Origin of the sequence: Terriglobus sp. 2YAB30_2 (assembly GCF_052114765.1) — a bacterium.
In the GTDB taxonomy this organism is placed as follows: domain Bacteria; phylum Acidobacteriota; class Terriglobia; order Terriglobales; family Acidobacteriaceae; genus Terriglobus.
Map to the genome: position 1 here is coordinate 401,837 of NZ_JBFRFJ010000003.1, position 115,343 is coordinate 517,179.

Below are 115,343 nucleotides of genomic sequence, written 5' to 3' on the forward strand. Positions count from 1 at the left end.
ATCAATGGAGAGATATGGCGCCTCTCCCTTTGGCTCAGTCCCGTGAATCACGAGGCCATCCACTTCTGCTGCCAGATGCCACAGATTGAACTGAACCGAACCAATCTCCACACGGCCGCCGGTGGCTTCTTCCAGGATCGACACCACCTGTCCTGCCACGCGCTTCTGGAAGTCCTGGGTATGCGTGTACAAGGTCAGCAGAGCCGTCAGCAACAGCAACAACGCGCCGGTTCCGGCAAAGATCCATGCCGCAATCCGCATGACCTTACGCCGTGGCGGATTGCCTGGCAAAAGGGGTACGTTCTCGTCGGACTGCTGGTTCTGCTGGGGAAGAAGCTCGCTCATGGCGCGACCTCCCCATCCTTGAAGATGCGTACGCTGCCCTGCTCCCGCAAGCTCTTTAGCCAGTCCTGCAGCATGGCGGAGACCTGCTGCTGCAACAGAACTTCTTCAATGCGTGAGGAGATCTGATCCAGCGGTGGCGGTGTTCCACCTCGCGCCTTCACCTCTGGCACAAGGGTCTTCTCGTAGTACTCCGAGATCTGCTGGTCGGTGATGCTTGCTCCCGACCGGAACCTCTGCTCAATGAAACGCAGCACCGTCATGCGCTGACGCCAGTGCTCACGCATCTCCGGCTCGGTGATGCCGTATTGTGAGAGGAACTCCTTCCAGCCATTTTCATTAGCGCTGCATTTATAGATCTGGCACTCAGAGAGCTGCTTTTTTAACTTCTCCAGCTCCGCATCGACCTCCTCGTCGCTCACCGGCTCAAGCTGCTGCTCCAGAGCCTGCTGATACACAAGAGTGCGATCGATCAGCCGGTTGAGTGCCTGCTCATAGGGAGTACCACCTCGCGCAATGCGGAAGGGCTGAATCTCCGCAAACCGCATCTCCTGATTGACGTCACTCTCCAGGATGAGCTGTTTGTTGACGATGGCAACGACGCGATCCAGCAGCTCGCCTTGCTTTGGCGCATCGCCTTGCTTTGGAGCATCGCCCTGCTTTGGCGCATTGCCCTGCTTCGGAGCCGTTGTCGGCGCAGGCGTCTGCTGTGCCATGGCGCTCATGGAAGCTGCCAGAGCCAGCACTGCAATCGTCCTGTGCCAACACGTCATCATCAGAAGGTCTGCCCAATGCTGAAGAAGAAGTTGAAGTGGCTCGCACGTCCCGCAAATCCTTTGACCTGTGGGTACGGTAGCGAATAGTCATTGACCACCGGATAATATGGCGGATTCAGGTTATAGCTGAAGTCCACACGAAGCGGCCCGACCGGAGTCTTATACCGTGCGCCCGTACCGATCGCATGCGAGAAATAGTTGAAGTCGCAGGTACCAGTCGTTACGCCGGTAAAGACCTTGCAGGTCTGCTCATTGGGCTGATGGAACCGCCCGAAGCTCTTCCAGATATCGGAGACGTTGATGAACGCATTGCCCATGTCATGGAACAGCACGATCTGCAGATTGTCATTCACAAGCGGCAGCACCGGTCCGGGCATACGCATCTCGAAGCTGTTTACAAAAACGCCATTTCCGCCGACCGGGAATCCAGTCGTCAGGTCGCGCGGCCCGGCGCCGTTGATGGGGAAGCCACGATGTGAGGTCGCCCCGCCGGCGTACAAACGCTCGGGCAGAGGTACCGCAATGCAGCTCGGGTCAGTCACCAGCTTCGAGCTACAGGCTGTGTTGCCATCAAGCTGAGGATTCGACCCGAGCGTTGCGATAAACCCAAACCGGGTGCTCCGGGCAAAGACGTAGCGGCTCTTCTTGCCGAAAGCGTAATAAGTGGAATTCGTGATATCTGTCCGATTGAAGTCCACGTCCGAACCGAAGACATGGTTGGAAAAGAAGTTTTGTGCCGAGAGAAAAATCCCCTTGGTCGCGTCCAGAGGCGATGGTTGCCGCGTGTCGTGCAGCAACGTAATTCCGGGGCCACCCACCTTCACGGGCTGCGACAGCAGGGGAATCAGATTGGCGGAAATCTGCAGGCTCGCCTGATCCACTGACACGCGGCGATAGGTGAAGTCATAGATCAACGTGTCGGCGCGGTTCACACGCTGCGTCAGCTTCATGGAACCCTGCAACTGCTTGGACGCATAGGTCGAGATGTTCCGCACATTGCTATAGCCGCCGGAGACCGCAGCATCCAGGTTGCGCTTGTTGCGGAAGTGCGGCAGCGAAAAAGTCGCCGTGGCGATCTGTTCCAGGAGGCCGTAGGTCACATGCATCGACAGTGATTGATCTCTTCCACGCCAATTGATACGGGTAACGTCGAAGCTGACGCGCGGGCTCACGCCCGCCTTCCCTTCCTGCCTACAGTCCGTATTGGGATTCAACGAGAGCTGCGCATTGCAGTTCGTCTGCGGTGTTCCGGTCTGCGCCTCAAAGCCGAAACCGTAGGTCACGTCCCAGCGTTTTGCCTCTTTCAGTTGCACCAGCACATTCTTGCGTGTGGCATGGCCATCGGGATTCTGGACCGCGGTATTTACTTCGCTGAACAGTGCGAGGTTATAGAGATTGCGTTGCGTCTCCAGCAACGCTGTCTGGTCCAGCGGCTGGTCCGGCTTGAGCTCAACCTGCCGCTGCACGACAACTGGCCGGGTTTTCATCGCTCCAGAGATGAGGACTTTGTTCACAAAGACCTGCTCGCCCTCGGTGACGTCCAGCGATACATTCATCACGGTGTCGTTGCCGTCTGCCTTCGACTGATGCACTTCCACCCGGGCCTGATCAAAACCGTGACTGAGGTAATAGCCCAGAACTGCATCGCGGTCACCTGACAAAGTAATCAACGAGTACGGCTGGCCCTGCTGGGCATTCATTAGGCCGCGAATCTCGCTGCTGCGGGCCGGGTTCGCGCCATTGAGAGCGACCTCGCCAAACTTCTGCTGCGTCCCTTCTACGATTGTCAGCAGAACGCGGATCTGGGCCGACTTATTCTTGTCAGACTCGACATCTTTAACATCAGTCTTCACTTCGGCATGGCTGAAGCCGTTCGCGCGATACAGCGCCTGAATGGAGGCAACATCGGCGGCCAGGAGCTGCTGGCTGTAGCGGCCGACTCGGTTATACGGGTCCGCATGCGCCACCTGCATGCGTTCTTTCAACGTGTCGGTATCGAAGTACTGATTCCCGGCGATGTCTACAGATACAACCTTGTGTTTCCGGTTGTTGTGGATGGTATAGGTCACCGTCTCCTGCGCTGTGCCCGCGCCGCTGCGCGACGCCGTTACGTCTGCGTCAAAGAACCCTTTCCGCTGCAAGGCTTCCTTAATGTTGTGCGCGCCTTCGTTGATCAGGTCGTTGTCAACGGCGCTCTCTTCATAAATCGGCACCAGCTTTTTCAACTGGCGGCTTGAGATCTTGTCGCCTTCGGTCACCACACGCACAATCGCACCCTGGTTGGCATTGAACTTGTAGTCCAATTGCTTGCGCTGGTCGTTGTACTGCGACTCTTCCAGAGCGACAGTCGCCTCCAGATGATCTTTCTTCTGATAGTTCTTACGCAGCCGCGTGAACGCGTTCGAGATCGTGTCACGGTTGACCTTGGTCTTTTCCTTCAACTTGCCGCGTTTCCGGAAATCCTCAAGCGTCATTCCCGGATCGCCTGAAAGCGCCACCTGCCCGACACGCGCCTGCGGTCCGATCTGTACCGTATAGGAGACGTCTACCTGCTTACCCTCTTCATCCACCTTGGTCGCGGGTGTAACCGTAGGCTGGTAGTAACCGTTCTGCTGCAGCGACTGTTTGATGCCATCCACGCCTGCGACGACCTTTTCCTCTTGAAAGGGCGTGCCCGGCTGTAACTGCGACGCATACTCCAGAATGCTGGTCAGGCGTTCATTGTTGACTCCCAGAATGTCGATCCGGCCCACAAAGTAGCGCGACGTCCCATAGAAGATCAACGTCACTGAATCGCCATGCCGCACGCCCCTCAGTTCAATATCCCGATAGAGGCCCGAGCTATACAGGCGTCGCGTCATCTCCTGGAGACTTGCCGGATCAAGCACCTGGTTTTCATGGACGGGAAGCTCCGATACCAACCCTTGCTGCTGTTCCAGGGTCACGCCTTCGAATTCGATCTTGTCGACCTTCAGTCCGCGCAGATTCCAGATACCGCTTGTGGGCGTGGGCGCGGTGGTCGTTTGCTGATCGGATCCTCCGGCAGAGACAAACGCCTGGTCTATCGCCTGGGAATGGGCCAGGTTCACCGCGCACCCCAGCAATAGGCACGCGATTACGCTCCGCTTCGATGACCGTCTGCTCCTCATCCCAAACACGTCGGCCCTGCGCCCCTTCCCTGCTTTCCTGCGACACGGCGACACGGGCTTTTCAGCCCCACACAGAACACTGTCTACCGCTCCACTCACAGTTCTCAGTTGGATGCAACGACGACTCTGGATGTCAACCAACAGAGACTACGAACTTTCCCTATACTAAGGGTTGTCGTGCCTGTCCTTTCAGCCACTTCCGAGACGATTGCCGAACGCTACTCCCGGCAGGTCCTGTTTGCGCCCATTGGCGCGGCAGGACAGGAGAAGATTGCCGCGGCACATGTAGCCATCGTGGGCTGCGGCGCGACCGGCGCGGCGGCCGCTGCCCTGCTGGCGCGCGCCGGAGTGGGTACGCTAACCCTCATCGACCGCGACTTTGTTGAAGAGTCCAACCTGCAGCGCCAGGTCCTCTTTGAAGAAGAGGATGCGCGCAACGCTACCCCCAAAGCCGAGGCCGCCCGTCGGCGCATTGCGGCCTTCAATTCCCAGATTGCCATCCACGCACACATTGCGGACCTGGTCCCCGGCAATATTCATGAACTTCTCAACGGCGCGCAGATTGTTCTGGATGCCACCGACAACTTCGAGACGCGCTATCTGATCAACGACTATTCCATCGAGCAGGCTGTTCCCTGGATCTATGCGGCCGCCATCGGCTCCTATGCCGCCAGCATGAACATCCTTCCCGGACAGACAGCTTGCCTCGCCTGCCTCTTCCCCAAGCCGCCTTCAGGTACGGTCGAGACCTGCGATACCGCCGGCATTCTTAATACCGCCGTGAACTTCGCCGCGTCGCTGCAGGTGACGGAGACACTGAAATATCTCATCGGCGATCTCAATGCCATGCGCCGTACCCTGCTCTCTTACGATCTGTGGACCAATGAGCGCAGCGAGATCTCTTCGGCCAGGCCAGATTCCGAGTGTGAGGTCTGCGGTAAACGGCAGTTTGTTCACCTGGCCGGTGAGGCTCGCCCTCACATCACCCTCTGTGGCCGAAACTCCGTCCAGATCCACGAGCACAACCGGCCCGTCGATTTCGCCGAGCTGGCGGCCCGCCTGGCGCCCCACGGCACGATCCGTTCCAACGAGTTGCTGCTGCGATTTGAGCGCCCGCCGTTTACGATCACGGTCTTTCCCGATGGACGCGCGCTGATTCAGGGCACGACCGATCCAGTGCAGGCCCGTACTCTCTATGCCCGTTATATCGGCTCGTAGAGCCTGAGAGCATCTACGGGGAAAGCTTTATCTCTCAATGCTTTGCAATGGTTCGCCGAAGGCCGGAGGTCTTCGTCAGGCAACTCACACTTCTATCGTCGCCTCTAACGGAGTAAGCCTCCGAAGGCGCCAGTTTGTTTTCAGCCAATCGTACCGACATGCTGTACTATTGGTTTCCTGGCGTATGACTTTTACGTACCTAACCCGGTTCCAAGAAGCCATAACCCATGCAACTTCAAGGCAGGACGATGACCCAGACGAACGCAACGCCAGGCATGTTTAAGCGTAATCCGCCCATCGCTGGCGAGGCAGATGCCCTGGAGCGGGCCAAAAACGGTGACCCCGACGCATTTGCCAAACTCTATGCGCTACACAAGCGGCGCGTGTACACACTGTGCCTTCGTATGCTCGGCAATGTTTCTGAAGCCGAAGACATGACCCAGGAAGCGTTTCTGCATCTCTTTCGCAAGCTCGGCAGCTTCCGCGGGGAGAGCGCGTTTTCGACCTGGCTGCACCGTCTGACCGTCAATCTGGTGCTGATGCATCTACGCAAGAAGGGGCTACAGCTCGTCTCTCTTGAAGAGACCATCAATCCCAGCGAGGAAGATGCACCGAAGCGTGACTTCGGCACCGCTGATCCCCAGCTCTCAGGCTCCGTCGATCGTGTCGCGCTTGAACGCGCTATTGCTACCCTTCCCCCGGGATACCGTCTGGTCTTCGTGTTGCATGACATTGAAGGCTATGAGCACAATGAGATTGCCGCCATGCTTGAGTGTTCTACCGGCAATTCCAAATCCCAGTTGCATAAGGCCCGCCTCAAGCTCCGCGAATTACTTAAGCAGAGTGAGATGGCTACCCGGCAGGAGGTCGCTTAAGTGTCCGATTCCACTCCAATCCGCACGATCGATTGCGCGGAGTTCCAGGAACAGCTCCCTGAGCTCTTTGCTAATTCCAAGGGAGGCAGACTCTCGGACGATCCCGTCTACGCGCAGCACCTGAGCACGTGCCCGACCTGCTCCGCGCTAGTCCGCGACCTGGAATACATCGCAGAGCAGGCCCGCATGCTGCTTGATCCTGGTAGCGACATCGATCCTTCCGAAGATGTCTGGAATAACATCCAGACGGCGCTGGCCGGCACGAACGGGGATGAAGGCGGCGGCAAACCGAACGGTCATTCACCGCGCTGATCGCGTTTCAGCGGATAACAAAGGGCGCAGCGAATGCTGCGCCCTTTTCTGTTTTGAAAACCCAATCCCGAGATGTCCTGCCGCTTACACCTGCGTCCGAGCCCTCTCAATGGCCCGCACCACTGCACGCGCCTTGTTTACGCTCTCCTGGAACTCCTTCTCCGGCACGGAATCGGCCACAATGCCGGCGCCGGCCTGGATATGGCCCTCTTTGCCATGCATGAACAATGTACGGATCGCGATGCAGGAGTCGAGATTTCCGGAGAAATCCGCATACAGCACACTGCCGCCGTATACGCCGCGGCGTGACGGCTCCAGCTCCTCAATCACCTCCATGGCGCGGATCTTCGGCGCACCCGACAGAGTGCCCGCGGGGAAACACGCACGGAAGGCGTCCATCGGGTTGAGACCGTCGCGGAGGGTACCTTCGATCGAGCTGACCATGTGCATGACGTGCGAATAACGCTCGACGAACATCAGATCCGTCACCTTGACCGACCCGAACTCGGAGACGCGGCCCACGTCGTTACGGCCCAGGTCGACCAGCATCACATGCTCAGCGACCTCCTTCGGGTCCTGGCGCATATGCAGCTCCAGCGCGAGATCCTCCGCCGGGTCTTCCGCCCGTGGCTGCGTGCCTGCGATCGGACGGTACTCCACCTTCGATCCGTGAACGCGCACCAGTAGTTCCGGCGATGAGCCGACGATATGCGCCGGGACACCGTCCATCGGGAAACGGAGAAAGTACATGTACGGGCTGGGATTGACGATACGCAGCGAACGATAGACCTCAAAGGCATCCACACCTGGGGTGACGTCGAAGCGTTGCGACAGAACGCACTGGAAGATGTCGCCGGCCGCGATATATTCCTTGGTCTTTTCCACAGCCTTAAGGAACTGAGCCTTCCGGGTCCTTGGCTTGATCTCGAGCTTCGCCTCGTTCTTCCGCTTCCGCGTCCGCTTCAGTGACGTATGCAGGCGTTTTTCCAGCGCGTTCAGCCGGCTCTCCGAGCGTTTGTATGCTGCCGCCGGAGAGGTTTTGGTCACGTCCGCAGTCACAATCAGATGGATCGCCTTCTTTACATGGTCGAAGGCCAGCACCTGATCGAAGAACATCAGGCAGGCATCCGGCACATGCAGTTCGTCGTCGGCGAGCTCCGGCAGGCGCTCGATCTGGCGAACGACGTCGTAGCTGAAGAAGCCTACGGCCCCTGCAGTAAACGGAGGCAGAGCGGGCAGCTTGGCCGGTTTGTGGGCCGTCAGCGCTGCTTTCAGCTCTGTGAAGATATCGCCGGTGAAGTTCCGCGTCCGTTTCCCTTCCGTGACGGTAATCGACGTTCCGCGAGAGGTCATGCGGCGATAGGGCTGAATCCCGATGAAGGTGTAGCGGCCAATGCGCTCGCCGCCTTCAACGGACTCCAGTAGAAATGCCTCCGGCTCCTCGGCGGCGATGCGCAGGAAGGCGGAGACAGGAGTCTCAAGATCGGCGGTCACCGTGCGGTAGACCGGAACCAGGGTGTGCGATTTCGCCAGACGGACGAAATCCTTCTGCGATGGAAAAGTTGTAGCGTCGGACGGCATCAAGGCTTATGGTAAATCTGCTCTGCCGGAAGGGCTTGGTAAATTCCCAAAATCCACAAAGGATGAACGCTAGAGCATTTCTCCTGTTGCTGGGTCGCCCGGAAGGGGAGTGCAGGGGCGTTTTCATTGCGGAAAACGCCCATAGATAACGAATCCCTAACCTACACCTACAGGAGAAATACTCCGTGGCAACGACTGCTGTGGCTGTAAAACGGCCGGTACATCCCGACCGTGTCTTCTTTCCCTTGCTGTGCGGTTTGATGCTTCTGCTGGTTTGGCTCGGATTCTCAAAAACCTATTACGCGGCCGGCATGGTCCACGCCAAACTTCCCAGCCCAACAATTCACGTCCACGCCATCGCGGCGACGCTGTGGCTGATCACCCTGATCGTCCAGATTGGCCTGATCAGCGCCCGCAAGGTAAAACTGCACATGACCGTAGGCGTGTGGGGCTTCGGCCTGGCAGCGGCCTGGGTCGTCATTGCCGTGGCCGCTGCTCTTGACGCATTGCGGCGGAACATGTCTCCTCCCGGCTCAGGTCTCGATCCGCTGACCTTCTTCATCGTTCCGGTCACAGGCGCGGGGCTTTTCGCGTGGTTTGCCGGATGGAGCTACCTGGCCCGCCGCACGCCCCAGGCTCACAAGCGCCTGATCATGATCGCAACGATCGCTATTCTGGATGCCGCCGTCGGGCGCTTTCCGTACACGGTATGGCCCAGCCTGACCGGCCTGAAGCAGTCGCTTGTTCTTTTCGGACTGCTGGCAGCCATCATGGTCTATGACCTCATCACGCTGAAAAGAATCCACCGCGCTACCTGGATTCCGGCCCTGGCGCTCATCGTGGTGCATCTGACACGGATTCCGTTCGGACAAACTCACCTCTGGATGAGGTTCGCGGCGATGTGCCAAGGTTAGGGCGTATTTCGAAAAGCAGCTACCGCAGAACCTGTCCGAAAATCGGCTGCTACGCAGCCGATTTTCTATGCGGGCCCTCAACTGGCAGAAATCAGCGCGGTATCCTAGTAGGAGCGTGCAATCCCCGGCAACAACTCAGGATCTGACGGGCTCCGCCGCGGCCTCACGGCTTCGCGAGTGGATGATGGACTATGCGGAGCTGTTCAAGGCCCGTGTCACCCTGCTCGTCGTCATCACCGGCGCCGCCGGCTTCTATCTGGGCTCGCTCCGTAGTGGCATCAGCCCCTTCAACATGGGCCTGCTCTATACGCTGGGTGGCATGGCCTTGGTCACTGCCGGCTCCGCAGCGCTGAATGAAGCCCTGGAGCGCCGCAGCGACGCACAGATGCGACGCACAGCGCGCCGTCCCATGGCGGCCGGCCGTATCGGTCTGCTGCATGGCCTGCTTCTAGGATTCGCGGCCGTCTTCTTCGGGTCGATGTTCCTGGCGCACGAGACCAATCTTCTGACCGGTACCCTCACGCTTATCACCGCTGTCGGCTACGTCGGAATCTATACGCCGCTGAAGCGCATGACGACGCTGGCGACCTTCATCGGAGCCTTTCCGGGCGCCCTGCCGCCGCTCATCGGCTGGACAGCTGCCCGTGGCATGATCGAGTGGCCCGGTGTCGCGCTGTTCGCCGTGCTCTTTGTCTGGCAGTTCCCGCACTTCATGGCCATCGCCTGGATGTACCGGGAAGACTATGCCAACGCCGGCATCAAGATGACGCCCGTCGTCTCGCCCAACGGGCTAACGACCGTGGCCCAAAGCCTTTTCTACGCCGTACTCATGATTCCTGTGAGCTTGTGGACGACATGGCTGGGAGTGACCGGAATTCCTTACGCCATCGCCGCAACCATCCTGAGCCTTGGCTACCTGTGGTACACAGTGCGTTTCGCCAGGATTCTGAAAGAAACAGACCCACTGACGTCGCGAGCCTATGCACGCGATCTGCTGAAAGCGTCTGTCATCTATCTGCCGCTGTTGCTGGCGGCCATGATGCTGAACGCCCAGGGAAGGATCTTCTTCTAATGGCAACAACTCCTGCCGGAGCACCTAGAATCCACACGCCGGCGAGCGCGATCTGGACGATTATCGCAGTCAGCGCCGCTGCCAGCGCCTTCATCTTCTGGCTTGTCTATTTCCATCAGCCGGTCGATATGGCAGGCACACAACTCGCCTTCCTGCCTGCGCTGAACGGCCTGCTGAATGGGCTCAGCGCCATCTGCATCCTGATCGGCGTGCGCTTCATCATGGCGAAGAAGGTCAAGCAACACCGCACGATGATGTTTGCGGCATTCTTCTTTTCGACGCTCTTCCTGGTCAGCTACCTGGGTAATTTTGCATTGCATGGCGAGACCAAACTGCCGATCGCACACACCGGCGGCGTCTGGTGGACTTATCTTTTGCTTCTGATCTCGCACATTCTTACCAGCGTGGTTGCGCTGCCGATTGTTCTGATCACTTTCTTCCTGTCGCTGACAGAACGCTTTCCGCAGCATCGTGCTCTGGCGAAGTACACCTACCCTCTGTGGATGTACGTTTCAGTCACCGGCGTCGTGGTTTACCTCATGCAGGCGGCGATCCGGCGCTAAGGGGCTGTGCGAATTCGAGAGATGAAGAACGACACGAAAATTCTGTTGCAGTACGGCGGCGGCATTCTACTGGTGGGACTTTTGTCCGCGCTGCTGACGGCCACTGTCTTCGGTGGACTTACACGGCAGGGCCCTCATACGAACACGGGCTGGCTGGGCCTGATGGTGGCCATGTGCTGCCTGCCTATGGGCTGCCTGCTCTCCCTTTTAGGGATGGCGAAGTGGCTCAAGGATTTGAGGGAATAGTTGGATACTAGTATCCTCGGTGCAACCGATTAAAGCATTTTCCTGTAGGTGTAGTGTAGGGCTTGTGCATCTATGGGCGTTTTCCTCAATGAAAACGCCGCTGCACACCTCTTCCGGGCTACCCAGCAACAGGGAAAATGCTCTAGAGAGAGAAGTGGAGAAACGATATGGCGCGTGGTGTAAATAAAGTGATTCTGTTGGGCAATGTGGGCAAGGATCCCGAGATCCGCTCGACCCCCAGCGGCACGATGGTGGGAACGTTCGGCCTGGCCACAGCCGAACGCGCGAAAGATCAGACGGGCAACTGGGTTGATAAGACCGAATGGCACAACCTTGTCTGCTTCGGCCGGACCGCGGAGATCGTTCGCGACTACGTCAAGAAAGGCACGCAGCTTTTCGTCGAAGGCAAGATCCAGACGCGGAGCTGGGACGACAAGGAAAGCGGACAGAAGAAGTACCGTACCGAGATCCTGGTGAATGAGCTCACGCTGCTTGGTGGCGGTGGTGGTCAGGGCGGCCAGGGTGGTGGCAGCGGCTATTCGCGCGGCAACACCGCGAGCTTCGGCTCCAGTTCGCCTGCCCCGGTGGACGACTTCGCCGGCACCGGTATCACCGACGACGATATTCCTTTCTAACCGGCATTTCTCCGTTCCTTTCGCCGCGCCCGGCCGCTGTGCCAGGCGCGGCTTCGTCTTTGGCCCGAGACCTTACGCCAGCGAACGAGGTCGCCAGGCCCTCCGAGATTTGGCCTGGGATTGGTAGACTGAAACCATGCTGGACGAAGCCGCATTTCGCAGGGAGAGTGACACCGCTCTCGAGAGCCTGAAGCAGGCGTTGATTGAAGCCGAAGAAGATGGCGGCTTCGAGGTGGAAGAGAAGAATGGCGTGCTGAATGTTCTGTTTGAAGACGGCAGCGCAAAGTTCGTCTTTACACCGAATACGCCGGTCCGCCAGATCTGGATCTCGGCTCTGTCAACCTCGTTCAAGCTGGAGTGGCACGATGGCCAGTTTGTGCTGCCAAAGACCGGCGAAGCGCTGCAACCGCTGACGCAGCGTCTGTTACGCGAGCATCTCAGCGACGATTCCATCACGCTTGGCTAATTTTTATTACCCAGATCGCCCGGGCGCGGTTAGTCTGAGCGTACGATGACGCTTTCTGTCGCCATCATTACCCTGAATGAAGAAGAGAACCTCCGCCGAACTCTGCCCTCGCTGCAGTTCGCCGATGAGGTCATTGTGGTGGATTCCGGATCCACCGATAAAACCGTCGAGCTGGCCCGCAGCTTCGGCGCCAAGGTCTACGAAGAACCCTGGAAGGGCTATGCCGGACAGAAGAACTCGGCAATTGCTAAATGCACCGGGGACTGGATTCTTTCGCTCGACGCCGACGAGCTGGTAAGCCCTGAGCTTGCCGAGCAGTTGCGTATTCTGCTGCCTTCAAATCCTCCGCACGACGCTTACTATCTGCCGCGCAGGAACATCATCTTCGGCCGCTGGATCAGGCATGGCGGCTTCTACCCTGACAGCAAGCTTAGGCTTTTCCGTCGCGGCGCAGCCACCTTCGGTGCTCGCCTGGTGCACGAGACGATCAGCTTTGAAGGCGAATCGGATGAGCTGGAAGGCGCACTGGTTCACTATCCCTATCCCACCATCTCCGGCTTCGTGGACCACATGAACCGCTACAGTGGGCTGGGTTCCGAGATGCTGGCCCAACAAGGCGTGGTTAGCCGCGGCTATCTCACCTTCGTCTGGAACGTGGTCATCCGGCCCGTGCTTCAGTTGAAATGGAACTTCTGGTTCCGCCTCGGCTTCCTCGACGGCCGCGAAGGCCTGATGCTCCACCTCTACCATGCTGCCTATGCGAGCTGGAAGTATGCGAAGGCGTGGGAGCTGGACAAAGCCAGGTTAAAAGTCAAAGGTTGAAAGTTAAAGCGTTAAGGTCGTGGCGACCGGAATGGTCGACCTCACCGCACGAAGGAAAAGGCTGTGGCGTGAGACACGTTCACCTCAACAACCACAGCCTTAACGCTTTAACTTTTAACTTGCAACTTTTAACGAACGCTCCCTACCAAGGGAGCGTTTGGTCCATATGGAAGTAGCCGCCTGTCGGTCCGTCGGCGGGCAGAGTGGCGAGGCGTACTGAGGTCTTCGCGCCGTCGGGAATCTCCATCGGAGCGGCGCTGGTGCCCATATCGGTCTTGACCCAACCAGGATGAGCGGCGTTGACCTTGATCGGCGTATCCTTCAGCGCTGCCGCCAGATGGATAGTGTAGGAGTTCAGCGCGGCCTTTGAAGCGTTATACGCGACCATCTTGCTGCCGTAGATCGGCGACGTTGGATCGGCGTGCAGCGTGAGTGAGCCCAGAATGCTGGAGAGGTTCACGATGCGTCCCTCTGGGCTCTTACGGACGAGCGGCAGCAGTATCTGCGTCAGCTCAATCAGGCCAAAGAAGTTGGTATCGAAGACGTCGCGCAACTGCTTCTGTGTCACGGTCGGCGCGGTGTTCGCCATCCAGTCGTCGCCGCCTTCGCTGACACCGGCATTGTTGATCAGGATGTCGAGTTTGCCGAAGGTCTTGTCGAGGAAGTCATACACCTTCGGGAAGTCGGAGGAGCGGGTAATCTCCAGCACGACGGGATAAGCATCGATACCCGCGGCCTTCAGCTTCTGGACGGCGCCATCGGCCTTCTGCTGGTCGCGGGCGGCAACCACGACGGTAATTCCCTGCTCGCCGAGCTGTTTGGCGGTCTCAAAGCCAATTCCTTTATTTGCTCCGGTAATGAGCGCAACCTTCTTTGTCTCTGCCATGGCATCTCTCCTTGTAGTCCCTGTTGTAGGTGCGAGAGGTTAGATCACGATAAAACCGAGAGAGATGCAATGATCTCTCTGCAATGAGACAACAAACTCTCTACGACTTTTTAGTCTCCAAACGCAACCTTCAGACCTACACCAATGAATGTAGTCCCGGCGAGGCGATCAAGCCACACGCCTGCCTTTGGGTTCCGCTTGAGCCACGCGCCTACAGTTCCGGCAAAGATGCCGATCGTGCTGAAGACGAGGAAGGCCATCATCATGAAGATGCCGCCGAGAATCATCATCTGGATTGCCGGCGAAGTCCCGTTCTTCTGCACGAACTGTGGCAGAAAGACGAGGAAGAAGAGCGTCACCTTGGGATTCAGCATGCTCCCGATGACGCACTGGCGAAAGACCAGCCCCAGCGACTTCTTCGGTGCGTTCCCTGCAACGGAGAACGAGCCGCTGCGCCAGCACTTGACACCGATCCAGAACAGATAGGCGGCGCCGGCGTACTTGATCATCTGAAATGCAACCGGAGAGGCCCGCAGGACCGCAGCCAGCCCAACAGCCGCAATGGTCGTGTGGAAGATGACACCGAAGGCGAAGCCGCAGGCAGCGACAAAGCCGGCCATACGTCCCTGCGAGATGCCGCGAACAAGAACCTGAATGTTATCCGGCCCGGGTGCGATAGCCAGAATAAAGACCGCACCAATGTAGAGGGTCAGTTGGGAAGCGTGCATACCAGAACCGTACCAGTTGGGCCGTGCCGCTTACCAGCAGAAACGGGGATGGGGCGGTTGGGAAACGCAATCAATGAGTCTCAATGACAAGCTATGACCCACTTTTGGCGATGATCTCCACTGCAAGTTTGATAGCTCCGAAGAGTCCGAGAAGTAACGTGAAAGTGAAAAAGATGCGAGAGAACCTGGAACTAATTTTGATACCAAATCTTGCGTTCCATGCTGCTATTCGATCAGAGGCCTTGATCACAAATGGCTGCAACCGATAACCCAGATCACGCCGAACATCTGAACATAGATGTCATATTTATCCATTCTCTTATGTCCTTACGTGAAAGAAACCTTCAGCCTTTTGATTGTGGTATCGACAAATTCGCCTCTACTGAAGAACTATGGAACGGGCCTTCAGCCCTTTATTTTCTATGGGGCGTCAAAACCTGGGGAGTTGCCCCAGGCTGATATCGAGCGCGCCTTCAGCGCTTATTATGGCCCGACCCTGCCCTTGGTACTTTTCCCGCCCGGGTGCCCCGCCCTCGCAACGCTAGGGTGGGTTAGGAAATCCCAAAAATTCCTAACCACTCAAATCGAATTTGTCGATACGCCTACTTCTTCCCGGTATAGCTGACCCGCCAGATGGTACGTGAGCCATCGTCACTCACCAGCAACGAACCGTCCTTAGCCGTAGTAACACCCACGGGACGTCCCCAGACCTGCCCTTCGGGCGTGACAAAGCCGGTCAGGAAGTCCTCGTACTCGCCGGTCGTGGGCTTGCCGTTCTTCATCGGGACGCGAATCACCTCATACCCCCCACGGATCTTGCGATTCCAGCTTCCATGCTCCGCGGCAAAGATATCGCCGGTAACGCCCGGAAACTGTCCGCCCGGATAGAACATCAGTTGCAGCGATCCCATATGTGGCTGCACCAGAACGTCCGGCGTCATGACCTTCGACTTCAACTCCGGATGCTTGCCTTTGTGGCGAGGATCCTGATGACCGCCCATGTAAAACCAGGGCCAGCCATAGAAACCGTCTTCCTTGACGCTGGTGATGTAGTCCGGCACCAGGTTGTTGCCGAGGTTGTCGCGTTCGTTGGTCGAGCACCATAGCTCGCCCGTCGTGGGATTGATGGCCTCACCCACGCAATTACGAATGCCTGCGGCATACACCTTCACGAACTTACCGTCTGGTGTGAACTCCAGCACATCGGCACGATGCTCTTCCTGGGGATGCGTATCCATGTCATCTACGTTCGAGCCTGAGCCCACGGAGATGAACATCCGCTTTCCGTCCTTCGAGAAGACCACATCGCGCGTGGAATGCCCGCTACCGGGAGCCATCGGATAGAGCTTTTCAATCAACTGCTCGCCCTTATCCGCGGCCTTTAGATCGCCATTCTTGTACGCATAGCGATAGAGCGACTTTGTCGTGGCCACGTAGACATACTGAGGATTTGGCCCCAGCGGATAGAAGGCAATTCCGAACGGGCGATCGAGTCCGCTGGCAAAGGTTTCTACCGTCACGGCTTTGCCATCAGCACCTACGCCACGCATCACCTTGATCGTGCCGGCACCGGTGTCCGCCAGAAACACATCTCCATTGGGGGCCGTACGCATCAGGCGCGGGATATCAAATCCCTGAGCGTAGATCTCCACCTTGTATCCCGCGGGCGCCTGCGGCCAGGCATTCTGCGGACGGTCCACGAGATGCGGTCCATTCCCCACCGCCTCGGCTTCATTCGGCTCCGGCAGATCGGCGACGGTGATCTTCCAGCGCTGACCGGGTTTCTCATCGGCATAGCCGGCCCAGGCCTGCTGGCCGGTACGAATCTGCTGGGCTACAGCGCCAGAGGTAACAAGAGCCATGGCTGACGCGAGGACGAGCAAGGAATTGCGCTTCATTCCGGAAATCCTCCGACGGGAATATTGGAGCGACTCCATTCTCGCCTGAACCATAGATATCCGTCATCTCACGCGGGTTCGAGCAACAGGGAAAACGCTCCAGTGCGTGTTCGATATACCCTTCACAACTGCAAAACCCATGGCTTAAAGCCCATGACCCGCCCCCGGATGATCTCGGAGGCGGGCCACTAGCAACGTCAGGATATTTTTAGAAAGCCCAGGTGAGCCCAAACTCGGGATAGCGATTCATCTGGGTTAGTTCGTAGGGCCCGCAACCCGGGCAGTGCGGAATCATGACGTACTGGTAATAATTCCGGTTGTTGAGGACGTTATCGAGTCCGCCGTACAGCTTCATACCGCGGCCCTCTTTCTGAAGATTCACTTCATAGTGAACATCGACGCGTTGATAGTCAGTGCCACGTGCAGTGTTGACACTGGTGACGTCATAGATCGGCCGCTGCTGGAGCTGCGACTGCATCACCAGGTACGGTGTGTACGGCGTACCGGTGTGCGAGGAGTAGCGGGTCGTGAAGACCTGCTTCTTGCCCATGCGGACACCGGCGATCAGGTTAGTCCGCAGAGGCATGTCATAGTTGGTGCGACGCGAGACGCCATCCAGAGCCGTCGCGAACGAACGTCCCAGGCCCACGTTGGTGCGAACGAACAGTTTGCGGTTGAAGCTCGAGTTGAATTCGACCTCAACGCCATTGGAGATACCCGATCCTTTGCTGACCATCGGCATATACAGGAAGGGCTGTCCGAAGGTATCCACAATGTTGGCCAGGCTGAGCGTCGGATGCTCCTCCGATACCGGATACATCGAGTACACCTTGTGATATCCGCCGATGCTGAAGCGGTCTCCACGCTCAGTCTCGTAGACCACCGTTGCCTGATACTGCACATCGGAGATCGGCTTCAGAGTGCGGTTCGATGCGATACCCAGCACGGTGGGCAGCGGCACCTGTTGGCTATAGTTCGCAACTCCGCCGAAGAAGCGCACGCTCTTGGTAAGCTGCACCATCACACTGGCCTGCGGCGATACTGCTGTTGCTCCACTCAAACCGAACCGCTGCATGCGAGCGCCAAGAGTCGCTTCAAGCTTGCGGAACTTCTTCCAGGTGAACTGACCATAGGCTGCCTGGTCCATCGGGTTTCCGTTGAACTGGATATCGCTTGCATTCACCGGAAGAGGTTCGACGTTATAGGGGCTGGGGAAACCTTTCGCCTGGTTGATCGTGTAGTCAAGCTGACGAACACCGAAGGTCGTACCCAAAAGCATTTTGTAATTGCGTCTGTCAGAGAGCCATTCAAAACGGCCGTTGCTGAGCCCTTCCTTCAGGTCATCGCTGTACACCGGAGCGTTGTTCTGCATGGCGTTCATCTGCGAGGTCGTGGTGTGCGATGAAGCGTAGCTCACCTGGCTTGTCAGCAGCGTGCTGCCGGAGACAATGTGGTTCCACGTCGCGGCATAGATACCGCGATTCCCTGTGTACGTCGTGCTGATGTAACCCGGGTCTTCGTTGTCCTGCAGATTTGGACGGAGGGCGATCTTGTCATTGCCACCGATATACAGGCCGAAGACCGTGTCCTTTCCGGTCGGATGCGTGTCTACACGAGCCAGTGTTCCGGAGTAAATCGGCGCACCGCCGATACCGATGTCATCGGTAAAGTAGTTGATCACGCTGCGGCGATACTGTGTGAGGAATGCAGCCTTCTTTCCAAGAGAATGACTGAAGATCGCGCCCACACCGGCATACCCCATGTCCATCTGAAGATGGCGCTTCTGCGCACTCGGCGCCGCCGTGTTCACGCTGAGAACAGAAGACAGAGCTCCGGTGTACTTTGTGCTGTACAGCGCTTTGTGCAGGCTGACCGACGAGACCGCGTCGGTATCCAGCATCGACACAAAGCCACCCGAGGAATTGCTGGTGCTGAGGTGGTTGATGTTCGCGACTTCAACGCCGTCGACGACATACAGATTCTCGATCGGGTTACCGCCGTTCACCATATAGGTGTTTCTGGAGTCAGTATCGAAAGTTACGCCCGGCTCCGTCATCAGGAAGCGAGGGATATCGTTATAGGTGCCAGGTGCCGTCTGCATCTCGGCGCTTGTTGCCTGCAATGCAATAGCGGTGTCGGCCTGCAGGATCTCATCTGCGGAGCGGCCTTCCACTGTGATGAAAGCAACCGCTGAGGGTATGACGGCGGGCGCTTTTGTCGTTGAGGATGAGGCAGAGGATGCGGTTGCAGCGGTTGATGCAGTTGCAGCGATCGCTGCTGCTTTGGTTTTCATCGCTAGCGAGGCTGTTTCACGTGTAAGGTGTAACGGCATTGAGTTCTTCGCGATCTCCAGCGGAGAGGGCGTCTTGTGTTTGGAAGTCTGTCCGACAAAAGATAACGGCAGCATTACAACCAGGAGTGCTACAGCTTGATTTTTTAATTTGTACGTAGTCATCTCGTCCTCTCCTTCAAAGAACCGGCGGAGACATGCAGCAAGCTGCTATGGCAGTAACGAAGCAATCGCTATGCCACGAAAACTGCACTCTGGAGGGGCGAAGGAATCGAAATTCCTCACGCAACCGCAGGTAACGTGCAATCCTTTGCAGACTTTTCCCCCACCAGGCGGCAGCGTCGGGCTCGAAACGAAACAGTCGCTAGAGGGGGACTCTTTGCAGCATCTTCTTCCCGTCACTTAACTCTTCGGCGCGGAGCAAAGAGACTTTAGAGGTGACTCGTTTCGCTCGACTTTTCCCGCAATTTAACTGTCTTTGTCGTAACAACCACAGAGACTTGCGGAGTAGCGAGCAAAAGAAAATGCGCCCGGTTACGGGCGCATCTCGTTACATCTTCCTAATTTCAGGCTGAGGCGCAGCAATCAGCCACGAGCTGATTTCTTCTAATAATTCTTATTGAGATCCATTCCGCTGTATAAGCCGGCGACTTCACTTCCATAACCATTGAATGGCAGGGTCGTTACCGTTTTGGGAAAGAGCGAAGCATCGATCTTGCGTTCGCTCGCCTGGCTCCAACGCGGATGATTGTGCTGCGGATTCACATTGGCGTAGAAACCGTATTCGTTTGGAGCAAGATCATTCCATGACGTGTGCGGCTGCTTGTCGAGGAAGCGAATCTTCACGATCGACTTGGCGGACTTGAAGCCATACTTCCATGGAACGATGATGCGGATCGGAGCGCCCTGCTGATTCTCGAGCGTCTGCCCAAACGAGCCGAAGGTAAGCAGCGTGAGCGGATGCATCGCTTCATCCATCCGCAGACCTTCGGAATATGGCCAGTAGATTCCCGCCGAGTCCGGCAGGTCCATCTGCTTCTTATCCGCCAGCGAGATGAACTGGATGTACTTGGCGCTTGGCAGAGGGTTGCAGGCCTTCACGAACTCTGAGAACGAGTAGCCTACCCAGGGAATCACCATGCTCCATGCCTCAACACAGCGAAAGCGATAGACGCGATCTTCCAGCGGGCGGTAGTTCATGATGGTGTCGATGTCAAAGGTCAGCGGTTTCTGAATCTGCCCTTCTACCTGCACGGTCCACGGCCGTGGCTTCAAGCGATGTGCGTTGGCTGCAGGATCGCTCTTGTCGACTCCATACTCGTAAAAATTGTTGTAGCTGATTGCCTTCTTCAGAGGCGTCGGCGTTTCACTGAGTGAAAACTTTCCCGGTGTCGTCTGCAGCTTGGTTGCACCCCAAAGTCCCTGTGGCGCCATCACGCCGGCGCCCGCCACGGCAGCCGCTCCCGCCAGAAACCCTCGACGGCTCAGGAACTTCTCCTGCGGAGTGATCTCCGAAGATGGAATCTCGGTAGTGGTCTTAATCAACATGACTGTCTCCTCGTCCGGTTGTCTGACGCTCTGGACGGCTTTTTCGTTACAGTACGCTTTTGGGTGGTTCGGATGTCACCAAATCTTCATGCCGTCCCTTATCCTTAGGGGTGCCATGCTTTCGGCCGAACTTCTTACAGCGTTTCTCGAGATCGTTGGTCCGCGCGGCCTGATTACCGCACAGAACCAGTTGCAAACCTATGAGTGCGATGGCCTTACCGCCTTCCGTGAGGCTCCCTCTGCGGTTCTGCTGCCGGAGACCACCGGGCAGGTACAGGCGATTCTGCGCCTCTGTACCAGGCATAAGGTTCCCTTCGTCGCCCGCGGGGCCGGCACGGGACTCTCTGGCGGGGCACTGCCTACTCATGGATCCGTCGTCATTGGCTTCTCCCGCATGACGAAGATCCTGGATATCGATCTGGTTAATCATCAGATCACGGTGCAGCCCGGAGTCATCAATGCCAACGTGACCACTGCGGTCGCAGGCGCCGGATTCTTCTACGCTCCCGACCCCTCTTCGCAGACGGTCTGCACCATTGGCGGCAACGTTGCCGAGAACGCCGGCGGAGCCCATTGCCTGAAGTACGGCTTCACCGTCACCCACGTTCTGGAAGCGACAGTGGTTCTACCATCCGGCGAATTGGTAACGCTGGGCAGCAAGTCGCCGGATGCTCCCGGCTACGATCTTCTCGGTGTCTTTATCGGAAGCGAGGGAACGCTCGGCATCGCCACCGAGATGACCCTGCGCATCGTACGGAAGCCCGAAGCCATCCAGGTGCTTCTGGCAGCCTTCCCCTCTATCTCCGCTGCGGCGCAGACAGTCAGTGACATCATCGCCGCCGGGCTTCTGCCTTCTGCCATGGAGATTATGGACCGGCTCGCGATCGTTGCCGCAGAAGCAGCCGTACATCCTCACTACCCGATGTGTGATGGTCTGCTGATCGTAGAGGTCGACGGGCCTTTGGCCGAGGTCAAGCTGCAGGCAGAACAGGTGTTGGAACTCTGCCGTAAAAACGGCGCTCTCGAGACACGCCATGCGGTCGACGAGGCGGATCGCCTGCTGATCTGGAAAGGGCGTAAGGCAGCCTTCGCCGCCGCCGGCCGCCTGAGTCCTAACTACATCGTGCAGGATGGCGTCATTCCCCGCACCACGCTCCCTGTCGTTCTGGAGAAGATTGCCGCCATGGCCAACGCGGAAGGTCTGCGGGTTACGAATGTCTTTCACGCCGGAGACGGCAACCTGCATCCCATCGTGCTCTATAGCCGTGACAACCCTGGCGAAGAGGAGCGCGCCATCGATCTCTCCATGCGCATCCTCGACCTCTGTGTCGAAGCTGGCGGCTCCATCACCGGCGAACACGGTGTAGGCCGCGAGAAGCAGTGCAGCATGAGCTATATGTATGCTCCCGCCGATCTGGCAACGATGCAGCGCGTGCGCCGCGCCTTCGATCCTGACAACATTGCCAACCCGGAGAAGCTCTTCCCCACGCCACGGCTTTGCGGTGAGCAGAAGCGTGGCCACTATGTTCCTCATCCGGTGGAAGCCTCCGGCATTGCGGAGGTCTTCTAATGCAGGTACTCACCAATCTCGCTGAACATCTGGCTCCACTCGTTGGGTCTGAGTTTGTCGTGGAGCGCAATGGCGTCTTCGTCGTTTCTCCAAAGGACACCCACGAAGTTGCCGCGATCACGGGCTTCGCCGATCACCATGGGCTGAAGGTACGGCCCACCGGCGGCCGCACGAAACTTATCTGGGGAGTTGCAGCCGAGCCACAGCTTGAAATCTCTCTGCGGCGCCTGAATCGCGTTGTCGATCATCCATGGCAAGACCTTACCTGCACCGTACAAGCAGGCTGTACCTGGGAGACGCTGCAGCAGACACTCGCGCGGCACGGTCAGTTTGTTGCGCTGGATCCGCTATGGCCGGCTACGGCTACCGTTGGAGGAATCTGCGCAACCAACGACTCCGGTGCTCTGCGTCATCGTTACGGCTCTCTGCGCGACCAGGTGCTCGGCATGACCATTGTGTTGGCCGATGGCACGATTGCCCGTACCGGCGGCCGCGTGGTGAAGAATGTCGCCGGCTACGATCTACCGAAGCTGATGGTCGGTTCTCTCGGCACATTGGCTGTCATCACCGAGGTGACCTTCCGCCTGTATGCCCTGCCGCGCTACGCACAAAGCTTCACTGTGGCAGCGGAGAGCGCCAAGAAGCTTGCACCCCTGATGCAGGCGATTCGCGATAGCCATCTGGCTACGCAGGCGCTGCAACTACGCGGCGACACGTCAGGCTTCGCGTTGGACATTCAACTCAACGCGCATCCCGAGGCAAAGCAGGAGGCTATGCTGACGGGACTGGCGCGACAGCATGGCATGGCAATCAATCCGTCATCGCCTGATGTATGGACAGCTCGCGAAGACGTGATGAATACACCGGATGCCTTTCTGGTGAAAGTGACCGGCAAGCCGTCGGAACTTTCATCCAAGGCTGCGAACGTTATCCAGCTTGGAGGGCGCTGCGTCGCGCAGGCGATAGGCATCCTCTACGCCTGCTTTCCAAATATCAGCCAAACGTATTCCGCACTGGGAAGCCTCTCTGCGCATACTGATGCTGGTTCAATGACAGTTTTATCGATTCCTCAACACCCTCAGGACGACCCGACGCCACCATGGGGGCCGGAAGAGCCTTCTTCACTGATGACGATCGTCAAGCAGCAGTTCGATCCCAACCAGACACTTAACCCGCTGGCGGCTGAGCCAGCTGCGCAACCGGTCCGCTAGCCATGTCTCATCTGCACCAGATCGAAGCTCCTCCCAAGCCCTCGGCCTTTGACCCGCATCATCCGCCGTCAAAGGAACTGCTCTCCGACTGCGTCCATTGCGGCTTCTGCCTCCCCGCATGTCCCACCTATGTACTGTGGGGCGAAGAGATGGACTCGCCTCGCGGACGCATCTACATGATGGCTAAGGCCACGCAGGGGGAAGCCGGTCTGGATCAGACCTTCCGCACGCACATGGACAACTGTCTGGGCTGCATGGCCTGTATGACCGCGTGCCCCTCCGGCGTGCAATACAACAAGCTCATCGAGGACACCCGCTCACAGGTCGAACGCCACATTCCCCGCGCGACCGATGACTCTCTGTTTCGCAAGCTGCTGTTCGCCACCTTCCCTCATCCCGCGCGGCTGCGCCTGATGGCCTATCCCATGTTCGCCTATCAGCGGCTTGGACTGCAGAAGCTCGTTCGTGCCACCGGGGTTCTGAAGCTGCTGCCCAAGCGTCTGCAGGCGATGGAGGCCCTGCTGCCTCGTGTGCCTGACTCGCTCTTCCGCAGCCACATCAACCCGTCTAAGACCAAGGCGAACGACCGTCCGCGCGTCGGTCTTCTGACCGGCTGCGTCCAGCAGGTCTTCTTCCAGCATGTGAACGAAGCTACCGCGCGAGTGCTGGAGGCCGAGGGCTGCCAGGTCGTCGTCCCTGAGAACCAGCAGTGCTGCGGTGCCCTGATGGTGCACTCCGGTGTCGAGCACGAAGCCCTGCGGATGGCCAAACAGACCATCGCCCAATTCGAGGCAGCCAATGTCGAATACATCGCCATCAACGCTGCCGGGTGCGGTTCCACGATGAAGGAGTATGGCTTTCTGCTCCGCGACGACCCGCAATGGGCTGAACGCGCTGCGGCTTTCAGCGCGAAGTGCCGCGATATCTCGGAGCTACTGAGCGTCCTTGAACCTCGAAGCCCGCGGCATCCCCTGCCCTTGCGGGTCGCATACCAGGATGCCTGCCACCTGCGCCACGCCCAGGGTATCTATGCCGAACCGCGGAATCTGCTAAAGACCATTCCTGGCCTGGATCTCCGCGAGGTGCCCGAGGCCAATCTCTGCTGCGGTTCAGCGGGCATCTACAACCTTGTTCAGCCCGAACCGGCAGCCGAGCTTGGTGACCGTAAGGTCGACAACCTGCTTTCGACCGAAGCGGAGGCGCTCATCTCCGCCAACCCCGGCTGCCTGCTGCAGCTCCAGGCCGGTCTGCGCCGGCGTGGCCATGCGGAGATTCCCACCTTCCACATGGTGGAACTGTTGGATGCCAGCATCCGTAATCTGTCCGCAGAGGATCTACTGCATCGCCGCTCCTGATGTGGGACTCCGATCTCTCCATCAGGACAAGTTTCGGTAGCGGGAAAACGGATGGGGCTACAATCCCTGTAGATATCAGCCGTCACATTCATCCGCATGAACCGATCGGTCTCCGGCACGCTGAGCATTCCCGCACTGCTGATGACGCTCGTCGCCACATTTCTGGCGACGTGGCTGACCCTGGGTGTGCTTGGACGCAGCGATCAACTGATCTATCTCTGGCCCCTGACAGGTCTGCAGCTTGGCCTGCTGCTGCCCTTATGGCCACGTGACTGGGCGGCTGTTCTCGCTCGCCAGGCTGCCGGTGCTGTCGGCCTGATACTGGGTGCTGCCGTCGCCGGCCTGCCGCCAGGCATTGCCCTGATGATCGGCCTGATCAATGCCTGTGAGGTGTTTCTTTGTGGCTGGATCATAAGCCCGGCCGTAACGACCTTTGACGACCTCAAGGAACGCGCGCACGTTCTACGTTTCGGTATCGCCGCCATCGTTGCTCCGGCCGTGATGGGTAGTTTCGCCGCTATCCCGGTGGCTCCGGTCACCCACCAGAGCTTCCTGCATGTGGCTACGACCTCCGTGCTGTCAGACGCGCTTGGCATCGCCATCGTCATGCCGGTGGTTCTGTTTCTTACCAGCGGAGAGTACAGAACCTTCAAGAAACTACGGCCGTACCTTCTACGAACGATCCTCACCGGAAGTGCCTTTGTGGCTACGGCGGTTTACGCATTCTGGCAGAATCAGAATCCGCTTCTCTATTTCGTTTTCCCGCCCATGGTGATCATGGTGCTCGCTATGGGCCTGGAAGGCGCCACCTTCTCCGGCGTGGTGCTCACGATCGTAGGCACCACCGCAACCAGCATGCATCACGGTCCATTCTGGCTGACGGTCAATGCCAGCGCCGAGCATCGCATGGTGCTCTTGCAGCTCTTCCTTATCGTCAGCGCTGTAACGGCGCTTCCGGTAGGCGCACTGCTGGATGAGCGGCGCCGCGACGCCCGGTCCGCCGAAGAAGCGCGTTCCATCTACCAGACGCTGCTCCAGAATGCCGAGGACACCATCATCCTGTCCTCTTTCGATGGAACACGGCGGTACATCTCACCGGCGATCAAGACGCTCACCGGCTGGACCCCGGCCGAGTTTCTCGCGATGGATCGCATGCAGACCTTCCATCCGGATGACCGCGACATGGCCCGTCTGGTAATGGAGAGCATGGCCAGCGGCAAACGTCAGCATGTCATCCGTTACCGCATCGCGCAGAAAGAGGGCGGCTACCGGTGGGTAGAGGCGGTCGCCCGTGCCTACTTCGACGAGGCGTCAGGCGCGGTCATGGGCTACGTCGGCACCATCCGCGATATCTCCTCACTGAAACAGACAGAAGAGATCTGGCAGATGGAGCGCGAGACATTGACGCGCGAAAAACTGGCCATGGCCAGGCTGGCCAATACGGATGCCCTGACCGTTCTGCCCAATCGCCGGGCCTTTGACGATGCTCTGCTGCGACAGCTGAGCCGTGCGGCAGGCGTCTCGATCATGATGATCGATGTGGATTTTTTCAAGGCCTACAACGATCTGTACGGCCATCAGGCAGGCGATGACTGTCTACGGCAGATTGCACAGGCATTGCAGAGCAAGGTCGGACGCGGAGGGGATGTCGTTGCCCGCCTGGGAGGCGAAGAGTTCGGCGTATTGCTGCCGGGAGCCGACGCGGGCGGTGCCCGCCGTGTTGCGGAATCCATGCTGAACGCGATCTGGGAGCTGGATATCCCTCACCAGAGCTCCCCGATCGGGCGCATCACCATCAGCATCGGCATCGCCAACTGGGCCGATATCCGCGAACATGACACGGCGCTCCTGATTCAACAGGCCGATCGCGCCCTTTATGTCAGCAAACGCGCGGGTAAAAACCAGGTGACCATAGCCGGCACGCCCGTAGCGGTTTAGGCAGAACCGCACTTTTATTTTTGTCATTTCGTAGCGCTCGGGGTCCCCGGCCAGCTTTGCTGGCTGGGGTGAAGGATAGCGGAGAAGTCTGCTTTTCTACCGATTCGTCCCAGTCTGGGTGCCCCACCCTCACAACGTTAGGGTGGGCCTGGAAGCCACAAATCTCCATTTGAAGGACGGATCGAGCTCCGCTCGATCTCCCACATAAGCTCCGCGTATGTGGGGCACCCCACAACAAAACAGACTTCTCCGCTGACAAAACAAAAAGTTACGCGAACGTCTCTTCTCGCAGCACCTGCGTATACGCCGGCAGCGTGAGGAACTCCGGGAACTTCTCTGCCCGGACCAGGTCCCGCATCAGCACTGCGGCTTTGGCATAGGACTCGCTCCGCTCCGTATCCAGCGTCGGCTTCAGCTTTTCCAGCTCTTCATCGATGGTCTGCTCTACGAGCTCCGCCGTCACCGCCCGGCTATCGTTCAGCTTTGCGTGATGGTGGATCCACTGCCAGAGCTGCGCGCGGGAGATCTCAGCCGTTGCTGCATCTTCCATCAGGTTGAAGAGCGGTACGCAGCCGATGCCGCGCAGCCACGCTTCCACGTATCCCAGACCGACGGCCACGTTCTGGCGCAAACCCGCCTCTGTGATCTCTCCTGCCGGAATCTCCAGCAGATCGGCGGCGGTCGCGGTGTACTCCGGCAACTGCTTCGCAATCTGATTCGGCTGCGGCATGATGCGGTTGAAGACCTCGAGCGCTACCGGCACCAGGCCGGGGTGGGCCACCCAGGTACCGTCGTGTCCGTCGGTCGCCTCGCGCTCCTTGTCGGCGCGCACTTGCGTCAGGGCCTTCTCGTTCGCGACCGGGTCTGACTTGATCGGAATATAAGCTGACATGCCACCCATGGCATGAATCTGGCGGCGATGACAGGTCTTGATGCATAGCTTCGAGTAGCTGCGCATGAAGTGCGTCGTCATGGTCACCTGACCGCGGTCCGGCAACACCACGCTGGTGTCGGCGGCGAGCTTCTTGATGAACGAGAAGATGTAGTCCCAGCGGCCGCAGTTCAAGCCGGCCGAGTGGTCGCGCAGCTCATAGAGAATCTCGTCCATCTCGAAGCTCGCGAGAATGGTCTCGATCAGCACCGTCGCACGGATGGTGCCCTGAGGAACGCCCAGCAGATCCTGCGCCTTCACGAAGATTTCGTTCCAGACCCGCGCCTCCAGATGCGACTCCATCTTCGGCAGGTAGAAGTACGGTCCGCTGCCCCGCGCCACAAGCTCCTTGGCATTGTGGAAGAAGTACAGGCCGAAGTCGAAGATCGAGCCCGACATCGGCTCGCCGTCCACGACGATATGCCGCTCCTCCATATGCCATCCACGCGCGCGGACGAACAGCACTGCCGTCTGCTCATTGAGCTTGTAGCTCTTGCCGGTCTTCGCATCCTCGAAGGTGATGGTGCGGCGGATCGCGTCACGCAGGTTTGCCTGGCCTTCGAGCAGGTTGTTCCACAGGGGCGTGGACGAGTCCTCAAAATCGGCCATGAAGACCTTCGCGCCCGAATTCAGCGCGTTAATGATCATCTTCCGGTCTACCGGACCGGTGATCTCCACCCGGCGGTCCTGGATATCGGCCGGGATCGGAGCACAGCGCCAGTCACCCATGCGGATGTGCGCGGTCTCGTGCAGGAAGTCGGGCTTCTCTCCGGCGTCCAGAAGCGCCTGGCGCACAACGCGTGCCGCCAGCAGCTCCTTACGGCGCGGATTGAAGGCGCGGTGCAGCTCAACCACGAAGGCAAGTGCTTCAGGAGTGAGGATTTCGGCGTGAGCGGCAGAGACGGGGGCGTTGATCGTGACACCGGAGATGTTCAGACTCATGACTTGGATATAGTACTTCCCCACGGAATATCATGCAGAGCGACGGCATGTGGTCCAACTTCCCGTCAGTCAGAAGTTGGACCACACGCCCAGGGAGAGTGGATGGATCGGCGTGAGTTTGTAACAGGTGCAGGACTGGCTCTGGCAGCCGGTATGGCCCGCGGTGAGACCAGCATGGTACGCAGTGACACAGGAGCAGTCTCACCCAGTACGGGGGTCCGGCAGGAGTGGACCGCGATGGTGGAAAAGACCGCCGGTCCCGTACTCACCGCCCTGAGCCAGCGCCGCCTGAAACAGGTGATGCCGGTCGAGTGCAAGCCGGGCCAGGAGGAGTCGCGCCGCCTTTGCACCTACCTTGAGGCCCTGGGACGCACGCTCTGCGGCATCGGTCCATGGCTCGAGACCGGCGTTTCAGGCAAGTACGCCGAGCTGGCACGGGAAGCCATTGCAGCCGGCGTCGACCCCGCCTCCCCTGACTACATACCCTTCGGCTCCATCGCGCAGACGCTGGTGGATGCCGCCTTCCTCGGCCTGGGCATTCTGCGCGCTCCGAAAGAGCTGAACCAGAAGCTCCCCGAGAAGACGAAGCAACTGCTGATCAAGGGACTGCAACAGACCCGCACGCAGAAGGCAGGTATGAGCAACTGGCTGCTCTTCGCTGCGACCGTCGAAGCCGCGATTGAGGCCCTGGGCGGCACATGGGAGAAGGCTCCGGTAGAGCTGGCGCTCGCAAAACACAAGGAGTGGTACCTCGGCGACGGCGTCTATGGCGACGGCCCCCACTTCCACGCCGACTACTATGACAGCTTCGTCATTCATCCCTTCATGCTGGCCGTTCTGGAAAGCCCGGTCGGCAAAGTCGGTGTCGGGCCAGAGCTCGCCGAGGTCGAACCGAAACGCGCCACGCGCTACGCCGCCATCCAGGAACGGATGATCGCCCGTGACGGCACCTGGCCAGTCGTTGGCAGGTCCATCGCGTATCGTTGCGGAGCCTTCCATCTTCTTGCCGACATCGCGCTGCGGCAACAGCTCCCGGAGCACGTAGCGCCGGCCCAGGTCCGCGGAGCGCTCACGGCCGCCATGCAGGCCTCTCTGGGTGCTCGCGGTACCTACGACCCCAACGGCTGGCTCACCATCGGTCTGGCTGGGCATCAGCCCTCACTGGGAGAGCCCTATATCTCCACCGGCAGCCTGTATCTGTGCCTGGAGGCCTTTCTGCCGCTCGGCTTGCCCGCAGATGCACCGTTCTGGAAGGATGCCCCTGTGGATTGGACGGCACGCAAAGTATGGGCCGGGCAGGATCTGCCGAATGATCATGCGGTGGATATCTAGGGGACGATGGATTGTCTCCAGAGAGCGTTTACAGATCGAGACAGGAAGGAAAGGCCAAGAGCCTCACGACTGTAAACCCCGGCGGTGCAGCGCATTCCGTTTCGCACCTATGGTGCGAATGTCTTGTTAAGGGCACGGCTTTCAGCCGTGCCGATACAACGCCCAGAGGACGAGCGGCTTCAGCCGCTGAGGTCAGGTTTTGCTCTTTCGGAATGCAGAGGAGAAATATACATAGCCCTCAGCGGCTGAAGCCGCTTTGCTGCCTGGGCCGGTATGGGACGGCTTTTAGCCGTCCCCTTAACAAGACATTCGCTCCTCCGGAGCGAAATGGTTGCGCTGTGCGCAACGGTTTACGCCCTCTACCGCACAATCGGCTTCGATACAGCCTCTTCCGCGGCCGCAGGCAGCGGCTTATCCGCCTTTGAGAGCAGCAACGAGACCTGCCAGAGCTGGGTATCGTTCAACAACTTCTGATAGGAGGGCATCCCCGTCAGGCGGATACCGTTCTTCACCCGCCAGTAGGTCATGCCCGGCTCGTCATCGCTGACACCCACCACGCCGTTCTTGTGTTTCTCCCAGAGCTGGGGTGTGCGCGGATACATCGACGCGCCAAACGCTGAAGAATGCCCCTTCAGACCGTGGCACGAGGCGCACTGCTCGCGATAGATAGTTGCTCCGGCAACCAGGTTCTCATCGCTTGCAGGAATTGCAGGCTGCTTGGGCATCTCCGCTTCAATGCGCGCATTCAGGGGCATCCGCACAACCTGCTTTTCAAACGGAAACGCATCATCGGCAACGGCGACCGGAGGACGTCCGAAGGCGAAGTACACGTAGGCGATTGCAGGCAGCACGAGAATGCCGGCTACGATTCCGAGAACGAAAACGATGGCGGAGCGCATATAGGAAGCTAGCTTGCGAAAGAAAGCTTAACTGATCCTGAACTCGTAAATCGAACCGACGCCTCCGCTCCTGGCGTTGTGGGCGTATTTCCGGTCCACGACCCCGTCGTGATCCACTGCCCGGCACGGACGCCGCCGGTGCGCTTCGCTCCTTCATTGACCACCCACGAGAGCAGACGCATCAGGTCCGTACCGCCAGGGTTCGATCCCGTACGCTCTACGCGGATCACTCCATCCACCACCAGTTCCACCGACTCCTGTGCCCAATCAACACTCTGCCATTTCTCGATCGCCGGACCGTGTACAAAGGCGCCGTGGAACTGCATGTCCGCGGAGACGGCGAGACGGGGCTGCTTCCCAGGCTCGGTATACGCCGACTCCAGCACCTCGATGATGACGTGCGCGGACGAGATCGCCGCGGCAATCTCTTCGCTCGTGTAACGCTCCGCTCGTGCCGGAAGATCCTTGGCAAAGTGGAAGGCGATCTCGCCCTCTAGGATCCGCAGGCGATGCATGGGATTGATCAGGGTCGATCCGGATGTCGCCATCCAGATAAGCGGCATGGGAGCAAAGAAAGGCTCGGCGTCCGGGGAAGCCGCGCCTACCTTGTAGCCACCGACATCTCCGTAGGCCGCCATCATCTCGTCCTGCACAAAGTACGCCTCCTCCATGGAGGACGGAACAAGATGCTCCGGCAGCGCATCGATCGTCTTGCCGGTACGGCGTGCATCCAGCAGCAGGTCGGCCAGTGAACGAAGGTGCGACTCGCGCTCTGCGGTGAGGGTGTTCTGCGACATAGCGTCTCTTTCTCCTGAACTACTGCTTCGCGCTCCTGAACTACTGTTTTGCGGGAGGCTTCAGACCCAGTTCCCGCATCACCATCTGCAGGTCTTTCCAGGCTTCGCCCTTCATCCGGGGATCGCGCAGCAGAAAGGCTGGGTGATAGGTCACTGCCACCTTGGCTCCGCGCGCGCTGTGCCATGTGCCACGCAGCCCCGCTAGGGCCTGCTTCCGGCCCAGCAGATACGTCGCCGCCGTGGAGCCAAGAGCCACAATCACCTTCGGCTTTACAATATCGATCTGTTTGATCAGGAACTGCGAACAGGTGGTAGCTTCCACGTACTCCGGCGTGCGGTTTGCCGGCGGACGGCACTTCACGATATTGGCGATATAGACCTGCTCCCGCTTTATGCCCATCGCGGTGATCATGTTGTTGAGCAACTGTCCGGCCTTGCCCACAAAGGGCAGTCCCTGCGCATCCTCATCAGCGCCGGGACCTTCCCCGACGAACATGAGCGTAGCGTTCGGGTCGCCGTCGGCGAAGACGATCTTGCGGCGTCCACCATAGGCAAGCGGGCAGCGGGTGCAGTCGCCGATCTCATCCTGGATCAGCTTCATCGCGGCCGGGCGATCGGCGGCGGGAACCGTCGTCGTCGGCAAAGGAACCAGTTCATCAAAGGAATACAGCTTGGGAATGGGAGGCTCTCTCAGCTCCGGCGGCAGCATCTGCGCCGGTTGTGGCTCGCGGTCATCGATCTCCGGCGCAGTCACAGCCGTCACCGGGACCGGTGTTGGTACGGGAGCGGGAGGCACGGGCTGTTCGATAACCGCAGGGGTTTGTTGCGTCTGCGGCGCCGGCTCGCTCCAGCGATAGAACTCATGTACGCCAAGGTCGCGGAAGTACGCGACATAGGCCCGCAGCCGCGCGGCGGCCTCAGGCGTGTAACTCATACAACGATCTTAGAGCGTTTTCCCTGTTGCTGGGTATCCCGTGAGAGGCGTGCGCTCTAAAGCACAGACTCGATGTCGGGCTTCAACTCGGTTTTGGGAACGACAAACTTTACCTGCCCGGAGAGAATCTCGTCCTGGGCAACACGGCATGCCTTCATCGATTTGGACGCGATCAGAGGGGCTGCCCCCGACTGCAGTTGACGCGCACGCCGCGCCGCGCCCTTGACCAGGCTGTACTTGTTGACGAGCTTTGGATCCATTGCTTGCCTCCGTATGCAAGCAATGTAACCGCTCGCATCGGCGTCGCCAAGCATGAATTTACGTTGTGGATATTCGAGGTCGAATTCGGGAATGAAAGTACGAGATGCGAACTATTCCCTGACAAAACTGCGCAGAGCGTTCGTCAGCCGCTCCGACATCGTTGAGGTGCGGCACGACTGTGCCAGTTCACGCAGATAACGTCCTTCTTCCCCACGCTCGGTCATGACGACCGCCTTCAGCTCTGTCACAGCCTGGTCCAGCACGTCATTCACCACGGCGTACTTGTACTTCTCCATGAATTGCAATTCGTTCCGCGCCTCGGTGAGTCGCCGCTGAATCACCGTCTCGTCGCTCATGTTCTCGGCCAGCGACCGGTTGCGCAACCGCATCTCCAGCACCTGGGGACTTGGCGGCAGAATGAAGATGGAGACCGCGTCCGGCATCTTCTGCATCACCTGCATCGCTCCCTGCACGTCGATATCGAGCAGCAGGTCGTGATTGTGCTGCCGAGCCTGAGCCAGCGCCGAACGCGCCGTTCCGTAGTAGTTGCCGAAGACCTCGGCCCACTCCAGAAACTCATCGCGGGCGATCATCGCCTCAAAGTTCTCGCGCGTCGTGAAGTGATACGCCTCGCCATCCACCTCAGAACCGCGCGGTGCGCGGGTGGTGTAGGAGACCGAAAATTCAAGCCCGGCTACGAGCGAACGAACACCGGCCACAAGAGTCGACTTACCCGAGCCGGAAGGCGCGGAGATGATAAAGAGAATGCCTGCCATCAGAAGGAATGTTTCTTTTGGAAAGTGTACATAACACGGTGCCTTCCATGTTTCGCAAGGAAGCGAGTCGGTAGAAAAGCAGATTTCTCCGTTCCCTACGGTCACTCCGAAATGACAAAAAGGGAGGACCGGCTAGAGCATTTTCCCTGTTACTGGGTATCCCGGAAGAGCGATAAGGAGGCGTTTTCATTGCGGAAAACGCCCTATAGATGCGGGAGCCCTACGCTACACCTACAGGGAAAATGCTCTATCCCACAACTAGCGCCCAAGAACCAGGAACTAGCAACCGGGCGGCATAGCCGCCCTTATTCCAGGTTCTGGACTTGTTCCCTTGCCTTTTCGATCACCGTCTTCAGCTCCAGGCCAAGCTCGGTGATCCTGAGACCATTCGCCGTATTGGCTCCGCTGGTCTTGGAGAGCAGCGTATTTGATTCCCGGTTCAGCTCCTGAAGCAGAAAATCGAGCTTCTTCCCCAACTCTCCACCAGCGGCGAGCAGGCCACGGAAGTGGTCGACATGGGTCTTCAGCCGGACAATCTCCTCTTCTACGTCACTGCGTTCGGCCATCACCGCAGCCTCGGAGAGCAAGCGCTCTTCGCTGATACCGGCACCTTCGGTCAGTTCCGCAATCCGCGTCCGGATACGCTCGTAATAGCTGGCACGCACGTCAAGCCGCAACGTGTTAACTTCATCTGCCACGGCCCCGATACGCACCATGCAGGCATCGAGTTCGGCTACCAGGGCCGCACCCTCCTGCGCTCGCATTGACCGCAGCGAGGCGATCAGCGGCTCCACCTCCTGCAGCACCGCTGCCTCAATCTGCTCCGGCTTCAGCTCAGAATCTTCGCCATCCGAGCTGAAGACACCAGGCATGCGCAGAATGCTGGAGAGATCCGGATCTCCGGAAAGATTATTCTCCTCTGCCGCACGGCGGTACGCCTCAACATAGGCAGCCACCGTGGAACGGTCATACTGCAGTGTGCGCTGGCGCTGGCGATCGAGCTGCAGCGTTACCTCAACGTGGCCGCGGCGCAACTGCTCTTTCAGCAGTTTGCGAAGCTGCATCTCTAATGCATCGCAACCTGCCGGAAGGCGCATATGGAGATCGAGGAAACGGTGGTTGACACTCTTCAGCGAGAGCGTAAATCCCACGCCCTCAGCCACACTGCCTTGAATACGGGCAAAGCCCGTCATCGAATATGCAAGACTCATGCGGTCCCTTCTGCAACAGTTTCAACAGCCCGGTCGGTGACGAACTGCAAGTCATACAGCCGCTTGTAGGTGCCGGAGAGCTGTAGCAGCTCCTCGTGCGACCCAATCTCGGTAATCTGCCCGTGTTCGATGATGACGATGCGGTCGGCTCGGCGAACCGTGCTCAGCCGATGCGCGATGACGAATACTGTACGTCCCTGCATCAGATTGGCCAGCGCGGCCTGCACCAGAGCCTCACTTTCCATATCCAGCGCCGAGGTCGCCTCGTCCAGAATCAGGATGGGCGCATTCTTCAGCAAGGCTCGCGCAATCGCAAGCCGCTGGCGTTCTCCGCCAGAGAGACGCGCCCCCTTTTCGCCGATCATAGTGTCGTAGCCGTTCGGCAACCGCTCAATGAAGTCGTGCGCCAGAGCCGCCTTCGCCGCCTCCTGTACCCGGGCTAATGGGACATCGGGCTGGCCATACGCGATATTGTTGCGCACCGTGTCATTGAATAGAACGGTCTCCTGCGTCACCTTGCCGATCAGCTTGCGCAGCGATGCAATGGTTACGTCGCGCAGATCGTGACCATCGAACGTGATTGCTCCTTCAGTCACATCGAAGAAGCGCGGAATCAGGTTCACCAGCGTCGACTTGCCGGCGCCGCTGGGACCGACAAAGGCGATCACTTCGCCGCGCTTTACATCCAGATTGATGTCGCGCAGCACCTGCTTCTGTTCATGGTCGACCTCGTAGGCGAAGCCGACATGCTGAAATCGAATTTCGTTCTGGAAGCCCTGCAGGGGAAGCGCCTTCTTCTTTTCGGTCACATCATCCTGCGCGTCCATGAACCGGAAGATCTCATCACTGGCGCCGAGGGCTTGCTGGAAGCTGTTGTAGAACATGGCGAACTTGCGGACCGGGTCATACAACGTGAATACGGCCACCAGAAATGAGATGAATGATCCGGCAGTCATCTCATGCCTCAGAATGCGATCACGTCCCAACAGCAGCAACAACGCAATGGCGACAGATCCAATGGCGTCCATCAGCGGGGAGCTAATTGCCTGCACGCTCACGCTCTTCAGATTGGCGCGGAAGAGACGACGCGCTGCCTTACGGAAGCGGTTCATCTCCCATAGTTCCATTCCGAACGCCTTCACAATGCGGTTGCCGGTAATCGTCTCATGCAGGATGTTCTGAATCTCGGCGAGCTTATCCTGGCCTTTCCGTGTGGAGCTCCGCACACTGCGACCAATGCGCCGCGCCGACGAGATCACTACCGGTACAAACAGCAGGAGCACCCAGCTCAGCCTGCCGCCCATCAGAACCACAACCACCGCCGTCCACAACAGCGTGAAGAATTGCTGCAGCAGTTCGCTCAATACAGACGACATCGCAACCTGGACTTTCTCGATGTCGTTGATCAGCGTGGAAAGCAGCGTACCCGTCGTGTGCCTCTGAAAGAACGCAACCGACCGGCGAAGTACGGCGTTATAAAGGTCGTTGCGCAGGTCCGTGATCATGCCGAAGCCGGCATAGTTCACCAGATAGGTCCCCAGATAATCGCAGGTACTCTTCACCAGCGCCGAACACACCAAGGCAAAGGCCACCACCGTCCAGGCATGGTGAAAGTGATTCGGCACAAACCATTGCAGATTGAGCGTCAGGTTCCAGAACGGAATGTGGAAGATCAGAACGTCCCGCGAGAGCGCATCCGGTCGCAGCACGTTGTCGAAGATCGGCTTGACCAGAAGAATGCGGAAGGCCGCCATTGCCCCCACGATCGCCATCAGCACGACCGAGATCAGCGAGTAAAGCAGATACGGCCGCGCGTACAGCAGCAGCCTCCAGATGCGCCTCAAATGCGCACCCCCAGACCGAAGTTGGTAATGGGAGACATCCGTCTTATTCTAATCAGCGCCCCAAAGGCGTGCCGGTCGCCCATCAGCGCGGCATATCCCTGTGGCCGCTCTTCACCCGATAGCCCTCGGCCTCCAGCCGTTTCTTCATCTCTTCGGCGATTGCGACCGAGCGGTGCTGGCCACCAGTACATCCGAAGGCGATCGTCAGGTAGCTCTTCCCTTCCTTGACGTAGAACGGCAGCAGAAACTTCATCAGGTCGGTGGTCTTGTCCAGGAACTCCTTCGTCTGCGGGAAGCGTTTGACGTAGCGCGCCACTTTGGGGTTCAGCCCGGTTTCCTTGCGGAACTCGGGGATGAAGTGCGGATTCGGCAGGAAGCGCACATCGAAGACCAGGTCAGCCTCCGGGGGCACACCATTCTTGAAGCCGAAGCTGATGGAGCTCACCAGCAGGTTCTGATCGGTATCTCCACGATCGAATTGCTGGTTGATGTGGGTACGCAGCTCGTGGACATTGAACTTGGTGGTGTCCAGAATCACATCGGCCACATTCCGGATGGGATCGAGCCGCTTCCGCTCCCGCTGAATCGACTGCAGCACCGTATCGTTCCGCCCCAGTGGATGAGGCCTGCGCGTCTCGCTGAACCGGCGCAACAGCACCTCGTCGGTCGCCTCCAGGAAGACAACTCTGGTGTCCAGTACTTCGCGGACTTCTTTCAGGATTGCGGGAAACGCGTCGAGCTTCATGCCCTCGCGCACATCTACTACCAGAGCTGCACGATCGATCTCATGCGACTGCCGCACCAGGTCGGCAAACCTGGGAACCAGTTCCAGCGGCAGATTGTCAACCGAGTAGAACCCAAGATCCTCAAATGCCTTCAGAGCGCTGAGCTTGCCGGAACCGGACAAGCCCGTCAGAATGACGAGCCTGTCCTTTCCGTCCGATTTTTTCTTTGGGGATGCCGCCCGCGTACCCTTCTTTGGCATGGAGAGATGCTACTACGCCGGAGTCTCGATGAGCTCCATCTTGCCGTCACGCATCCGATGCAGCACTAGCAGCTGCCCCGTCCGGTTACGGAAGATAAAGATATCCCTATCGCGGTAGTGTGCTTCCTTCAGCGCCTCCTCCAGGGTCATGGGGCGCATCGCTACCGAATCCAGCGAGCGAACGATGTGTGGCTCCGGCAGGCTGGCTGCCTGCGGGAAGCTATGCGCGATCACGGAGAGCTTGCCGTTGGCGCTGCCGTTCAGCTTCGACTTTCTGGCAGCCGGCACTGATGGCGCCTTGTCCGACGCAGCGCGGGCTTCGTCACTACTCAGCCGGACGGTGCCCGCCGTCAGCTTGTCTCCCTGAGGGTGGCGTTTACGCGTCACGATGGTCTTCTTCAGCTTCAGGACCTGCTTCTCGATCTTGTCCAGAGCGTCGCGCAATGCGATCTCCGCCTCCGGTGAGACGCACAAGGCTGCGATGTCTTTCAGCTTGGTCTTCAAAGTGATTTCCACGCTGCAGCGGTACTTTTCGCAGTTTAAAAAGATGTGGACTTTGGCTGTATCGTCGACCAGCTTTTCAATGCGCTTCAGCCCCTCTTCAGCCTGGGTCTTCAGCTTTTTGGTGACAACGACCTTTCGTGCGGTGTATTCCACGTGCATATTGGGCACCTCTTTCTAAGGTCTGGTTAGACGCGACTAGCGTACTCTGCGTTTATGCGTACTGGGAATCTGCATTTCTTCCCGGTACTTTGCGACGGTACGACGAGTAATCTGAATTCCCTGCCGCTGCAGCTCAGCAGCCAGGTAGTCGTCCGTATAAGGCTGGCGCGGATCCTCTTCCTCAATCAGCTTCTTTACCTTCCGTTTGAGCAATAGCAGGGGAAGGTCGCCACCTTCAGGCCCATTCACTCCTTCCGAGAAAAAGAAACGAAGCTCGTATACGCCCTGCGGCGTATGGACATATTTGTTCGACACCGCACGGCTGACCGTAGACGGATGTACACCGATCTCCTCGGCGACTTCCTTGATCATCATTGGCCGCAGACCGTCGATGCCCTTCTCTAGAAAGTCATGCTGGCGGCGCACAATCGCCTCGCAGGTGCGCACGATCGTATTCTTCCGCTGTTCGATATTCCGCAATAACTGGATCGCCGAACGATACCGCTCCTTGACGTACTCCTTCAGGTCACGGTCGGCATCCTTCTGGTGCATCATGCGGCGATAGCCCGCATTCAACCGCAGCGCCGGCATATCCTCTTCATTCATCACCACCACGTACTCATCGCCGCGCTTTACAAAGGCGACATCGGGCTCAATCAGCCGCGTCTCCGTATTGTTGTAGCGCTGGCCTGGACGAGGATCGAGCGAGCGGATCACATCCACCGCCTCCTGCACTGTCTCCGGCGACTGCGCGCACTCCTTCACAAGCTCGCGCATGTCCTTTTTCTGCAGCAGAGACAGATGTTGCTGCACGATCGCATCGGCGATCCGCATGACACAGCTACGATGCTCTGCCGCCAGCTTCTCAACATCCTCGACACGGCGATCGATCTCGACAGAGAAGTCGTCCTCATGCTCCTTCTGGGCGCGGGAGGTGGCACGCCGCTCGGCAGCCGCCTCGGCCTCGCGTTCACGCGCGGCAAGCTGCATCAGCAGGCATTCCTTGAGATCACGCGCTCCCACGCCGGCGGGGTCAAGTGTTCCGATCACCTTGTGAGCTTCTTCCAGAGCCGCCTCGGAATGCTCAATCCCCTGCTCTCGTAAAGCCGTGGCAAGCTCTTCGTCGGTAGCAACGAGATACCCGTTCTCATCCAGGTTGCCGATCATCAGTTCCGCGGCGGATCGCACCTCGTCCGGCAGGCTGACGGAGCCGAGCTGCCACAGCAGATGGTCCGTCAGTGTGCTTGGCTTGGAAAGAAAGTTCTCGAAGGAGGGCTTGTCCAGCTCCTCAGCGCCCAGATTTCCTGTCCGGAAACCGGGGTCCAGATACTCCTGGAAGTAGCTGCCGAAGTCGATCTCCTCAAAGGGATCCTTCTCTTCCTTGACGGCAGTTTCTTCGGCGCTCCGCTCGCGGTCGCCCTCGCGCCCGGCGAGCTCTTCGAAGGAAGGATCGTTGCTCTCGATCTCCTCAAGGACAGGGTTCTCGACGATTTCAGTGTTGATCATCTCCCTGAGCTCAAGCTTGTTCAGAGCCAACACGCTGACCATCTGCATCAGGCCAGGCGTCAACACCTGGCGTTGGGAGATCTTTACGTTGAGCTTGGGTTGGAGGAGCACTCTTTGTTACTGGATCCCTTCTTTATCTCCGCGGCAGGGGTCTCTCCGACCGTGTGCCGTAGTCTACACCCGCATGCAGGCTTGTAAAGTGGGGGTTGTACTACAACGAAAACCCCTCTCCCAAATAGATGCGCTTGACCTCCGGATCGCGTCCAAGTTCACCCGGAGTTCCCTCCCGGAAAATTTTGCCCTCATTAATAATGTAGGCACGGTCGGTGACACTCAGCGTCTCGCGGACATTGTGGTCGGTAATCAGGACGCCGATCCCGCTGGTCTTCAGGTCAAAGATAATCTCCTGCAGATCCAGCACCGCGATCGGATCGATTCCTGAAAATGGCTCATCCAGAAGGATGAAGGCCGGCTGGATGCACAGGCACCGGGCGATCTCTACACGCCGGCGCAGACCGCCGGAAAGCGCATAGCCCTGGGTCTTGCGAACGGGGCCTAGATTCAGCTGTTCGATCAGCTTTTCCAGGCGCGTCCGCCGGGTCTCCGGCGAGAGCTGTTGCGCCTCCAGAACAGCCATAATATTCTCTTCGACCGAGAGCTTACGGAAGACCGAAGGCTCCTGCGGCAGATAGCTGATGCCGAACTTCCGAGCCCGCATATACATGGGAACCCGGCTGATATCGGCGCCGTCTGAGAGCACCCGGCCGATATCGGGCCTCACCAGGCCCACCATCATGTAGAAACTTGTCGTCTTTCCCGCCCCATTGGGGCCAAGCAGGCCGACGACCTCGCCCTGGCTGACGTGCAGGCTGACCCCGCGTACTACCGGGCGGCCGCCGTAGCTCTTTCCGATCTCATCTGTCGACAGCCTGCGCATTACTTCACCTGCGTTTCGGTGCGCACACGCCGGTCGCTCGCGCCCGATACAACCACGCTACCATCCGCTGCGTGGAAGCTCAATTGCGTCCCCGTGATCGTCCCCTGTTGTGGATCCACCACTTTGGGGGACCCGGTAAGCACGGCCAACCCATCGGCCGCCGTATAGACCAGTTGGCCACCCGTTCCGCGACGCTGCCCCTGCTCGATCACAACATCTTCTTTGGCGACTACCCGCTCCACACTGCCGCTGAAATCAGCCGTTTTTGCTTTGGTGGGAGAAAGAAAGACCGTCGCCTGCCGCGCGCTGATGGTGCCGTCGGCGCTGTCCATCCGAACAGGTCCGGCAAACTCCACCTGGTGTTGGGCTTCGCTGAAGCTCATCTCGCGGGCAGTAATGCGATAGACCGCCGAGGGACGCTTCGGCGTAGCCGCCGAGACCAGCACTGCTCGCACCATGCCGTTGCCTGCCTCGGCCATAGCCGTATGCTTCCCACGGTCAAGCGTGATCGCGGGAGCCTCGACCTGTGAGTTCGACTGCCACAGGCGCGCCGGCCGGGCTCCACCGGTAAAGATCGCCAGCTCGTCCTGAGGTCTCCACTCAGCCCGGTCCGCGGTTACGTGCATGGGGTCGCTGCCGCGGGTATAGTTCGCCTTCACATTGCCAATGGCCCAGGTCTGCTGCGTCTGGCGCTGCATCTGGATCCGTTCCGCCTCTACACTTCCGTCTCCGTCGCCGACGCGCGGATGTCCGGTCAGCTCAATCAGACCATCCTGCTTCAACATGGCCTGGTCGCCCGTGGCCCTGCTCTGCCGAGGCTGTCCCTTCACCACGCTGGCCTGCGTCACCGTCACGCCGCCGGACATCGTGCCCGATTCCACCTCATTGGCGGCATTCAGGGCGACGTCGATACGATCCGAAGCGCCGGTCTGGGTGACACCCTTCGCTGAGACCGATTCCATGCGGGCATGACCCTCACCATGGACATGCGACGCACGAGGACGCCGGTCGCCGGCAAACTGCGCGGTCAGCAGATCAGCCTGGAAGTGGCTGCGTGCGCCATCGGCAACGCTCAGCACGTTGGCATCTCCCTCAGCTACCGCTGAACGCAGCACGGAATTCTTCTCCACCTGTTCGAAGTGGAGATCGACCTTGGCCGCGCGCAGATCCCGCGAGGTCCGCTTACCCTCCGCATCTGTCAGATGCACGCCCCCGGTCAGGTGGGCGACCTTTGCCAAGCTGCCTGGCCCGAATTCCACCAGCGCCTCGGACGCATCGCCGCGCGAACTCCGTTCGCCTGTGTTCTGCTCCGTGTGCACTGTCCCCTGAAGCCGAACCTGTTCCGGCTCACTGCGGGCGCTCAGCCATGTCTCGCTGCGCTGCGCAGTCAGCAGACGGCCATCATTGGAGGTCACCTTAAGCCCTCCAGAGGTTTCAATCCGCTCGGCCGAGCCATCCCGGCGGAGATGCACCGTCGCCTCAGCTGCTTCGCCAACGGAGTCACCCTGCACCATCCGGGTCTGCTTCAGTTGCGCAATCTGTCCCTTGCGGTCGAGCTGAGCCCATCCGGCGAACATCTGAACCTGACGGCCCTTGGCCTCAGTCGTCGCGTCCACGGCAGAATGCAGTACCAGCAGCCCGGTATCGGTGCTGTAGTCGGCGCCGGTAGCGTGGCCGCTTACCCCTTTGGCGACAAACTCGATTGGCTTTTCGGTGGCTGCGAGACCCAATTTCTGCAGAAAGACCAGACCGCTGGTCTTCACATGAACGGCCGCCTGCTCTTCTTTGCCTTCAGGAGAGTCCAGGTCGAGGTGGACCTCGCCGTCCGCCTGGATGACGCCGTTGCTCTGGTCGTAGACGAACTCATTGCTGCTGATGCGGTCGATCCTGGAGCCGTCATGCACGATGATGTTGACGTCGTGTAGCGTCACCTTACCGTCGGTCCGTTGAATCATCTTCGACGCATGTACGGTAAATAACGTGCGACCCTTGACGCTCTGGGAATAGGTGAATCCGTTCGTCGATTGCTTGATATCGACCCCGAGCTTTGCCGGGATCTTCCTCAGAAAACTTCCTGTCCGATACCGCGCATAGCCAATAAAGCCCGCCACCAGCAAGAGCAGCGCGCCCGCACCGACCAGCAGCCACATCCGCAATCGCTCAACCGTAATCCGCATTCCGTGCCACATCTATTCTCTCACCGGCCTACAATGAAGCCTGCATGAGCGATCAACTCTACCTTTCCCTCTGGTTTCCGAACTTCCGGCTGGAAGCGTTGCCCGCCGCTCTGATCAGCGTCCTGCAGCAGTTTGCCCGTATCTCCGGCGATAGCCGCGTCTCCGCGGCATCCGCCATTCCCATTGACTGGACCGAGTCGCCCACCTACCAGCGCATCTATGTCAACGACGAGCGTTCCGAGGAAAGCGACGACGCCAGGATCGAAAATGCCGTCCGCGAAGCCACAGAACAGCTACATGACGACACCGCCTACGAGTTCGAGATGAAGTGGCAGCTCTGGCTGCCGGAGTCCGTCGGGGGCTTTGACACCACCTGGCGGTTGCAGCCCTATACCGTCAAGGTCAGCGGCTTTGGCCCGGAGTTTGACGAAGGCGCCTACGACCAGAACGGCCATATCCGCGTTGACTTCGGCCTCGACACACCATGGGTTCTGGAAGACGAGGATCTCGACAAAACCGCCCAACAAAAAATCCAACAGAACATCGAGAAACTTCTGGCCTTCACTCTGTCGGTTGAGAAACATAGCGGCATCTCCAGCCGCCTGCTCTGGACCGAATCCGGAGAGCCGCTGGCCGAAAAACTGGTTGCCAGTCTGCAACGGCTGAATTAGAACGCCGGATAGCCACGAAGGCGTTTGGGAGAGAAGCAGATTCTCCGCTTGCGCTACGAGATGACAAACAAAACTACGGTTCGAACTTTGCGTTCGAATATCGCCCATCGCTTGTCGCGACGCATGGGGCACCCCGAGTGCGGGCTCACCAAATTTGTCACCACACGGTATGGATTGGCTCTGGAACGAAATCTATCCCTGACGCGTTATGTCCTCAACAAAACTGGCGGCAGATCCACTGCTCCCTGCTAAGTTAGTGCGTAACAGCAACATCTCTGTACCTGGATGCCATCCCTTCCCCAAGGAGCGACATGGGTCACCACCCGGCCAAATTGGCCAGTACGCCTGTCTCGCGGCGCACCACGGTCATCTATGTCACTGCCCTGCTGCTCATCGCAAGTCTCTCCATCAGCTCACACCTGCTGACCGATGCCATCATCCAACGTCAGGCCGCTACCGCCGGCACGGTGAACATGGCAGGCAGACAACGGATGCTTGCGCAGCGTATCTTCCGCATCTCCCTGCAGATGGCCGATGGCTCCGAAGATTTTGTCCGGGCCCGGGTGGAGCTCATCAATGCCATTACCCAGATGGAACGGGAGCGCGAAAACCTATTGCACGGCTCCGTCTCTCCACACATCCTCGCGCCCTCCACGCCGCGGCTGCAGACCATTTACTTCGACCAGAAAGACTCCCTCGAAGACCTCGGGAACCAGTTCCTCGACCGCGCCAAGCACCTCGCGGCTACCCGGCATGAAGAAGTCAGCCTCAGCAGCAAGGACCTGGCTGCAATCGGCTTCCTTCTGGAGCAAAAGCTCTTGCCTGCATTGGAGGCCTCGGTTGCCGCCTATCAGGCAGACAGCGAAGAGGCGATCCAGCGGCTGAAGCAGACCACGCTGCTCCTGCTTTGCCTCATGTTGCTCCTGCTGCTCGCCGAGGCGCTGTTCCTCTACCGGCCGCTCTTCCACCGGCTCAAGGTCTCCTACGATGCCCTCATCACCGCCGCGCGCACCGATCCTCTGACCGGGTCCCTGAACCGCCGGGCCTTTCTGGAAGAGTGCGCCAACATCTTTCAACGGTTTCGGCGCACCGGTTCTCCCATCTCCATGCTGGCTATGGATCTTGATCACTTCAAATCGATCAACGATACCTGGGGCCATGCCACCGGAGACCGCGTTATCCTCGAGTTCGTCGCCGCCACCCTGAGCTGTCTTCGACCGCACGACCGTATGGGCCGCCTTGGAGGCGAGGAGTTCTCCATCCTTCTTCCCAACACACTGCCTGAGACTGCCTTCGCACTTGCCGAGTCCATCCGCTCGACCGTGGCTTCAGTCCCGGTCACCTCCGATACCGGAGAAGAGCTCCACTTTTCCGTTTCGATCGGCATTGCGGCCTCCTTTCCAGGCGACGGCGACATCTTTGCCGTACTAGCCCGTGCTGACCGTAACCTCTACGCAGCTAAGGAACAAGGCCGCAATCGGGTCGCTGTGACGTAGCCGCAGGCTGGGCGCCCGACACACCCATTTCGTCCAACTGCTCTACAATCTCAAGAACATGATCGTGTCACCCGTACCTGAGGCACTTACCTTCGACGACGTCCTGCTTGTTCCTGCGTACTCTGACGTTGTCCCCACGCAGGTTTCCACGCAGACCCGTCTTACCGCCAACATCATGCTGAATATTCCGCTGATGTCGGCCGCGATGGACACCGTAACCGAGTCCCGTCTGGCCATCGCTATGGCGCAGCAGGGCGGTATGGGGGTCGTCCACCGCAATCTCACGATCGAGTCCCAGGCAAGCGAGATCGACAAGGTCAAGCGCTCTGAGTCCGGCATGATCGTTGATCCGGTAACCATCGGACCCGATCAGCCGATCGCGGACGCCCTTGATGTGATGCGGCGCTACAAGATCTCCGGCGTTCCGGTCACACGCAACCGCAAGCTGGTCGGTATCTTGACCAACCGCGACCTCCGCTTCGTCTCCCGCACCGATCTCCGCATCGACGAGGTAATGACCAAAAACAACCTCATTACCGTCCCGGTCGGCACGACCCTGGAGCAGGCTGAACAGATCCTCCACCAGCATCGCGTGGAGAAGCTTCTGGTGGTCAACGACGCCTACGAGCTGAAGGGCCTGATCACCGTCAAAGACATCCAGAAGAAGTTGAAGTATCCCAACGCCTGCAAGGACGACCAGGGCCGTCTGCGTGTCGCCGGAGCCATTGGCGCCACGGGTGACTTCCTGGAGCGCGCGGCTGAGCTGATCAAGGCCCGCGTCGACGCGCTCGCCATCGACTCCGCACACGGCCACTCCAGCCGCGTTCTGGAGGCTGTCGCTGAGTGCAAGAGGCGCTTCCCCAACGTTGACCTCATCGCCGGCAACATTGCCACCTACGAGGGTTGCGCTGCTCTCATCGAAGCCGGCGCCGACGCTGTGAAGGTAGGCATTGGACCTGGCTCCATCTGCACCACCCGCATGGTTACCGGCGCGGGCATGCCCCAGATCACCGCAATCTCTGAGGCCTACCGCGCCGCTGATGAACGCGGCATCTCCGTTATCGCCGACGGTGGTATCAAGTACTCCGGTGATATCACCAAGGCCATCGCCGCCGGCGCCTCCATCGTCATGATGGGTTCGCTCTTTGCCGGCGTGGACGAGTCCCCGGGTGAGACCATCCTTTACCAGGGCCGCAGCTTCAAGGCCTACCGCGGCATGGGCTCACTCTCTGCAATGGCGCAGGGATCGGGCGAGCGGTACTTCCAGGGCAAAGACGACATGAATGGGCAGGCGGAGCGGCAGTCGATCACTGCTCCCGAGACGACGAACTCCAACCGGCTCGCCAAGTTTGTTCCTGAGGGCATCGAAGGGCGCGTACCGCATCGCGGACCGCTGGAGAACATGGTCTACCAGCTTGTCGGCGGCCTGCGCTCCGGCATGGGCTATCTGGGCTGCGGTACGATTCCGGATCTCCAGAAGAACGGCCGCTTCATTCGCATCTCCGGCGCCGGTCTGCGCGAGTCGCACGTCCACGATGTCATCATTACGCGCGAAGCGCCCAACTACCACGTCGAATAGAGCATTTCTCCTGTAGGTGTAGTGCAGGGTTTATGCATCTATGGCGTTTTCCTTAATGAAAACGCCGCTGCACACTCCTCCCGGGATGCCCAGCAACAGGAGAAATGCTCTAGATGACTGTTTTCCTTAGAAGGCCTTCCAATCTGGAATCACGCACCGGTGTGCGGTGGCTCCTCTATGCCTGGCTTCCGGCCGTCATCATGGTCGCCGCCATCATCACGGAGTCCACACACACCTTCTCGGCGGCCAACACCGATGGCATGTTCAGGCCGATCTGGGAAGCCATCTTCGGTAAAGTGGATACCCCCCGCTGGCAGGAGATCCACCACTACATCCGCAAAACCGGCCACTTTACCGGATATGGCCTGCTGTGCATCACCTGCCTGCGTGGCTGGCTGCTGACCTTCGCCCGCAGTCTGCGGCATATGGCTATCGGCGCATGGCGCGCACGCTCTGCACTCATGGCGATTTGCACGACGGTCTTTGTCGCCTCCAGCGATGAGTTGCACCAGTACTTCATGCCAGATCGCACCGGAACCATCGTCGATGTCGGCCTCGACACATTTGGCGGCCTCTGCTTCCTTGGCCTGATTGCGGTGTTGTTTTGGCGCAGGGGTTCCCGCTCCAGTAACTAGAGGGCTTATCGACAAGTTTGGTAGCCCATACTCTGGGTGCCCCATTCACGCAGAAGCGTGAGTGGGACATTCGAGCGAAGCTCGAACCGGTTTTCTTCGTCATTTCCCGGCGACAGGGTTCTAAGTCAGCCTCGCCGGCTGTCAAGAAGGTCGCCCCTTTCCAACTCTAAACGGCAAATGAATTCGAGCTCCGCTCGAACATCCCACCCATTGCTACGCAATGGATGGGGCACCCAGAGTATGGGCTAGACATTTTCCATGTTGCGGGGTAGCCCGGAAGGGGTGCGCAGCGGCGTTTTCATTGCGGAAAGCACGCCCATGGATACCGACACCGCACCTACGGGGAAAATGGGGCAACGTTTGCGGCAGTGCCGCACGCCATATAGCGAAAGTAATCAGCCTTACATCTTTGGGCATAGGTCATTTGCCTGTGGCGCAGCCACCGCCGCAAAGTGCACACTCAGCGCAAAATTCAACGCACCTATATGCGTGCGGAAAGTACTTGATTTGTCTGTCACATACAGTCATTCCGGATCAAATCATCGGCTTGAGCACGTTGGCCAGATGGTTGTTGGAGGTGCAACGAAACTACCTGGCCTTTGAAAGCAATTTCTCTGAGGTCAAAGACGATGAAAAAACTAATCAAAACAGTTCAGCTTGCCTGTTCGATTTTGTTGTTTTCCTGCGGTGCCCTGCTAGCACAGACGATCACAGCCAGCGTAAACGGAACAGTAACCGATCCAACCGGAGCAGTCGTTGTCAATGCCACAGTAATGGCCGTCAACGTCGACACCGGTGTGACCACACCCACCACCACGAACCACGAAGGAATCTACGCCATTCGCTTTCTGCAGATTGGGAACTATCAGATAAAGGTCGAATCTGCCGGCTTCGCGACAACCACATTCGGTCCATTCGTCCTTGAAACCGGACAGAACGCCAAAGTTGATATGAAATTGCTGCTGGCCCGCCAGGCACAAAACGTCGAGGTCACCTCAGAGGTTGTGCCGCTGATTAATACGGAGACTCCCACGCTTGCTACAACTCTCGACACGCGAGCCATTGAGAATATCCCGCTGGTAAGCCGCAATCTTGTTGCTCTCACCATGTTTCTACCGGGTGCCGTCAGTACAAATCCCAATGGCTTCGTAAACCAGGCCGGAGTCTCCGGGCCTATCAGCTCGAACCAAAGCGTATCGGTGAACGGAAACCGGCAGCAGACGAATCAATACCTGCTGGATGGCATGAATATCAACCAGACGCTGGACGATATTCCCGGCTATAACCCGAGCGTCGACGCCATCGGCCAGGTTCAGGTGATCTCTGCCAACGCACCCGCGGAGTATGGCAACGTGCTTGGCGGCGACATCCTCTATCAAACCAAGAGCGGCACCAATCAATGGCATGGAAGCGCGTTCTACTACCTGTCGAACTTCAACCTGAATGCGAACACATGGGCCAACAAACACGGCACGACAATCATTCCCAAGACGTCCTTTACCCGCAATATCTTCGGTGGGACATTCGGCGGCCCTATCTTCCATGACAGGCTCTTCTTCTTTGCTGACTACCAGGGCGGACGGTACCACTCCGGCGGTATTGGAACAGCAACTGTCCTGACGACGAAGATGAGGCAGGGTGATTTCTCCGAGCTTCTTGATCGCAGCCTTATGTGTTCCGGCGACTCAGGCGGCGTGTGCACTTCCAACGCTCGTTTGATTCAGCTATATGATCCGACTGCGAGCGGTTTTCCCGCCTACGCGAACAACAAAGTCTCCGTTCTGAACCCGGCTGCCGTCTATCTGTTCGCGCACCCGGAGGTATATCCCCTGCCTAACCGCACGCCGGACCGAAGCAATACGCCGGCACGCAATAACTATCAGGGACCGACGAAGAACCGGAACTACGGCAATCAGTTCGACATCAAAGTCGACTGGAAGGCCGCGGAGAAAGACACCCTCTCCGTGCGGTTCAGCAAGGCCGAGCAGGGACAGACCACAACCAATGTTCTGCCGGTCAGCTTCGCCAGCGCTCCGACCTACCCGGTCCGCGGAGTCGCCATCAATGAAGTTCATACCCTCAATGCGTCGATGGTGAATGAGTTCCGCGCCGGCTACACCCGCATTCAAAACAACGGTGCTGTGCTGCTGGATCCGACCGGAGTCTTCGGACTCAATGGCGACAAGATCCTCAGCATTGGATCGAATAACGCGGTCTCCCAGGCGTTCGCCGGTTTCACGGCCCTCGCTATGAGCGATTCGGCCAGCCCACAGGGCTTCCGGGCCTCCAACGGAACCGAGTACACCACTCTCGGTAACGCAAATCTCGGCACCAATTACACGCTGAACACGTTTCTCTATGGCGACAACTTCACCTGGCTGAAGAACCGCCACACCATCAAATTCGGTGTGCAGTTCCTTCGTCAGCAGCAGAACAACTTCTATCCGGGCAACGATGGTTCTCTCGGCGGGTTCTACTATCTCGGCCCCGGTACAGCCAGTCCGAATGGCAACCCCAATGGATACAGCACCGGATATACCGCGGCTGATTTTGTGCTGAACCGCGCCGGATTCATCAGCAAAGGCGGAGTCGCCGGCCCAGTCGGAATGCGGTCGTGGCGCGACGCCTACTTCGCTCAGGATGACTGGAAGGTCACTCCACGGCTCACGCTGAACCTGGGCGTACGGTACGAGTATGTTCAACCAATCTATGAAGTCCATCACAAGATGTCGACGATCGATCCGGGGAATCCAGCGGTCATTCTAATCGACGGCAGCGCACAGGCCACGGCAGCAGGCTATGGCCGGGGACTTGTCGATCCCTACTACGGCAGCGTCATGCCTCGCATCGGTTTTGCATATTCAGCAACTCCGAAACTCGTCCTTCGCGGAGGATATGGGTTGCAGAACTACATGGAAGGTACAGGTGCGAACCTGCGCATGACGACAAACCTTCCCTTCCAGACGACCTATCAGGCCACCGGCGTACAGGCGAGCCCCAGTGGGGCTGGCAGCTTCTTCCTTGTACAAAATGGATTCGGCAGCGGCACGGCTAGCTCCAACGTTTACAACGTCTGGAACAAGAAGATAAAGCCCGCATTCATTGGCATCTACAACCTGACCCTGGAGTATCAGCTCAACAATACGGCTTCGGTCCAGGTTGGCTATGTCGGTGAGGCCGGACAGCATCTGGTGACGGCCAATCAGCGGAACCAGCTTCACAATCCCTGCGTTATCAACGGAATTGTTCAAGCCGTGACCGCTACTCCATCGGCAACCTGCCTGGCGCAAGCGCCGGCCCCGTTCTATGCGACACCCGGTGTGGGCTACAACGGTGTGATCCGCTACACCGACTCCAACGCCATGATGAACTACAATGCCATGCAAACAAGCTTCCGTCAGCGTGAATGGCATGGCCTGCAATACACCGTCAACTACACCTGGAGCCATGGCAATACCAACAGCACCGGCTTCTATGGTGTTCCCAGCATCACCGCAGCCAGCGCATATGCACAGAACGTCTACGATCTCCATTCGGAGTATGGCCCCATCGGCCAGGACGTTCGTCATGCGGTCAACTGGAACATGGTCTACGATCTTCCCATTGGCCGTAAGCGCCTGTTCGGCGCCAACATGCCGCTGATCGTAGACGAACTGATCGGTGGCTGGAAGATCGGTATGACCGGTGTTTCCTACAGCGGCTTCCCGGTCAACATCAACACCTCGAACAATACGTCCGGCGTGAACGGAAACTCGTTACGCGCAAATCACTATCGCGCGCTCAAGATCGTCAACCGTTCCATCAACAACTGGTTTGGCACCGATCCTTCCGCAAAGCCTTGTGGAACCAAGACAGACGCGGTAACAAAGATCGTTACCGTCGACGACAACGGCTTGTGCGCTTACGGCCAGCCGGCACCCGGCCTCTTCGGCACCGCGCGTCCCACCTCGGAACGCGCACCCGGCTTCCAGACTTACGGCGCATCGGTGACCAAGGACTTCACGATCTGGCGTGAGCAACAGGTCAACTTCCGCGCCGATGCGGACAATGTCTTCAACAGCGCGTACCTCAGCAATCCAACCAGCAACGTGACATCTTCCACCTTCGGTCAGATCACCGCAGTACGTTCTGGCCCGAGACAACTGCAACTCTCCGTCAAGTACCACTTTTAGAACGCAGGCGACCTGCCTCATATGAGGCAGGTCGCTTTCAACCAAAACGATACAAAGGAGGATCCCTTTCAGTGATTGAGAATTTCGCGGAGACCAACTCACGGCGCAGCTTCTTTGGAAAGCTGGCGGCGATGGCAACTATCCTTACGGGCGCGTCCAGGCTCCCAGCGCAGCTATCGACTCCAGCGCAGCAATCCACTCCAGCACAACAATCGGTTCCACCCCCCACCGCGCCTTCTTCCCCGGAAGGCAACAGGCCCCGCCCCACCGGCAACCACACCTATAACGGCATCTATTACTTTTCGGGAACCGGATCGAATGACGGGTATCCCAAAGAAGATCACGTTACCGTGACCGATCCCTTTGAGAAGCACGTCACCCGAACCATGGATGCATTGAAGAAATCTCTTGAGCGGAATGGCTGCAGCATGGATAGCATTCTCAACCTGCAGGTTTTTCTCTGCTTGCCGCTTGCCGACAGTAATCCCACGCCTACAGGAAAAGCCAGATTTGACGCCCACAAGGCGCAGTATGACGCGTTAAATAAGATCTATGCGACATACTTCACTCCGGGAAAAACCCCGTCCCGTGCCTGCATGGCGGTGGAATGGATTCCCGGGGATTCCCTCATTGAAATTGTCGGCAGCGCACGAGTGATTGCCTGACCGGTTCATCCACCAACGAAGAAAAACGCAAAAGAAGGAGTAATGAATGAATCTCGGATCCGGCTGGAATCGCCGTTCTTTTCTATCCATGCTTGCGGCGTCAACCGGCAATCTACTCAGCCCTTCCAGGCTTAATGCCGAAGGGATGTTTTCCAAAAAGGGCAAACAGGCCATTCCCCCTGTCGATGGCCATCCCATTGTGCCCATTACAACTGGCCTTGGTTCTACCGGCGATATCTACGCCGAGCTTGGAGTCACACCGCTCATCAATATCAATGGAACGGTAACCGTGATCGGCGGCTCAGTGATGAGACCCGAGGTCATGGAGCTGATGCGCCAGGGCAACCAGCACTTTGTCCTGATCAATGAGCTGGAAGTCGCAGCCGGGAAGTTTATTGCAAAGCTATGCAAGTCTCCCGAAGGCTACACCGGCCTGGTGACGGCCGGCGCCGCTGCCGCCATGGTTGTCGGATATGCGGGCATGATGACGGAAGACCTGGAACCACGCATCACTTCCTGCCCGGACGTGAGTGGTTTCCCTCGGACTGAGGTCATTATTCAAAAGAGTCACCGTTATCCCTTCGACCATCAGATTCGCCAGACAGGCGCAAAGCTGATCGAGGTGGAGACTCGCGAGGAGATGATCGCCGCCATCAATCCAAAAACACTGGCGATCCACTTCACGAATATCCTGTCAGACCGCGGCAAGGTCAGCGGCCCTGAGACCGTCGCCATCGCCAAGGCGCACAATATCTATACCTTCAACGATGCTTCTGCGGATGTGCCACCGAAAGAACGCCTGTGGGAGTATCCCGCACTTGGCTTCGACATGGTCACGTTCAGCGGCGGTAAGGATATCTGCGGTCCACAAGCCTCCGGCGTTCTCATCGGTAAGGAAGAACTGATCCGCTGGTCGATGCTTAACATGAGTCCGCAGGAAGATCGTATCGGCCGTCCCTGCAAAGTCGGCAAAGAGACTATCTTCGCGCTGCTGAAAGCCCTGGAGCTCTTCGTTAACCAGGACTACGACGGAGTGCTGAAGATGTACGATGCACGCGCCCAGGTGATTACTGACGCCATCAAGAAGTTTGGCGTAACTGCCCTTCCACGGGAGTTCAATCCTCAGGCCCTGGGTAATGTGACGCCGCACTATAGCTGGCATATCGATCCGGCGAAGCTAAAAATCACCGGGCCGGAGGTCATGCAGAAGCTCGCCGATACGCGGCCAATTGGCATCGGGAGCATGGGCGCCGGCGCAAGCGGCCTTCGCGGACGCGACCCCAACGCTCCCGAGAAATCAGCTTCTGAACGCCGTCGTCGTCCTTCCGATCCGAGTGTCTTTGGTTTCGCTCTCTGGCAGATCAAAGATGGCGAGGACAAGATCATTGCGGACCGGCTCGTGCAGATCTTCAGCGAAGCACCGAAGGCTTGACAAAAAGAAATGGGCGGGCCGATCGCATTGGCCCGCCCATTTTATTTGTATCGATCTCACTCCTGCGCTCCAGTCGCGTTAGGAAGATTGATCGTCGTATTTGGAGTATCGCTTGAGATGGGAGCCTGAAGACCTCCCCTCAAGGTGTAGTTCTGAAGAGCAATCGCATTACGCCAGACTTCACGTAACGCTTTCACATATCCAACACGCAGCTGGAAGAGCGTTCGTTGCGAGACAAGCACCTGCGGATACGCCTGGGCCATGTTCTGATACTTATTCAGATAGAGCTGATAGGCGCGCTCGGCACGAGGAATGAGCTGGGTCTTATAGCGGTCTGCTTCGAACCGAGCAGACTCATAGGACTGTGCAAGCGGTGCTGACTGCTGACGCAGCGATAGCTGTTCGCGGCGAAGCGACTGTTCGGCGCGCTCGATATCCGCCTTGGCTGCCTGCACATTTCCCTGGTTCCGGTTCCATAGCGGAATATTCACACCGGCACTGGCAAAACTCTGTGGGCCGGTTGCCTTGTCCGGTGCGCCTTCGATCCTCTCGAAGTTGTACTGTTCCCCAGCCTTCAACTGCAGGTCCGGTATCGCTTCCCGTTTGGCATCCTTAAGGCGCGCCTGTGCGACAACGATCTCCTGCTGCGCCCGCTTTACCGTAGGGCTTTCTGAGACAACACTGTCCGTCATCTGTTCTGCGTTGAGATCGGGAGTCTTTTCCAGCTCTCCTTGCAAGGGACTGATGGGAAGATCGCCCTTGCCTGCGAGAGCAGAGAGGACCCGGAAGGTTTCAAGATAATGCCTCTGCGCAATGGTGTACTCCACCTTCGCCTGTTCCGATTCGACTTCCGTCTGCAGGATGTCCGGAGCATCCGCCTGACCTACATTTGCCAGTTGATGCACGGTCTCAACCGCGTCGAGCGCGATTGCCAGTAACTGTTGCCGCAGGCGCACCGTCTCCTGTGCTGTCAGTGCATCGAAAAATGCCTGCTGAATATCGGCGTGCACGCGATATGTCTGCTCCTGCACACCGATCTGCTCCGAGCGGCTCTCCTGAGCGTGGATATCCCGCCGCAGCCCCAGCTTTCCTCCAAGAACAATCGTCTGCTGGACGAAGGCTCCTTGTTCACCACCATGATAGGCGCCGCCACGAATCTGTTCGCCCTGATAGCCGACCGTGGGGTTCGGGTACAAGCCTGCCTGCCGGGCCTTCTCCTGAGATCTGCGGACAAAGGCGGCCGCTTCTTTGATCGTGGGATTATTCGCATCGGCCAGTTTCATGAAGTCATCCAGATTCATGGGCGGCTGTGCAGCAACCTCCTTGAGCAGTTCCGGCGCAGGCAGATTCGATCCTGTCTTGTGCTCAGGGTTCTCCGGCTCCTGCAGCGTCATGGTGGCGTGTGTGCTCGAACTCTGCCCACTCTGTGGAGAAGAGGTCTGCGCCGGCGGATGTTGATGCTGCATACCCGGCATGCTGGGCTCCTGCTTCGGCTGCGGGTTAGATGGCGTTTTGACTGGTGGGCATCCGGGCATCTCCATACCTTCCATGCACGGCATTGCATTGTGTTCCTGGCCCTGCGCAATGGAGATGCTACCGAAGAGGAGCATCATCGCAAAAGGAACATAGAGTTTCATCGTCATGACACGGCTCCTCATCTCAGGCGCGTTCCAGAATAGTTTGGTAGGGATCGTTGGGACGGTTCGCCTGCTTCATACGCGAGATCACTTCGTCATATTTCTCCGGCGACAACACGCGCACAAAGGTCATCATGCCCTGCATAAAACCGCTCCATCCGGCGTTGAGGCCAAAGTTCTCCGGCCGTTCCACCGCCTCATCCATCACCATCATTGGCCCTTCCATGTACGCATCCTGCGGGAAGTTGGGAACGTCATTGGCATTGCCGGCGACATCGCTCGCCATATCTGCCATCTGCCTCTCACTCATGTTGTGCTGCATGCCGGGCATGGCATCCATCGCCTTCTGCTGTGAGAGAGGGCCGTTGGTGGATGGGGTCTCGTTCGCGTTGCCGACACCACCGAGACCGCGACCGAGAGCGGGGCCATAGCCTTCTCCCGTCGGCGCGCCAGGCTCGCCCGTCAGCATGCCCATTCCGGTATTCATCGCGCCGCCCGCAGGCATCCCGGCTGTCCGCGTCATCTTTCCCGCGACAGAGGACATCTGGTTCATCATGTGATGTGGAAGATGGCAATGGATCATCCAGTCGCCTGGATTATTCGCAACGAACTCCACAGCGCGTGCCTGCGCAACCCCCACCAGCACGGTATTTCCCGGCCACCAGCCTGCCTCAGGAATACGCCCGCCTTCGGTTCCCGTGGTGTAGAACGTGTGTCCATGCAGATGCATCGGATGATGATCCATCCCAAGATTCACAAAGCGGATGCGTACACGGTCGCCGAGCCGCACGATGAGCGGAGTGGATGCCGGTGCAGATTTCCCGTTGAAGACCAGCCAATTAAACTCCATGTTCATGGTGTTGGGAACGGTGTTATTCGGAAGGACGGCATACTCCTGCAGATGAATCAGAAAATCCTTGTCGCAGTGGGGACGATAGGGCTCCTTCGGATGCATGATGAAGGCGCCGAGCATGCCGGCCATCTCCTGCATCGCCATGTGCGAGTGATAGAAGTAGGTGCCTTCCTGGTGGATGTCGAACTCATAGATGAATCGCCCGCCAGGTTTCACCGGAGGCTGACTGATCGCCGGCTGACCATCGTTCTGGATGGTGTCTTCAAATCCATGCCAGTGGATGGAGGTCGGCTCCGGCAGATGGTTATCGAAGATGATGCGGACATGGTCGCCMTGATTCACCTGGATGGTGGGTCCGGGTGCGCTTCCGTTGAAACCCCAGAGATCGATGGTCTTATCAGGGTGAATCTGCTGTTTCACTACCTCAGCCACCAGATGGAAGACTTTGGTGTTGCCATCCATTGTGTAGGGGAGATCGCCGACATCGGTCGTGACGACCGGGATATTAAAGGCCGCACGGCGGTCCTGAGTACGCTTGCGCTTCAACTGTTCAGCAGCGGATTGAGGTGTGGACGCGGATAGCTTGTTCGCCGAAAGAAAAGCGGCTCCCAGGCCAAATGCGCTCTGCAGAAACGAGCGGCGGTTCGCCATAAAAACTCCATTGAAATAAGGACAAAGAGTTGGCGTCACCGGCGCGGAATGCTGTGAGCTTCAAGGAAATAGAAGCGAAACGGCACACTCCTGCCAGCGACATAGATATGTCGCGTGAAAAGAACTATGCCTAAACGCGCTGTATGGAGGTCAGTTCGAGAGCAGTAAGAGGGCCTGGCGGCGGCTCTTCCGTGGGAAACGACGCATGAGAAACCTGAAGAACAGGTTGCGCGGTGAATCCCGCGACGACGGCTGCAATGACAGTCCAGCTCGGCTGCCAATCGCGCATTGATTCGGCAATAGCAGCATCGTCATGCCCGCAGAGATGATGCCCGGAGCTTACGACGTAGCATCCCGCATCGGTTTGCGCTTCCGTCATATGCATAGCCCCGCAGTCGGCCATGTCGCCCATCTCACTCGATTGGGCTTTGGAGACGGCTTGCGTGTGGGCGGATGCGTCTGAACCTGCTGCGCCGGCGGCTTTCATCTGCCCCAGATCGCAGAGGGCTTCACAATGAGCGGAGACACAGGAAAAAACCAGGGCCAGGATGACCGCAACCGTTCCGACGATGGTTCGAACCCTGTGCATTTCCTTTTGATCCCCCTGCTTTCTTCACGCAGAAGATCGTTCTCCATTTTAGTTGTACCACTTTCCGATGGAGATTTCCTTCCCGGAAGGGATAACCACAAATTGGTTCGTTACTTTTTCCGATCCGATTCTACTGAGGAGGGTATGCCTGGCTCGATCAGTAGCCACGCCGTAAGCGAGCTCAAAACCGCGAGCGCCGACGCGATCCAGATCACAGTGCGGTAGCCGCTCAGAAACGATTCGGTGATCGCGTGCTGAACCGCGGGAGCAGGATTGTGAGCGGCCGCCAACTGCGGCCGGGCGGCGTCGACCTGTGCACGAATCTCGGGACTCAAGGCCAGTTGGGAGAGATGCTGGTCGAGCGAATGATTGAACACCGTTGCCAGAACCGCGCCAAATGCAGCTACAGCCAGCAAAGCGGCCAGGCGGGAGACCGCGTTATTGACTCCTGAACCAAGCCCGGACTCGGAATCTGGAACGGCGTTCATAACTGTCGTCGTCAAAGGAGCGACGCTGATCACCAAACCCAACCCCATCACTACGACGGGAGGGAAGAATGCGGTCCAGTAGCTCCCGTTCTGCGGAACGACCGCAAAGAGTGCGATGCCGCTGGCTGCAACCAGAGGTCCCACTGTCAGCGGAAGGCGTGAGCCGTAGCGCGCAACCAGACCGCCTGCCCAGCGCGAGAGCCCGAACATGGTCACCACAAAGGGCAAAAATGCTGCTCCTGCCTGAGTTGCCGTGTAGTGCTGGATCTGGATCAGGTCCATCGGGAAGAAGAACATGAGCCCGCCGAACGATGCATACAGAAACAGGGTCAGCAGGTTAGCGCCGGTGAAGTTTCGTGAGCGAAATAGCGTAAGCGAAACCATCGGAGCCCTGGACCAGCGTTCGACCGCCACAAACGCCATCAGGAGAAGGATTCCCAGGCCGGTTGCCGCTTCAATAGGACTGGGATTACGGTGCGCTCGGCTGGGCCACTCAATCAAGCCATAGGTGATGCCGCCAAGCCCCAGCGTGACCAGGAGAGCGCCTAACCAATCGACACGACGCGAGATCCCAACGTTGCGGCTTTCCGGAACTCTGGTGGACAACAGAACCACTGCCAGCGCGAGTGGAAGATTCAGGAAGAAGACCCAGCGCCATGTGGAGTGCTCAATCAACCAGCCGCCGATGACCGGACCAATGGCGGACGTCATCGCGGAAAAGCCGGACCATGTACCGATAGCCTGCCCTCTCATACTTGGCGGAAAGGACGCGGTAATCAGCGCCAGGCTGCCAGGCACCAGCAACGCCGCCCCGAAGCCCTGCAGGGAACGCGCCCAGATCAGCATGTGGATGTCCCGCGCCAAGCCGCACCACGCAGAGGCGGAGGCAAACACGACAACTCCGCAGATATAGATCTTGCGACGCCCGAAGATGTCTCCCAGCGAACCACCGACAAGAAGCAGCGCTGCCAGCAAAAGAGCGTATGCTTCGACGACCCACTGCACATCTGCAAGCGACGCGTGGAAGGCATTCTGCAGCGCAGGAAGCGCAACATTGACGACCGTCCCGTCAAGAAACGCCATGCTCGATCCGAGGATGGTCGCCGCAAGAACGACGCGTCCGCCCGTTTGCAAATTAGAGTTGCTGTTTCTCATGGATGGAGTCTCGACGGTGCTCCCACCTGAATTATCCATCCTCACAGGAACTAATTGATAAAGACCCGAGCGGAGTTTTCATTACGGAAAACGCCCATAGATGCAGAAGCCCTACACGACACCTACAGGGAAAATGCTCTAGTTCACAGGCGTCACTACCGGAGCGCCCTTCTCCTTCACGAGGAAGACCACGAACTTTGCCGGTTTCGTCTTGCTTGCGTTGCGGCCGACGGAGTGGATATCTTCCGGGCCTTCATAGAAGGTCTGACCGGGAGTCAGCGTCACTTCCTTGCCGCCCTTCACCCGCATTACGATCGAGCCTTCCAGCACATAGACGAACGCATGCGCATAGTGACGATGTACCGGGTCTGAACTTCCCGGCGGATACACCACCGTGATCATCAGACCTTCTTTGTTGATGTCCTTCAGATCTTTCGACATCAGTTCCGAGACCTGAGCTTGCTGTGCCACCAGTAAGCCGGGCGTGAACCACGCCAGGCACAACACTAATTTTGCGAACGTCATACTTCGCCTCCTCACTTAAAGCATTTTCCCTGTTACTGGGTATCCCGGAAGGGGCATGCAGCGGCGTTTTCATGCGGAAAACGCCCATAGATCCGGAATCCCTACACCACGCCTACAGGGAAAATGCTCTATCGCTTCTTGTTTGTCAGTGATACGAAGCCGGGTCCAAACCCGGCTTCTGTTTCAGCGGGACGCGGCTGCTGCTGCCGCGGGCTGGGAAGCGACATTCGCAGCGGGCTTTGCGGAATCTTTAAGCCACGTATCGAAGCGGATCTCGCCGAGCCGGGCGTTATCGCCGGGAACCAGTGCGCGCTCATCGACTTCGATTCCGAAGTAACCGGCGGCAGGGTCGGCGACGACTGTGCGCGAATCGTTACGCGCGCTAAGGCCCTGCTGAACAAACTCATCGAGACGGAACTGCTGCGGACCGCCGACTTCGACAATGCCATTGACCGCAGGACCGACAGCAATTCTGCCAACGGCGCTTGCGACATCCTCAGCCGCCATGGGTTGAATGAGCACCGGCGCTACACGAACAGTCGTTCCAGCAGTAGAAGCATCGGCGATACTCTTGACGAACTCAAAGAACTGGGTCGCATGAACGATGGAATATGGGATTGAAGATTCGGCGATGAGCTTCTCCTGCATGAGCTTTGCACGGAAGTATCCACGGATCGTCTTCTCCGCATCAGACGGCTTTTTCTGAGCGATGCGATCGGTTCCGACGACTGACAGTGCGACATGATGCCGAACACCCGCAGCCTTCTCATACTGAATGAGGTTGTTGGTAGCGGTGGTAAAGAACTTCATCGCCTCCGCTTCTTCAAAGGAAGGAGAGTTCGATACATCGACAACCACCGAGGCGCCTTTCAACACTTCAGCGAGTCCCTCGCCCGTGAGCGTGTTGACACCTGAATTGGGTGATGCTGGTACGGCCTCGTGACCGTGCTCACGAAGCTTGCCGACAAGCTTTGATCCGATAAGGCCGGTTCCGCCAATCACTACGATTTTCATAATGTTCCCCTTCGTTTCCCGAACGGCCATTTCAGGGCGGCTGTTCGTGCCAGCTAAGACCGAACAGGGCCGCGTTTTGTGACAGGCGGCTCGCCATTAGAGCATTTTCCCTGTTGCTGGGTATCCGGGGAGGAGCGTGCAGCGGCGTTTTCATTGAGGAAAACGCCCATAGATGCACAAGCCCTGCACTACACCTACAGGAAAAATGCTCTAGCCGACAAGTCGTTCAATGAGCGTTTTTGAGGGCTGCCACTCCGGGGAGCTCCGTCGAAACGACGTCTCATCCGCATCGATGAGTCCAACCAACACTTCGGCCACGATCACGCCGCCAATTGGGCCGAGGCGATTTCCACCAGTCCGGATATCAGCTTCGCGAAGGATGTAGTACCAGAGGGGCGTCTCACCGTGCCAACCGGTAGAGGCGATGCCCACTTCCTCTTCAGTAAGCGGAGTCACGCCAAGATGCCGCGCAACGGCTTCGCCTGACGGTAACCCGACGCCTTGCCCCCGTTGCAGATCGCGGACAGCGAGCGAGTGATATTCGTCGATTTCGACGTCTCCGGTGAGGTCTACCGGCAACCTGATGAGAGATGACACGAGCTTCCCATCAATCTTCTTGGAGCGCTGTGCGGATGTCGTACCCGGGCGATCGAAGAACAAATTCCAGTCAACCATCCGACTCCGCGATACCGGGCGGAAACCCAGGAGGTCAGGAAAGAGTGGCACAGGTTCGGTCTGCAGGTTCAGTTGGTAAAGGTGACGGATCTGAGAGTGCCCGTAGCGATAAGCTGCGTCGGCAAATTCCAGTGGAATAAATCCCCGATGGCCAGGACGAAACCATTGCGGGCCATCTCGGAGCACCTGCTCCGCAARCTCCTGCCCGACAAGGACAGGCAGAAACTCGTTGACGACACTCCATTGATAGTGCCATCGCAACTGCCGGGCCGCTTCATCGAACACCCGATCGTTCGCTACGCCTGCGAGCCTTGCTTCCTCAACAAACAGATTGTGAGCCTTGAGCATGGCGAGATGCAGTTGCGACATCAGCAGATGCGAATCGTTGCGCGGATCGCCGATCAGCGCGATGCCCTCTGCGTTGCGTTGGAGGTCTGCTCCATCTGCACCTAGCAGGAACTTCGCCGGATCGTTGCGCTGATAGAGAAATGGATGGCCAACAGGTCCGTCGCCATACAGGCATTCGAGGTTGAGCTGCGGGCTGCGGGCATTGCGCAGCTCCGCCGTGTTGGTACGGGCGCTTAAACCAGACCGGTCCGCCGTGATGTCGTGCGCCACAAACTGGCCTAAGATCGGCCAGCCGGCCGTGGTCTCGCCCAGGGATTCAGGCGAATCGCTGACTTCTCCGCAATCGCAGATGCCGCCGGCACGGCCGAGTGCGTGCAAAAACGATTGCTCCGCCCGGAAAGACGGAAGCTCCGGAAACAGTCGTGCGTAATTTGCAGGTGCAAGTGGCGCATCGATTGCCACGCGCGCCCGGGCGAGCGACAAGCAGTGGTTTGGAACGAATGCTGTGCTTTGACTCATACCCACCTCTTCATATAGCGAGGCGCTTTTCGATGCGCCGGTCCGGAATCAGCCAGATCAGAGCCGCAATCGCAAAGATCGCCTGCCCAATCCATGAGGAATAGAACGTTGCGAGGATTGCCAGTAGATACAACAGCAGCGACAACTTCCCTTTCCAATCACTTCCAATAGCCTGTCGTAAAAGTGAATCCTGCCCTTGCGAGCGAATGATTGCCTGTTGAAGAACGTAGTAGGCGACTGCAGCCATGAAGAGCACTCCGCCATAGAGCGCGGTGGGCACGCTGGTGAAGTGGTTCTCGCCCATCCATCCGGTAGCAAACGGGAGCAACGAGAGCCAGAACAAGAGATGCAGATTGGCCCAGAGAACTCCACCTGTTACTGCCGTGCACAGGTGAAACAGATGATGATGGTTGTTCCAGTAAATGCCGACATAGATGAAACTCAAGACGTAGCTCAAAAACACAGGCAGGAGCGGTCTCAGGTTCTCAAGACCGCCCCCATGCGGCACCTTTAACTCCAGCACCATGATCGTGATAATGATTGCGATGACTCCATCGCTGAATGCTTCCAGCCTTCCTGCGGTCATGTCTCCGTGCCCTTTCTCGCACTTGAGCATTTTCTCCTAAGGGTGTACCAGGAGAATTGCTTTAAACCGCTTCCACTTGTCCGATCTCGCCTTCCACAACCACGCGATACGTCTTAAGTGGATCTACGGCGGGGCCGCGCAACACGGCGCCGGAACAGACATTGAACTGAGAACCATGCCACGGGCATGTCACGGTCGATCCATCGAAGCTGCCCTCATTCAAAGGCCCCTGCCTGTGTGGGCATTTCGCCTGCGTCGCGCAGAAGCTCCCTGCAGAGTTAAACACGACGGCATCGCCAACCAGCAGGGACGAACCCGCGGGCACGTCTTTGACATGAAACTGGTTCCCTTTCGGGGCTTCAGTTTGCGTGGAAGAGCTTGTGGTGTCCGCCAACTGCGATTTGATTTCCATGGCGTGCCTTTCAGGATTTGAAGTATGGACGACGCCGCGCAACCGCACATTGTCGCCAGCTAAGACAAGACAGCCCATCCAAATGTGACATCGGTCTCTTCGCGCCCGCCTCCCAAGCAGCATGTGTCACAAATCAAAGCTCTACCCGGTCATTGCTGCGAGGTTGAACCATTGCCCATGAAACCATCTGATTCGACATCCACCATGGAGACAGCACCCAGCGCCGGTTCCATCACAACCCTGGAGGGCCTTCGGGAGCACCTGCAGTGGGCGCTTGAGCTGGAGCACTCGACCATTCCGCCGTATCTCTGCGCGCTGTATTCCATTAAGGCCGGGCATAACACCGAGGCCATTGAGGTGCTGAACAGCATTCTTGTCGAGGAGATGCTGCACCTTACCCTCACAGCCAATCTTCTGAATGCGGTAGGCGGGCAGCCGAGGCTGGACACGCCGCAGATGCTGCAAAGCTATCCGCGACCATTGCCGCACAGCGCCGATTCTTTTGAGATCCCGTTACTCCGCTTCAGCCCGGAGGCGCTTGAGACGTTCCTCGAGATTGAACAACCGTCGCCCAAGACCGGACCGGCCGAGGGTAATCACTACGAGACCATTGGCCAGTTCTATGAAGCAATCGAACAGGGATTTCGCGACCTGTCGACGAGCCTGGGTGAGAGGAATGTCTTCTGCGGTGATCCGGCTCGGCAGATCACGAACCATCCCTTTTATAGCGGAGGTGGCAGCATTGTAGCGGTGAACGATCTTGCTTCCGCACTGGCGGCAATGGCAGAGATTGTCGAGCAAGGCGAAGGCGCCGGCCACTCACAAGTATGGGACGGAGATACTGATGTCTTCCATCCGGAGCGTAATCAAGTCGCCCATTATTACCGGTTCCAGGAGCTGAAGCTTGGTAGGCGATATCGCCGCGGCGACACTCCGCGATCAGGTCCTACCGGCGATCCGGTAGCTGTCGATTGGAGCGCTGTACACCCTATGCGTGCCAATCCGAGATCCGATGATCACCTTTCCGGCACCCCAGTACGGTTGGCCCAGGAGGAGTTCAACCGTTCCTATTGCATGCTCCTGCAGCTCCTCGAACAGGTATTCAATGGAGCACCGCAGATGCTTGGAAGCGCGTTTGGAGGAATGTACACCTTGAAGAGTCAGGCACAGAACCTGATGCAGATGGCCAACGAAGATGGAGAGACAACAGCCGGCCCCTCTTTCGAATACGTTGCACCGGCGCTACGAACAGTGGACCGCAATCATTGAGACGAGGTAAGCGGTATGGTGAAGGTACCTCAGCGGCCGAAGCCGCGTTTTTCTTAGCTTAGGTATGGCATGGCTGAAGCCATGCCCTTTAAGCAAAACAAAGAAACGTCTCTTGTTCGCGCAACGTACACCAAATCACACTAGCCGTCGATAAAGCCACGCTTGATCGCAATGGTTACCGCATGCGTGCGGTCGTTTGCGCCAAGTTTGGCGAGAATGCTTTTCATGTGCCCTTTGATGGTGGCCTCAGAGACGGACAACTGCACTCCGATAATCTTGTTGGAGTTTCCGTTGGCGACATGTCGCAACACTTCGATCTCTCGCTCGCTCAGCGCGTCCTGGGTCATATGCTCTGCCAGTTCAGCCGCTATTTCCGAAGGAATCCTTCTCTTTCCGGCGTTCACGGCGCGGATCGTCTCCAGCAGGTCCTTCCGCAACATGCTCTTGAGAAGATATCCGGAGGCTCCTGCCTTCAACGCACGAAAGGCCTGCACATCCCCCTGGTAGGTCGTAAGCACAACGAACCGGGCATCTGGAAACTCAGACCTGATGGCAACGATGGTCTCGATGCCATTCATCCCCGGCATCTGCAGATCCATCAGGGTGACATCGGGGTGGTGGCGGCGAAAGAGCTCAATCGCCTCCTGCCCATTCGCCGCTTCCGCGACAAGCTCCACGTCCTGCTCACCTTCTAGTACGGCGGCGATTCCTTCACGCAGCAGAGGATGGTCGTCCACAGTGAGAACCTTAATGATCTTTGTCACGGTTTATACCTCCACTCTGCTTTCGGAAAGTCCTGACATCTAACAATACGCCGGAAGCTCCACGCATCCAGTCTCCGAATGGATAAGGAACGCACCCTACTTTCGAGATTGCCCGGCAGCCCTGCGGTCGTTAGCCTTCGGATGTGCAGCGACTCTTTTCAATGTTTCCTACCGGGTTGGTGGGGGCGGCGCTCCTGGTATTGCGAGTCTCGATAGCCACCTCATTGCTCATCCATGCGGCCGACCGCTGGGCCCAGGTGACCTCCTGCTGGATGACGATTGGATTTGCCCTGACTGCATTGCCGTTATGCCTTGGTTTGTTCACGCCATATGTCGCTGTATTCTCGGGAATACTGCAGCTCCTGGCGCTTATGTCCGATGGAGGCAGTCGCCCTCAGCTCATTACATCGATCGTCGACAGCGGAGTACTCTCAGTTCTGGGCCCAGGCGCCTACTCGATCGATTCCCGGCTCTTCGGTCGAAGACTTCTCGAACTCCCTCCGAAAAAGTAGTACGCCTGTCACAGAACGCAGCAAAAGAGGTTGACGCAATAGCCCTCTGTTGCTTCACGGTAGGACGAGTGGCGTTCTCCCAGTATCCGAAAGAGGTGGATTTGCCAGCACGAATGGGGATGTTGGTTAAGCCGCGACGAGCCGGATACTCCAATCAAAAGCAGCCCTAGAGAGGAGATCCCCCAATGACTCAGCTTGAGAAAGTCCAGTACACAGCAGATGGCTTTCTATCTCCGACCGATTCACGTTTCAAATGGAATACCCAGACCAGTGACTACGACGACGGCCTTTCGGCGTTTCTCAATTTGCGGCGCAATTTATTTGGCGTCGCCTATCGCATGTTGAGAAGCGCCGCCGAGGCAGAAGATATCGTTCAGGACGTCTGGCTGCGATGGCAGGCAACAGACCGGAGCCTGGTGCTCGATCCTCCGGCATTCCTGATGACGATCACAACCCGTATGTGCATCAATTTGTGCAAGTCCGCCCGCTCGCGCCGTGAGACCTATGTCGGGACATGGTTTTCAGAGCCGGTTGATCCAACTACAGATCCCTGCCTGGGCGCAGAACGCAAGGACGCATTGAAGACCGCGGTCCTGGTTCTCCTCGCGAAGCTCCGTCCGACAGAACGTGCTGTGTATGTCCTTCGCGAGGCCTTTGACTACTCCTATTGCCAGATCGCAGAGATCCTTCAGATGAAGGAAACCAACGTTCGCCAACTGCTCACCCGTGCTCGGAAACATATCGCGGCGCGGCGGCCTGCGGCGGTGAGTTCGGCGGAGCGGAGGCGTTTTCTGGCGGCCTTTACCGCTGCAGCCCAAAACGGAGATCTGGTCAAATTGGAAGGTCTCTTCGCCCCAGATGTCGTTCCGGACGAGAGAGAAAATACCTCGACCGAGCCTGTGGAACAAAGTCTGACATGCTGTCACAAAACAGCGGAGTACACGGTCTTAACCAGCACAACCGCCCGTTGTGAGGCTTCCGATCGGAATGAAGGTCTCGATCACGTGGAACTGGAAGCCGCAAACATCCCTCTACTGGCTGCACAAGGGCAGGTTCACGCTGTAAGTATCGTCTGCAAATAAAACGAATACTGCTTGTTTGGCTGAGAGATTGTCACGCCCGCTACGGGGGTGTGGTTACGGCATGCGCACGCGGGGGAGCTGGGTTTTCGCGATTTCTCCAGCTTGTCCCCGGTGAAGGAGAATCGCAGGCAACCGGGGAACTCTGCGTGCTGCATTTAAAAATGATCAGTCACTTTTGCTCTTGTCTTAACTCTTGTCCGGGATGTGTATCTCGTGGTTCAATTACCGACCCAATACGCGGCGCACGCAAGAAGGAGGATGACGGATGGATATCTACACACGTACCGATGAAACCATTCTGATCCAGACGGATACTTACTACGAAGAACAGGCCGGCCAGGAGGAGGTATATCTCGAAGAGACAGAGGAAGAACTACGCATGATCTTATGCGCGGACGATTCGCCCTCACCGCAAAGCGAGTGTGTCAACGAAGAACAGGGTGAGGCAATCGAAGAGCTTATTACCGGTGATGCCGACGATCCTCCCCTCAGCGAACAGACCGTCAGGGAGATGCTTGAGATATGCCCTGAGTGACCCGGGCAGGGAGGGGAGCAGCTCTAAGGCTTACACAGATCCTGTTCTGTCATCGCCTTCAACAGTGGCCTGGTCGGAAAACTCCAGCTCGTATCGCGATCCTTGAAGACCGTCATCGTGGTCGTCGATCCCATGAACTTTAGATAGAAGTCCACCGGTTCCATATTGCCGGAGTGCGCGCCCGGGCGGTTGTACAGGAACTGGTTGTTACGTACTTCCACCCACTCCCGCCGCATCGGCTTATAGGCATCGAAGGTAAATGTCAGCTTCGTCGGCGGCGGAGTCTGTTCCGTGGCCTGTTGCTCATGCGGCATCCAGAAGGCAGGGGTTTGCCCGATCTCAAAGAAAATATCCGCCTGCTTCACACCCTCTACCGTCTTGGTGCACTGTAAGGTCAGCCAGGCATCTTCCGGCTGGCCTCGTACACTGATCCGCGTCCATGCGGCGCGGCTGGTGGCGGCCACTCCGCTGGTCACAGAAAGATTAGGCGCCTGGGCCATGGCGGCACAGGCGAACAGCATCCAGGCAAAGCGGCGCATATGGCCACTTTAGAGCATTTTCCCTGTGGCTGGGTATCCCGGAAGAGGTGTGCAGCGGCGTTTTCCTACCGCGAAGGCTCGCCGACGTAGTAGCCATCGCGCGTCTGCACGAAGAGTTTGTTGTCCTTCGTCGTCAGGTCGATCTGGTGGTAGCCGTCGCTTCCGGTCGCCTGGTCCGGAGTGAACTCGATACGGTACTGGCTGCGGAGCTCGCGGGCGATCTCCTTATATATCTCGTCGACCGGATGCTTCTTGCTGACCTCGAAGACCTGACCGCCAGTCTCCTGCGTCATGCGTTCCAGCACTTTCTTGCCGTCTCCGTCGCGGCTCCCCGCCCCAGAGCCGGTCCCGGAGCGGCCACCTGGACCAGGCCAGCTGCCACGAGGTCCCCCGCCGAAGCCGCGCTGCCCGCCGCTCTCTTCGCCCTTGTAGTAAATCGCGTAAACGATCGTGTCGGAGCGCTGTGCGGCTTCCAGGGAGCGCGTCAGCGTTACCTTGCTGCCGCGGTCCTCACCGTCGGTTAGCAGGATCAGCGCCTTGCGGCCAGTCTGCTTCTTCATCAGCTCATCGCTGCCCAGAAAAACAGCGTCGTACAACACCGTTCCGCCGCCGGCGAAGCCACCACGTCGGCCTTGGCCGCCTCCCTGCCCACCGCGACGGCCGCTGCGGCCACCGCCACCGGGAAACTGGAAGAAATTCTGCGATCCTCTGCGGTCGTCATCGGGCGGAGGCCCGCCATTCCGATCTCCTGGATCCCGATCTCCTGGCCCACCACCGCTTCCGGGCCGGTCGCCCTCAAGCCGCTTCAACCCTTCCTGCAGCTTGCCCCGTTCATGTGTCAGGTCGGCCAGCAGGTCAGCCTTGTGACCGAACTGAATAACGAACGCGCGATCGTCGTTCGAGGTGAGCATATCGTCCAGAAACGCCGAACTTGCGCGCCGCTCATCGTCCAAACGGCTGGAGACGCTGCCGCTGACATCCACCAGAAGTCCCAGGGTCAACGGCAGGTTGGCGTCATTGGTGAAATAACGAATCTCCTGGGGCTTGCCGTCGACCTTAAGGTTGAAATCTTCCTTCTTCAGGGTCAGGACGAGCGCGCCCTTCTTGTCATGCACCACCGTGGGGACATGCACAAGCTTTGCTCCAACACCCTGAATCGGCTTAGGCGACTCAGGGGCACGCAAAATCTGGGCACGCAAAACCTGGGAACACAGCACACACGAAGAACCGAGGACGAGGGAAAGGAGCAGTCTGCGCGCCATGGCATCTTTTTTAGACGGTCGCGCGCAGAAGTAGACTACAAGCCTATCTCGGCGCTGAGGCCGCCCTCGTCTTTAAACTCTCACGAACCGGACCGCCATATAGGGCTTCCCGGTCAGCTTCACCCGGCTCTTCCCGCTGAACTCTCCGGCTACCGGGGTTATGGTCATGGCCCACGGGTCGATCAGCTCAGCGCGGTACTTGCCCTTTTCCGGCAGTAGAAAGTCGTAGTACAGCGGCTCATGGAAGTCGAAGTAGAACAGGAACGATTCATCCTGATTCCGCTTCGCGCTCGGGTAGTACGGCGGTTCGATCTGGGTAAATCCGATCTGATTCCCACCTGCAGCGGCGGTCTCCTCGATAATCTTTCGCAGAAAGCCGATGCGGGCTGGACTCGTTCCTTTCAACGTGCCACCGTGCGACCACCACAGTACAGCCTTGTCGTTCTCAATATCGCCTTCGGTCACGTATGTCTCGCCGTGCCCGGGGTAGACTCCCGCGACGATGCACAGCCAGAAACGCCGTGTCATCTCCTCGCCCGACAGGTTGCCCCAGCGCGAGTTGATATTGCCTTCATACATGCACTCGTCGAAGATGACCGGTTTACGCCACGACGAGCGCCAGTTCGCCGCCTTGTCGAAGGCGTAGTCCTGCACACCGGCGTGAGTGCACCAGACACGGCTGTAGTCGTACGGAGCCTTGCTGTAGTGGATCGACCGCAGACGCCCATATGGATCGCTCTCGGTCACAATCTCCGCATAGCGGTCCCAGTCCCCGGAGTTCTTCTTCTTCATCAGGTCGAACTCGTTGGCCAGTGACCACCATACGTTGCGATACGCCGCAAAGCGCGCGATCACATACCGCAGATAACGATCGTCGACCTCCGCCGGCATCTCCTGGAAGCCCCAATGATCGTAGGGATGAAAGAGGATCAGGTCGGCTTCGACATTCATTGCCCGCAGATCGATAATGCGCTGCTCGATGTGGCGGAAGTACTCCGGATTGAAGCGGGAGTAATCATTCGTTTCGCCCTGGCGCTGAAACGGGAAGCGCGGCGGAACCCCATGGTTGTACTGGTACCACTTGGGGAAGATGCACATGCGCATCTTGTTGAATGGCCCTGTCTTCAGCGCTGCCAGCGTCTCACGTTCACGCTCTTCTGTCTGGTGCACCCAGGCATAGCAGGTAGTTCCAAACGGAAAGTACGGTGTGCCGTCGGCATAGCCGAAGTGAAAGGTGTCACGCACGCTTACCGGGCCATGGTTGCTCCCGACTGCGGGCGCCACCTCCAGGGCTCCCGTCTTCCCTTTCAGCGCAGCCGCATTGCTGTCGGTGGTGTAGTTCCAGGCGCCGACGGAGTCCGGCATGAAGCGCACCTTATAAACGCCGTCGCCGTCGTAGAAGCCGTCGATGGTCATCTCACGGCCGCCCTTGCGGAAGGTGGCTTTCACCCAGACGTCCAGGAAGGGATTACCTTCCTTCGGGCCATTCAGTGTGATTTCAAAGACGTCCCAGCGTTCGACCTTCGTAGCCGGTTGTGCCGGTGCAGCCATACCGTTCGTCGATATACCGGCAACCATGGCGGCGCCACCAGCCTTCAGCATCTCTCTGCGATTCATGCCGACAAGTTTACTTGCATATGCATAAAGATGCATAGAGGAACGGCTATGGAAATGTTGCCGCGGAAAAAAGGATGGACGAGAAGCAAACTTCTCCGCTTCGATTCACCCCAACCAGCAAAGCTGGCCGGGGACCCCGGTCGCTGCGAAATGACAAAAGCGGTTTGAGCGCAGCTCAAACCGCCCCTGAGACTCGGTTATCCGATCTACAGCCAGCCTTTGGAGCGCGCGAGGCGCGCCGCCTCGATGCGATTTGAGACCCCCAGTTTTGCGATCGATTCCGAAAGATAGTTCCGCACGGTGCCTTCGCTCAGGCCCAGTTCTCGCGCCACATCGGCCGTAGACATGCCGTCACCGGCACGCTGCAGAATCTGCCGTTCGCGATCGCTCAGCGGATCGGGGTCGGCTGTCCATGCCTCGGCTGCCAAATCCGGATCTACCACGCGCAGACCGCGATGCACCCGGCGGATCGCCTCGGCGAGCTCGGCCGCAGGACGGTCCTTTAATAGGTAGCCCTGAGCTCCGGCGTCGAGCGCGCGGCGCAAATAGCCGGGACGGGCGAAGGTGGTCAGAATCACCACGCGTGTCTTTGGAAACCGCTCTTTCACCATCGCCGCCAGTTCTAGACCGGTCATCTGCGGCATCTCGACATCGGTGACCAGCACCTGCGGGGGCTTCTTTGTAATCAGATCGAGCGCGGCGCGGCCGTTACTGGCCGTGCCTGCCACGGTAATATCAGGCTCCGTATTCAGCAGAGCGGCCAGGGCCCCGAGAACCATGCCCTGGTCCTCGACCAGAAGTACCTCAATCTTCGTCATGCCGTAGCCGCACCCTGCGGCAGGTCGATCGTCAGTTGAGTGCCTACCTCGGACTGGATCGACAACCGCCCACCCAGTGCTTCCACACGCTCACGCATACCCCGCAACCCTGACCCCTCCTCCTTGATTCCGCCTTTGCCATTATCGGCGACGGTAACGTGCAGGCGCCCATCGCGGAAGCGGAACTGCATCCAGACCTCGGTCGCCTCAGAGTGACGCATGATATTGGTCACGCTCTCCCTCACGGCCAGGCAAAGCACCGTCTCTTCGACGATTGGCAGCTCATTCGGTAGACCGTCACAGACCAGCTTGATGTCCGCGGTCGCCAGTGCTTTGCGCGCGCGGTCCACCTCGGCACTCAGCCCCTGCGAGCGATAGCCCAGTACCGCCTCACGCACCTCGGCCAATGCCTTACGCGAGGTTTGTTGAATCTCGGCAATCTCAGACGCTGCCGCGCTGGGATCGCTGGTAATTAACTTGCCGGCCAGTTCGCTCTTCAAAGCGATCACGGTCAGAGTGTGCCCCAGCAGATCGTGAAGGTCGCGTGCAATGCGCTCCCGCTCGGCAACAGTTGCCAGATGTTCGATCTCTTCATTGGCAAGCTTCAGCTTCGCGTTGGACCGCTCCTGCTCCGCGTAATACATGTTCGTCAGCGTGATTACCACCACGAAGAAGACACCAATGAAGACCGACCAGTGGTTCAACTGGAAGATCGCCATCTCGACGAACATACCGGAGACTTGCGCTCCCATCGCGATCAGCGCTTTTCGCGGATTCTTCAGGATGAACGGCAGCATGGCTACCGGATAGACAAATAGCCCGGATGCGCCGGCATTGAACGGCATGTACGCATAGCCAACCGCGAACAGTACGGTGTATGCGACCCAACGGGTGCGCCCCTTGGTTTCGGCCGCTGCGATAAACGAGATCAGAAAGATGGGATATGCGATCGCCAGCGCGATCCACGCATCACGTTCGTGCCGGAGAATGGGCTCGATCAGGAAAAATACGGTGTAGGTCAGCGAGATATAGCGAAAGAAGCGCCTTGCCCTTCTCTCCTTCCATCGCTTCTCCAGCAGCACCCGTTCAAGCTTTTGGCTTTCCTGGCTCTCGTCGCATTCCATCGCCACACTCTCTCCTGACATCACCTTAGAGCATTTGTCCTGTTGCTGGGTATCCCGAGTGGAGCGTGCAGCGGCGTTTTCATTGCGGAAAACGCCCATAGATGCACAAGCCCTGCGCTACACCTACAGGAAAAATGCTCTAGCTCGCCGTCGCATTCCGCCGGAAGAGCACAATCGCCAGTCCCAGCATCAATACAGTAAATCCTGCAAGGGCGGCAATGTGGCCGGCTACAGTACCACGCATCTCGAATCCGATACCGCCCAGGGCAATCTGGGACAGATGATAGGTCGGCCATATCGGAGCAGCCGTCTGCAGCCAGTGCGGCAGCACCTTTACCGGCATCCACAAGCCGGAGCAGAAGCTCATCGGCAGATAGATCAGGTTCAGAATGCCAGGCGCAGCCTGCGGCGGCACCACCATCGCCAGCATAAGTCCCATGGAGGCAAACGGCAGGACCCCGCCAAGAATCGTGAGCGCCAGGTTTCGGATCTCCGGAGCTGTAATCACCACATGCCCCAACGTCAGGCCAAGGGTCAGCAGCAACACGAAGATAATCGTCGCGAAGGCAAACGCGGTGAGCAGCTTTGCCATCAGATACGCCGGTGCCGGCATGGGGCTGGCCTGTTTTACCTCCAGCCAACCGAGGTTGCGCTCATTCGAGAGCGTCACGCTGATGCCAAAGAGCGAACAGCCTACCAGGCCGAAGATCGCATACGTCGCCATCAGATACTTGCTCGCCGACAGCACTTCGTATCCCCTGCTGTTCACCACACCGAAGAGCAGATAGAACATCACCGGAAAGCCGATCGTCGCCAGGGTAAAAGTGCGGGCCCGCAACAGGCGTAGAAACTCGTACTTTGCCTCTTTGCGGTACAGCGGAAAACGGGGTGCTACAGTCATCGTCGTCATCGCTACTCTCCTTTGGTCAATGCTAGAAAGGCATCTTCAAGTGCGGGACTGCTGATCTCAAGGCTGTGCAGGCCGGTATCGAGCGCCAGCATCTGGCGCACGACATCTTCGACCTCACCGGAACGCACCACCGTGGTTCCGTGTTTTACCTCAACCGAGGTGACGCCGGGCAGGCGGCGCAACAGGTCCTCATCCAACGAAGTGACGCACTTGATCGTCCTTCCAGAGACCCTTGACTTGATCTGCGCCGGTGTTCCTTCGGCGATCACCATTCCCTTGTTGATCACCACGATGCGGTTCGCCAGGCTGTCCGCTTCTTCCAGATAGTGTGTCGTCAGCAGTACTGTCTTACCCCGGGCAGCAAGATCGCGCACCTGTTGCCACAGCCCATGGCGCGATTCAATATCCATGCCCACCGTGGGCTCATCGAGAAAGACAAGGTCAGGATCCCCGCAGATCGCCAGGGCAAACAACAGGCGTTGCTTCTGGCCTCCGCTCAATTGGCTGAACAGGCGATCTTCAATCCCAGCCAGACCGGCAACACGCACGATGTGCTCTACCGGCAGCGGTGTGGGATAGTAGCTGCGGAAGAGATCGAGATACTCCTTCACCTTCAGCGTCTCTGGCACTCGCGCCACCTGCAGCATCGCGCCAATGCGAGTCCGTGTCGCCGCATCGCGGGGATTCCCGCCAAAGACACGTGCCTCGCCGGTATCCGGACCAAGCAGTCCCAACAATAATTTGATTGCGGTTGTCTTTCCTGCACCGTTTGGTCCCAGCAGCGCTACTACCTCGCCAGCCCGGAGGGAGAGAGAAACCTCATCCAGGGCGCGATGCGCTCCATAGTTCTTTGTCGCTCCACGCAGGTACGCCACCTCAACTGCCGCCGGCGTTGAGACTGCGCTTTTCTCTTCCACTGCCACCATCGCCACACCTCCCAGAGATCGTCTTCAAACTCCTCAAGCATGGCGTTGATGCTCTGCCGGCAACAGTGCCGGATGTCACTCTTCGTGCATGACATTTGTCATGCTGACAAATGTCATGTCTTCGGCCTGACAACACACACTGTTTTCCCCCTCCGCGCTCCGCGATGCTTGAGTTCGTCAAGGAGAAACCGCGATGCCACTCAAGCTCTCTGCTCTCTGCCTTCTCTTCGCCGGCACACTCGCCGCGCAGCAGTGCTCTCCCATCACGGGCACGGTACACGATACTACCGGCGCGGTGATTCCGGATGCCACGCTGACGGTGGATACCAATCCAGCGATCGTCTCCGATGCTCAGGGGCACTTCTCTTTAGGCTGCATCAGCGGGAAACACACGCTGCTGATCGAGGCTGTCAGCTTCGCACCGCAGACGATCTCTCTGCCGGGCGCCGCGACGCTGAATATCACGCTGAAGCCCGAGACCGTCACGATGGCGGTCGATGCACAGATCGACGGCTCCGGTCTGGATACCAGTGCCGGCGAAGCCGCCGGATCACGCACCCTGAACCGCCAGGACCTCGCGCAGATGGCCGACGATCCCGACGATCTGCAGCGACAGTTGCAGGCACTCGCCGCTGTCTCCGGCGGTGCTCCCGGCGCAGCCACCATCACCGTAGACGGCTTCCAGAATGGCAGCCGTATGCCGCCCAAGTCGTCGATCGCCTTTGTCCGCGTGAATCCTGATCTCTTCTCTGCCGAATACGAGCGCCCTCCTTATGAGGGCGGGCGCATTGAGATCGTCACCCGGCCCGGTCAGGACAAGTACCACGGCTCACTCTTTCTCACTGACTCGGATACGCTGTTCAACGCCCGCGATCCCTTCGCCACCAGCCGCGCCTCCATCGGCAAGCGCCGTTACGGCTTCGATCTCTCCGGACCTCTGCTCTCCAAGAAGCGCGACTTCACACTCTCCCTGGAAAAGCGAGATATCGACGACTTCGCCGTCGTCAATGCCGTGAGTCTCGACGCCACAGGCAACCAGCAGATCGTCAATCAGAACGTCCCTACGCCACAGCGTCTATGGATTGCAAATGCTCGCGTCGGCATGATGCTCTCGCCAAAGAACAACTTCACGCTCAGCTATACCGCCAACGTGAACTCGCTTCAGAACCTCGCAGTGGGCGGCACGGTACTTCCGGAGGCCGGCTACGACAGCCAGCAGGCCGAGCATATTATCCGCGTCACCAATGTCTCCATTATCTCTCCACGCATCGTGCACGAGGCACGCGCGAGCTTCATGTGGCGCAATCGCGATGACACCCCACACTCCACCGCGGCGGCCCTGCAGGTCTCGGGAGCCTTCACCGCAGGCGGATACACCGGCGGATACTTCGCCAGCCATGAGAAGGTCACCGAAGTCGATGACGACGTCCTGCTCAGCAGTAAGAAGCACGCGCTCAAGCTCGGCTTGCAGATGATCGACAACCTCGAGCACCTCAACCAGCCCGACACCTTCAACGGAAGCTATACCTTCAGCGGCGCCACGGTCGCAGGAACCACGATCGGTGGACTTGAACAGTACCGCCGCGCCATGCTCGGTCTTACCGGCGGCACAGCGACGACCTACACCGTCAATCAGGGCTCGCCGACCGTTGACTTCAATCAGCTTCGCCTTGTGCTCTTCGCGCAGGACCAGTGGAAACTCACGCCCCATGTTCAGATCGCGCTCGGCATGCGCTATGCACTGCAGACCTCGCCTTCCACCTTCTCCAACCTTGGACCTCGCGCCGGGATCTCCTGGTCACCGGACAAGAAACAGAGGCTCATCCTGCGCGCGCGCGCCGGTCTCTTCTTCTCGCCCATCGATACCAACACTGCAGGGGTCACGCTCCGTCTGAACGGCGTCACCCAACAGCAGAGCATTATTTACTCCGCCAACTACGGCACGCCCTTCACTGGAGTTACGCCTATCCACACGCTCCGTAACTTTGCGGGCAGTGTGATGCAGACACCATCACTGCAAACCCACCTGGGTGCAGAGTACGAGCTCCCCGCTCACTGGCACATCCAGAGCAATCTCTACATCGTGCGTGCCTGGGACACCATGCGCTCGCGTAATGTCAATGCTCCTCTCAACAACCAGCCCACCGGGCCTCGTCCTACGCTGGCCAACACCAACGTCCTTGAGTACCAGCAGACCGGTCATCTGCACGGCAACGTCATGTTCGTCGGTGTGGATCAGCACAGTCTACGCCGCTTCCAGATCTTCCTCGGCTATGTCCGCATGGATCTTCGCGGCGACGCAGACGGCCCGAATACCTTCCAGCAATCAAACCTCAGCAAAGCCGGCGAGCTGGCGCGTCCCATATGGACAAATACCCATCGCATCATCAGCATCAGCCAGGTCAATCTGCCAAAGAAGTTTACGGTCAGCAATGTCTTCAACGCGACCTCGGGTACCCCACTCAACCTCACCACCGGACTCGACAACAACGGCGACGGCGTCTTCAATGAACGTCCGCAGTACGCTGCCTCGACAGCGAATGCCTACCAGACTCCTTTCGGTCTGTTGACCGCTGTGAATGGAACCGGCGCCTTTCCACGTAACGCCGCTACCCTTCCCTGGACGGTACAGCTCGATAGCAACCTCAGCCGCAGCTTTGCGCTTTCGAAGAAAGACTCTGCCCGGACCATTACCTTCAACGCCCGCGCGGCTAACCTGYTGAACCACACGAACGTAACCGCGGTTGGCAGCGTTCTTGGCTCGCCACTCTTCCTCAAGCCTTACGCCTCAGACGCCGGCCGCCGCATTGAGCTCGGCTTCCGCTACAACTTCTAATCGATCATTGCAAGGAGACCTCGCATGAACCGCATCGCATCTCTGATCACCTCCGCCATCGTCGCCGCCACTTCCGCCGCTGGTTACGCACAGCAGGCCGCTATCGCTCCGCCTATCTCCGGCCTGATGATCAGCTATCGCTATTGGCCTGAACAGTTCGTGCAGTGGACCGGCCCGGAGGTTCCCTACACCATGGTTGAGCTCGACTACGACGAGAACAACGGCAAACCGCTCTACGACTTCATCGTGACTAGCCGCACGACCGGCAAGCGCATCCACTTCGCCAATCAGCCGCAGCTTGTGGCGATCGCCAAAGCACAGGACGGTGAAGCGTATCTCACACAGCTCGAGTTCACGAAGCCCGACAGCGAGGTGAACGGCGCGACCTTCGATCTCCGCCTTCGCCTCAATGACGGCACGCCTGTCGAGTGGCGCTTTATTCAGGGCTCGGATGTCTTGCAGCAGGGTGGCGGCCTGACCGCTGTCGCCGAAGCTAAGGTGCCGGTCTTTCCTTATCGGGAAGAGTCTGCCGTCGCCGGTGAAGGTTCGGCCATCGTCGTGGGTGACAAGACCTCGATCGCCGAGATGTGGAAGGAAATCTCCAGACCTCCTTACTTCGTCGCCTGGCATGGAGCTTTGACGCACTCAGCCACTACCGCCGTGCTCGCAGCGGGCAGTGAGAACTTCAAGGTCGCCTCAGCTCCCAGCGAACTGAAACAGGGCGCCACCTGGCAGCTCACACAGGAAAGCGGTCGCACTATCACCCTCAAGATCGAGAAGGTTGCTGCTCCGCACTACACCATCTCGGTCGAAAACAATCCGATGGTCAAGCAGACCATGGAAGTCACCTATGACGGAACCAACTGGGCCATTGAGAAGATCCGTTACGCTCCGGTCCGCGCCGAAGATCACGGTCTGACTCTCCAGTTCACACCTGCGTTCGGCCAGACGGAGACCTCAACCGTAGACCTCATCATCGGGAAGAAGACAAAGATCGCGACGGCTACCCTTAGCGGCACTCCGGTGAAGTATCAGCTCGCCATGAAGTCGCCTGAGTGGGCCAAAGGCAAAACCCTGACCGGCGCCAACAGCATCACGCCGGAAAGTGTCACGCTCGCAGTTCATCCTTAAGACTGTTGCGCCCCCACGGCCAGGCTTCTGGTCGTGGGGCCGTGATCCTCGAATCCATTTCAGAGATAGCCAAGCCGCTTCATCACAGCTCCGTGCGCCGTCTCGATCTGCACAAGCTGCTCCGGCGTAAGCCGCAGCTTCCCTTCTCCAGCCTTGCCCGAGCGGAAGAATTTATCGTTTGCATGCGGATTCTCCCGGAAGCCCTGCTGCTGCTCCTGACGGGCCAACTGGTCGAAATGCGTCGCCGCAACGGCGGCCTCGACGTGCTCGGCGGGCATCCTAAGAAACTCCACAATCTTATGAAAGCTAGCCACGGGATCGTGCAGCAGGTCTTCATAGCGAACGAGCAGGAGTGGGAAATCCCCATCCAGCCAGCTTGTCACGTGGGTGCTCCATCCACCCAGCAGCTGCGGTAACTGCCGTGACGGACCGCCCGGACTGTAGGCCAGAACATACTTCTCCGCAGCGAGGATATCGACGGCCACCTCGATCGTTGTTCCGAAGAACGCGGCGGCGGAAACGGCAACGTCTCGTGGGTCGCGGACGATATAGACGACACCGCGTGTCCTGTCTTTGGGAAACACGGGCTCTCCCGCATCGTTCCGCCAGAGCTGATCGTGCACTTTATGGATCAGCACGTCGCGCTCACTCTCCAAGGCAAGCCGGCGATAGAGCTCAGGCCGGACCAGGGCGATCTCACTGTACGTCAGCTCCGTGGCCTCGACGCCGAACTGCTCCTGCAGATTCGTATAGGAGACGATCGGTACTTTCAACTCCAGATCGTTGATGTCCGGGACGACTCCGCCCAGCGTCAGGCTATTGAGCATCATCCGCACCCAGGTATTCCCGGACTTCGGATAGGAGGCCAGCCAGATATATTCCGTCTCTTTCACCAGTACGTCTCCACATGTTGCAGTAACAGCGAAGCGATCTCTCGCAACTGTTGCATCTGGCGGGGATACTCCATGCGGATTGCCGGAACTTTACCCGCCAGCGTACCTAGCGCGGTGAGCATCGGTTTCTGCCGCTGCAGCAAGCCGGCGAACCGGTGCTGATAGACCAGCGAGTGCGGCGGCATAACGCTATGCATTCCCCGCAGGCGCGCAAAATGAACCGAGCGGTGATGTGCATCTTCCGCTCGCACCAGTAGGCCGGCGCGCACGGGCGATGCAACCTGAGTCACAAGCGTGAACTTGCGCAAACCAGGCCTCAACGGGCAACTGGCCTCTTTCGGAAATCCAAGATGATCTCCGACATCCGGCCAGAGGCGAATCCGTGGAGGCCCAGCGGCGATCATCGCCCCTTCCCGGCTCACATCGACAAGGCACAGGTCGTCGCTTAGAAACTCCGCACCCTGCTCCATCAGTGCTGCCGCCAGCGCGGACTTGCCCACGGTGGCCCAACCGGATAACAGAATCGCTCTGCCTCGCACCACGACAGCGCTTGCGTGCAACGCCAGACGGCTTTGCTGATGAAAGAGCAGGCCGGCAACACTCCCCGTCAGAAAGCTCTGAAAGGCCTCGCTCTGCGGACTCCCGTACGGAGATACAAGGATCTCCCGGCCATTCCGCAGTAGAAAACGACCCGCGTGCCTCACATCGAGCAGGACCTCGCCCTCGCGCCCAATCTGAATAAACGGCCCTCGCTCAACGGGGTCTGGAAGAGATTCCGGAACTTCCGCCTCCAGAAGAGCCACCTCGCCCGAAGCGATCTCGGGCTCTTGCCAGGGCTGTAACCAGCTAAGATCCCATGGACTCGACAGCCGGTAGCCGTAGAAGTTGAACTGCCGCATCTGCTGCATGGCTATCGCAGAGACTCCGCAATCGCCTGCAGCACACGTTGCGAGCTCTCTTCGATACTCTCGCTGGCGGTCCTGCAGTGGATCTCAGGCTCGATGGGAGTTTCGTACGGTGCATCGATGCCGGTGAACTGCGTAATCTCTCCGCGTCGTACCCGGCGATACAGCCCTTTCGGATCTCGCTCCTCGCAGGTTTGCAGTGGAGCATCCACAAAGACCTCCAGATACGCACGGCATATCTGCCGCACCTCCTGGCGCATGCTGCGGTAAGGAGCGATAACGGCGACCAGCACCACCGCCCCCTCCTCCGCCCTGGCCTTTGCCAGAGCCCCAATCCGTCGGACATTCTCGTCCCGGTCAGCCTTTGAGAACCCGAGGGTGGGATGCATCTGCTTGCGCAGCTCATCTCCGTCGAGAAACACCGCCGGTACGCCGAAAGACGTCAGCGCCTGCTGTACAGCTTGCGCGATCGTCGTTTTGCCGGCGCCGCTCAATCCGGTTAACCAGACGACAAGGCCGCCGTTTTCTCGCAGGGTATGTGGGGAAACAGAGATCAATCGATGGCTTTCAAAGGGAGATCGTAGATGCAGTGTAAGCGATTTCAATGTACCTGAAGATCGAGCCTTCTGTCCTGCGGCCAAACCTCCTTTGCTTACAGTGGTGTACGTCCTCCGGTAGCTCCGTAAACCTCGCCGGACACATAGCTGGCGTCATCTGACACCAGAAAAACGAAGAGACGAGCTAGTTCCACCGGCTGCGCCGGGCGTTCGAATAAAGTATTGCTGCCGAAGTTCTTCACCTTCTCCTGACTCATCGTCGATGGAATCAATGGAGTCCATACCGGGCCAGGAGCCACCGCGTTCACTCGCACACCATTTTTTGCCGCCAACTTGGCCAGCCCTTTTGTGATATTCGCGATCGCAGCTTTGGTTGCGGCATAAGCAAGCAGCCCCTCGCTCGGTTCAAATGCCTGAATCGAAGTCGTGTTCACGATGGATGATCCTGGCCTTAGCTTAGGTAAAGCTGCACGCGTCAAATAGAACAGGCCAAAGACGTTCGTCCGGAAGGTATGCTCAAACTCTTCCGGCGTTATGTCCTCAATCGACTCGTGTGTCATCTGATACGCCGCATTGTTGATGACGATATCTAAACGCCCCAGCCTCTCGAACGCGGTCTCAACCAGCGATGTGGCGTATTGTGGCGACCCGATGTCGCCTGGCATCTGAATGGCGGTCCTGCCGGCAGCACGAATCAGCGCCGCAGTCTCTTTTGCATCCGCCTCTTCTTCCGGCAGATAGGACATCACGATCGATGCCCCCTCGCGCGCAAACGCAATTGCGATCGCGCGTCCAATACCGCTGTCTGCACCGGTAATAATGGCCACCTTCCCCAGCAGTTTTCCTGAGCCGGCGTAGGAGGTCTCGCCATGATCCGCAGGTGGATCGAGCTCCCGCACCGATCCTGGCGGGCTCTGCTGTTGCTCCGGAAAGGGCGGTTTCGGACCAAGATTGCGTGGATCGCTTTCCTTTTCCTTCGTCATTCTCTGCCTCCATCGACACAGCCTTTGATCTCACATGGACGCAGAAACCATTCGTGGAGTTGGCACGGCAGAAACGCCGTTTTGATCAAAAAGAAGGACCGCGAGGCAACTCTCCCTATATCGATGCCGTCTGCTGTCCCGACTGCGTTGTCGGGATGATCAGCCATCCTTAAACCAAAACGCTCTCTCACCGAACGGATAGACCGAATGAGGTCGAGATTGCGCAAACTTTCTGCTTTTTGCTGGGCGGCGCCGTTTGCTCAGACGTTTTGGTTGCGACAAAGGCTTACCGCTCTTTGCCCGTCACGAACCAGGGTGGATCAAGGTCAAGCTCGAACCCTCGCTCAAACAGAATGCGGCATAGCCACCTTCAATGAACCCAAGGAGAACATCCATGAAATTCTTTTCAGCAAATCTCGCCAATCTTCGTGAGCTCTATATCAATCAACTTCAAATGCTGCTATCGACGGAACGGCAGCTCGTAGTGGCGATTCCGAAAATGATCGAGAAAGCCAGCGATCTTCAGCTTAAGCAGGCCCTTCAATCTCACCTGCAGGAAACCGAAGTCCAGGCCACTCGGCTGGAAGAGATCCTGCGACAGACAACCGGCGAAGTGGAGACGGTCAAGAGCAAAGCTCTCGCTGCATTGGTGGAGGAAGCAGAGGACATGATCAAAGATGCCTCTGACGAATCCGTGCGCGATGCCGCCATCATCGCAGCCGCCCAACGAGTCGAACACTACGAGATCGCCACCTACGGGGCTGTTCGCCACTTTGCCCAGATCCTTGGCGAAAGCACCCCCGCGCAGCTACTCGACCAGACTATTAAGGAAGAAGGACACGCCGATCACCTGCTGACCAGCATTGCCAATCGCGTCAACCCCTCCGCCGACAGAGCCGCCGCATAATCTCCTTTCAAAGAAATGCCGGGCACCAGAGTGCCCGGCGTTTCCTTGTTGGGCCGATAAGTCTCATCGAAACGACAGCGACGACGACCGCCCAATCTTCGCCTTGATCGTGTTTTTGAGCTGCAGTAACGCCGACTGGTGTTCTTCTTTCGATCGCGCCGAAGAACAATCCGACGGAACGTACAACTCGAATTGACGCATATTGGCGTCATGCGCGGTACAGCTAATGCAGCTATTGGACGTGAGGCCGGTAAGGATCAGCGACTGCGTGCCCAGAAAGCTGAGCAGCGTCTCAAGCGGAGTCTGGTAAAAGGCCGAATGCATCGGTTTAAGCACGAAGTAGTCGTCGTCATCGGGCTTGAGCTGATCGACAAAATCAGCCCCCTTCGCCCCGGCGGCCAGGCACCGCTGTACAAGCGCTGACCGCTCCGATCTCCACTCGCCGAAGTTGTCATTCACATAAATAGTTGGAATGCCCGCTGCCCGCGCGCGCCTTTTCAGCCGGGCGATGGGCTGGGCGATCGAACGAGCCTGCGCCAGGATCTGGTCCCCATCGGGAAATTCAAATGGACTAACGACATCGATCAGCAGCAGGGCAAATCTTGATACTGCCCGCTTCTGTTCTCTTGCTTTCGGAGATGTGGCCATGGAGTTTTGGAGAATCCGAATTTCCTCTTCTACAAAAGGAAGGTGTCTCTCCTTGTTGGGTTGCCCTGAGCTATCAATCACTGTCGCCTAACGAACATTCGCAGAAGCCGTGCGCAATGAAAACGATACCCGGTAATAGGGAAATGCTCTAGAATGTGACGCATGATTGAGAAGGATGCGAAAAGTATTCGCACTTCAACAATCTGAATCACGACTGTCCCTCTGCGGCCCCTCATCCTTGGAAAGCCCATTCGTGGCGGTTCTTTTATGCCGCTGAACGTCTTTTCGCTGCTTCGTTGCATTTAGAAGCAGCGCTCATCGAAAGAAATCGAGGTGAAGCAGATGACGAACGAAAATCGTCCGCTTATCTTCGTTGTTGACGACGAAACATTGATCTCAAGGTCTCTTGCGACGATTCTCAAGCAAGAGGGCTTTTCTGCCTGCGACTTCAACGATCCACGTCGCGCGCTGGAGATGGCCCTCATCACACCACCCGATCTGCTTCTCAGCGATGTCATGATGCCCTATCTCTCGGGCATCGAGCTCGCCATCGCTATGAAAAAGATCACGCCATGCAAGGTGCTGCTCTTCTCTGGTCAAGCCGGCACCGTGGACCTTCTGGAGTCAGCTCGAAACCGGGGCTACGACTTCGAGCTGCTGCACAAACCAATCCACCCCGCAGAGCTGCTCCGGGAGATACGTCACTCGCTGCCATTCGAGCTTTGCAACTAACCTCTAGAGCAATTCTCCTAATGCCGTAGCTCTGGATAATTCCGCGAATGCCGTTTTCTTCGCAGGAAAACGGCGCAAGCAGTCAAAACTCCGCACTACCCTCTTAGGAGAAATGCTCTAGTGCCCCGCATCAATGCCGAAACGAAGATGCCCCGCACCCGACATTACAGATGCGGGGCATCTTGTGTGACTGCAGGGCTAGACGCTCGCCAGCTCTTCTTCCGCAATGACGCTGCTGTTGATAAAGGGCTCAATCGCCAACAGGGTGTTGCGCAACGCGTCGCATCCTTCATATGCACAACTCATCGCCTGTGCCTTCTGGCGGTAGCGGCTTTCTGCGAGAACCGTCCGTACTGCATCGCGAATCTGCTCCGCTGTCGGCGTCCCGGTCCTGAGGTCGACACCGCAGCCACTCCATGCCACACGCGCAGAGACGAAGGGCTTATCCTCCGAAGCACCGGCACTCACAATCGGCACCCCAGCACGTAGGGCCATCTGTACGCCGTTGTAACCTCCATTGGTCACAAAGACGTCCGTCTTCGGCAGAATGGCCGCGTACGACAGATAGCTCTCCAGCCGGGCATTCGCAGGAATGCGCACCGCGCTCGCATCAGCGCCGCCAGCGGTTGCGACGACCTGCACCGGCTCATCGGCCAGGCCATCCAGTGCGGGTTGAAGTAACTGGTTGAAGTCATAGTTGGCGATTGTGCCCTGCGTCACAAACACTACCGGTTTCGCGGGATCGAGAGCCTGAACCCACGAAGGAGCCTCCACATCGTCGTGTTTCGGAATCATAGGCCCGACAAAGGCCATATTGTGCGGCAGCTCTTTCATCGGAAACTCAAATGCCGGAGTGGTGAACTGCAGAAACAGGTCGGGGCGCTCGTACAGTTCATCGAAGAGGAAGGTCTCCAGACGTTCGCCACAGCATGCTTCGATCTTGTCGCTCACATAATCAGTTGCCGGCTGAAGCGCAGCCGCGATCTGAGCGTTGTGTTCCGCATTACGCTGCAGTCCCTCAGGAGAGCTGTCATGCCCAGTGAACGGAGAGACCTCGGCATTACGACACATGCAGGGCACAATGCCGCAGGAGATGATTGCGGGACGCTCGGCGCGTGACTTCATCAACATGGGAAGGATGCCCATGAACAGCAAGTCCGCCAACACGGCATCGACGCCTTCAGTATCCACCAGGCGCTGCAAGGCGGCGTACTGTTCCGCAATGGCGTCTCCGAAGACATGTTGCATGTCATAGGTGATCTGCGGCAGACCAGGCTCGACGCGGCTGCGTTCAGGAAAGTAAACATCCTGGTAGCGCATGTCATAGTTCGCCGCTCCAGCAAGCGGCACATAGCCGAGACCGGCGGTCTCGACACAATCACGGTAGATCTCACCCGTCAGTACGGTAATGCGATATCCATTGGCAGCCAGATGCTGAGCCACCGCCATCATGGGGTTGAAATGACCTGGAACGGGTGTAGCAGCGATAACAACGTGTTTCATCGAAGGGAAACTCCTGACAAAGTAGAAATAAGGGCACGCAGACAAACGGGCAGCATGTGCGCGATGACGCATACGCATCACTGCTCCTGAAAGAGCGCCTGAACACTGCAACCGAAAGGGGGACGTGAGATCTTCCTGCGGTCATCGACGACCGGCGCAGACTGCATGAAGAAGGGCGGAAGTATCTCCGAAATGAGCATACGCCCAAATCATCTGATCGGTTCCGCGAAAATCGATCAAAATACAAGAAAAACGTTTTCCTTCATCCATCGCGTACCATGGTGGCGAAGCATGTCCTCGAACAGCCATCCCACACCGCGGCTCTATCAGCGCGTAGCAGAACAGATCTCCGCCTACATCCGGGAGCACCGTCTTGAGCCAGGGCAACGTCTACCCTCTGAAAAAGACCTTGCCCGCAAACTCAACGTCTCCCGGCCGACGATCCGCGAGGCGATGATCGCCCTGGAGATCGCGGGACAGCTCGAGATCCGTGTCGGCTCCGGCGCTTATATCCGTCAGGCGCCGCATCAGGTTCCGTTGCTGCTCGATGCGGGTCCGGGGCCATTCGAGCTGCTGCGAGCGCGTCTTTTAATCGAGGGCGAGATCGCTGCCGATGCTGCTCTCAACGCCTCTGCCGAACAGCTCAAACAGATTGAGGCCACTATTCAGGAGATGAAGGCGCTCGATGCAGCCGGGCAGAATGCACAGATCACCGACCGTCACTTTCACGTCGCGATCGCCGAAGCAGCGCGCAACAACGTCCTCGCCAGCATTGTGGACAGCCTGTGGGCGGGCATCTTCTCGCCCATCTTCCACTCGCTCTCGCACCTTGCCGGACTGCAGCATCATCAGCAGATGACGCTGCGCGACCACCAGGCGATCCTTAGAGCCATCAAAGCACGTGATCCACAGGCAGCCCGCGCCGCCATGCGCAACCACCTGCGCCACGTGGAAGACATCCTTGCCGGTCAGCCGGAAAAGACGACCCGCCCTAAAAAATCTGCCCGAAAATCCACTTCCCGGAAACCTGCCTGACCAATTCTTGAAATTGGTCAGACAACTATGACATCCTTAAAATCATTGAGGCAGGCGCATCGCCGCCCCAGAGGAGACGAAACAACCCATGCCGTGGTTTTCCATTGAGGGCGACGCCCTCACCGAAGCGCAGATCCAATCCGCCGTTGACCGCCTTCTCACCGAAGCTCGCACGCGCATCAACAAGGACCTGAAGCGCGTTCTGCTGCTTCCCCCGGATCTCACCCGTGCCCACTCCGGCGCCGGCAAGATCACGGAGCTGCTCTACAAGGCGCTTCCCGACGCTCATGTCCTGGTGATTCCCACGCTCGGCCAGCACATTCCCCACACCGAAGCCGAGAACAAGTGGATGTTCGGCGATATTCCGCACGAGCGCATCCTTCCCCATGACTGGCGCAACGGCGTTACCCACATCGGCACCATCCCTGCCTCGCTGGTGAAGGAGACCACCCAGGGCGCCGCTGACTGGGAGATCCCCGTCGACCTGAACTCTGTTCTGATGGACCAGCAGTGGGACCTCATCATCAACGTCGGCCACGTGGTTCCCCACGAAGTGCTGGGCTTCGCCAACCACAACAAGAATTACTTCATCGGCCTTGGCGGCAAGGAGACCATCTGCGCCTCGCACATCGCCGCTGCCGTCTACGGCATTGAGAACAACCTGGGCTGCCTGATCACACCACTGCGCGCGACCTATAACTGGGCGGAAGAGAATCTGCTGAAGCATCTGCCGGATGTCTATCTACAGATCGTGATGCAGCGCGACGCCAACAATAAGCTGGTCACGAGCGGCATCTTCGTCGGCGACGATCTCGACACCTATCTGCAGGCCGCCCGCAAGAGCCGTGAGCAGAACATCACAGTCTTCGAAAAGCCCATCAAGAAGGTCGTCGCCGTGATGCAGGCCGATGAGTTCCGGGCAACCTGGGTCGCGAACAAGGCGGTCTACCGCACCCGTATGGCGATCGCAGACGGCGGCGAGCTGCTGATCATCGCCCCCGGCGTGGAGCGCTTTGGCGAACAGCCCGAGGTCGATGCCCTTATCCGCAAGTATGGCTACAAGGGAACGCCGCGCACGCTCTCGCTCTACAAGACCGAGGCCGACATGCAGGAGATTCCGCATGGCGTGGCGCACCTGATCCACGGCTCCAGCGAAGACCGCTTCACCATCACCTACGCTCCCGGCCATCTCAGCAAGGAAGAGATCGAGCAGGTTGGCTACGACTACGCCGACTGCGCCGAGATGCAGAAGCGCTATGACCCCGCCGTCATGAAGGAAGGCTGGAACACCATGCCTGACGGTGAGGAAGTCTTCTACATCAGCACGCCTTCGGCCGGCCTGTGGGCGACTGCCGAGAAGCTGCATAACCCTAACCGCCTGGACTACGGCAAGAATCTGTAACGCAGCAACTGTATATGGACACACTCGCAGCAAAACGCGAAACCCTGCGCCGGGAGCTGGCCACGAGCGAACATCTTCTCGTGGCCTACTCCGGCGGCGTCGACTCAGCCTATCTGGCATGGGAGGCGTACCAGGTCCTCGGCGACCGCATGCAGGCCGTCATCGCGGACTCCCCCAGCCTGCCGCGGAAGCATCTCTCGGCAGCCATCGACTTCGCACAGCAGCACAGCATTCCTCTCCGCGTGATCAACACCCGCGAGATGGAGAAGCCGGACTACGTTCGCAACGACAGTCAGCGCTGCTTCCACTGCAAGGACGAGCTCTTCCACGCCATGGAAGCACTCAGCCGGGAGCTTGGCATCGCCACCATCGCCTATGGCCGCAACCTCGATGACAACGGCGATTTCCGCCCGGGCCAGCGTGCTGCAACACTGCACCATGCCACGGCTCCGCTGGCGACTGCGCAGCTCGGCAAGCAGGAGATCCGCACCCTGGCTCGCAACGCCAATCTCACCGTGTGGGATAAGCCCGCTTCGGCCTGCCTTTCGTCGCGACTCGAATACGGCCGCGAGGTCACACCGGAGGCTCTGGCCCAGGTAGAGGCCGCTGAAGACGCGCTCAATGCCCTTGGCTTCCTGCAGGTCCGTGTACGGCACCATGGCACACTCGCCCGCGTCGAGATCGCACGCGAAGAACTTCCACGCGCCCTATCGATGGAAGCGCTCGACAGCATCACCACTGCTCTCCGCGCCGCGGGCTTCCAATATGTGACGCTCGATACACAGGGCTACCGCAGCGGCAGCATGAACGCCATTCTCCCTATTTCAACCCTCACAGCTAACCTAACTGGCAACCAATAAGTCCTTATCTACCGGCATGCGGTTGCCCCATGCATCGCAAAGCGATGCGTGGGAAACAACGTTGAACATCACTGGAAACACATGCATCGCGAATCTCTGCTCCGCCTCCTCGAACAGCTCCGCACCAGCGCCATCTCTACCGAGCAGGCCGCTGACGCGCTGACGCACCTTCCCTTCGAAGACACCGGCTTTGCCAAGATCGATCACCATCGCGCCCTGCGCTCCGGCCTTCCTGAGGTGATCTACGCTGCCGGCAAGACACCGGAACAGACCGCCGCGATCTTTCAACGCATCGCCGCCTCGGGCGTGAACGTGCTCGCGACCAAGGCAGACGCTGCACATTTCGCCGCGGTGCAGACACTGATTCCTGCCGCCGAATACCACGCTCTTGCCCAGTGCATTACCCTGCGGCAGACTCAGCAGCCACGGCACGAGGGCACCATCGCGGTCGTCTGCGCCGGCACCAGCGATCTTCCGGTTGCGGAAGAGGCCGCCATCACCGCGGATCTCTTCGGGGCCAATGTTCTACGCATCACCGATGTCGGCGTCGCGGGCATTCACCGCCTGCTCGCGCAGCGTCCCCTGCTGCAGACAGCAGATGTCGTTATCGCCTGCGCCGGCATGGAAGGCGCCTTGCCCAGCGTGCTGGGCGGCATGGTGGGCGTACCGGTCATCGCCGTCCCCACCAGCGTAGGGTATGGTGTTGCCTTCCACGGCATCACGGCCCTGCTCTCCATGCTGAACTCCTGCTCGCCGAACACCACCGTCGTCAACATTGATAACGGCTTTGGAGCCGCGTATACCGCCACCCTCATCTGCCGCGGGCAGCAGAAGAAGTAATCCTTAGCGAAGCCATTTGAAACGACGCTGGCTGCACAATGACTATTGACAGCAGCGCCGTGACCGAGTATAAGCGTGCCCCACCTCAAGGAAGGCGGCGCCGCCGCGCGGTAAAGTTCGCGGCGACGGCATCATCCGCGCCGACCACAGGGATATCTCGAACTAAGAGGGAGAGATAGCGATGAATCGGAAAATCACGTTCGCGTTCCTGGCAGTGTGCTGCTTGGCGGTAGCCATCACAATGTTCGCGCAGGGCGGCACGTCCGCCAACATCCAGCAACTCGAAAAAGACATGCACCACGCGCAAATGGATAACGATGCCGCATGGTATCAGGAGCACCTGGCTGACGGCTATGTCGAGGGATACAGCTGGGGCGACTGGGCAACCAAAGCTGAGGCCATCAAGCAAATACAGGACAAGTCCATCAAATTCACTAAGGGCGAGGTCAGCGAGGTGAAGGTAACGAACTTCGGACCCAACACCGCGGTCGCACACTATAAGTTCACCTACGACGCCACCATCAACGGCACACACCGTGCTCGTACGGTGATTTGCAGCGACACATGGATCAACCAATCCGGCGCGTGGAAGCTCGCTGCCAACCACTGCTCGCACGTCGAGGGAACCTAGGTGACATAAATCATGAAGAGCAACATTTATGACAAGAACTTCTGAGATACCACCCTAGAGCATTTCTCCTGTTGCTGGGTAGCCCGGAAGGGGAGTGCAGCGGCGTTTTCATTGGGGAAAACGCCCATAGATGCATAAGCCCTGCACTACACCTACAGGAGAAATGCTCTAGCCATCCCGTGTGGTTTTACCGCCGTCGATAACCATCTGCGCACCAGTCATATAGGGAAATTCATCGGAAGCAAGCGCCAAGGCAAACGATGCGATCTCTTCGGGAGTCGCCATCCGTTTCATCGGAACATGGGACCTCGCCCAGATGTCCGCAGCAGCTTTCCACACTACATCCGGGACGTCCTCCATGTGGGCTACTCGCCTTACCAACGCGGTATCGGTGGTTCCAGGAATGAGTGCGTTGATGCGGATACCCCTATCCACATAGTCAAGCGCAGCGGACTGGACAAGACCAATGAGTCCGCGCTTGCTCGCGGTGTAGGCGGAACGCTTCTCTGTCGTTGCGATTGCATTGGACGAGGAGGTCACGACGATGTTTCCGCCGCCGGCGGCAAGCATGTACGGAATCTCGTACTTCATCGAGAGAAAGACACCACGCACATTCGTATTCTGAATATCATCCCATTCGGCAGCGCTGTATTCGTGAAGCGGTTTCTCGAGCGTGATACCGGCATTGTTGAATGCTATGTCCAGACGCCCGTACCGCTGAACGACCCGATCGACAAGAGACCGTACGCTGCTTTCATCACGTACGTCCGCGCGAATGTAGACAGCCTCACCGCCCTGAGATTTGATACCACGCTCTACTTCCTGTCCGAGAGTCTCGCGGCGTCCACAGAATGCAACCTTTGCGCCCTCTGCCGCAAAAGCGATCGCGGCTGCTCGCCCGATCCCGGAGGTTGCTCCCGTAACAAGAACGACTTTGTTTTCAAACCTGCGGCGTGAGTTGGTTTGCGTGGCAGTCGTGTACGTTGGCGCCGCACCGCGGGCGCATCCGGCGACACCGCCCGTTATTGCGGCTGCGGTCATCGCCAGCATCGTGCGCCGGTCGAGAGCTGCATGTTTCTCTTCAGACATAAGTGAACTCCTCCGTATTCGGTTCGAGATGAATTAGTAGAGCAAGGAGATCTCGATCGCCTTTTCAGGCTGGTCCAGCTGAAACTTCGCTTCGGCAAATTTGGGAGGCCCCATGGATTTCTTCGGATTGTTTGAGGCGCCATAGCCTTCCTTGGGAATGCCGAAGATGTTCTTATCAAGCTGGCCGTTCATGTTCTCATCATGAAAGACCGATACAGCATAGACACCCGGGGGAAGGCCATTCAGCGTGACCTGTGCGCGTAAGGTCTGCGGATCGATCCTGACCTGGAGCGTGCGAAACGCCTTCGACTTATCTCCGGGAAAGCCCGCCCCATCCTGGAACAGGGCAATAGCAATCTGCCCTTTGCTATTTCTCGCGCCGGCAACCTGGACAGTAAGTTTTGAAGTCGCTCCAGCTTGCGAGGCAAACTCGGAAGCGAGGCCCGAAGAAGCGATGCCAGGAGAAGCGAGGCCAAGACCAGATGCAAGCAAGGCAATTGCTGCGATGCACGTGAACAATAGATAGCGCTGCATATTCCCTCCACCATCCACTTCAAAAAGCTATGGATTAACCGATCAACGCCGCGGAGCGATAAATTCGCCGATCAGATTTCCACCTGCTTTGAACACAAACGACATATTTCCAATCCGCAAGGCATCGGCTGGTTCGTAGCGGCTCGGATACCACGCATTCACCGCCATAAACGAACCCGCGTACGGAGATACAAGAGAAGGCACAGAGAATACGGTCCGTCCGCTTCTTGTCTTTGCTGTCAGCACGGAGGCAAACGCATGTGCGGTTCGGGGAAAGAAGCCCGTACAGTCGCACCGGTGGTAGGCGACGTCCTCATGAATCAGAGCGCCCAGGGAGTACTCAGCGGTCTTCGCGGTAAGGTTCATGGTGAACCTTGATCCATAACGTTCGCCGTACCCTTGACCACCCGAATCCCATTCCGGGGGCGCCGGTTTTCCTTGATCGATCCCCGCGCCGATTGCCGAGCTGATTAATCCGGGGGGACCAAATGTTGAATACAGATAGTTTCGGTACTGTTGTTTGTGGTCAGGAAAGCGATAGGCGCCGCTACTGCGCACCGGCGCATTGGTTGCAGTGATGGTCGAGGGGTCCGTCTCAGAACGCGGGGATAAGTCGGAACTGCTCTGGGAACTCGTCTGGGCGCATGCAGCAACACTGGCGATCCAGATCAAACATGCGGCTATCTTCATAGTGGAGATCATGTGTTCCTCCTTACACACGCAGTCTTATCGACAAAGTGTGGCCGGCCAAGCCGGAAGAGATAAACGCGGCAACTTTGACGGCGAACGCGGCTTAGACCGATTGAACGAGGTGACGAACCCTTCACATCACGCAACCACACGCCGTCAGGCAGTGCCGGCGGCCGGTCTCAGCGCTGGAGACGATATTCCGTGCGCTAACGTCTTCATTTCCGGCACTCATTCCTTTTCTTTGCTGTTCCTGCAAGAATTGCAGGAGAGTAAAGGGCGGAGGCGATCCCGGATCGTGCGGCCATGGACTATCGTGAAGCGAACATCCTCGCGCAGACATTTGGGTTCGCTCTCGGAACCGCGCTCTCAGGTCTACTTCTCTTCCTTATCTATCGTTCGGGAGGAAAGAATCGAGGAGCCCGCTTTTGGTTTGCGGCTTGCGTCCTCATTGCGAACGGAGCCGGCTTATTCAAGAATCTCGCACTGCTCGGCGATCCGAATCTAAATCCTGTACTCGAATACCGCATCCGCTCAATTGGCTTCGCAGCCGGAGCGCTTTGCCCTTGTGGCATTCTTTCCATCTGGCGCTCGAACGCGGTCACCAGTCTTCGGCGCAGAGCCGGAAGCTGGATCGTCCTCTACTCGGTGATCAGCGGAAGCTTGATTGCGGTCTCCGTCATCGCAGGAACATGGGCAACCGCGCAGCTCATTGCTATCCCGGGATTGAATCTACTCACGGCACAGAACGCGGTTGGAAATCTGGCCATCTACAACGGGCTCCTGATTCTGATCGTGGGTGGGATGACGCTACTGCCGGGTACGCTGAGAGGGCCGACGGATCAGATTGCGATCGCGTTGATGATCCTGGGGCTACTTGTGTGTACAGCCGGTGCAGTCGCCAGTTTCTTCCTTCCTCCTCCCGGCACCGTGGCACACCTGGCCCAGATAGGCAGATTTCAGGGCGTAATTCTGCTTGTGATTGGCGTGTTCTTCTATTTCTCCCACTTCCGGGCTGCTGATGTCTTCGCTAAGATCGCACTTCGCCTGATTCTTGGCGGCTTGCTGGCGCTCGGCGGAGCCCTTCTTTTGTTTGGACCAATTGCTTCGGCGACTCACAACATGCCGCTGCCACTGGCAACAGGAACGCTGCTGGGTGTAGCGATTCTGAGCGGAACCATCTTGCTCTACCTGCGGTTGGGATACTGGATTGACCTACTTGTAGAACGCAGGGTCTTTGGGAAACGGGACCCTCGACAGATGATGCAGGAGTTTCGACAGCAGATCGGATCTCTGGACTCCAGGACGTCACTCATTGCATCAATCCAATCCGCAGCCGTAGAAACACTCGCAATGAGGCCGGAAGAGATTCAGGTTGAGCCGGGCGTCCCTGATCACACCGCACCGCCGGCCGATCTGCTGATCCCCATTCCATCAAGCAGCAAACCGATTCGGCTTGCGGTCTCTCTGCAAGGGGAGCGAAGAACGCTTCTCACAACAGAGATTGATCTATTGCATGAGATCGCCCTGCACGCGGGAAAGCGGCTCAACGATCTTGAACGCGAGGAAGAGAGAATCGAACGGGTTCGCATGGAAGGCCACCTCAGCCGTCAATTGGTGGAAGCGGAGTTGCGTGCACTTCGGTCACAGATCAATCCACACTTTCTTTTCAATTCACTGAATACGATCGCTTCCCTCATACCGTCGGAACCGGATAAAGCAGAGAAGATGACGATCCGTCTGAGCAGCATCTTCCGGTATGTGCTGATCCAATCGGGCCGGCCGTTCAGTTCTCTGCACGAAGAGATGGAATTTCTGCGAACCATCCTTGAGATCGAGCAGATCCGGTTCGGGGAGAGGCTGTCCGTGACATTCGAGATTGACTCGGCAGCCGAACACCTGATGATTCCGTCGCTGATCCTGCAACCGTTGGTTGAGAATGCGATCAAACACGGCGTTACCCCGAAGATCGGCAAAAGCCATATCCTTGTCGGGGCTCAGCTTCACGACAACACGATCCAGATCAGGATTGAGGACGATGGACTTGGCTTCCGCACAGACAATGACCTTGACCGCCGGATGCGGCCGCATATGACGAACGGCACAGGCATCGGTTTACAGAATGTCCGGGAGCGGCTCAGCACACTCTATGGCACGGCTGCTGCCCTGACTCTTTCGGATCTCGCAAGTACCGGATGCAGGGCAACCCTGACGATTCCCATACATGGAGCGAAGGATGCAAATTCGAGCATTGCTCGCGGACGATGAACCAGCGGCACGGGCACGGCTGCACAGACTGCTCGACCGCGATTCGAATATTCATATCATTGGTGAAGCAGAAAACGGTGTCGAGGCTCTTCAGGGCATTGAGCAGCTTCGTCCAGACCTGCTCTTCCTCGATGTTGAGATGCCGGGCCTGAATGGCTTTGAGGTTCTGAAGAGCCTTTCAGCGGACACACCTCGTCCCTTCACGATCTTCATCACCGGCTTTCACGAGTACGCGATGGAGGCCTTTCGCGAGCGCGCGATCGCTTATCTTCTGAAACCGATCGAAGAAGAAGATCTGCGAGAGATGGTGGAGCGCGCTGCCGTCCTTATTCAGAACGCCTCGTCCCGGCGGGTAGAGGACGAAAAGGTGAATCGGCTGCTCGGCAACGCACCGGCCTCCATGCAGCGGATCGTCGCCAGAAAGGCCAACCGGATCTTCCTCATGAATCCCTCTGATGCTGTCTATTTCTTTATGGACAGCGGCATTCTGCGGATGCGGGTTGAGAACGATACCTACTGGGTGAACTACCAGATCGGAGAGTTAGAAGAGGCGCTGGAAGAACGCGGTTTTTTCCGCGCCCATCGAGCCTCGCTGATCAACCTGGATCGCATCAAAGAACTTCGGCTCGATCCCGGAAGCAGTATCGTGCTCGTCATGAACGATGCGAAGAACTCCGAGATCGAGGTCAGCGAGCGGCAGGCACGTGCTCTCCGTGCACGTATTCCAGGATTGTAGGTGCCGCAGCGGGACGATTATTTCTTCGATTCTTCAGCAAGAAAATAAACGGGGCTGTGGCGCAACACTCGCGTCGTCAGCAGGCGGCTTCCGTCCGATGAAACATGGAAAGACCGCGCTCCTAGGAAGGGAGCATCGACCGGAGCGATCCGCTCGATCCGGATTTGGTGATCGTAAGATGAGTAACGGCGAGATAGATAGTCCAGGCGGTTACGCGAACGTGTAGCCACCAGGGTGCGTTTTTAACGCCGTCAAGCCAAACGCCATCGATCGTCGGCACCTAGAGCATTTCTCCTGTTGCTGGGTAGCCCGGAAGGGGAGTGCAGCGGCGTTTTCATTGCGGAAAACGCCCATAGATACGGAATCCCTACACTACACCTACAGGAGAAATGCTCTACCCGCTCAAGCAGTTCTATAGAACGGGCCTTCAGCCCTTTAACATTCTGTGGGGCACCAAACCTGGGGCGTTGCCCCAGGCTGGTATAGAACGCGCCTTCAGCGCTCAGAGCCGTAGCTCCTTTTGTTTGTCATTTCGAAGCGCTCGGGGTCCCCGGCCAGCTTGCTGGCCGGGGTGAAAAGTAGCGGAGAAATCCGCTTTTCTCCCGTTTCTTTATCGGTCGCCCATTATCACGAACCTTGCTTCGGATTCATCTTGCGAGCAGTGTCACGCAGTATCTCGATCTCCCTCTCACGGTAGGGATGACCGTCAGGGTAGAAGAGATCGTGGAACCAGACGGTAGGCTCACGCCCGACGTAAGGAACCTGCCAACTATCCCACGGCAGGTTGGTCTGCATCTTGCCCTGAACCAGGCCCCAGTTGATCATGCCGACATGGTGCGCTGCTGCAATCGGCAGAATGGTGTCGATGGTGGAACCGGCGCCGCGCGCCATATACTCCGTGCAGAGAAGGGGCCGATGCAACTTCTCCAGGCCGGCCACCCGGCTCTCGAACTTCTCTGGCCAGGAGTAGTCATGGAACGAGATGATGTCACTCTCTGAGAGCTGAATCTTCTCTGTAGCAGACCAGTTCCCCGGATCATTCCAGGAGTCGTGTGTCCACACACCGCTTGTCAGCGGTTGCTTTGGCCCCTGAGATCTTGCCCAGGCGAAGACCTGCGGTAGAAGAGCGTTCATCAGCTGCGTCTTGTCTTTGAGGTTGTTTGGGTATTTGCCTCCGCCCGAATTGTCGGGTTCGTTCCAGACATCCCACGCCAGGATGCGATCGTCATTGGCAAAGGCGCCGACGATTCCCTTCACATACGCCTCGAACCGGGGCTTGTTCGCCGGATCGGCGAGGGCGATTCCAGGGCTCTGTACCCAGCCGGAATTATGAATGCCGGGGATCGGCGGATGCTGCGGTCCCAGCTTGGGATCAGGATCCCAGCAGGAATCAAAGAGAACGAGCACCGGTTTGATGTGATGCCGGGCTGCCATGGTGAGCAGGTTGTCAAGCCGCTGCTTGAAGCCTGCGGCGTCCTGCTGCCAGAGAAGATCGTGCAGGAAGATCCGCATCGTGTTCATACCCGCGGATTCGGCCCAGCCGAACTCCTTATCGATCTCGGCGGGGTTGTACGTCTCGCGCTGAAACATCTCCAGCTCATTGATTGCGTCGACGGGAAGAAAATTACTTCCCACGGGCCAGGGGTTGGCACGCATGTAAGTCCACGCCTGCTCTTCTGTCCAGCGCTCACGAGGGGAATTCGCATGCAGAGATGTGGAACCGAAACAGAGCGCGAGCACAGCGGCCGCAAGAGAGTTGCGAAGGATCACAATGATTTCCTTTCTCGATGTTGAGAAACGATCCTAGCGCGCGGCACACATCACCGGCAAACCAGTGCACTGTACCTACGGCGTCCTCATATCCTCAGGATCTCCGCGTCTATTTCCGAGCCTTGGGCTTGCTCTTGCTCTCCAGATTGAGTGCCACCGCAGCTACGATGAGCCGCTTCAAGGCAGCTTCATTGATCTTGTCCCCTTCGTGGATGTCGATGGCTCGCCTGACATTCCCTTCCAGGCTGGAGTTGAACAGGCCGGACGGATCATCCAGCGCAGCTCCCTTGGCAAAGGTCATCTTGACCACGTTCTTATAGGTCTCGCCCGTACAGACAATACCGCCGTGGGACCAGACGGGTGTGCCCCGCCACTTCAGCTCCTCCACGATCTCCGGATCTGCCTTGTGGATAATCTCGCGTACCTTCGCGAGCGTCTTCCCACGCCAGTCGTCGAGTTCCTTGATCTTCTCATCGATGAGTGCAGCAGCAGACTCCATAGGACAACCCCTTTCCGTTAGAGCATTTCCCTGTTGCTGGGTATCCCGGAAGCGTGTGCAGCGGCGTTTTCATTGCGGAAAACGCCCATAGATGCGGATGCTCTGGACTACACCTACAGGGAAAATGCTCCACCGGCTTCCATTTTCACCGCATCCGGACAAAAGCTGCAACACGGCAGCATGCACTCAAAAAAAGGGGGCTGGGCGCGACGCCCAACCCCGCCAGGAACTTATATCGATCTATTCCGGCTCTGCTTCAATATGCGATCGCCGGCGAGCCATCAGCGGCATGAGGAACAGGATCGACAACACCGTGGTGATCATGCCACCCACGACGACACGCGCCAGCGGCTGCTGGGCTTGCGCGCCGATAGCGTTCATGACGGCAGCAGGTAACAAACCAAGGCCGGCAGACATACATGCCATCACGACAGGCCGCAGCTCATCCAGACTGCCGTTTTTGAGGCCATGCTGAGGATCCTTCTGTTGTGCGCGACGCAAGCCCGCCAGGAAGACCACAGCACCCAGGGTTGTAACACCGGTCAACGATGTAAAGCCGACGGCCGCCGAGATACTGAAGGCCGTGTGCGTCAGCATCAACGCCATGATGCCGCCAACGTAGCTGAACGGAAGCACCGCCAACACAATCAGAGCGTCCAGCCAGGTCTGGAACTGCAGATAGAGCAGCACCAGGACCACCAGCAGGCTGACCGGCACAATCAGCACCAGCCGGCTTTGCTCCTTCTTCAGTGAATCGAACTCACCGGCCCAGGTGTACTCATACCCCGCCGGCAGCGTGATCTTCTGCTTCAACTGCTGCTGCAGATCCACAATCGTCGAGGCCAGGTCGCGCTCACGCACGCTGAACTTGATGGGGATATAGCGGCGCCCACCCTCGCGATAGATGGTGAAGCTTCCCTGCCGAATACCGATGTTCGCCACCTGTGCCAGCGGCACGTGGCTTCCATCGGGAGTCGCCAGCATGATCTTCTCCACCGCATCGGGGGTCGAGCGAAACTCGGCGGGATAGCGCACCGTAAGGTCGAACCTGCGGTCGCCCTGGATCATCGTCGAGACCGGAGCCCCTCCGACGGCAGCCTGCACGGCCGCGTTCACATCGCCCGAGGCCAGGCCATAGCGAGCCGCCTTGGCACGGTCCACATCGATCACCAGGCTTGGAGCTCCGTTCACCTTGAAGATACCGACGTCCTGCACGCCGCGAACGCCGCTCATCACGCCCTGCACCTTCTCGGCGATATCGGTCAGCGTTGCCAGGTCATCGCCGAAGATCTTCAGCGAATTCTCACCCTTCACGCCGCTCATCGCCTCTTCTACATTGTCCTGAATCGCCTGCGAGAAACCGAAGACCACGCCGGGATATTTGCTGAGCTCATGCTGCATCTGCTCGATCAGCTTGTCTTTATTCCCGTGAACATCCTTCGGCCACTCGCTCGCCGGTTTCAGGCTGACACCGAACTCCATATTGTTGAAGGTGGTCACATCAGTGCCGTCATCAGGACGTCCTATCTGGCTGACGACCTGCGTCACCTCAGCGAACTTCCCCAGATCGGCACGCACCTGGTCAGAGAGCTTCGTCGCCTGCTCGAAGGAGATATCCTGCGGCAGTGTTCCGCGAATCCAGAGATTGCCCTCTTCCAGCGGAGGCATGAACTCGCCGCCGACAAACACCAGGAAGCAGACCACCGCTGCCGCCAGTCCGGCAAAGGCAAACACCCAGACCAGTTTTGCGTGCTCCAGAGCCCAATCGAAGGCGCGGCCGTAGTACTTCTCCAGAAAGCGGTTCAGCCACGTGCCCTGGTGCCCCAGCTCTTCTTCGTCGTGCTCTTCCACCGAGTCCTTCATCGGAGCCGTGACAAAGCTCAACACCGGCGCAAAGACAAGAGCAAACAACAACGCGCCCGTCAGCGCAAAGCCGTAGGTCACGCTCATCGGCGCGAAGATCTTGCCGGGAACACCCTGCATGGTAAACAGCGGAATGAACGCCACCAGAATGATGAGCGTCGAAAAGAGTACGGGTCTTGCCGCATCCTGCACACCCATGACGATCATCTCCGCTCGCCCATGCCCCGGCTCGCGACGTGAGAAGCGGCGATAGATGCTCTCCAGCACGACGATCGATGCATCCACAAGAATGCCGAAATCGATGGCGCCAATCGAGATCAGGTTTGCTGAACGTCCAGTAAGCGTCATCAGCGAGAACGCAAACAGCACCGCGAACGGAATCGTCGCCGCTGCAATCAGCGTGATGCGGAAGTCGCCCAGCATCAACAGCAGCACCAGCGTCACCAGGATCAGGCCGGTGATGATGACGTGCTTTACCGTCTCCGTTGTAAGACCGATGAGCCGCGTACGGTCATAGATGGTCTTGATCTGCATGCCCGGCGGCAACAGGCCTCCGGTATTCAGTTCGGCCAGCTTCTTCTTCAGGCCTTCGAGTGCCGGCAGGCTCTGCCCTTCCTTCTGCAGCAGCACAATGCCTTCGACGATATCGTTCTGGCCATTGCGGCCGATCTTGCCCAGCCGTGGCTGATAGCCTTCCTTCACATTGGCGACATCGCGCACCAGCACCGGCGTACCGTTCTTCTGCGCGATCACCACGTTGCCGATGTCGGTCGTGTTCTTCAGCAGGCCCAGCGAACGTACGTTCACGTTCTGGTCACCGAGCGACAGGTAGTTTCCGCCGGCGTTGGCGTTGCTGTTCTGTACTGCGGCGATCAACTGCGACAGCGTCACGCCGTAGCTGAGCAGCTTATTCGGATCGGGCTCGATCTGATACTGACGTGTCGTGCCGCCGAAGGTGGTGATGTCGATGATGCCCGGCACCTTCTTCAACTCGCGACGGACCAGCCAGTCCTGTGTGGCTTTCAGCTCATTCAAGTCATAGCCAGGGCCTGCGAGCTGATAGCGGTAAATCTCACCGATCGGCGACCACGGCGACAGCTGCGGCTGCAGTCCATTCGGCAACTGGATGGTCTGCAGACGATTCAGAATCTCCTGCTTATCGCGGAAGTAGTCTGAATCGAAGCTGAAGTAGAGCTTCACGTCGCTCAGGCCGAAGATGCTGATCGACCGGATCTGCTCCAGATGCGGCGTACCATTCAGGGCCGTCTCGATCGGCGCGGTTACCTGCTGTTCTATCTCCTCGGCTGACCACGCCGGGTTCTGCGTGATGACCTCCACCAGCGGCGGCGAAGGATCCGGATATGCTTCGATATCCAATTGCAAAAACCCGAAGGTGCCCGCGACCAGCCCGGCCGCCAGCAGAATCAGCACGACTGCGCGATAGCGCAGCAGCGTCTTCAGAAAGGCTTCCATTGCTAGTCTCCTACCGGCGTACGCAGGAACGCCGCTCCCTGGGTCACGACCACATCGCCATCGTTCAGCCCGCCGGCAATCTCGACCTTGTCACCATGCGTCGCCCCCAGCTTCACTGCGCGGGCGTCATACTTCTCGCCGTTCTTCACATAGACGCTGGCGATATCGCCGTCGTGAATGACAGACGCCATCGGCACCAGGATCATCTGCCGCTGCCCCATTCCGATACGGATGGAGCCGAACATCTGTGGCTTCAAGCGATGGCCCGGGTTGTTCATCACCACGCGCACCTTCAGCGCATGGGTCTGCGGATCGAAGACGTCGCCGATATTGGCGACCGTTCCATGGAAGGTCTCTCCCGGATATGCCTGCAGCGTTACATCCGCCGAGGAGTGCGACTTCACAACTGACAGATCATGCTCGAAAACATCGCCGACGATCCACACGGAGTCGAGATTCGCCACCGTCGCAATGCCGTTCGAGGTCTCCAGCGACCGCTGCATCTCGCCCGTCGCTGTTCCAATCTCCAGCACCGACCCACCGATCGGGGAAACCACGGCCGTAGTATCGGAGGTCCCAGTCTCGCTGAAGCCAAGCTCACGGATGCGCTGCCGCGCACGCTCCTGCTCGCTGTGCGCCGCATCATCGGCAGCCTTCAACTCATCGAAGTCAGCCTGGCTCAACACCTCGTGCGCCAGCAACAACTTGCCGCGATCCAGAGCGCGCTCGGCACGCATTGCCTCGATCTTCGCCTTCTCAAAGTCGCTGCGGGCCGCAGCCACATCACCGCTCTGCAGCGTGGCCACGGTCTGCCCCTTCCGGACCTCCTGGCCTGGCTGTACCTCCAGGCTCAGCAGGCGGCCGCTCAGTGGAGCATAGACATGCACCATCTTGCTGGGGTCAACATCAACGTGCGCAGGAATCTCCAGCCCATCGCTCACTGTTTGCGGATGCACAACCTCGATCTTGAGATTGACCTTCGGCTTCGCCTCCGGCAAAGCCTTCTCGTCGCTCTTGCATCCGCTTAATACGCCAAGCGCTGCGCCCGTCATCACCAGCGTCATCACGCTTTTCTTCATGGCAGAATCTCCGTGTACGTCACATAACTCAGTTGGTGGATCGCAAGCTGCAACTGCGCATTCGCCGTCAGGCTCTGCAGGTTCACCGATCGGTAGTCCTGCAATGCGCTCAGATAATCAAGCAGCGTTCCCTGTCCGTTGCGATAACTGAACTCCAGGTTGTCGCGTACCCGCTTCGCTTCATCCAGATACTTATCGCGATAGCGTGCCGCCTGTGCCTGGGCCGTCTGATATGCCTCGTAAGACTGATCCACATCAGCAATGGCCTGGTTGCGGGTGGCGGTCAGCGCCAGTTTGCTGGATTCCAGTTCGTACTTGGCGCGCTCTTTCTCGCCCTGGTTGCGATCGAAGACGCGGAGCGGAATCTGCAGGTTGAAGCCCGCAGTATTCGCATGGCCGCTATGCTCGAACTCGCCTTCCAAGGTCGGGTCGGTCGTACCGTTCGCGTATGCCAGGCGAACACCCGCCTGATTGACAGCGACCTGCTGCGACGCTGCCTTTACGTCAGGACGAGTATCCAGCGCCTTCTGACGCAGATCGTCCAGCGTCAGCGCCGGAGCCGGCGTTTCCAGCGAACCGGTCACATCGAAGTCCGTCTTCGGGCGCTCAATGCCCATCAGGCTCTGCAACTGTGTCGATGCCTGCTGCAAGGCCAGCCGGGCATTGTCGGTATCATTCTCAAACCCGGCAAGCTGCAGCTCTATGCGAGCGAAGTCGTTCCGGCTCATCTGCCCCGCATCCAGGCGCACCTGCATCAGCTCAACCGTCCGGCGATATCCGGCGAGGTTGTCTTCACTGACGCGAAGCGCGTCTTTCGCGAACAGCATCCGGGTAAACGCCTGTTTGATGGCGAAGTCCGTCTGCCGCTGCAGGTCGACTCTCTGCGAATCGGTAAATGCGGTTGTTGCGCGCGCCAGATCAAGACGAACGCCGCGCTTGTTGCCGCGTTCGAATAACCGCTGCACTCCGGCCGTATAGAAATCCGGTCCGTTCGGGTTATCAGGACCCAACGTCACCATCTGTCCGCTGCCCGTCAGCACCGGATTCTGTCGCAGACCCGCCGTAATCTCACCGGCCTTTACCGCTTCAACATGCTGCGCTGCCGACAACAACGACGGATTCTGCTTATGCGCAAAATCCAACGCCTGCGGCAACGTCATCGGCGGCGAAGCGCTCTGCTGCGCCCCGGCCCATGCTGCCTGCAGGAGAGGCAGCATCAGGCAATATGCCCAGCGCATCTTCATGGATGCACTCCTTCTCTATCTCGTGAAAATCTTATGGTTTTATAAAAGCCGCACAGACTACGGCTCGACGCAGCTACAGAACTGCAACTGGTGGCGGACGAACGCCCAGCAGAGGTGCAAAATCTTCATTCAGGAACCGGCGAATACGCGTATCTGGACGAGCCAGTACCTGCAACCGGCGCAGCACAGACAACAGTGCGATGACCAGGCATAGCATTTCCAGGCACAAAAGCTCGAACTCCAGCGTCACACCTTCATAATGGCGCCGCATCGTCAGATCCTCGGGCTCAGTCAATTTGCGAAGCACCTGCAAATCGTCCGAGATGGAGATCACCGGTAACAGCAGGAAGGCCACCATCACGGCAGCCGTCAGAGCACGCCCCATCGGAGCGGTCAGCTTGCCGGTGCACACACCGATCCACACGCCGCTAACCATCGCAAGAGCAATGGCGAACCATGCAAGGTTGAGGAAAGATTCCACTAAAGGCATTGTAGAGCAACTTCCGAAGGAAGCGTGTCACTCTCTGGAACACGCATCTCCTCCATAAGACGCGCTCAGGCTCGTTTCAGTACTGGTAATGTTGCCAGAACATTCATCTTGACCGGCGGTGAGAACAGATATCCCTGAGCCTCAGAACATCCATGCCGGTCCAGGAAGCGGCGCTGTTCTTCGCGCTCTACTCCTTCAGCAACCGTGGGAATACCGAGATGTTCGCTCATCGCCAGCACGGCGCGCGTGAGGGCGCAGTCCTTCTGACTCTCTGGAATATTCATCACGAAGCTGCGATCAATCTTCAGGCGATCCACAGGAAAGCGCCGCAGATATCCGATGCTGGAGTATCCCGTACCAAAATCGTCGACTACGATCTTCACGCCCATCTCGCGCAAGGCGTACATCTGCTGGATCGAGCGTGGATCTTCGCGCAATAGAGTACTTTCGGTAATCTCGAACTCAACCTCGTTGAGATGGATACCCGTCTCCGCTACGGCCGCTTCCACTACATCCAGCAATTGAGGATCGGCCAGTTGCGATGCAGTCACATTCACAGCCAGACGCAGGCGCGCATGCCCTTCCAGGGTGGTCCACTGCCGACAGGCCTCACGGAAGACCCAACCGCCGATGGCGGTCATCATGCCGGCATGCTCGGCCAGTGGCACAAATGTGCCAGGCATGATCAGCCCACCGTCTTCAGTGCGCCAACGCAGCAGGGTCTCGGCGCCGGTCATGGCGCCACTGTCTAAACGCACGATCGGCTGAAACTCGAGATAGAGACCGCCGTTGACCAGCACATTGCGCAGCTCGCGTTCCAGCTCCGCCTGCCGCAGCTCCGCCTCTTCGGCCGCGGAATCATACAGAAACAGCCGCTCTCCCGTGGACCGGCGGGCCATGCCCAGCGCCGCATCGGCGCGACGCATCAGGTGGGTCACCGTTGGATTCGACTTCGGCAGCAGGCTCACGCCGATACTCGCCGTCAGACGAAGCTCACCGGTCAGCCCTACCGACACCGGAACCTTGAACGTTCGCACCAGCGCCTCACCGACCTGGTTCACCTCTTCCCGGGTCGTGCGGCTCAGCAAAACCACCATCTCATCCAGGCGGATGCGGCCGGCAACATGATGTGGCGGGCAGACCTGACGCACCCGGCTCGCCAGCTCATGGAGGAAACTCTCCGCCTCACCTACCGAAAGTGACGAACAGATTTCGTACAGACGATGAATGTCGATCAAAAACACGGCCACCTGCGCCCCACTGGAGCGGTTTGTATCGATCGCCTCTTGCACACGTGCGCGAAAGAGCTCGCGGTCGCTCAACAGCGACTGCGAAGGAATGTCACAGATTCCCATAGTGATGGCCTGAAAAGACTGCCACTTTATAGCACAATGGCAAACCGCTCAAGTAATACCAAAATAACGCCTTAGGTAAGCGCCATAAATACAACTTTTGGTTACTTTAGTCGGGGGTTGTCGGGGTGTTTACCTGTTTTCCCGGGTGAGATGTTGCCAGCCGCCCCGGCGAAGACGCCGCTCACGGCCATTCTGCAGCAGCAAGACAGTCTTTCCCTCGGTCACGATTCCGATCTTCGTGACCTCTACTCCGTTGATTCTGCGCGGGACAGACCGTCGGCTGGTGAACAGCAACTCGTAGTCCTCACCGCCATTGAGCGCCTGGTCCAGAGTGCTGTGTGGAGCTAACGGTATCACGTCGGCATGAAGACTTGCCCCAACGCCGGAGGCCTCACAAAGATGATGCAGGTCGGTAGACAGACCATCGCTCACATCCATACAGGCAGATGCCAGCTTCAGCAGGCGGTGTCCCACTGCAATTCGTGGCTGCGGGAAGAGATGAGGATGTGTCCCATCTGGCTTCACCGTGCGGAAGGCTCCGGGATCAGCGCGTAGAGCTTCGAATTCCGCAGCAGCGCCGCCCAAACGTCCGGTGATATAGATGGCATCTCCCGGCCGGGCTCCACTCCTTAATAAGGCTTTTCCTCGAGGCACAGCGCCGACCACGATGATGTCCGCCAGGGTGTGCTTTCCGGGAGCACCTGCGGTGTCTCCTCCAGCCAGAACAACGCCGAACTGATCCGCAACCGCATGGAGACCGCGCAGGAATTCTCTTGTTTTAGCCCGGTTCTGAGCCCATGCCGGGGAAAGAGCCAGACTGAGGAATGCCGCCAGCGGACGTCCGCCCATAGCGGCGACGTCGCTGAGACCGCGTGCGAGGCAGCGATACCCGGCGGCAAACGGCGGGTGGAAATCAGCGAAATGGACGTCTTCCAGGGAGAAATCGGTCGTGACGACCAGATCCTCTCCTTTACGGGGGCGAAGAACAGCCGCATCGTCGCCGATCCCAAAGCGCACGAACTCACTGTTACGCAAGGACTTACGCCTGATTTCCCGAATGAGGCCGAGCTCCCCGTATGGCATATAAAAACCATACGCTGAAAGTTGCCATCCAACCCTCAGGTCAATAAAATGAAACAAATCGCCCTCGAGACATCGGCAAAACCAAATGCGAATCAGCAATCTCGATTCGCCAAATGGAAATGCCGGGCCTCTGTGCCGCAGACACGCATTCGCGGCCGAAGACCGGGCATAAAGGCTGCGGCAGTCCATTGAAAAAGCGCTTTTACATCGTCTTCGTTTCGCGCGATGAGCAGGGAAATCTCAATAAGGTTCCCGTCCCTCTGCACTACGCCTATATCTTCGTTGCCGCTGCGGTGGTGGGTCTGTTCACCATTGTGGGTCTGGCCGGCTCCTATTCCCGCATGTTGATCAAGACTTCCCGCTTCAACCAGATGCGGCAGGATCGCGAGTCGCTGCGGCAGGATTACGCCCGGCTGCAGAAGGCGAACCACGAGAAGGATGTCCAGGTCGCCTCACTGGGAGCTCTGGCCAATGAAGTCTCTGCCCTGTACGGCCTGACCGCCAGCAAGCTTGCAGCCGCGTCCTCGGCAAAATTCCTCTCGTCCCCATCTAAGCAGCAAGATCCCACCCTGGCGCCTGTGGCTGATAACAGCTACTTCAAGTCTCTGGACACCTTCTACGCTCTGCGCAACTCTGCCTCTTCCGGCGTCGCGGCCCGCGTACTCGCTCCGTCGTCGCTGCAGACAGCCCGGCTCGGCAGCCTGAATAGCCTTTCGGACTGGCAGGCTATCGCCGATGCTCCCACACTCTGGCCAGTCATGGGCCCCATCACCTCGAGCTTTGGTCAGCGGGAAGATCCCATCCTTGGGAACGGCGAAGGCGAGTTTCACAAGGGCGTCGATATCTCGGCTCCGTATGGCACTCCCATCCGCGCTACCGCCGATGGCGTTGTAGAGACTGCCGCCTTCGGTAACGGATATGGACGTGAGGTCGTCATCGACCACGGCCATGGACTGCAGACCGTCTACGCGCACATGTCCGGCTTCAACGTCACGGCCGGCCAACAGGTCACCCGCGGACAGATCATCGGCTACGCCGGCCGCACCGGCCGCTCGACTGGATCGCACCTTCACTACGAGGTCCGCATCCGCAACACACCGGTCAATCCGCACAAGTATCTGCGTGAGAGCTTCGCCGGCATGGTCAAGACGGCGGGCGATAGCTAGCCTCCCTGACAATCGATTGCTTTCATTTTGAAGAGGCCCACGCACAGCGCGTGGGCCTTTTGCGTTGCGGCCAATCCAGCACCTCGATCAATCGCAGTACACTAACAGCCACAGCACCAAAAAATCTGTTTCAGCAAGGATGTTTCGTGAAGACTCTCCGCCTGCTCGTGCCTGCTGTACTCGCTGTATCTTCCGTCGTTCCGTCTGTTGCCCAGACCCCTGGACAGACCGGACCGATCGCGGAGAAATACAAGGCTGACGCCGACAAGATCATCGCCGCGGCGATGAAAGATACCGAAGGCTACGAGACACTGGCCTATCTGACCGACCATATCGGCAAGCGCCTCTCCGGCTCCGACTCGCTGCTAAAGGCGCTGAACTGGGGTGCGGAGACGATGAAGAAGGCGGGCTTCCAGAACGTCAGCATCCAGGAAGCCAAGGTGCCGCACTGGGTGCGCGGCCAGGAGGAGGCATCGATCATCGCTCCCTTCTCGAAGCCGCTGCACATGCTGGGCCTGGGCATGAGCGTGGGAACGCCTGCTGAGGGTATTACCGCTCCTGTCATCTTTATTCCGGATCTGGCTGCCCTGGCGAACACTCCCGACGACCAGATCAAGGGCAAGATCGTCGTCTTCAACCCCGGCTGGCACGGTTACGGCGTCGGTTCCATACACCGCACCACCGGTCCATCGCGCGCAGCCGCCAAGGGCGCAGTGGCTGTTCTGGTACGCTCGGCGACAGGTCTTGCCATGCAGACCCCGCATACCGGCACCCTGACCTACCTGCCCGACATGCCGAAGGTTCCCGCAGCCGCCATCACCGTGGAAGATGCTCTGCTTCTCGAGCGCCTCGCCAAGGAAGGCCCGGTCCAGGTTCATCTGAAGATGGAAGCTCACATGGAGGCCGACCAGAAGGCCGGAAATGTAGTGGGCGAGATCCCCGGAAGCGAGCATCCGGAACAGGTCGTCGTGCTCGGCGGACACATCGATAGCTGGGATGTGGGCCAGGGCGCCATGGACGACGGCGGCGGCATCATCTCCTGCTTCGAGGCCGTCAACCTGATTCACAAGCTCGGCCTGAAGCCCAAGCGGACGATCAGGGTCGTCTTCTGGGTGAATGAGGAGAACGGCGGCGCCGGCGGCCGTGCCTATCGCGATGCCCTTGGCGTGAAGATCAAGAACCATGTCGCCGCCATCGAGTCGGATGGTGGTGTCGAGCGTCCCCTCGGCATCGGATACACCGTCATGGGCGGAGGCCCGGCCTCGGGCTCGGCAGCCCGCCGCCAGGCTGGAGCGAGTGCCAATCCGGCAGCAGCGATGGCCGCGATGGCTGCCATGGGTGGCGGAGCTCAGCGCCCTCTGGACGAGAGCAAGCTGACGCCTGAGGAAAAGAAGTCCTGGGACACGATCAAGCAGATCGCCTCACTGCTGCAGCCCATCGGTGCGGATTCAGTCTCACCAGGAGGCGGCGGATCGGACATCGGTCCCATTGTCGCTGCCGGGGTTCCGTCGCTCTCACCGCGTACGGTGGGTGAGCATTACTTTGACTGGCACCACACCGAAGCCGACACACTGGACAAGGTCGATCCGGAAGACTTCCGCAAGAACATCGCCCTGCTGGGCGTGCTCAGCTACGTGCTGGCCGATATGGACGGCCAGTTGGTCGGCCACACCTCGGCGGCTCCGATGGAATAGCCCTGTTTCCAACTCCACGCATCAGAAAGGCGCTCCTCCGGGAGCGCCTTTTTGTTGGGGAACAAACCTTTGTCCGAGATTAAATTCATGGCGACGTTTGGGAAAGATAAAAGTCGCACTATCAATTGATTAAATTTCTTGACATATCGCCGGGGTGCTCGCAATCTGGTACCGGCTTTCCAGAAAAATTCAGCTTTGGTGCATGTGATTGAGCTCATTTTTTGTACACCAATATGTATACATTTTTCGGGAATGTCCGAAACGCAATGACGGCTGCCAGACGCTCGATGAAGAAACGACTACATCGAACGCTGCGGCATACATAAACACGTACGGCGCGAGCCATGAGACTCCGCCGACTTTTTTTGTTTCGAGAGGTCCATTTGATGCGAAATACAGCCTCAACCCTCCGCCATCTGGCGGTGGGTTTCTGCTTGTGCCTGCTCGCTCTGCTGGCTGTTCCTGCGGTTTCTGCGCAGGAAACCACAGCAGCGATTCAGGGTACGGTCACTGATCCGACTGGTGCAGTCGTCGCAGGTGCAACCGTCACCGCGACCAGCGATTCACTGCCAACACCGGCCACGGCAACCACGGATGGCCGTGGATTCTATCGGCTTAACGCACTCCCACCTGGAACCTACACGATTTCGGTCGAAGGTTCCGGAATGTCTGCAAAAGCGACGAATGTAAAACTCGCAGCGGGTGAACTTCCGAACCTTAACCTCAAAGCCGCTGTCGGCGCGAGCACAGTAATTGACGTTACGGACTCCTTGGCTCAGGTTGACGTCACACAAAGTAAGGTTGAGACAGTCGTCACGAACGAAATTCTCCAGGAAATTCCAAAAGGACGAAATTTCCAATCCGTTATTCCGTTTACTCCGGGCGCCCGGCAGGAACCCCTCCAGTCCACCAGTTCCAACCGCAGCAACGGCTACCAGATCGATGGCGCATCCGACTCTGAAAACGTTTATGCTTCGGACGGTGTAAACATCACAAGCATCCAGGCTGGCGGCGTCGGTTTTACGGTGCCGGTCGAATTTGTAGACCAGGTGCAGGTAAAGAGCTCCAGCTTTGAAGCAGAATATGGTGGCGCCCTTGGCGGCGTAGTCAACGTGATCCAACCCAAGGGCGGCAGCAATTGGCACGGTTCTATCTTCGGGTATTACCGTTCAAGCGCCCTCAATGCCAATGATCAGTGCAATTTCCAAGGCACCAGCGCCTCCCTCCTCTATAACACGAGCTGCGGCCTTCGTGCTGTCCCCGGTACCTCAAGCAACAGCGGAAACCGGTCGGATGCAAGCTACGAATACTACATCGCACAACAAGATCACTATCGGCAGCTCGATCCCGGTTTCACTCTCGGCGGTCCACTAATTTCCGACAAACTACGTATGTTCGCAAGCTATGTCCCCAGTTTCAACAGGGTCCGCCGCGATGCGACATTTACAGGAACAAACCCCGGTCCGAGGCAGTTCTATCAGAATACCGATACCCATCTTGGCCTGCTCCGCTTTGACTATTCTCCCTTCAGCAAACTGCGGCTCTTCGCAAACTGGCAGAACGCCTATCAACGCAGCATCGGACAATTACCTAATCCCCAATCGAAGATCGGGCAAGCGAATTCCAGCGCCGGAACAGATCCGACAACGTTCCGTGCAGACACCGGTACAGCAAGTCCAGGCTCGATCTATAGCTTTGGCGGCGACTACACTATCACGTCAAATACGCTTATCAGCGCGCGTTACGGATATACCTTCTCAAATACCCACACGCTAGGTTCACCTTCAGGACTTCGCTATCAATACAGCGGGAACGTCTCTGCATCGACGACTACACTTAATCCGACAGGTGATCCAACGAAGCAACAGACGTTCGGAGCCGCAGGCGTTCCCTCGACCTTCTACCAAACTAGCGGCTTCCAGAACATCGGAGCAAATCAGCCAACGTTCTTCAATGCCTATACCCGTAAGCAATTTTCTGTCGACGTCTCAACACTCAAAACTGGCTGGGCAGGAACGCACAACTTCAAGGGCGGCTACGCGTTAAACAACCTTGGAAATAATGTGAAGACGTTGTACGACTACGCCTACGTCATCATGTACTATGGCCAGCCATACTCGCCGCAAACCAGCCCATCAGCCTGCGATGCCATTATTACAGCCAACCAGCAAGCCTATGGCCAGCCAGTAACTCAAACGAATCCTAATGGGACAAACAATGCGACAGCGGGATGCCGTGGTCAGTATGGCTATTTCATCGTTCGAGACGGAACAGATGTGATCGGCAAAGTCTCCAGCAAAACTCATGGCCTTTATATTCAGGACGCTTGGACATTGGGTCGTACTGGTCTGACGATTAACGCTGGTGTTCGTTTCGACAAAGAATACCTGCCGCCATACACTCCAACCTCACCCAGCATTTCGTTCGGATTTGCGGATAAGGTCGCCCCTCGAATCGGTGGTGCATATGATCTGCTCCATAACGGCAAGGTGAAGGTCTACGCCAGCTATGGACAGTTCTTCGACATCATGAAGTACTCGTTGCCTCAAGGCTCCTTCGGAGGCAACTACTGGCACGATTGCGTCTATACACTCGACAAATTCGATTACAACACCATTCAACCTACAGCTCCTGCAGGCGCTGACGGCTATCGCCATTCCTGCCCAACAACTGGACTTGCTCCGGGAGTACCGGCAAACGCAGCCTCGGACACGTCCGCATCGGGTGGCGCAATTGGCCGTTTCATCGAAAACAATGACCTGCGTGCGACCAACAATAGTTCGGACGACCCAGGAGTTGATCGCAATATCAAGCCGATGAAACAGCACGAATACGTTGTCGGCGGTGAGTGGGCTATTACCCCTACACTCACGTTCACTGGACGTTATGCACGTAAGCGTCTCGACAACACAATCGAAGACATGGGTGTCAATGACAACTATGGCTACTATATCGGTAATCCCGGATCGGCATACGGCGACCTTCTGCACCGCGCGTTGCCGAATATCTATCGGGCACAGGTGACCTCAGGTGCGATGACTGCTGCTAAGGCTGCAGGCTTCCTCAACCCTGCTGGTATCTGCCCCAACTGCCCGTATCAACCGAAAGCCACTCGTCGCTATGACGGTGTCGAATTCCGTATCACGAAGGTTACCAACAAGTACTTCGTGCAGGCTTTCTACACCTACAGCAAGCTCACCGGTAACTACCCTGGCCTGACGACGACCTACATCACAGATGGATCGGGGGGCCGTCACAATCCAAACAACAACCGTTCGTTCGACTATCCGCAGATGCAGTTCGATACGCATGGAAATCCTCTCGATGGGCCTCTCCCGACCGATCGGCCAAACACCTTTGGCGCGTGGGGCTCCTATCGTCTGAGAACGCTGTTGGGTGAGTCCCAATTGGGTCTGTCGCAGGCGGTCTATCAGGGTAGTCCGGTTTCCACCTGCGTCGGCACCATCTCGTCGAGCGCCTGCCAATTTGCGGAGAACCAGGGGAACTTTACACAAGTTCACCGCGATCCCGCGACCTCTGGACCTAATGTTGGCAACCTCGTATTAGACGGTGTCGCACAGAACTACCGTACACCTGCCTATACACAAACGGATCTCAATCTGACGCACTACGTCCACGTCAGCAAGGAGCATGAGAACCGCAAGATCGGCGCTGAGCTCAATGTTCAGAACGCCTTCAACCAGCATGCGGTCATGGCCTACGTCGAGAATCTGACGACAACCGCTTATTCGATCGCGTCAACGGATACGAATAATCCGACTGGTGCTGATTACCAGAAGTACATGACTGGCTGGGACTACATCGCGACTGCGAACAGCTCCTCGCGAATTCTTTCCAACCAGTATGGCAAGCCGAATTTATTCCAGGCGGCTCGCCAACTTCGTATCAAGGTCGCTTACGTCTTCTAACCCCTGGCCTGAGGATCAGGCTGAAAACGGGGAGCGCTTCGGCGCTCCCCGTTTTGTTTTCTGCTTTGCCTTCTCTACTCTGGTACGACCCGCCCTCGCTCGTCCTGCTTGAGATAGGTCATCGGCAGCTCATGGTCGTGCGGGAAGATCGTCAGCCATCGTTTCGGCAGTGCCTGTGCGAAGTAGCGTTTGCGCTCCTCGATGGTGCGGATTGGGTCCAGGTCGAAACCCATGGCCCAGCTCAGATCCAGATGATGTCGCGTCGGGATCAGGTCGCTGACGAAGACGGCGTGCTGTCCCCTGCTCTCGATATGGACAGCCATCAACTGCTCTGTGTGGCCGGGATAGAGCTCGACCCAGATGCCGTCGCAGATCTCCGGCGCGGTCATGCGTTCGTCATCGATCAGCGTCATCTGGCCGGCTTCGATCAGCGGGTCGTAGTTCGCTGAGGCATAGCTGATGGCGTCGCGCTCATGCTGGTGATGGCCGTGCAGCACCTCGCCGCGATGCACGAAGTAGCGCGCATTCGGAAAGGTCGGAGTCACACTGCCATCAGGATGCAGCGTTGTATTCCAACTGCAGTGATCCCAATGCAGGTGGGTGTTGATGACGACGTCGATCTCTTCCGGAGAGATACCCGCCGCGGCCAGAGACTCCGGCAGCTTCTGCTGCGTCCCATAGATCTCGCGCTGCTTCGGTGTCAACTTGTTGCCGAAACCGGTCTCGATCAGCACATTGTGCCTGCCGGTCCGGACCAACAGGCAGTTCAGCCCGACCGCGATTCGGTTCTGCTCGTCGGCCGGCACCTTCTTTGACCATAGCGTCTTCGGCACCACGCCAAACATGGCGCCGCCGTCGAACAGCGCCGTGCCATCGGTACAGACAGTCAGGTGAAAGTCGCCGAGGGCGCGCTCGGCCCTGATCAGTTCACTCACCCGGATCAACTCACTCATACAACGCCCTCAATCTCCCTGCCTCTGTACGCTGCCGTCGATCTGCATCTCGACGACTCTGTGATCCGCATTCACGGTCGCAACGCCCCGTAGCGGGTTCCGCATCCGTCCGTCCAGAAAACTGGAGCTGTAGCGGAAGCGCAGGTCGTCAAAGGTCACCTCAGTCTCGTCTTCTCCCGGAGCAGCCGAGGCAGCATCCCGCGCCTGTTCCCTCACTACCGGCCAGTGCGCCCAGTCCAGATAGATCTCTCCCAGCCACGACCGCTTCGCAGCCAGCGTCGCCAGCGTTGTGGGCGGCTTGCGGATCAGGTCGTTGCTGGGGTCGCTGGTCATCTCTTCCCGCAGGGTATCCATCACGCCCAGCCGAAAGTACTTCGGAGTCTCAATCACAACCTGCCATTTGAAGGGATTCACGGGGTACGGGTTGGCCGCCACCCGCAGCACGGGCTCGCCGGAGATCTCATTCGCCTCTGCCAGACGCACCGCCTTGTTGTGCTCGAAGTCGCGCACCACCCACAGCACGACGGTGAAGACCAGAGCTGCGATTGCCAGGCCCTGTCCACGAAACACCGAACGCCGCGCTCCAACCTCATTCGCCACCAGGCCGAAGATCGCAGGCAATAACAGAGCACCCAACAGGAACAGCCACTGCAGCGGCTCCGCGATAAACACCAACGACGCCTCATACCAGCGAGGGTTCCAGGGAGCGAACGGCCGCACGCCGTAGTTGTTGGTGTAGTCCAGCAGCAGATGGCTCAAAAGCGCAATCCAGGAAAAGACAAAGAGCCAGCCCCAACGGACCGGCGCAACCGGAGCACTTCCGTTTGCCGACCGCCACCAATGCACCAGCTTAGCTATCCCGACAACAAACGCAGCCTCCAGCGGCAGTGCCCACAAGCTGTGAGTCCATCCGCGATGGTGCTGGAAGTAGGCCAACGGCCCACCAAGGCGATAGACATAATCGATATCCGGAAGCTCCGCGGCCAGGGTCATGGCCAGCGTGGCATAGGCGGCTTTGCGATTGAAACCGGCACGGCTCAACACCGCACCCGTCATGAAATGAGTGACTGGCTCCATTGCACCAGACTAGAGCATTTTCCCTGTAGGTATAGAGTAGGGCTTTAGCATCTATGGGCGTTTTCCGCAATGAAAACGCCGCTGCACGGCCCTTTCGCGATACCCAGCGACAGGGAAAAATGCTCTACAAGGTGAGGTGAGAGGATAAAAACATGCATCCGCTTCCATCCACCCACGAGCAGATTGCGGCCTTCGTGTCGGCATTCGAAGCCGGAACGCTTCCCAAAGAACATTGGACGCATGCCGCTCACATTCTCAGCGGGGCTTGGTATGTCCATGCCCTCGGCCCTGAAGCGGCACTCACCGAGATGAGGAAGCGTATCCGTGCTTACAACGAAGCCGTGGGCACACAAAACACCGATACCAGCGGGTATCACGAGACCATCACGGCCTTTTGGATCAGGGTGCTGGCGGTAGAGCTCGCCCGGTGTCCTGATGCAG

The 115,343-nt window shown here is 58.2% G+C and carries 100 protein-coding genes (2 of these 100 running past the window's edge); 41 read left to right on the forward strand and 59 right to left on the reverse strand.

The window, feature by feature from the left end; genetic code table 11:
- The 3 genes in view from AB4Y89_RS06990 to AB4Y89_RS07000 are tightly spaced (each overlapping or abutting the next) and all read right to left on the reverse strand, a layout consistent with a single transcriptional unit that may run on beyond the window.
- A protein-coding gene (locus AB4Y89_RS06990) for a translocation/assembly module TamB domain-containing protein (RefSeq protein WP_442300185.1) crosses the window boundary here: on the reverse strand, window positions 1–345 show its 5' portion. Its footprint begins 4,029 nt before the window's first position; the window shows 345 of its 4,374 coding nt (coding positions 1–345); its start codon is at window positions 343–345; its stop codon lies beyond the left edge, outside the window.
- Window positions 342–1,118, reverse strand: coding sequence for a SurA N-terminal domain-containing protein (locus AB4Y89_RS06995; RefSeq protein WP_442300186.1), 777 nt, complete (start codon window positions 1,116–1,118; stop codon window positions 342–344). Before AB4Y89_RS06995 ends, AB4Y89_RS06990 begins: the two co-directional genes overlap by 4 nt.
- A complete protein-coding gene (locus AB4Y89_RS07000; RefSeq protein ID WP_442300187.1) occupies window positions 1,118–4,207 on the reverse strand; it encodes a POTRA domain-containing protein in 3,090 nt (1,029 codons plus the stop codon). The genes AB4Y89_RS06995 and AB4Y89_RS07000 overlap by 1 nt, the downstream gene beginning before the upstream one ends.
- A 237-nt stretch (window positions 4,208–4,444) precedes the next feature.
- Here AB4Y89_RS07000 and AB4Y89_RS07005 point away from each other — a divergent pair, with 237 nt between their 5' ends.
- The 3 genes from AB4Y89_RS07005 to AB4Y89_RS07015 all read left to right on the forward strand — a co-directional run bounded on the left by AB4Y89_RS07005 (window position 4,445) and on the right by AB4Y89_RS07015 (window position 6,672).
- Window positions 4,445–5,485: a ThiF family adenylyltransferase gene (locus tag AB4Y89_RS07005; protein WP_442300188.1), complete on the forward strand. Its 1,041-nt coding sequence runs from the start codon at window positions 4,445–4,447 to the stop codon at window positions 5,483–5,485.
- 227 nt (window positions 5,486–5,712) lie between these two features.
- Complete coding sequence (locus AB4Y89_RS07010) at window positions 5,713–6,360, forward strand: RNA polymerase sigma factor (protein WP_442300189.1); 648 nt, start codon at window positions 5,713–5,715, stop codon at window positions 6,358–6,360.
- Window positions 6,361–6,672 carry a hypothetical protein gene (locus AB4Y89_RS07015; RefSeq protein ID WP_442300190.1) on the forward strand — a complete coding sequence of 104 codons (312 nt, stop codon included), beginning with the start codon at window positions 6,361–6,363 and terminating at the stop codon, window positions 6,670–6,672.
- Window positions 6,673–6,756: 84 nt separating this feature from the next.
- On the opposite strand, the gene trpE is transcribed toward AB4Y89_RS07015, so the two are convergent.
- A complete protein-coding gene (gene trpE / locus AB4Y89_RS07020; protein ID WP_442300191.1) occupies window positions 6,757–8,253 on the reverse strand; it encodes an anthranilate synthase component I in 1,497 nt (498 codons plus the stop codon).
- A gap of 185 nt (window positions 8,254–8,438) precedes the next feature.
- Between trpE and AB4Y89_RS07025 the strand changes: the two genes are divergently transcribed.
- From AB4Y89_RS07025 to AB4Y89_RS07055, 7 genes are all read left to right on the forward strand, one after another.
- Complete coding sequence (locus AB4Y89_RS07025) at window positions 8,439–9,167, forward strand: hypothetical protein (protein WP_442300192.1); 729 nt, start codon at window positions 8,439–8,441, stop codon at window positions 9,165–9,167.
- A 115-nt stretch (window positions 9,168–9,282) separates the two neighbouring features.
- A complete protein-coding gene (gene cyoE, locus AB4Y89_RS07030; RefSeq protein WP_442300193.1) occupies window positions 9,283–10,239 on the forward strand; it encodes a heme o synthase in 957 nt (318 codons plus the stop codon).
- Window positions 10,239–10,802: a DUF420 domain-containing protein gene (locus AB4Y89_RS07035; protein WP_442300194.1), complete on the forward strand. Its 564-nt coding sequence runs from the start codon at window positions 10,239–10,241 to the stop codon at window positions 10,800–10,802. The genes cyoE and AB4Y89_RS07035 overlap by 1 nt, the downstream gene beginning before the upstream one ends.
- A 21-nt stretch (window positions 10,803–10,823) precedes the next feature.
- The gene (locus AB4Y89_RS07040; RefSeq protein WP_442300195.1) at window positions 10,824–11,048 is read left to right on the forward strand and encodes a hypothetical protein; all 225 of its coding nucleotides are present in this window, start codon (window positions 10,824–10,826) and stop codon (window positions 11,046–11,048) included.
- Between the two features lie 167 nt (window positions 11,049–11,215).
- Complete coding sequence (locus tag AB4Y89_RS07045; protein ID WP_442300196.1) at window positions 11,216–11,683, forward strand: single-stranded DNA-binding protein; 468 nt, start codon at window positions 11,216–11,218, stop codon at window positions 11,681–11,683.
- Between the two features lie 136 nt (window positions 11,684–11,819).
- Window positions 11,820–12,149 (forward strand): iron donor protein CyaY, encoded by a 330-nt coding sequence (cyaY, locus tag AB4Y89_RS07050; RefSeq protein ID WP_442300197.1) that lies wholly within the window; start codon window positions 11,820–11,822, stop codon window positions 12,147–12,149.
- Window positions 12,150–12,194: 45 nt separating this feature from the next.
- Window positions 12,195–12,971 carry a glycosyltransferase family 2 protein gene (locus tag AB4Y89_RS07055; RefSeq protein WP_442300198.1) on the forward strand — a complete coding sequence of 259 codons (777 nt, stop codon included), beginning with the start codon at window positions 12,195–12,197 and terminating at the stop codon, window positions 12,969–12,971.
- A gap of 142 nt (window positions 12,972–13,113) precedes the next feature.
- On the opposite strand, the gene AB4Y89_RS07060 is transcribed toward AB4Y89_RS07055, so the two are convergent.
- The 5 genes from AB4Y89_RS07060 to msrP form a co-directional block, all read right to left on the reverse strand.
- Complete coding sequence (locus tag AB4Y89_RS07060) at window positions 13,114–13,857, reverse strand: SDR family oxidoreductase (protein ID WP_442300199.1); 744 nt, start codon at window positions 13,855–13,857, stop codon at window positions 13,114–13,116.
- 110 nt (window positions 13,858–13,967) lie between these two features.
- Entirely contained in the window at window positions 13,968–14,585 is a 618-nt protein-coding gene (locus AB4Y89_RS07065; RefSeq protein WP_442300200.1) for a LysE family translocator, read from the reverse strand.
- A gap of 602 nt (window positions 14,586–15,187) precedes the next feature.
- Window positions 15,188–16,483 carry a PQQ-dependent sugar dehydrogenase gene (locus tag AB4Y89_RS07070; protein WP_442300201.1) on the reverse strand — a complete coding sequence of 432 codons (1,296 nt, stop codon included), beginning with the start codon at window positions 16,481–16,483 and terminating at the stop codon, window positions 15,188–15,190.
- 208 nt (window positions 16,484–16,691) lie between these two features.
- A complete protein-coding gene (locus AB4Y89_RS07075; protein WP_442300202.1) occupies window positions 16,692–18,776 on the reverse strand; it encodes a TonB-dependent receptor plug domain-containing protein in 2,085 nt (694 codons plus the stop codon).
- A 603-nt stretch (window positions 18,777–19,379) separates the two neighbouring features.
- Window positions 19,380–20,321: a protein-methionine-sulfoxide reductase catalytic subunit MsrP gene (msrP, locus tag AB4Y89_RS07080; protein WP_442300203.1), complete on the reverse strand. Its 942-nt coding sequence runs from the start codon at window positions 20,319–20,321 to the stop codon at window positions 19,380–19,382.
- A 115-nt stretch (window positions 20,322–20,436) separates the two neighbouring features.
- On the opposite strand from msrP, the gene AB4Y89_RS07085 reads away from it, so the two are divergent.
- From AB4Y89_RS07085 to AB4Y89_RS07100, 4 genes are all read left to right on the forward strand, one after another.
- Window positions 20,437–21,891 carry an FAD-linked oxidase C-terminal domain-containing protein gene (locus AB4Y89_RS07085; RefSeq protein WP_442300204.1) on the forward strand — a complete coding sequence of 485 codons (1,455 nt, stop codon included), beginning with the start codon at window positions 20,437–20,439 and terminating at the stop codon, window positions 21,889–21,891.
- Window positions 21,891–23,102: an FAD-binding oxidoreductase gene (locus tag AB4Y89_RS07090; protein ID WP_442300205.1), complete on the forward strand. Its 1,212-nt coding sequence runs from the start codon at window positions 21,891–21,893 to the stop codon at window positions 23,100–23,102. Before AB4Y89_RS07085 ends, AB4Y89_RS07090 begins: the two co-directional genes overlap by 1 nt.
- Before the next feature lie 2 nt (window positions 23,103–23,104).
- Window positions 23,105–24,457: a (Fe-S)-binding protein gene (locus tag AB4Y89_RS07095; RefSeq protein ID WP_442300206.1), complete on the forward strand. Its 1,353-nt coding sequence runs from the start codon at window positions 23,105–23,107 to the stop codon at window positions 24,455–24,457.
- A gap of 96 nt (window positions 24,458–24,553) precedes the next feature.
- Window positions 24,554–26,395, forward strand: a complete 1,842-nt coding sequence (locus AB4Y89_RS07100) for a diguanylate cyclase domain-containing protein (RefSeq protein WP_442300207.1) — start codon at window positions 24,554–24,556, stop codon at window positions 26,393–26,395.
- Between the two features lie 268 nt (window positions 26,396–26,663).
- Here AB4Y89_RS07100 and aceB read toward each other — a convergent pair whose 3' ends face one another.
- On the reverse strand, window positions 26,664–28,268 hold the full coding sequence (gene aceB / locus AB4Y89_RS07105) for a malate synthase A (protein WP_442300208.1): 1,605 nt from the start codon (window positions 28,266–28,268) through the stop codon (window positions 26,664–26,666).
- A gap of 102 nt (window positions 28,269–28,370) precedes the next feature.
- Between aceB and AB4Y89_RS07110 the strand changes: the two genes are divergently transcribed.
- Window positions 28,371–29,600, forward strand: a complete 1,230-nt coding sequence (locus AB4Y89_RS07110) for a DUF2264 domain-containing protein (RefSeq protein WP_442300209.1) — start codon at window positions 28,371–28,373, stop codon at window positions 29,598–29,600.
- Window positions 29,601–29,959: 359 nt separating this feature from the next.
- On the opposite strand, the gene AB4Y89_RS07115 is transcribed toward AB4Y89_RS07110, so the two are convergent.
- From AB4Y89_RS07115 to AB4Y89_RS07170, 12 genes are all read right to left on the reverse strand, one after another.
- A complete protein-coding gene (locus tag AB4Y89_RS07115) occupies window positions 29,960–30,499 on the reverse strand; it encodes a c-type cytochrome (protein ID WP_442300210.1) in 540 nt (179 codons plus the stop codon).
- Between the two features lie 8 nt (window positions 30,500–30,507).
- A complete protein-coding gene (locus AB4Y89_RS07120) occupies window positions 30,508–31,296 on the reverse strand; it encodes a 2-keto-4-pentenoate hydratase (RefSeq protein WP_442300211.1) in 789 nt (262 codons plus the stop codon).
- Between the two features lie 40 nt (window positions 31,297–31,336).
- On the reverse strand, window positions 31,337–32,230 hold the full coding sequence (locus AB4Y89_RS07125; protein ID WP_442300212.1) for a uracil-DNA glycosylase: 894 nt from the start codon (window positions 32,228–32,230) through the stop codon (window positions 31,337–31,339).
- A 56-nt stretch (window positions 32,231–32,286) separates the two neighbouring features.
- Window positions 32,287–32,490, reverse strand: coding sequence for a DNA-directed RNA polymerase subunit omega (rpoZ, locus tag AB4Y89_RS07130; protein ID WP_147649296.1), 204 nt, complete (start codon window positions 32,488–32,490; stop codon window positions 32,287–32,289).
- A gap of 111 nt (window positions 32,491–32,601) precedes the next feature.
- The gene (gmk, locus tag AB4Y89_RS07135) at window positions 32,602–33,267 is read right to left on the reverse strand and encodes a guanylate kinase (RefSeq protein ID WP_442300213.1); all 666 of its coding nucleotides are present in this window, start codon (window positions 33,265–33,267) and stop codon (window positions 32,602–32,604) included.
- A gap of 305 nt (window positions 33,268–33,572) precedes the next feature.
- Complete coding sequence (locus AB4Y89_RS07140) at window positions 33,573–34,478, reverse strand: YicC/YloC family endoribonuclease (protein WP_442300214.1); 906 nt, start codon at window positions 34,476–34,478, stop codon at window positions 33,573–33,575.
- Complete coding sequence (locus AB4Y89_RS07145; protein ID WP_442300215.1) at window positions 34,475–36,322, reverse strand: ABC transporter ATP-binding protein; 1,848 nt, start codon at window positions 36,320–36,322, stop codon at window positions 34,475–34,477. The genes AB4Y89_RS07140 and AB4Y89_RS07145 overlap by 4 nt, the downstream gene beginning before the upstream one ends.
- A gap of 82 nt (window positions 36,323–36,404) precedes the next feature.
- Entirely contained in the window at window positions 36,405–37,307 is a 903-nt protein-coding gene (gene rapZ, locus AB4Y89_RS07150; RefSeq protein ID WP_442300217.1) for an RNase adapter RapZ, read from the reverse strand.
- 12 nt (window positions 37,308–37,319) lie between these two features.
- The gene (gene hpf / locus AB4Y89_RS07155) at window positions 37,320–37,970 is read right to left on the reverse strand and encodes a ribosome hibernation-promoting factor, HPF/YfiA family (RefSeq protein ID WP_442300218.1); all 651 of its coding nucleotides are present in this window, start codon (window positions 37,968–37,970) and stop codon (window positions 37,320–37,322) included.
- A 36-nt stretch (window positions 37,971–38,006) separates the two neighbouring features.
- Window positions 38,007–39,587, reverse strand: coding sequence for an RNA polymerase factor sigma-54 (rpoN, locus tag AB4Y89_RS07160; RefSeq protein WP_442300219.1), 1,581 nt, complete (start codon window positions 39,585–39,587; stop codon window positions 38,007–38,009).
- Window positions 39,588–39,687: 100 nt separating this feature from the next.
- Complete coding sequence (gene lptB, locus AB4Y89_RS07165) at window positions 39,688–40,413, reverse strand: LPS export ABC transporter ATP-binding protein (protein WP_442300220.1); 726 nt, start codon at window positions 40,411–40,413, stop codon at window positions 39,688–39,690.
- Window positions 40,413–42,590 (reverse strand): LptA/OstA family protein, encoded by a 2,178-nt coding sequence (locus tag AB4Y89_RS07170; protein ID WP_442300221.1) that lies wholly within the window; start codon window positions 42,588–42,590, stop codon window positions 40,413–40,415. Before AB4Y89_RS07170 ends, lptB begins: the two co-directional genes overlap by 1 nt.
- A gap of 44 nt (window positions 42,591–42,634) precedes the next feature.
- Between AB4Y89_RS07170 and AB4Y89_RS07175 the strand changes: the two genes are divergently transcribed.
- The 7 genes from AB4Y89_RS07175 to AB4Y89_RS07205 all read left to right on the forward strand — a co-directional run bounded on the left by AB4Y89_RS07175 (window position 42,635) and on the right by AB4Y89_RS07205 (window position 53,240).
- Window positions 42,635–43,261 (forward strand): hypothetical protein, encoded by a 627-nt coding sequence (locus AB4Y89_RS07175; protein ID WP_442300222.1) that lies wholly within the window; start codon window positions 42,635–42,637, stop codon window positions 43,259–43,261.
- A gap of 311 nt (window positions 43,262–43,572) precedes the next feature.
- Window positions 43,573–44,757: a diguanylate cyclase gene (locus AB4Y89_RS07180; protein ID WP_442300223.1), complete on the forward strand. Its 1,185-nt coding sequence runs from the start codon at window positions 43,573–43,575 to the stop codon at window positions 44,755–44,757.
- 58 nt (window positions 44,758–44,815) lie between these two features.
- Entirely contained in the window at window positions 44,816–46,336 is a 1,521-nt protein-coding gene (gene guaB / locus AB4Y89_RS07185) for an IMP dehydrogenase (protein ID WP_442300224.1), read from the forward strand.
- 113 nt (window positions 46,337–46,449) lie between these two features.
- The gene (locus tag AB4Y89_RS07190) at window positions 46,450–46,971 is read left to right on the forward strand and encodes a VanZ family protein (protein WP_442300225.1); all 522 of its coding nucleotides are present in this window, start codon (window positions 46,450–46,452) and stop codon (window positions 46,969–46,971) included.
- A gap of 629 nt (window positions 46,972–47,600) precedes the next feature.
- On the forward strand, window positions 47,601–51,143 hold the full coding sequence (locus tag AB4Y89_RS07195; RefSeq protein WP_442300226.1) for a TonB-dependent receptor domain-containing protein: 3,543 nt from the start codon (window positions 47,601–47,603) through the stop codon (window positions 51,141–51,143).
- Window positions 51,144–51,214: 71 nt separating this feature from the next.
- The gene (locus AB4Y89_RS07200; RefSeq protein WP_442300227.1) at window positions 51,215–51,808 is read left to right on the forward strand and encodes a RidA family protein; all 594 of its coding nucleotides are present in this window, start codon (window positions 51,215–51,217) and stop codon (window positions 51,806–51,808) included.
- Window positions 51,809–51,854: 46 nt separating this feature from the next.
- Complete coding sequence (locus AB4Y89_RS07205) at window positions 51,855–53,240, forward strand: aminotransferase class V-fold PLP-dependent enzyme (protein WP_442300228.1); 1,386 nt, start codon at window positions 51,855–51,857, stop codon at window positions 53,238–53,240.
- 56 nt (window positions 53,241–53,296) lie between these two features.
- Here AB4Y89_RS07205 and AB4Y89_RS07210 read toward each other — a convergent pair whose 3' ends face one another.
- From AB4Y89_RS07210 to AB4Y89_RS07250, 9 genes are all read right to left on the reverse strand, one after another.
- Window positions 53,297–54,883, reverse strand: coding sequence for a TolC family protein (locus tag AB4Y89_RS07210; protein WP_442300229.1), 1,587 nt, complete (start codon window positions 54,881–54,883; stop codon window positions 53,297–53,299).
- A gap of 16 nt (window positions 54,884–54,899) precedes the next feature.
- Complete coding sequence (locus AB4Y89_RS07215) at window positions 54,900–56,381, reverse strand: multicopper oxidase family protein (RefSeq protein ID WP_442300230.1); 1,482 nt, start codon at window positions 56,379–56,381, stop codon at window positions 54,900–54,902.
- A 130-nt stretch (window positions 56,382–56,511) separates the two neighbouring features.
- Window positions 56,512–56,970: a hypothetical protein gene (locus tag AB4Y89_RS07220; RefSeq protein WP_442300231.1), complete on the reverse strand. Its 459-nt coding sequence runs from the start codon at window positions 56,968–56,970 to the stop codon at window positions 56,512–56,514.
- Window positions 56,971–57,080: 110 nt separating this feature from the next.
- Window positions 57,081–58,613 (reverse strand): MFS transporter, encoded by a 1,533-nt coding sequence (locus tag AB4Y89_RS07225; protein WP_442300232.1) that lies wholly within the window; start codon window positions 58,611–58,613, stop codon window positions 57,081–57,083.
- Window positions 58,614–58,751: 138 nt separating this feature from the next.
- Window positions 58,752–59,138, reverse strand: a complete 387-nt coding sequence (locus AB4Y89_RS07230; RefSeq protein ID WP_442300233.1) for a cupin domain-containing protein — start codon at window positions 59,136–59,138, stop codon at window positions 58,752–58,754.
- Between the two features lie 183 nt (window positions 59,139–59,321).
- Entirely contained in the window at window positions 59,322–60,152 is an 831-nt protein-coding gene (locus AB4Y89_RS07235) for an SDR family oxidoreductase (RefSeq protein ID WP_442300234.1), read from the reverse strand.
- 210 nt (window positions 60,153–60,362) lie between these two features.
- Entirely contained in the window at window positions 60,363–61,694 is a 1,332-nt protein-coding gene (locus tag AB4Y89_RS07240) for a peroxidase family protein (protein WP_442300235.1), read from the reverse strand.
- A gap of 10 nt (window positions 61,695–61,704) precedes the next feature.
- Window positions 61,705–62,280, reverse strand: coding sequence for a TMEM175 family protein (locus tag AB4Y89_RS07245; RefSeq protein ID WP_442300236.1), 576 nt, complete (start codon window positions 62,278–62,280; stop codon window positions 61,705–61,707).
- Window positions 62,281–62,341: 61 nt separating this feature from the next.
- On the reverse strand, window positions 62,342–62,692 hold the full coding sequence (locus AB4Y89_RS07250) for a Rieske (2Fe-2S) protein (RefSeq protein WP_442300237.1): 351 nt from the start codon (window positions 62,690–62,692) through the stop codon (window positions 62,342–62,344).
- A 177-nt stretch (window positions 62,693–62,869) separates the two neighbouring features.
- On the opposite strand from AB4Y89_RS07250, the gene AB4Y89_RS07255 reads away from it, so the two are divergent.
- Window positions 62,870–63,961 (forward strand): ferritin-like domain-containing protein, encoded by a 1,092-nt coding sequence (locus AB4Y89_RS07255; RefSeq protein ID WP_442300238.1) that lies wholly within the window; start codon window positions 62,870–62,872, stop codon window positions 63,959–63,961.
- A 140-nt stretch (window positions 63,962–64,101) separates the two neighbouring features.
- Here AB4Y89_RS07255 and AB4Y89_RS07260 read toward each other — a convergent pair whose 3' ends face one another.
- The gene (locus tag AB4Y89_RS07260) at window positions 64,102–64,725 is read right to left on the reverse strand and encodes a response regulator (protein ID WP_442300239.1); all 624 of its coding nucleotides are present in this window, start codon (window positions 64,723–64,725) and stop codon (window positions 64,102–64,104) included.
- 200 nt (window positions 64,726–64,925) lie between these two features.
- On the opposite strand from AB4Y89_RS07260, the gene AB4Y89_RS07265 reads away from it, so the two are divergent.
- The 3 genes from AB4Y89_RS07265 (at window position 64,926) to AB4Y89_RS07275 (ending at window position 66,854) form a co-directional block, all read left to right on the forward strand.
- Window positions 64,926–65,237, forward strand: coding sequence for a hypothetical protein (locus tag AB4Y89_RS07265; protein WP_442300240.1), 312 nt, complete (start codon window positions 64,926–64,928; stop codon window positions 65,235–65,237).
- 185 nt (window positions 65,238–65,422) lie between these two features.
- Window positions 65,423–66,319 carry a sigma-70 family RNA polymerase sigma factor gene (locus AB4Y89_RS07270; protein ID WP_442300241.1) on the forward strand — a complete coding sequence of 299 codons (897 nt, stop codon included), beginning with the start codon at window positions 65,423–65,425 and terminating at the stop codon, window positions 66,317–66,319.
- 265 nt (window positions 66,320–66,584) lie between these two features.
- Window positions 66,585–66,854 (forward strand): hypothetical protein, encoded by a 270-nt coding sequence (locus AB4Y89_RS07275; RefSeq protein ID WP_442300242.1) that lies wholly within the window; start codon window positions 66,585–66,587, stop codon window positions 66,852–66,854.
- 23 nt (window positions 66,855–66,877) lie between these two features.
- On the opposite strand, the gene AB4Y89_RS07280 is transcribed toward AB4Y89_RS07275, so the two are convergent.
- The 7 genes from AB4Y89_RS07280 to AB4Y89_RS07310 form a co-directional block, all read right to left on the reverse strand.
- Window positions 66,878–67,393 carry a hypothetical protein gene (locus AB4Y89_RS07280; RefSeq protein ID WP_442300243.1) on the reverse strand — a complete coding sequence of 172 codons (516 nt, stop codon included), beginning with the start codon at window positions 67,391–67,393 and terminating at the stop codon, window positions 66,878–66,880.
- Between the two features lie 65 nt (window positions 67,394–67,458).
- Window positions 67,459–68,655: a VWA domain-containing protein gene (locus tag AB4Y89_RS07285; protein ID WP_442300244.1), complete on the reverse strand. Its 1,197-nt coding sequence runs from the start codon at window positions 68,653–68,655 to the stop codon at window positions 67,459–67,461.
- A 72-nt stretch (window positions 68,656–68,727) separates the two neighbouring features.
- On the reverse strand, window positions 68,728–70,272 hold the full coding sequence (locus AB4Y89_RS07290; RefSeq protein ID WP_442300245.1) for a DUF5060 domain-containing protein: 1,545 nt from the start codon (window positions 70,270–70,272) through the stop codon (window positions 68,728–68,730).
- Window positions 70,273–70,478: 206 nt separating this feature from the next.
- Window positions 70,479–71,090 carry a response regulator transcription factor gene (locus AB4Y89_RS07295; RefSeq protein ID WP_442300246.1) on the reverse strand — a complete coding sequence of 204 codons (612 nt, stop codon included), beginning with the start codon at window positions 71,088–71,090 and terminating at the stop codon, window positions 70,479–70,481.
- Entirely contained in the window at window positions 71,087–72,214 is a 1,128-nt protein-coding gene (locus tag AB4Y89_RS07300; RefSeq protein WP_442300247.1) for a sensor histidine kinase, read from the reverse strand. The genes AB4Y89_RS07295 and AB4Y89_RS07300 overlap by 4 nt, the downstream gene beginning before the upstream one ends.
- 139 nt (window positions 72,215–72,353) lie before the next feature.
- Window positions 72,354–73,124: an ABC transporter permease gene (locus AB4Y89_RS07305; RefSeq protein ID WP_442300248.1), complete on the reverse strand. Its 771-nt coding sequence runs from the start codon at window positions 73,122–73,124 to the stop codon at window positions 72,354–72,356.
- Window positions 73,125–73,126: 2 nt separating this feature from the next.
- Complete coding sequence (locus AB4Y89_RS07310; RefSeq protein WP_442300249.1) at window positions 73,127–74,050, reverse strand: ABC transporter ATP-binding protein; 924 nt, start codon at window positions 74,048–74,050, stop codon at window positions 73,127–73,129.
- 193 nt (window positions 74,051–74,243) lie between these two features.
- Between AB4Y89_RS07310 and AB4Y89_RS07315 the strand changes: the two genes are divergently transcribed.
- Entirely contained in the window at window positions 74,244–76,886 is a 2,643-nt protein-coding gene (locus AB4Y89_RS07315) for a carboxypeptidase regulatory-like domain-containing protein (protein WP_442300250.1), read from the forward strand.
- Window positions 76,887–76,910: 24 nt separating this feature from the next.
- Entirely contained in the window at window positions 76,911–78,017 is a 1,107-nt protein-coding gene (locus AB4Y89_RS07320; RefSeq protein WP_442300251.1) for a hypothetical protein, read from the forward strand.
- A gap of 59 nt (window positions 78,018–78,076) precedes the next feature.
- On the opposite strand, the gene AB4Y89_RS07325 is transcribed toward AB4Y89_RS07320, so the two are convergent.
- The 4 genes from AB4Y89_RS07325 to AB4Y89_RS07340 all read right to left on the reverse strand — a co-directional run bounded on the left by AB4Y89_RS07325 (window position 78,077) and on the right by AB4Y89_RS07340 (window position 81,355).
- The gene (locus tag AB4Y89_RS07325; RefSeq protein WP_442300252.1) at window positions 78,077–78,910 is read right to left on the reverse strand and encodes a sulfotransferase domain-containing protein; all 834 of its coding nucleotides are present in this window, start codon (window positions 78,908–78,910) and stop codon (window positions 78,077–78,079) included.
- Complete coding sequence (locus AB4Y89_RS07330) at window positions 78,907–79,818, reverse strand: hypothetical protein (RefSeq protein ID WP_442300253.1); 912 nt, start codon at window positions 79,816–79,818, stop codon at window positions 78,907–78,909. Before AB4Y89_RS07330 ends, AB4Y89_RS07325 begins: the two co-directional genes overlap by 4 nt.
- A 2-nt stretch (window positions 79,819–79,820) precedes the next feature.
- Window positions 79,821–80,372 (reverse strand): adenylyl-sulfate kinase, encoded by a 552-nt coding sequence (cysC, locus tag AB4Y89_RS07335; RefSeq protein WP_442300254.1) that lies wholly within the window; start codon window positions 80,370–80,372, stop codon window positions 79,821–79,823.
- Window positions 80,373–80,467: 95 nt separating this feature from the next.
- A complete protein-coding gene (locus AB4Y89_RS07340) occupies window positions 80,468–81,355 on the reverse strand; it encodes an SDR family oxidoreductase (protein WP_442300255.1) in 888 nt (295 codons plus the stop codon).
- 394 nt (window positions 81,356–81,749) lie between these two features.
- Here AB4Y89_RS07340 and AB4Y89_RS07345 point away from each other — a divergent pair, with 394 nt between their 5' ends.
- Window positions 81,750–82,262, forward strand: coding sequence for a DUF892 family protein (locus AB4Y89_RS07345; protein WP_442300256.1), 513 nt, complete (start codon window positions 81,750–81,752; stop codon window positions 82,260–82,262).
- A gap of 63 nt (window positions 82,263–82,325) precedes the next feature.
- Here the strand turns inward: AB4Y89_RS07345 and AB4Y89_RS07350 are convergent, their stop codons facing one another.
- Complete coding sequence (locus AB4Y89_RS07350) at window positions 82,326–82,910, reverse strand: cysteine hydrolase family protein (protein ID WP_442300257.1); 585 nt, start codon at window positions 82,908–82,910, stop codon at window positions 82,326–82,328.
- 342 nt (window positions 82,911–83,252) lie between these two features.
- Here AB4Y89_RS07350 and AB4Y89_RS07355 point away from each other — a divergent pair, with 342 nt between their 5' ends.
- Window positions 83,253–83,642: a response regulator gene (locus AB4Y89_RS07355; RefSeq protein ID WP_442300258.1), complete on the forward strand. Its 390-nt coding sequence runs from the start codon at window positions 83,253–83,255 to the stop codon at window positions 83,640–83,642.
- Window positions 83,643–83,840: 198 nt separating this feature from the next.
- Here AB4Y89_RS07355 and AB4Y89_RS07360 read toward each other — a convergent pair whose 3' ends face one another.
- Window positions 83,841–85,145: a glycosyltransferase gene (locus AB4Y89_RS07360; protein ID WP_442300259.1), complete on the reverse strand. Its 1,305-nt coding sequence runs from the start codon at window positions 85,143–85,145 to the stop codon at window positions 83,841–83,843.
- Between the two features lie 291 nt (window positions 85,146–85,436).
- On the opposite strand from AB4Y89_RS07360, the gene AB4Y89_RS07365 reads away from it, so the two are divergent.
- The 5 genes from AB4Y89_RS07365 (at window position 85,437) to AB4Y89_RS07385 (ending at window position 89,913) form a co-directional block, all read left to right on the forward strand.
- The gene (locus tag AB4Y89_RS07365; protein ID WP_442300260.1) at window positions 85,437–86,180 is read left to right on the forward strand and encodes a FadR/GntR family transcriptional regulator; all 744 of its coding nucleotides are present in this window, start codon (window positions 85,437–85,439) and stop codon (window positions 86,178–86,180) included.
- An 88-nt stretch (window positions 86,181–86,268) separates the two neighbouring features.
- A complete protein-coding gene (locus AB4Y89_RS07370) occupies window positions 86,269–87,582 on the forward strand; it encodes a lactate racemase domain-containing protein (RefSeq protein ID WP_442300261.1) in 1,314 nt (437 codons plus the stop codon).
- A 14-nt stretch (window positions 87,583–87,596) separates the two neighbouring features.
- Window positions 87,597–88,442: an ATP-dependent sacrificial sulfur transferase LarE gene (gene larE / locus AB4Y89_RS07375; RefSeq protein ID WP_442300262.1), complete on the forward strand. Its 846-nt coding sequence runs from the start codon at window positions 87,597–87,599 to the stop codon at window positions 88,440–88,442.
- An 81-nt stretch (window positions 88,443–88,523) separates the two neighbouring features.
- Window positions 88,524–89,282 carry a nickel pincer cofactor biosynthesis protein LarB gene (larB, locus tag AB4Y89_RS07380; protein ID WP_442300263.1) on the forward strand — a complete coding sequence of 253 codons (759 nt, stop codon included), beginning with the start codon at window positions 88,524–88,526 and terminating at the stop codon, window positions 89,280–89,282.
- Between the two features lie 181 nt (window positions 89,283–89,463).
- Entirely contained in the window at window positions 89,464–89,913 is a 450-nt protein-coding gene (locus AB4Y89_RS07385) for a nuclear transport factor 2 family protein (protein ID WP_442300264.1), read from the forward strand.
- Between the two features lie 168 nt (window positions 89,914–90,081).
- On the opposite strand, the gene AB4Y89_RS07390 is transcribed toward AB4Y89_RS07385, so the two are convergent.
- From AB4Y89_RS07390 to AB4Y89_RS07400, 3 genes are read right to left on the reverse strand one after another with little or no spacing between them, the layout of a single operon-like run.
- Window positions 90,082–91,002 (reverse strand): SDR family NAD(P)-dependent oxidoreductase, encoded by a 921-nt coding sequence (locus tag AB4Y89_RS07390; protein WP_442300265.1) that lies wholly within the window; start codon window positions 91,000–91,002, stop codon window positions 90,082–90,084.
- A 33-nt stretch (window positions 91,003–91,035) separates the two neighbouring features.
- Window positions 91,036–91,536 carry a DUF2141 domain-containing protein gene (locus AB4Y89_RS07395; protein ID WP_442300266.1) on the reverse strand — a complete coding sequence of 167 codons (501 nt, stop codon included), beginning with the start codon at window positions 91,534–91,536 and terminating at the stop codon, window positions 91,036–91,038.
- Window positions 91,537–91,578: 42 nt separating this feature from the next.
- Entirely contained in the window at window positions 91,579–92,238 is a 660-nt protein-coding gene (locus AB4Y89_RS07400) for a hypothetical protein (protein WP_442300267.1), read from the reverse strand.
- A 291-nt stretch (window positions 92,239–92,529) separates the two neighbouring features.
- On the opposite strand from AB4Y89_RS07400, the gene AB4Y89_RS07405 reads away from it, so the two are divergent.
- On the forward strand, window positions 92,530–94,491 hold the full coding sequence (locus AB4Y89_RS07405; protein ID WP_442300268.1) for a sensor histidine kinase: 1,962 nt from the start codon (window positions 92,530–92,532) through the stop codon (window positions 94,489–94,491).
- A complete protein-coding gene (locus tag AB4Y89_RS07410) occupies window positions 94,460–95,227 on the forward strand; it encodes a LytR/AlgR family response regulator transcription factor (protein WP_442300269.1) in 768 nt (255 codons plus the stop codon). Before AB4Y89_RS07405 ends, AB4Y89_RS07410 begins: the two co-directional genes overlap by 32 nt.
- Before the next feature lie 121 nt (window positions 95,228–95,348).
- Here AB4Y89_RS07410 and AB4Y89_RS07415 read toward each other — a convergent pair whose 3' ends face one another.
- From AB4Y89_RS07415 to thiL, 9 genes are all read right to left on the reverse strand, one after another.
- Window positions 95,349–95,507 carry a hypothetical protein gene (locus tag AB4Y89_RS07415; protein WP_442300270.1) on the reverse strand — a complete coding sequence of 53 codons (159 nt, stop codon included), beginning with the start codon at window positions 95,505–95,507 and terminating at the stop codon, window positions 95,349–95,351.
- 347 nt (window positions 95,508–95,854) lie between these two features.
- Window positions 95,855–96,997 (reverse strand): cellulase family glycosylhydrolase, encoded by a 1,143-nt coding sequence (locus AB4Y89_RS07420; RefSeq protein ID WP_442300271.1) that lies wholly within the window; start codon window positions 96,995–96,997, stop codon window positions 95,855–95,857.
- A gap of 109 nt (window positions 96,998–97,106) precedes the next feature.
- Window positions 97,107–97,496, reverse strand: a complete 390-nt coding sequence (locus AB4Y89_RS07425; protein ID WP_442300272.1) for a DUF1801 domain-containing protein — start codon at window positions 97,494–97,496, stop codon at window positions 97,107–97,109.
- Window positions 97,497–97,736: 240 nt separating this feature from the next.
- Entirely contained in the window at window positions 97,737–100,832 is a 3,096-nt protein-coding gene (locus tag AB4Y89_RS07430; RefSeq protein ID WP_442300273.1) for an efflux RND transporter permease subunit, read from the reverse strand.
- A 2-nt stretch (window positions 100,833–100,834) separates the two neighbouring features.
- Complete coding sequence (locus AB4Y89_RS07435) at window positions 100,835–101,911, reverse strand: efflux RND transporter periplasmic adaptor subunit (protein WP_442300274.1); 1,077 nt, start codon at window positions 101,909–101,911, stop codon at window positions 100,835–100,837.
- Entirely contained in the window at window positions 101,908–103,155 is a 1,248-nt protein-coding gene (locus AB4Y89_RS07440; protein WP_442300275.1) for a TolC family protein, read from the reverse strand. Before AB4Y89_RS07440 ends, AB4Y89_RS07435 begins: the two co-directional genes overlap by 4 nt.
- Window positions 103,156–103,228: 73 nt before the next feature.
- Window positions 103,229–103,645, reverse strand: a complete 417-nt coding sequence (locus tag AB4Y89_RS07445) for a hypothetical protein (protein WP_442300276.1) — start codon at window positions 103,643–103,645, stop codon at window positions 103,229–103,231.
- 65 nt (window positions 103,646–103,710) lie between these two features.
- Window positions 103,711–105,000, reverse strand: coding sequence for a putative bifunctional diguanylate cyclase/phosphodiesterase (locus tag AB4Y89_RS07450; RefSeq protein WP_442300277.1), 1,290 nt, complete (start codon window positions 104,998–105,000; stop codon window positions 103,711–103,713).
- A 129-nt stretch (window positions 105,001–105,129) separates the two neighbouring features.
- A complete protein-coding gene (gene thiL, locus AB4Y89_RS07455; protein ID WP_442300278.1) occupies window positions 105,130–106,083 on the reverse strand; it encodes a thiamine-phosphate kinase in 954 nt (317 codons plus the stop codon).
- 188 nt (window positions 106,084–106,271) lie between these two features.
- On the opposite strand from thiL, the gene AB4Y89_RS07460 reads away from it, so the two are divergent.
- The 3 genes from AB4Y89_RS07460 to AB4Y89_RS07470 all read left to right on the forward strand — a co-directional run bounded on the left by AB4Y89_RS07460 (window position 106,272) and on the right by AB4Y89_RS07470 (window position 112,872).
- Entirely contained in the window at window positions 106,272–107,249 is a 978-nt protein-coding gene (locus tag AB4Y89_RS07460) for a M23 family metallopeptidase (protein WP_442300279.1), read from the forward strand.
- 146 nt (window positions 107,250–107,395) lie between these two features.
- Window positions 107,396–108,943, forward strand: a complete 1,548-nt coding sequence (locus tag AB4Y89_RS07465; protein WP_442300280.1) for a M20/M25/M40 family metallo-hydrolase — start codon at window positions 107,396–107,398, stop codon at window positions 108,941–108,943.
- Window positions 108,944–109,329: 386 nt separating this feature from the next.
- Entirely contained in the window at window positions 109,330–112,872 is a 3,543-nt protein-coding gene (locus AB4Y89_RS07470) for a carboxypeptidase regulatory-like domain-containing protein (RefSeq protein ID WP_442300281.1), read from the forward strand.
- Window positions 112,873–112,946: 74 nt separating this feature from the next.
- On the opposite strand, the gene AB4Y89_RS07475 is transcribed toward AB4Y89_RS07470, so the two are convergent.
- Both AB4Y89_RS07475 and AB4Y89_RS07480 read right to left on the reverse strand, forming a co-directional pair.
- A complete protein-coding gene (locus tag AB4Y89_RS07475) occupies window positions 112,947–113,825 on the reverse strand; it encodes an MBL fold metallo-hydrolase (RefSeq protein WP_442300282.1) in 879 nt (292 codons plus the stop codon).
- A gap of 9 nt (window positions 113,826–113,834) precedes the next feature.
- A complete protein-coding gene (locus tag AB4Y89_RS07480) occupies window positions 113,835–114,902 on the reverse strand; it encodes a metal-dependent hydrolase (protein ID WP_442300283.1) in 1,068 nt (355 codons plus the stop codon).
- 152 nt (window positions 114,903–115,054) lie between these two features.
- On the opposite strand from AB4Y89_RS07480, the gene AB4Y89_RS07485 reads away from it, so the two are divergent.
- Window positions 115,055–115,343, forward strand: partial view of a hypothetical protein gene (locus AB4Y89_RS07485; protein ID WP_442300284.1) — the 5' portion only. 152 nt of this gene lie beyond the right edge of the window; the window shows 289 of its 441 coding nt (coding positions 1–289); its start codon is at window positions 115,055–115,057; its stop codon lies beyond the right edge, outside the window.

Excerpts from the sequence above, each read along its gene's own strand:
- AB4Y89_RS07410 (WP_442300269.1), top strand. The coding sequence starts at position 94,460 with ATGCAAATTCGAGCATTGCTCGCGGACGATGAACCAGCGGCACGGGCA.
- AB4Y89_RS07205 (WP_442300228.1), top strand. The coding sequence starts at position 51,855 with ATGAATCTCGGATCCGGCTGGAATCGCCGTTCTTTTCTATCCATGCTT.
- AB4Y89_RS07055 (WP_442300198.1), top strand. The coding sequence starts at position 12,195 with ATGACGCTTTCTGTCGCCATCATTACCCTGAATGAAGAAGAGAACCTC.
- AB4Y89_RS07385 (WP_442300264.1), top strand. The coding sequence starts at position 89,464 with ATGAATCGGAAAATCACGTTCGCGTTCCTGGCAGTGTGCTGCTTGGCG.
- AB4Y89_RS07230 (WP_442300233.1), bottom strand. The coding sequence starts at position 59,138 with ATGACGTTCGCAAAATTAGTGTTGTGCCTGGCGTGGTTCACGCCCGGC.
- AB4Y89_RS07480 (WP_442300283.1), bottom strand. The coding sequence starts at position 114,902 with ATGGAGCCAGTCACTCATTTCATGACGGGTGCGGTGTTGAGCCGTGCC.
- AB4Y89_RS07170 (WP_442300221.1), bottom strand. The coding sequence starts at position 42,590 with ATGCGGATTACGGTTGAGCGATTGCGGATGTGGCTGCTGGTCGGTGCG.
- AB4Y89_RS07220 (WP_442300231.1), bottom strand. The coding sequence starts at position 56,970 with ATGCACAGGGTTCGAACCATCGTCGGAACGGTTGCGGTCATCCTGGCC.
- AB4Y89_RS07275 (WP_442300242.1), top strand. The coding sequence starts at position 66,585 with ATGGATATCTACACACGTACCGATGAAACCATTCTGATCCAGACGGAT.
- AB4Y89_RS07210 (WP_442300229.1), bottom strand. The coding sequence starts at position 54,883 with ATGACGATGAAACTCTATGTTCCTTTTGCGATGATGCTCCTCTTCGGT.
- AB4Y89_RS07255 (WP_442300238.1), top strand. The coding sequence starts at position 62,870 with ATGAAACCATCTGATTCGACATCCACCATGGAGACAGCACCCAGCGCC.
- AB4Y89_RS07355 (WP_442300258.1), top strand. The coding sequence starts at position 83,253 with ATGACGAACGAAAATCGTCCGCTTATCTTCGTTGTTGACGACGAAACA.
- thiL (WP_442300278.1), bottom strand. The coding sequence starts at position 106,083 with ATGCCATACGGGGAGCTCGGCCTCATTCGGGAAATCAGGCGTAAGTCC.
- AB4Y89_RS07060 (WP_442300199.1), bottom strand. The coding sequence starts at position 13,857 with ATGGCAGAGACAAAGAAGGTTGCGCTCATTACCGGAGCAAATAAAGGA.
- AB4Y89_RS07390 (WP_442300265.1), bottom strand. The coding sequence starts at position 91,002 with ATGTCTGAAGAGAAACATGCAGCTCTCGACCGGCGCACGATGCTGGCG.
- AB4Y89_RS07280 (WP_442300243.1), bottom strand. The coding sequence starts at position 67,393 with ATGCGCCGCTTTGCCTGGATGCTGTTCGCCTGTGCCGCCATGGCCCAG.
- AB4Y89_RS07235 (WP_442300234.1), bottom strand. The coding sequence starts at position 60,152 with ATGAAAATCGTAGTGATTGGCGGAACCGGCCTTATCGGATCAAAGCTT.
- AB4Y89_RS07300 (WP_442300247.1), bottom strand. The coding sequence starts at position 72,214 with ATGGAATGCGACGAGAGCCAGGAAAGCCAAAAGCTTGAACGGGTGCTG.
- AB4Y89_RS07065 (WP_442300200.1), bottom strand. The coding sequence starts at position 14,585 with ATGCACGCTTCCCAACTGACCCTCTACATTGGTGCGGTCTTTATTCTG.
- larE (WP_442300262.1), top strand. The coding sequence starts at position 87,597 with ATGGACACACTCGCAGCAAAACGCGAAACCCTGCGCCGGGAGCTGGCC.
- AB4Y89_RS07125 (WP_442300212.1), bottom strand. The coding sequence starts at position 32,230 with ATGAGTTACACGCCTGAGGCCGCCGCGCGGCTGCGGGCCTATGTCGCG.
- AB4Y89_RS07075 (WP_442300202.1), bottom strand. The coding sequence starts at position 18,776 with ATGAAAACCAAAGCAGCAGCGATCGCTGCAACTGCATCAACCGCTGCA.
- AB4Y89_RS07110 (WP_442300209.1), top strand. The coding sequence starts at position 28,371 with ATGGATCGGCGTGAGTTTGTAACAGGTGCAGGACTGGCTCTGGCAGCC.
- rapZ (WP_442300217.1), bottom strand. The coding sequence starts at position 37,307 with ATGCCAAAGAAGGGTACGCGGGCGGCATCCCCAAAGAAAAAATCGGAC.
- trpE (WP_442300191.1), bottom strand. The coding sequence starts at position 8,253 with ATGCCGTCCGACGCTACAACTTTTCCATCGCAGAAGGATTTCGTCCGT.
- AB4Y89_RS07180 (WP_442300223.1), top strand. The coding sequence starts at position 43,573 with ATGGGTCACCACCCGGCCAAATTGGCCAGTACGCCTGTCTCGCGGCGC.
- AB4Y89_RS07070 (WP_442300201.1), bottom strand. The coding sequence starts at position 16,483 with ATGAAGCGCAATTCCTTGCTCGTCCTCGCGTCAGCCATGGCTCTTGTT.
- AB4Y89_RS07310 (WP_442300249.1), bottom strand. The coding sequence starts at position 74,050 with ATGGTGGCAGTGGAAGAGAAAAGCGCAGTCTCAACGCCGGCGGCAGTT.
- AB4Y89_RS07090 (WP_442300205.1), top strand. The coding sequence starts at position 21,891 with ATGCAGGTACTCACCAATCTCGCTGAACATCTGGCTCCACTCGTTGGG.
- AB4Y89_RS07035 (WP_442300194.1), top strand. The coding sequence starts at position 10,239 with ATGGCAACAACTCCTGCCGGAGCACCTAGAATCCACACGCCGGCGAGC.
- AB4Y89_RS07435 (WP_442300274.1), bottom strand. The coding sequence starts at position 101,911 with ATGAAGAAAAGCGTGATGACGCTGGTGATGACGGGCGCAGCGCTTGGC.
- AB4Y89_RS07395 (WP_442300266.1), bottom strand. The coding sequence starts at position 91,536 with ATGCAGCGCTATCTATTGTTCACGTGCATCGCAGCAATTGCCTTGCTT.
- cyaY (WP_442300197.1), top strand. The coding sequence starts at position 11,820 with ATGCTGGACGAAGCCGCATTTCGCAGGGAGAGTGACACCGCTCTCGAG.
- AB4Y89_RS07270 (WP_442300241.1), top strand. The coding sequence starts at position 65,423 with ATGACTCAGCTTGAGAAAGTCCAGTACACAGCAGATGGCTTTCTATCT.
- AB4Y89_RS07470 (WP_442300281.1), top strand. The coding sequence starts at position 109,330 with ATGCGAAATACAGCCTCAACCCTCCGCCATCTGGCGGTGGGTTTCTGC.
- AB4Y89_RS07040 (WP_442300195.1), top strand. The coding sequence starts at position 10,824 with ATGAAGAACGACACGAAAATTCTGTTGCAGTACGGCGGCGGCATTCTA.
- AB4Y89_RS07250 (WP_442300237.1), bottom strand. The coding sequence starts at position 62,692 with ATGGAAATCAAATCGCAGTTGGCGGACACCACAAGCTCTTCCACGCAA.
- AB4Y89_RS07095 (WP_442300206.1), top strand. The coding sequence starts at position 23,105 with ATGTCTCATCTGCACCAGATCGAAGCTCCTCCCAAGCCCTCGGCCTTT.
- aceB (WP_442300208.1), bottom strand. The coding sequence starts at position 28,268 with ATGAGTCTGAACATCTCCGGTGTCACGATCAACGCCCCCGTCTCTGCC.
- larB (WP_442300263.1), top strand. The coding sequence starts at position 88,524 with ATGCATCGCGAATCTCTGCTCCGCCTCCTCGAACAGCTCCGCACCAGC.
- AB4Y89_RS07225 (WP_442300232.1), bottom strand. The coding sequence starts at position 58,613 with ATGAGAAACAGCAACTCTAATTTGCAAACGGGCGGACGCGTCGTTCTT.
- msrP (WP_442300203.1), bottom strand. The coding sequence starts at position 20,321 with ATGTTGATTAAGACCACTACCGAGATTCCATCTTCGGAGATCACTCCG.
- AB4Y89_RS07320 (WP_442300251.1), top strand. The coding sequence starts at position 76,911 with ATGAACCGCATCGCATCTCTGATCACCTCCGCCATCGTCGCCGCCACT.
- AB4Y89_RS07345 (WP_442300256.1), top strand. The coding sequence starts at position 81,750 with ATGAAATTCTTTTCAGCAAATCTCGCCAATCTTCGTGAGCTCTATATC.
- AB4Y89_RS07140 (WP_442300214.1), bottom strand. The coding sequence starts at position 34,478 with ATGAGTCTTGCATATTCGATGACGGGCTTTGCCCGTATTCAAGGCAGT.
- AB4Y89_RS07120 (WP_442300211.1), bottom strand. The coding sequence starts at position 31,296 with ATGTCGCAGAACACCCTCACCGCAGAGCGCGAGTCGCACCTTCGTTCA.
- AB4Y89_RS07290 (WP_442300245.1), bottom strand. The coding sequence starts at position 70,272 with ATGAATCGCAGAGAGATGCTGAAGGCTGGTGGCGCCGCCATGGTTGCC.
- AB4Y89_RS07245 (WP_442300236.1), bottom strand. The coding sequence starts at position 62,280 with ATGACCGCAGGAAGGCTGGAAGCATTCAGCGATGGAGTCATCGCAATC.
- guaB (WP_442300224.1), top strand. The coding sequence starts at position 44,816 with ATGATCGTGTCACCCGTACCTGAGGCACTTACCTTCGACGACGTCCTG.
- AB4Y89_RS06995 (WP_442300186.1), bottom strand. The coding sequence starts at position 1,118 with ATGATGACGTGTTGGCACAGGACGATTGCAGTGCTGGCTCTGGCAGCT.
- rpoZ (WP_147649296.1), bottom strand. The coding sequence starts at position 32,490 with ATGGATCCAAAGCTCGTCAACAAGTACAGCCTGGTCAAGGGCGCGGCG.
- AB4Y89_RS07350 (WP_442300257.1), bottom strand. The coding sequence starts at position 82,910 with ATGGCCACATCTCCGAAAGCAAGAGAACAGAAGCGGGCAGTATCAAGA.
- AB4Y89_RS07305 (WP_442300248.1), bottom strand. The coding sequence starts at position 73,124 with ATGACGACGATGACTGTAGCACCCCGTTTTCCGCTGTACCGCAAAGAG.
- AB4Y89_RS07475 (WP_442300282.1), bottom strand. The coding sequence starts at position 113,825 with ATGAGTGAGTTGATCCGGGTGAGTGAACTGATCAGGGCCGAGCGCGCC.
- AB4Y89_RS07445 (WP_442300276.1), bottom strand. The coding sequence starts at position 103,645 with ATGCCTTTAGTGGAATCTTTCCTCAACCTTGCATGGTTCGCCATTGCT.
- AB4Y89_RS07190 (WP_442300225.1), top strand. The coding sequence starts at position 46,450 with ATGACTGTTTTCCTTAGAAGGCCTTCCAATCTGGAATCACGCACCGGT.
- AB4Y89_RS07195 (WP_442300226.1), top strand. The coding sequence starts at position 47,601 with ATGAAAAAACTAATCAAAACAGTTCAGCTTGCCTGTTCGATTTTGTTG.
- AB4Y89_RS07360 (WP_442300259.1), bottom strand. The coding sequence starts at position 85,145 with ATGAAACACGTTGTTATCGCTGCTACACCCGTTCCAGGTCATTTCAAC.
- AB4Y89_RS07400 (WP_442300267.1), bottom strand. The coding sequence starts at position 92,238 with ATGATCTCCACTATGAAGATAGCCGCATGTTTGATCTGGATCGCCAGT.
- AB4Y89_RS07115 (WP_442300210.1), bottom strand. The coding sequence starts at position 30,499 with ATGCGCTCCGCCATCGTTTTCGTTCTCGGAATCGTAGCCGGCATTCTC.
- hpf (WP_442300218.1), bottom strand. The coding sequence starts at position 37,970 with ATGCACGTGGAATACACCGCACGAAAGGTCGTTGTCACCAAAAAGCTG.
- AB4Y89_RS07010 (WP_442300189.1), top strand. The coding sequence starts at position 5,713 with ATGCAACTTCAAGGCAGGACGATGACCCAGACGAACGCAACGCCAGGC.
- AB4Y89_RS07425 (WP_442300272.1), bottom strand. The coding sequence starts at position 97,496 with ATGGAGTCTGCTGCTGCACTCATCGATGAGAAGATCAAGGAACTCGAC.
- gmk (WP_442300213.1), bottom strand. The coding sequence starts at position 33,267 with ATGGCAGGCATTCTCTTTATCATCTCCGCGCCTTCCGGCTCGGGTAAG.
- AB4Y89_RS07440 (WP_442300275.1), bottom strand. The coding sequence starts at position 103,155 with ATGAAGATGCGCTGGGCATATTGCCTGATGCTGCCTCTCCTGCAGGCA.
- AB4Y89_RS07100 (WP_442300207.1), top strand. The coding sequence starts at position 24,554 with ATGAACCGATCGGTCTCCGGCACGCTGAGCATTCCCGCACTGCTGATG.
- AB4Y89_RS07405 (WP_442300268.1), top strand. The coding sequence starts at position 92,530 with ATGGACTATCGTGAAGCGAACATCCTCGCGCAGACATTTGGGTTCGCT.
- AB4Y89_RS07045 (WP_442300196.1), top strand. The coding sequence starts at position 11,216 with ATGGCGCGTGGTGTAAATAAAGTGATTCTGTTGGGCAATGTGGGCAAG.
- AB4Y89_RS07085 (WP_442300204.1), top strand. The coding sequence starts at position 20,437 with ATGCTTTCGGCCGAACTTCTTACAGCGTTTCTCGAGATCGTTGGTCCG.
- AB4Y89_RS07295 (WP_442300246.1), bottom strand. The coding sequence starts at position 71,090 with ATGACGAAGATTGAGGTACTTCTGGTCGAGGACCAGGGCATGGTTCTC.
- AB4Y89_RS07430 (WP_442300273.1), bottom strand. The coding sequence starts at position 100,832 with ATGGAAGCCTTTCTGAAGACGCTGCTGCGCTATCGCGCAGTCGTGCTG.
- AB4Y89_RS07370 (WP_442300261.1), top strand. The coding sequence starts at position 86,269 with ATGCCGTGGTTTTCCATTGAGGGCGACGCCCTCACCGAAGCGCAGATC.
- AB4Y89_RS07340 (WP_442300255.1), bottom strand. The coding sequence starts at position 81,355 with ATGACGAAGGAAAAGGAAAGCGATCCACGCAATCTTGGTCCGAAACCG.
- AB4Y89_RS07285 (WP_442300244.1), bottom strand. The coding sequence starts at position 68,655 with ATGGCGCGCAGACTGCTCCTTTCCCTCGTCCTCGGTTCTTCGTGTGTG.
- AB4Y89_RS07175 (WP_442300222.1), top strand. The coding sequence starts at position 42,635 with ATGAGCGATCAACTCTACCTTTCCCTCTGGTTTCCGAACTTCCGGCTG.
- AB4Y89_RS07450 (WP_442300277.1), bottom strand. The coding sequence starts at position 105,000 with ATGGGAATCTGTGACATTCCTTCGCAGTCGCTGTTGAGCGACCGCGAG.
- AB4Y89_RS07365 (WP_442300260.1), top strand. The coding sequence starts at position 85,437 with ATGTCCTCGAACAGCCATCCCACACCGCGGCTCTATCAGCGCGTAGCA.
- AB4Y89_RS07330 (WP_442300253.1), bottom strand. The coding sequence starts at position 79,818 with ATGCAGCAGATGCGGCAGTTCAACTTCTACGGCTACCGGCTGTCGAGT.
- lptB (WP_442300220.1), bottom strand. The coding sequence starts at position 40,413 with ATGCGCAGGCTGTCGACAGATGAGATCGGAAAGAGCTACGGCGGCCGC.